Raw genomic sequence first — 111,457 nt, forward strand, 5'->3', positions numbered from 1 at the left:
CCTGCGGTAAGGTGCTAGGGCGCTGCGCGCCCTAGACCAAGCCGAGCCGCCAAGGCGGCTCGGGGCAAACTCCCGGGGCGCTGCGCGCCCGGGAAAATCCTCTACCGCGCCTTTCAAAAAGCAAAGAGAAGATTGAAGAACCGCCCCTCTCCGAGCTGCGCTCGGAGTTCCTGAAATTCCTACTAGCCACACGCGTTCTCAAACACACTCTGCCTCCGAAGTACCGGCTCGTGGATGACCGAAAATCTCTGCTAAGTCCTTGTAGCACTTGGCTTTTCGATAATACGAGTATAGCTGATGCAACCGCTATCAGCGCAAGTGTAAAGCATGATAATTGCTGCAGATCAGAGTGCGACGATATTTGGTACCAACTTCTCCGGCATCCGATTCTGCCCTAGTGCCCTTACCGATCCTCACATCCTCAATCCTAGCCGATACCCTTTTCCTGGGATCGGCTACGCAACGAAAGTGAGGTATTCGACAACGGGCACTGGACTTCCGCAATAGTTATCAGATCGTAGCGTTTGTGTCTCTTACGCCATCACCGAATCTGTTCGTAGAGCCGAACAGCCTTGCCTTGCAACACAATCCGGTCATGTGGGCCCGAGCCGTCCGCGCGGGGGCTGCGGTGTTCGACACTCCTAACGATAATGCTTCAGGTTGTATGCTGAACATTGTCCACCTTCGCTGGGCCTAACCACCCGGCCGATCCCCACGTCCCCGCAGACCGAGGCCGTCTCGCCAACCCCTGCTCGCCGAGGTACGCACAGTCAGCCTGCCCGGGAATCCCGTCGCGCCGACCGCCCATTACAGCATAATGCGTTGTGCGTTATGCTTAACTTGTCCATTCGACGCTCGGGATTAACCACTTCGCTCGACAGTCCAGGAGCGCCTGCCATGCGTGTCGTCGACAACAGCATGCCGACGATCGGATGGCACCCAGGTCCGGCCTAATCCCTATCCTTGAGAAACTCGCTACCCGTACCAGATCTCTTTCAGCAACGCACAAGACGAGGGGCATCCGATGAGCACGAGCAACGTCGTTCTGGAGGATTTCCGCGCTCTGCTCCGGTCGTCCGCCGCCGCGTTGCGTACCACGGGATATCTCACCGCGCCCGAGGACTGGTACAGCGAGGACATCACCCGCTCCGAGGCACTCGGCGAGGTGCTCACCACCTGCCAGATACATCCCGGCGACGGTGCGGTCGTCCTTGCTGTCATGCGGTCCTGGGGCATCGATGCCGCGGCCGACGACATCGAATGGTTCGAGCGAGAACGTAACTGGCTACTCGATCTGCCCGTCGAGCGGCGACCGCAGACCCTCGAGAATTTTGACACCGAGCGCGAACGCCGCGAACGCGCCCACGTTTCATCCATCTCGGCGCGGGCCGACGCAGACGAGGTCGAGAGCTTCCACATCGACGAGATCCGGCTCGAATACACCTTCGGACCCCAGTGGCGAGAAATCGTTGCCCTGGTTCGCATCCTCGGGCCCGCACCAGAGCAGCAGATAGACCGCTACCTCACGCTGTCCACACGACGAACCAGCCAGGACAGTCCGATCGAGCACGCACGGCAGGCCGTTGAAGCCAAGGTCGTCAGCTCGACCGAGCGCCGCGAGCAATCAATAGCCACTCGGCAGGTGCTCCGCTCGCTCGCCGATATCGGTAGTACAGCAGACGATCCCGTGAACGCACTGATCGTTCGCGATCTGATCGACGAGCAGAGTTTCACTACCGCCGACTACAACGCGCTGACAACGACCTGGAGAGAGGTCTTCGGCTGCCCGTCACGTGCGCCGGCCGGTTAGCGACGACTTCCAAGCATGTGACTTCCAACCTCGGTGACCTGCAGTTCATCACCGCCAACGGCCGCGTCAGCGATGACCCGGCCCTGAAGATCTAATGCGCGGCCTGGTCAACGACCACGAAGTTCGGTGATGCAGTTCCGCGTCCCGTCGGCAACGGAGCAATCCGGTCCATCGCAGGGCATCCGCTGTACCCGAGTAGCCGGGCCAGGCAGAAGGTCACCTACACGACGGCACGACCACGCGCGGATCGGTGGCAGCAGCCCGGCCCCGCTGCTTGGCGAGCCAGCGGTCATACGCGACGCGTGTCATCACCACCGGCTCCCTGCCGCAAGATCGCACCTTCACCGCGCCTCCCGAAGAATGCTTCCACGCAGCTCCATTGCGGCCACCGAACCAATGAACAGCCAGGCCATCCTCGGCGCACACGAACTTGCTCTTACTCATCAATTCCACCTTTCCCTCTCATCTATATAGGTCAGGTGGGAAGGCCGAAAATTGCGCCGAGCCGCCTAAGTTTATTCAATGTCCGGCATCCGATTGTCGGTGAGGCCGGATACAGTCAGCCATCTCCCCCATCAATCTGGAGGCCAGCAAGTGCCCACCCCGACCGATCCGGCAGCCATGCCGTGGAAGGCACCGGAGCCGCACGAGCTGCCGGAGTGGCGCATGCGGCTCTGCGAGTACACAGTCAGCGAGGAATCCATGCGCTCGCTCGCCGGAGCCATCAACGCCGGACATGCCTCCGTGTTCCCCACCGCGCCCGGCGTGGACGCCTCACCCGGCGCGGTCGCCTCGATGCTGCTGGCTCATTCGGAGGAACGCCGTCTAAGGGAAGCTCACCTGTACTACGCCACCGCCGATATGACCTCCCTCGCGCTGGCCGCTGCTTCCACCCCGCCCACCGAGCCGATCAAACCCACGCGGCTGCCGAGCCCGTACGGGTTCATGGTGTTCGCCGAACCGATCGGTGGCTACACCCAGAACGCCGCCGACGCCCTGGGCCCCATGGCACGAGAAGATGTGCCCGCCGCCACCCTCACCACACCCATCGTCGCGGTCAGCTGGGGCGAGTGGGCACCCGACGACGTCACCATCGCCGACGGCCCCACGGTGCGCTGGTTCAACCAACGCCACCACGACCAGCTGACACCGATCCCCCAGCACTTCGACGGAGTGTGGCTCACCTTCTACTCCCCGGTCGGCAGCGCCTTCGACGCGCTGGCACCGGATACCATCGTCGGCACCGCACCCGACGGCACCCCGATGACCGCGGGCGACATCCGGTCCTACTCGCGCCCCACCCCGTTGACCTGGGACAACGAGACGGCTCTGGCATTCGGCGTGCCGTTCGGTGAGCCGGAACCTGACACCACCAAGGAATGGGCCCAAGTGGTCTACACCGCCTGGCAGCTGATGAGCCCCGGAAAAACCCAGCTCACCGAGACCGAGAACATCCCCCGCAACCGCGCCGGCCGCAAGCGCGACCACCGCGCCGGCATCACCGGGCCCTCCGACGTCCGAATCGTCAACGTCCACACCGCCCACCGCCCCAGCCGAGCCGCCACCGAAGCCGACGCCACCTCCTCCACCGGCCGCCGCGCCCCACAATGGACCTGCCGCTGGCCCGTGCGCCCCTACCGGCGCAACACCTGCCTCAACCCCCGCGCCCACAGCGACAACGGATGCGAACACGAAGACCGCATCGTCCCTCCCCACATCAAGGGACCCGCAGACAAGCCGCTCAAACTCGGCGAAACCGTCCACCTCTGGGACCACCAACCAGACGACAACTGACCGCTGCGCGCCCCGAGCGACGAACGCTACCTGGCGACGCTCCCTGTCCAGCTGGCGTGACCGGGCATGATGCTTGCCGGCACTTGCTGGGCGCGGGCTCTAGTCTGGAAAAGGCTCTCCTACGTGTTCTGCGTGCGCTCGCAACAAGCACGAGCTGGTGAACGCATCCCGCCTCAACCCCGGCCTCGCCGCCGAATACGTGACGGTCGAAGACCAAGTGGGCCATTCCCTTTCAAAAAGGACACTCAGCATGCGCCGCATAGTCGAAGAGGCCACGACGCCGGAGGCGACCCCGATCAGCTTCGACGCCCCGGATCACTTGAACGCCTAGGTAAGCATCTTCAGCGGCTGCGGCGCCGGCTGCGACTCTGGTTGCGGGCCTTTTGCTCGCGCGGAGCACGCAACCTCTCGGCCATCCGCTGCTCACGCTTGTGCCCAGCACGCTCCCACCAGATGGCGGCTTCAGCGCGTTCCCCGCGATAACGGAGACGAACCGCAAGGTTGTGCATGGCATTCTGGCTGCCGGCTTCGGCGGCACGCCGATACCAGTCCATGGCGCCCTCGTAGTCACGGCTTTTGTCCAGCTTGACGGCATAGGCGAACATGACCTCGGGATCGGTGCTCCCGGTCTCGGGTTGCCGCTGGGAAGAGTTCGCGGACGTCATTGCGGCACCTCGGGTTTCGAACGGGGTGGGGCGGGATGGTTGGACCCGCCTTAATGGACAACTATCAGCATAATGCTTCACCGGGCGATCCGTTGTGTCTTCGGCCGACACCCGGCGTGGCGCGCCCTGGAGAGGCCGCCGGTAGCGCTATCGTTACCGAGGCCGGAACTGGAGTTGGAATTTGGACCCGCAGCGCCGCCCGCTCATGTCGGCGGCTGAGGTTGAGCGAATTCCCTAACGGTCTCCCGATCAGCACTACGCTTGTCCCTGTTGAGTTTCCGTGTACAGGCGAGGGGGGCTTCAGTGGCCGAGGAGGCCGAGCCGCGCGGTGGGACCGAGGCGGCCCGGATACACATCTACGGGTCTGCCCGCATGGAATTCGCGCGCAGTTTGTCCCAGCTGTTCGCCGCCGCCGGGAACCCTCCGATCAGCACGGTATGGCCGACCACGGCCATCGGCCGACTGCACACGTCGAAATCCGGGCGGAGCCCGGTACGTCACTGGTTGTCGGGCAGCGTCCTGCCGGACAGCTTCACCCCGCTGCGGCGTGTCCTGGAAGTCCTGATCTATCTCGTCCGGACCCGCGACCAGGAGCCATCAATCCGGCCCGAACTCCTCGATCTCGTGGCCTGGAAGCGGCTGTGGCTCAATGCGATCCAAGACGAAGAACTCACCAATGCCGCCTACCGGGCCAGCGCCGACGAGGACGTACCACCACCCCCGTACCCCGGCATAGCCGCCTTCAATGAGAACAACGCCGACCTCTTCTTCGGCCGCGAGCAGGACACCGGCGCCCTGACCGCCTACATCCAAGCGGTCGCCATGGACATCACCCGGCCGAGCTTGCTCATCCTGGTCGGCGCCGCCGGAGTGGGCAAGACCTCGCTCCTCTCCGCCGGCGTCGTGCCCGCCCTCGCATCATCCCGGCACTGGAGCACGCAGCTGACCACTCCCGGCCCAGAGCGCGATCCGCTCCACGCTCTGACCGACGCCGCGATGCACCTCGAGTTGGACCAGCAGTGCGAGCAACGCCTCCTGATCGTCGACCAATTCGAAGAGCTCTTCACCCACGACGAACGGACACGAGGGGAATACCTCGCCCACATCGAAAGCCTGACCGCCGAAGCCCGCGACAATCCGACCGTCGTGCTCCTGTCTGTCCGTGCCGACTATTACCGGCATTGCCTCGACCACCCCGTTCTGGCGCGGCCCGCGCGCCACTCCCTCTACAAGCTGGAGCCGGTGACCGAGGAAGCGCTGCCCCGGATCATCACCCAGCCCGCGGCCGCCCGCGGCACACCGATCGAAGCCGACCTCCCCGCGCTGGTGATCAACGACCTTCTCGGCACGCCGCCCGTCCGCACCCCACCCGACGCCGGCACCCTCACGCTGCTCTCGCAGACCATGCGTCAGACCTACATCCGCGGGCCCCGCAAGCTGACTACCTCGGCATACTCCCGCAGCGGCGGCGTCACCTCCACCTCCGTCTCGATCGCTGCCGACGCCTGGTCTCGACTGACCGCCGCCGAACAACAGATCGGTAAGGCCCTCCTGCTGGCGCTCACCGCATTCGACGACGACGGCCACCTCGTCCGGCGCCGCCTGCCCCGCGACGAGCTACTGCAGCACATCGACAACCCCGACCAGGCAACCGCCGCGCTCGACAACCTGATCCGGCATCACCTTCTCACCGAAGACCTCGACGCCGTCTACCTGACCATTCCCACCCCCTCCGCCTGGCTGCCGATGCTCACCTGGCGCACCGAATTCGCCTGGGCCACCGACCACTACCGCCTCCCCCGGCAGACGCTACCCCCGAAAGCGAACGCCGCCACCGACGTTCCTGCCGCTGTCGCCGAACCCGTTGCCAACCAAACGGAAACAGCAGCCGCCCGCCCTGTCGTAGCGCACCAGACCAGGTCAGGGAAAAGCTTCTCGGCGCTCCGGGCCTTCACCGGCGGCGTCGCGGCCACGTTCACTTTCGGGCTCTCCGTGCCCAGCCGCCGACGGCGCCACCGCCGCGGTTGGGCCCACATCGAAGCCGAACTACGCAACTTCTACACCCGTCTCGGTCCCCCGGACCAGCCCGACAATCACCCGACCGCAGGAACACCGACGTGACCGACAGCAACGACGATCCGGCTCCCAGCACGATCGTGAGCCGCTGGGCAGACCTACCTACCCCCGACCATGCCGCTGAATGGGAAAAGGTCAAAGTCGGCACAATCGACCGCATCCTGGACTCCATCGAAGCCGACAAGAGCCATGATCGGCAGATGGACTGGGTCGATGCGATCATCCGCGTCGTCGGTGCCTTCTCCGGAATCGGCACCGTCGCGATCCTCGCCTGGATCTCGAAGTACTGCGTCGACGCTGGCGCCGCCACCGCTGGCGCCGGCATCTTCGGCGCGGGTGCCGCCAGCATCGTCACCGCCTTCATCACCAACGCACGCAAACAGAAGTAGCGGAAGCAGGACCGCCTCCCTTTGGCGACACAGCGGTGTCGGTCGCTCAGGTGAGAATCCAGTGGTGCCCAGCGACATCGTGTCGACCGAATTCGTGCCCGAGGCCCACCAACACATCGTCGAGGTCCTGGTTCGACCACCCCTCGGCGAGCCGGTGGTTCCCCTGGTATCGGGGCGCGGCAACCGCACAAGGCCAGCGCCGCAGCGGGGACGCGCGAGTGGCACGCTCGCACCGCTGGATCGTGCTCGATGCGCCGACGGGCCGACCGGTGGCGTTCATCGCCGCTGACGTCCAGGGACCGGAGGCTCCCGGAACACGCGAAGCACTGCCCCCGTACTCTGCTGGGCTCGTCTGCGTCGTGGATCCGGACCGCCACGGGCAGGGCATCGGACCGACAGGCCCGACCGCGGTCATGTCAGCCCCCGAGCTGGGCGATGTCGCCGAATTCCGGGTCGCCATCGAGGACGCGAACAGCGCCAGCTGGAAAGCCGTTGAGCGACTGGGCTTCACACACCACGAAACCGTCACGCAGGACGGCAAGACCGTGCGCGACTACCGAAAAGGTGGCCCCGCTGCCAACACCGAGTCCAGGCCGCCGGACTGTCCGAATTAGACTGCGGGACTTCGCTTCTACCGGAGAATGGTTCTCGAAAAGTCCGAGGAACGAGGACGAGGAGTACGGTGACAGCAGCGCTGATAGCCGCAGTGGCCGCGACAGCGGGCATCATCCTCGGCCGGCTCTGGGATGCACGTTCCGAGACCGCCCGCTGGCGACGGGATCAGAAGACCGCAAGCTACCAGCGCCTGGCCGAGGCCTACCGCCGGACCCTGGAAGGGATCCGAACGGTCGCGCTGACCGACCCGGCCGACGAGCGCTTCATCGACCTCGTCCAGCAGGTCCGGGCAGACAGCACCTGGGACGACGCCTACACAGCGGTATGGCTGCACGGATCACCCCCAGTCGTCCAGGCCGCAGCCGCCCTCGACCACGCCGAAACCAAACTGTTCTACGACGCGCAGGAACACCGACACCGCGTCGAGGACTGGTACCGAATCAGGATTCCCGCGCACCAGGCATTCGAGCACTTCCTCGAGGCGGCCCGCGAAGAACTCAAGCTCCAGCCCGTCGCCGCGACATTCTTCCCGGCCATCGGCCGCCAGACGCCGCCGAGCCCAGTCAGCACGCCTCCGGCCGAAGAACCCGAACAGAAACGCTCCGGCACACCAACGTCGTAAAACACCGAAGCTAAGCCGACCCTCCGCGGATCCAACTTCGAAAAAGCGCTCCGAACCCCGGCAGCACGCCCCGCGACGGTACAGGCCATGATGGTTGTGTCGGCCATCCCCGCGGCAGCCGCGGCGTCACCGACCAGGTCGAGGCCAAGGGGTTCACGAGCGGGCGATCACCCACGAGCAGACGCGCCCACTGCTGCTCGTCGAACAGAACCTCGGCCGAAAGACCTGTCGCGGCCTGCAACGCACCGGGATACACCCGCTCATAGGCAGCATTCACCGCCACGGCCGCGGCAGGCGCCAGCAGCATCCACTCTCCGACCATCCGTGTCGGAGTCCACTCGGCCAGCCAGGCCAGTTCCGGATTCCCGGCTACCTCGAGCAGCCCACGCTCGCGCAGCCCGGCCCACAACGACGCGAACCGGCCGAACCCTCGCCGAACACGCCGCCCTCTGGACGATCGGGATGATCGGCCAACGACAACGGCCGCGGCAACGCACACGTCTTCACCACCGCCAGCAGCGGCAGCCCGAAAATCCGGGCCAGATGCGTGCGATGCGTTCCGTCCGACCGCAACTCATACACCGGCCCAGCAGGGCCTTCCACACGCACCAACTGCACCGGCTGGCGCAACCGGCCAATCACGAAGTCGTCGATCCACGCCTCCAAGCCCTGCGCGGAATCGGCTTCCTTCAACGACGTGCAGAAGCCCGCCAAGGAGCGCCTATCCGCACCCATGCGCGCGAAGGTACCCCACACCCGATCAGGCGTCGACAGCACCGCCCGCGTGTCCACCCACTCCAAGCACTCCGACACCGCCTCGTAGGCCCGGCTGTCCCGGCAACGCACCGCACCAGGTCGATGGAACACCGAAACCGCATCGACCTGGGGCGCGGTCACGTTCACCGACTCGGCCTCAGCAGCCAGCCAACCGGACAGCGCCTCCGGATCAGCTGGAATCCGAGACCGTAACTGCGACAACGCGTCTCGCAATACCGCACGTTGCGGTGCATCCGCCCCGGCCCGGACACGCCTATCCCAAGCCTCGGACCCGTCATCGAGCCGGGTGGCATAGACGCGATCAGGCTCCTCGACCACCGCCGACGATACGGCCGGGCCGTCCATCTCGGACGCACGGACGCCATAGCGGCCAAGGATGACCCGCATCTCCTCCGCCGTCGGTGACCACCCCCGAACGAACCGGCCATCATCCAACGACGCCTCGAATACACCCTGCTCATCACGTGTGATCATCACCGGACCATCACCCCTGCAACCGAATACGGGTCACCTGCCGGGCTCGAGTATCGCTCGCACCCCCGACACAAAACATTCGGCAAGCCCCGCCCTAGGGTGCGGGGCATGACCAATGACCACACCGACGCGACCGCCGATCTCGACGGCCTGCGGGCGCTGGCGGAATCGGCATGCCGCGATCTGACCGAGGCGGACAAGGAGCTGGGCATGAGCTTCAGCGCCGCGCGCATGGCGCTGGAGGACTACGCCGACATCGACGGAGCCCGCAACCACCTGCAGCAGGTGCACGCCGCCGCCACCGAAGCACTCGAACTGCTCGACCGACTCGATCGCAGGAACAGCGAAGCAGTTCAGGGTCTACGACTGTGAGGAGCGTGTTCTCGCATCACCGCTCGGATTCGGGCTTGGTCATGAAGTCCTCGTAGAACAGGTCGACGTAGACGGCACACAGGCGGCGCAGCAGCGACGCCGTCTCCAGCCCGCCGTGAGCCAACAGGGCGAGGAACACGCCCGAGGCGAGGGCGCCCGGCTGTCCGCCAGCAAGCCACGGCCAGGTCATCATCGCGCCGAGGACGACCCCCATGGCGAGCAGCAGGACCGAGATTTTTAGCGCGGACGCCGCGGTCGCCGACACCAATTCCTTGATCCACACGCGGGAGGAGTAGCTGCCACTGTCCTGAATGTGGAGGCGCAGCTGAATCAGGGCCAGGACAACGCCGATCATCGCGACTGCGAGCAGCACCACTGCGGGCAGTAGTTGGCCCGGGTCGCTCAATCTCCGCCGCAGCGTACTGACGAGAACCAGCACGGCCGCGGGCACTCCATACAGCAGCCCTCGCTCGAACCACGTCAGACTCATCCCCTCCGGGCTCCGCATGCGGGCGTTGTAGGTGAAGATGGGCCGCAGGCTGTATCGACGAAACATGAGTGCTCCATTCAGGGCTCACGGGTGGCGAATCCCGCTGGCTCATCGCCAATCCACCCGACTAGCGCGCCGACAATCGCGAGAACGACTCCAAGAGTCGTCAACACCCGCAACAAGCTCAGATTCACGTGGGTCATCACGCCAGCTTCCTGTTCGCGAGGTCGGCGTCTGCCGACACCCGGCCAGGCGCCGGGCGAGCAGGCACGGTGACACCGAGCAGTGCTTCCAGTATCCGGTCGAGGGCCTCGGGCACCGCGGCGGCGAGGGTGTGGGCAGTCTGGCCGGAGGATGCGATATGGGTCGTGATCTCCCCTGCCTTGAGCTGCAGAAAGTACCGAAGTCCGTCGCGGTCGACCGCTGTTAGCAGACGGACCTCGATGCGATCGGCGCCCATGCGGATCCGGTCTGCCTCGGCGGCAGCAATCATCGGATCGCGCTGCGCCTCGACCTCGTGCACAGAAGGCTGAACCCCCGAGGCCTCCTCCGAGTAGAACGCGACGCCGACGAGGGCGGGCGGCACCTCTCCCCGAATCTGGTCGGGGCAATGAGTCAACGCGAATGCGATCAGGTCAAGAATCTTTGTGGACGGCCCGGCGGCGAACAAGCCATCGGGAAACGGGAACGGATGCAAGCGTAGGGCCTCACCCTCGGCTGCTATCCAATACAACCGCTTTGGTTCATCCCCGGTTCGGGCCGCGAGGTTCTCCTCCAGACGGGCGAGGAGGGCGTCACTACGTGCTCCCATGAAAGGGCTCCTTGCACAACAGGCGGAGTGGTCAGCTCCGCTATGTGTGATTAACACAGTTCACGATAATGCATTGCACATTGTGGCACAAGAAGGCGTGGCATCGGGTTCCTGCGGTATGGGTTCTGCATCCGCTTCGGTCGGCACAATCGCGGCGTCCCTGTGCGGACACCCGTGCGTCTGCCCATGGCTGAGGCGCGCAGATGCCGACGGACAGTCCTATTTCCCGCAACCAGCGAACTCCCCGAAAACCTTGGTGGCCTGGCAGTAGGTTTGGCAGATGGACGACTTCTTCGGTCGCGACGAAGACGGCCTGGCCGAGCTGGTGAACGAGTTGTTCGCGATCCACTACCGGATCGGATCCATCCTGCTCGCCAACGCCAGCGACTGGCTACGCGCCGCCAACAACGCTGTCCTCCAACACGACTGGGCCCGCACCGCCCCGCAATTCCGCGCCGCCCTGCTACTCGCCTTCTCTTGGAGCAGTCGCGTCGCCACCATCGCGGCCGCGGACACCGCCGCCGGGCTGTACGCCAACGACCTCCACCGTCACGCATGCGAATTCACCGGTGGTCCGAATGAATTCCACGGCATGAAGTTCCCTCTATTGCCCTATCCCGGGCCCGCCGGCATTCTTGCCTCCTCGCTCGCCTTCGACCGCGACGACCTCAACATCAGCCTGGAAACCGCGCTCATCCTCGCCGCAGCCAACGGCCCCTCTATCCACGACGGCGGACAGCCCGTACCCGGTGCCCTGCACATCCCTACCGGACCGCACCCCACCGATCCGCACGCTCCCAGAACCCTCGTCTGGCACTTCCCTACCGCGCAACAAGATTCTCGTGGCCGCAGTCACTAATTGATCGGGCGACACCTGCTGTGCGACCGGCCGCCGCTCTATCGGGGCAGGGGCGCACGACGTGTCGGCCGATCAGGGACGCTACCGTCGCGACCACGCCTTCGGGCTCGGCGAGGTGAGACAGATTCAGCTCGCCGACGGGGTCGCTGAGTGCGTTCTTCGGTCTCGCGTTCACATATCCGAAACGGGACCTGATACATCTGGTCATGTGACCATCACCGTTCGGGACGCGCAATGCGGCGGCACCCCGGCGGCCGGTAGCAGTTATCGGCGCCTCTTGGCCAAGCTCGACGAGCACTACCTGCGGGACGGGGCATTTCTGACCGATCGCTGGCTGCGGACCACCTCGGCCGACGGCTGGGTTCGTTTGATCGCGCGCCAGGATGCCGAGTTCGTCGGCTTCCTGGCGGGCCTGCCCCGCACCGGTCACATCTCGATCCTTGGTGCCATCACCCCGGGTCGCGGCGTCGGTGCCGCGCTGCTCGGTGCCTTCGCTGATCGAGCCAGCCAGAGCGGCGCGACGAGACTGACCGTAGCCATTGATAGCAAACCGGCCAATCGATGGAAACGGCGGCGCTTCTTCGAGAGGCAAGGATTCGTCAGCGCAGGCAGCGCCGTCCATTTCACCAAGTCGCTCCCCTGATCCTCCTATCCGTCTGGGTGCACAGAGCGGCCGATGAGCGTCGCGACCGCCGCGGCCACGGCGGCGGGTTCGGCGAGATAGGGCAGATTCAGCTCGCCGACGTGGTCGCCGAGTGCGTGCGGGCGGCTGTAGGTCACGTAGTACCAACCCTGCCCGCTGAAATCGTCCGCGTGGGTGGGGTTGTCGGTTTCCTGGGTCCGCCAGGTCACCGTCAGGCCGTGCGCCGTCTGCCAGTTGTCCAGGGGCCCGTCGGCGTAGGCGGCCGGATCCAGGACGAAACAGGCGTCCCAATCCTCATCACGCCACCAGTCCTCGATTCCGATGCCGGCCCGTTCGAACGCGGCGGCTACCTCCTCGAAGTACTTGTCGCAGGGAAAGCCGTCTTGGCGCTGCCACGCGTTCAGCCGGTCCGACGCCGGTGGGGCAGCCATGATCCGGCCGTGGCCCGAGGACAACCCTTCGGAGCGGTAGTCGGAAGGACCACCGAACTCGCCGCGGTGCACACCATCCAGGAACGCGAGGAACCCCCTCTGGTCCGGGTGGCAGCTTCCGGCGGCCGCGTTGGTGGCGTGACAGACCATGTAGTCCTGCTTGCTGTTTCGGACAATCCTCAGTGGTGTATCGGTCGGCGTACCACGCCGCGCGCCCCGTTGGTACTCGTCGAACTCGTCCTCGGTCAGTGTCACCGCGGTCATCTCGCCGGACAGGTCCGCGCAGCGCAGTTGCACCAGCCCGCCGCCACGGGCTACCTGCACATGTCGGCCCTTCGGTTTCCGCGCGCTGCGGCTGGCAGTCCGGAACGCGGTTTCCGGGAAGTGCTTCTGGTGCGCCCCTTGGGAATCCGAGGCCGCGATGCGGTCGAGCGCCGACGCGAGCCCGGTCCGCGCCAGGTCGCCGAACCGCCGGCGCTCTTCGAGGTTGACCGCCCCGACATCGGCCAGAAATTGCAGCAGCAGCGCCCAGCCGGCCCACATCTGGGCGGCGGCGGCCACTCGTCGCCAGGTGCCGCCGCTATATCTTGCTCGCGTACTGGCGTTTTCGAACCTAGCCGCCTCCTCGTGCGCGGACCCCCGTGCCCGGTCGAGGTCGCGGGCCAGCCACTGCACGAACGATGCCATTAAGACGGCACGCTGGTGCCGGGGCCCGGGCTCAGCCAGCTCCCTCAGAGTTGCGAAGTCGATCGGCGAATCCAGGCTAATCGTGAACGCCAGTCCGCTGGCCGGATCCCAATGGGGAATACCGAGATCGGTCGTGATCACGCAGGTCGTTCCGAACGCACCCTCCGGTGCGGTTCCGGCGTTCCAGCCCATGGCGGCACCGCCGGTTGCGGGTGGCTGCGAATGCGCGGCCGCGCGGACCAGATCCTGCAGTTCATCAGGCGACCGCAGGTCGTCGACCCATACGAGCGCATCCTGGGCCTGGCGGAATACGTGATTCCGTAACGCCCGCGTGCTGCCCCCGGGCAGGATCGGCTGGCTTGGTTCCCCCGCCGCTCCAGAAATCCATCACCATGCTTCCGAGCGAGGACTTGCCGACCTGAGGTGGTCCGATAAGCACCAACGGCACCAGATGCGGCCCGAGGACCGCGCGGAATGCCTGACCTGCCAACGGCCCACCGGCCCAGACGGGCACCCGCGTCAACAACGGGGCCACTCCTCCCCAGAGGCAGGCCCGTATCTCCGTGGCGTCCTGGGCGGGCGCGGAAAGGCGATATCGCGCCATGACACCGGAGGCCGGAGCTTCAATAGCGGTGTCGATATTGGTCGCGGTGATGCGGCCGCCGGCGTGCAAGTAGCGCCACATCGACCTGCTTGTAGACGGTTTCGCTACCCGGCCCGTGTGTGCGCTGATCAGGTCGGGCCGCCCTGTGGTCTCGAGCCGGGCGACCATGCCGTCCCAGTAGGCGACACCGGCTCGCTCGGCGCGGCGACGGTTCTTGGCCTTGTTTCGGCGATTGCGCGTCATGGACTCCACCGATCTCTCAGCGACGGCAGCCGCATCTACCGCCTACCGACGTCAGTGGGTTGGCAGACAAACAGGTGCGATTCCTCCGCCCGACGTGGGGCTGAACCTTCGGTGGATACCAAACGTCCGATGATGCGGGCATCGAACGAACTCCACACCCGCGGTGCACCCCGCGGGGCGAGTACTTCGCCGCCGGCGAGTGTACTCACCCGCTCCGACAACTGCCGAAAACCCGCCCTACGGCGGGCTGCCGAAATCATTCATCAGTCGGCGCTGTCGGGATGGTCACCTCGGCTTGGCTTTTATCCGGTGCGAGGTGGGTTTGTTTGCTCAGCAATCCTTCGCGCCACAGGCGGTATCGCCTGATCAGGCGGTGCCGGAAGGTCGAGCGGATCTTCGCCCGGGATGCGGATTTGTCGATGCTCACCCGGATGAACGGTCTCTGGTACTGGTTGAGCAGGCACTTCTCCGGACCGAGCCAGCCCTCGCCGATGATCCGGCCCGGCTGCCCGGTCCCGTGCGGCAACGGTGCGTCCCCGTCGCGGAACCGCAGCTCCTCGCCCGCGTCGGTGACCAGACGAAGCACATGATGGTCGGCAGGCACTTCCCGCCACTCCTCGCCCAGGCCCAGTTCGGCGACCACCCACCGCAGCAACGCGGTATCGACCTGGTCGGCGGATGGACGGTCGGGCTCGGCGCAGCGGGTATGGCTGTCGTCGACAGCCGACCATGCGGCGGGAATCGTTCCGTGGTACGCCGCGTCCAGGAGCGCGCTCACCGTCGTGAGCACCCGATCCAGGGCGCTGCGACGTTCGGTCCGCATCTGCGTCCGGTCATCAGCCTGGATTCCGGTGTCGCTGCCAGCCATGGTGTTGAGCCGGGCCAGACCTCGGCGGAGATCGGCCAGCAGAGCATCCGGGTCGTGAGGGGTGCTCATTCCTGGAGGCATTCGGTCGTCGCGTGGACGTAAGAGGTGTCGCTCATCGCGAATCGCCTCCTCGCTGCGTCTTGGCGCGGCGCTCCGTCATCGTGGTGGCCACGCGCGTCGCCAGCGCTACGGCGTCATCGAAGGGAAGGCAGAACCGGGTGGCCCAGTCCTCGTCGCCCACGCGGTCGGACGCTCGGACAGGCCACGAGGGCTGGCCCTCACGGTCGTAGTCGAACCCGCTGACTGGGTTCGTGACACGCCAGAGGTCATGGCCGTGGTAGAGCAGCCGCGCCGTGAAACGGTCCCGCTCGGGATCGTCTTCGTGCAGGTACGACACGTCGTACATCAGCGGACGGATGAACGGTTCCAGCGGCGTGGCGGTATCGGGAACGGGAACGGGGTGCGGTGTGCCCATCATGAGCTCCTTCTGACAACGGGGCGGGGTGGTCGGTCCCGCCCATGTTGGACACTTTTTACGATAATGCATCAAGCATCGTCCTGCAAGAGACGCGCAGATCAACCACACTGGGATGCTGTCCGCTCCTACTCCGTCTCAGCGGTTTCCATGGCACCGACCGCGTCGACAACGGCGTGCACCGACCGCAGCCACCTGCGCGATCAACGCCGTGCGGGCAGCGCGTTCGTCCGGCGTAGCCAGCGAGGGATACTCAGTGAGATGGTCGTCGAGAGCCGAGATGTGGCGTCGCAGATCCGCCAGCGCATCGCTCAGATTTCGGTGCGCCGTCATGCCGTCTGCTCCCCAACGGCGTGTCGTGATCGGCGGCCTCGGGCGACCGCGGTGACGAGGGACCCACGGGACCGATGGTGACGCCCAACCATGCTTGAAGCATCCGGTCCAGCGCGTCCGGGATGGTGCCGTCGGCGCAGACTCCATCGCCCGGGCCATAGGCGATGCTGTCGATATCGTGCCCGCGTAATTGCCTGCACGAGTAGCGGATTCCGCTGCGATCAACCGCGCACAGTATCCGCGCTTCCACGCGATCCGGACGCGCATGTACCCGATGATTACGCATGTCGGCGCTGAGTTGCTGACGCTGTTCGGTCGTGAGACCCAGCGGGTCGGCGACGCTCCAGCCCTCGAAATAGAAGGCCAGCCCGATCAGATCGGCGGGGGCCTCCCGTCGCAGCCGCTCGCTGTTCGTCTCGAACGTCTCGGCCAGCGCCGCAAGCACGGCCGGTGGGCGGGCTACCTGGAAGAAGCCCTCCGAGGTCGGGAAGCGACGCAGCACCGGGTGGCCGCCCTCGAGCAGGACCGCGTACAACTCCGGCGGCTCGTCCCACTCGGCGCGGTCCGACAGATTGCGTTCCAACTCGGCAGTGATGGCGTCGCGGGTTCGTTCCACGATGCTTTCTCCCTACGGACTGAGTGGAGTGGTCAGCCCCACTATCGATCTGACACATTTAACAATAATGCATGAGGCGTCATGCTCGCAATTGTCGATGTCCCGTCCGGTCGAGGGAAATGCGACCGCCGGAGGCGCATCGGGTACGGTGGCCCGCCCACGTTCATGCTTCACCGTCGGCCGCCGACGGCGGAGCGTCGGCCGCAGCCTCCAGGTCGCTGCGACTGAAGCGGGTCCCCGCCGGCCAATCTCGCCGCATCGCCTCCAGCAGGCCGGCGGGCACTTCGCCGAAGGCCTTGACACCGGGGCTGGCGATATCGTCCAGCAGCAGATTGACCAGCTGGGCGAGGGCGTAGGGGCCGGAGCCGTTGTAACCCCAGGACAGTCCCAAATGCGCGCCGCGCGGCGCGAGATAGAGCGCGCCGTTGTCGAGGCGGACCCAGATCGGCTCCTCCAGGATCACCTCGCTAAGCGCGCTCGACGCCGGGATCCGTTGCGCCACCATGGCCCGCAGATTCCCGTCCGCCAATTGCACGACCGGCGCATCGGTGAGCGGATCCACCAAGTACTCCACCACGGTGCCGAGGTCGCTTGTCGCCAGCGCGTACGTCGCCGACAGTCGCGTAGCCGGCCGTAATCGCTCCCGCCACTCCGCGCCACACGAAGTGGCGGGGTCGACCGTCACGAACACAGAAGCCGGCAGATCGATTGCGCCGTCCCAGGCCCGAATCTGGCAGATCACCTCCCACGCGAGCGAATCCTCGCGGTCCAGGATCTCGAGCAGGCCTGCGCGCCGAGTTTGCTCGTCCAGCGCCGCCGGTTCGGGGACCGGCATCGGTACCGCCGCGAACGTCACCCGATCCTGCAGACCATCCTCGACGATGTTCTTCACTTCACGCAGCGCGCCCGCGGCAGCGGCGTATTCGCCCTGCCGCACGATGTTGTACAGCACACGGGCCGCGGCGGAATCCGGCGGTAGCATCGCCGCCAACCGCAGCAGCGCCAAAGATTGCAGGGAGGGCACCGCGGCCACCATCGTCGGCGCAGCGCCCGGGCGCCAGCGCCGCATCACCTCGGGCGTCCGAAGATTGAACGGCCAATACGGTGCCGCGCTGCCCAATACCGCGGCCAGGTCCACCCACCAATTGCCCTCCTCGGACCGATCCACGTCGGTCTCGTCGCCCACCGAAAGCGACGGGCCATACCCGCCCACCTGAATCACCCGCGGCACCGGCGGCACCAACGCCAGCGCCTCCCTCACGGCCCCCTGCACCTGGTAGGGGAAGATATCCGGCGGCAGCGGCCACACCACCCGCAACGGCACACCCTCGATCCGCCAATCCTGCACCACCGCGTACGAAACCTCGCGCACCCCTAGATATTCCGGGCGCGTGCAGGGTGCCCAGTATCGCAGGTCCGCCCCCGCCGCCACGAACGGATGATGCCGCGCCATCCAGGACCAGACCGCATATGCGTCCCAGCTGCGCACGTCCTCGGCCGGCAGCGGCGCCACGAACCGGCCCGCATCCACCTCCGCCTGCAACCACTGCTCATCCACCTCGAACACCGCCGCCAGACCCCGCAGATCCAGCGATTCAGGCTGTTTCCAGTCGAACCATCCCACCCCAACACCTCTCAGCGCTGAATTGCCGTGCGGCTCAACGCCGCACCCCTGTCCTCACACCATCGCAGATCGCACCGACATCATCCCGGAAGACGCCAGGGGTGACCCGTGCCCCATGGACATCTATATGGTCCCAACCCGCACCATCCTTTGTGCGGTGACCTCCGCCGTTGCCCACGTGGGCGGGGCGGCACCGACGCGCGCGCCAGCTCCTCGACAAAGATCCCGCCTCCTAAGCCGCAGCTTCCCCTTGTGACCGGAGCCCGCTCGCTGCTCGCCGAGCAACTAGGCGCGACAGCCTCCTCCTACCGCGGCTCGCTTCTCTGCAAATCCTGCTCCGCGGCTGCCCGGCACGCGGTCGGCGATCAGCCTGCCCGTGCGATGCGGCCGCTGGTGGCGCGCAGCCACCAGCGCTCGAATCCGGGGCGAGCTTTGGCGTCCACTCCGGCCGGGGCGGCCACCCAGAAATGCTCCGCGTACGCGTCGGCGGGGTCGGTCCCGTCGCGGATCATCTTGCGCAGGATGCCGTCCTCCCCCACAACCGCGCGGCCGGGCTGATGGACGAGACGAGCGAGCATTGCAGCGCGGGAGCCCTGCGCGAGAATGCGGATCGAGCGCCAACGCTGACTCTTCGCCCCTGGCTTCTTGGCCGGAATGGTCACTCGCCGCACCTCGTAGACCGCGTACATGGCGGTCTCGAGGGCCGTGTGGAAGTGCGCCAGTACCTCGGTCATTCCGAGGTCGGTGACGAGATCGATCGCGCGCCGGCCCGCGATGAGCCCTTGCCGGGGATTCAGGGCGAGCGCGACGTGTTCGAGCCACAGCGTTCGCGCGCCGGCAGCTGGATGGGCGCCGTACCTGGCGAGGGTATCGCGGCGGCCCGCGACCGACGACAACGCGTACGGGCAATACACACAGGCCGATTTATGCCATTGACGGCCAACGATTTTCAACAGATAGTCGCTGGCCGCGGCGCGCGTCCATTCCCAGGCGATGAGCGGGTACTCGCCGGTGCGCGTAGCCGTGTTGTACCGGGAGTCCTTCAGCGCGCGGGCCTGTTCGGTCACCTCGAACCCCAGCTGGTGCCGATACGGCCGGCCTTGCGTGATCGCTGCGATGACCGGATCCAGGCAGTCGCCCTTCGCATGCACCGAACACAGCCGGGCTCCGCCGGTCTGCGGGATGGTGCCAGCCGCCAGCAACTCATCCGAGAGCCGATAGTCGCCGTCCATGTGTAGGACCGACGGGCAGCGGGAATCGTCGAACACGACCACGCCGAGCCCGGAACGGCTCACTCGGCGACGCGTGCGGCCGACCTGAATCAGCCGGATCCGGTGCTCGCGCAGGATCGGCAGCACGACTTCGGTGGCGTCGACACCGGTCTGGTCCCACTCGTCGCCGACCATCGCGGTGACCACCGCCAGCTCCTCGAGCTTCCAGTCCCGCGCTTGCGGATTGTTGATCAGGTACAGCAGCATCGCGGTGGAGTCCACGCCCAGGCCCCAGCCGATCACCACCCGCGGCGGAGGCTCGTCCGCGCGCAACTGGCGGCGAAGCTCCGGAGCAATCTGGATCGGAGGCCAGGTACGGCCGGGCGCTGGTGGGGTGGACGGCACCGGCAACAGCACCGGCAACGCCAACTGACCGCCGACCGGGCCCGGCCCGCAGGCGTGGGCCTCACCGGGATGGTCGGCGTCCTGGCACTCAGGCACGGAGCCTCGACTCCGGTTTCGGATACGGGCGGTTGGCACCGGTGAGGGTGACCCGGTCGCGCGCGGTGCGCGGGCCGATGCGCAGCGCGTATTTGTGGTTGCCGGGATGTGGGATCCGGCGGACGCCGCACGCGGGCAGGGCCTCCTGCTCAAGCCATGTCTTCCACGCGGTCCGGTCGGCTCCGGGCCTCGGCGGTGGTGGTGCGCCGTGGGCGAGCAGTCGCGCGACGACACCACCGCTGCCGGATTCGCGGCCGGCGATCTTCGACAGGGACCGGCGGCTCAATTCGGTGCCGTTGGGCAGATACAGTTTCGGTCTGCCCGTGCCCTGGCCGAGGTAGGTCATTCCCAGTGCCTGATAGACGATGCCGATGTGGCCTCGTTTCACCAAGGCCTCGCTGCCGTCGTCGAGGGTCTGCCGGATTTCGGCCGGGTCGGAGAAGGCGATGACTCCGAGGATTCCCTGGGCCGCGGCCAGCCGCAGCGCCCGGGCGGTGAACCAACTTTCGGCGTTGCCGGGCACCTCGTCGAGCAATACCAGCCGGTTCAGCTCGAGCGCCTGCCGATATGGCACGAGATCGGGAAACGCGCCCGTCAGCGCTTCGGCGCGCGCGCCGGTGCCGAGAGTGAGGACGCCGACCAGCGCGTAAGCGTCCTCGTGATGGCGGTCGAAAAGGCCGTAGGCAAAGCAAATCTGCGGCCGGACACGCGAATAGTGGTGAGCGACAATGAAGGTCGCCGCCTGCCAATAATCGATCGGGGCCACGAAGTAGCGGCTGGGCTCGAACGGCTCGCCCGAGGGCCGGTAACTGTCGCGGCGTGCACGCCACCGTTGGCACTCGGTCATCGGGCACCGCCGAGTGGGGTCGCCGGGGTGGGAGCGGCCGTGGACCCGTTGAGCGGGATGGCGTTCCGGCGTGCGGAAACTTCTATTTCCGGTTCCCGAATCAGCCAGAATCCCGCGGAGTGCTCGTCGTAGTAGGCGCGGCCGATCCGCCAGCCGGTCAGGCGCGCGAGGGCGTCCCACTCCCATCGCTGTTTCGGGCTGTCCCAGCCTCGGGCGGGGTTCTCGACCACGTACGGCGTTTCGGTGCCGAACGCCCACAGGCCCTCGCCGTGGATGCGCCGCTCGAGCCGGACCAGGACCCGATCATCGTCGGCGTCCAACTCGACCGGCAGGGCGGTGAACACCGGACACGTGCGGCAGTCGGGGCGCTGGTAGCTCCCCCGCTTCGGATCGGCCCATTTCGCATCCTTCGGCGGGCGGATGCAGTTTCCGTGATAGCCGAACTGCGAGAAGATCGTGCCGCGGCGCATGTTGTACAGCGCAGGATACGAGCGCGGGCGCAGTGCGCATTCCGGTGACGGCGTGCCGTAGTGCGCGCCGAGTGAGATCCTGTTCCATCCTTCGCCGTCTGGCCCTCCTGGTGGCGGCTGGGGCGCAGGCAGATAGATCGGCATCGAATCCCCTCCTCAGGCGGCCTGTTCGGACGCGCAGTCTTCGACAGCGGCTGGTAGCGGTTCGGGATCGACGGCGATGTCGGCCGCCGGCGCGGCACCGGGGTGGTCGAGCCGCCAGGCGGCTTCGGCCCCGCGGGCCAGCCGGTCGTAGGCCAGCCGACGGTGTACGGCGTCTTCGATGGCGCGCCAGACCTTGCCCTGCGACGGTTCCTCCGGGCGGGTCGGCTCACCGTGCACGCCGCGCACGGTGTGCACGGTGTCGTTCGCCGGGGGCGCGTTGCGGGTGCACAGGATTACCGTCGGGGTACCGTGACCGGGAATGTAGGCGCCCGAGGTGTCGATCACCCAGCGCAAATCGCATCGGGTGAGCCAGTTTTCGATATAGACCTGCCCGAACTCGCGCTTCATGAACGAGTTCGCAGTCAGCTGGGCGCACCAGCCGCCCGGCAGCAGTAGCTCGTGCATCAGCGCGTGGAAGGGCAATGCCAGGCTGTATTTTCCGTGGCACACGTCGCGGTAGCGGGCTCGGATGGCGTCGCGGGCTATCGCGTCCTTGGGCGTGATGTAGGGCGGGTTCGCGAGCACGACGTGGTAGCGGCCGCGGGCCAGCAGCGGCTCGTCGGCCGGGTTGGTCAGCAGGGCATCCGCCGCCGCCACATGCACCGGCAGATCGGCGAGATCTGACGCCGTGCGATGGTCGCGCAGTTGGGTCCAGGCGCGGGCGATCAGCCGGTAGCGGGCGACCGCGGCGGCCCACGGGTCGATGTCGACGCCGTGCACGCGGTCGAGCGCCGAGCAGATGTCGGGCTGGTAGTGCCGGTAGGGTCGGGCTGCGGAGTAGCCGTCGTAGAGCCGGTGCGGTGCGGCGGCTCGGGCGAGGGCTTCCACGAGGATGTGCCCGGTCCCGCACGCTGGATCGATCACCGCCGGTGTCTCGATCTCGTCCTGGGCGACGTCGTAGCTGATCGCGATCAGCAGATCGGTGATCCACCACGGGGTTTGGCACAGCGCGCGGCCCTTGACCGCCTCGGTCGACAGCGATTGATACAGGTCGCCCAGTGGGTATGCCCATGGCAGCGTGTGCGTGTCGTGGATCTGGTGCCGTTGCCAGACCGCGGCGATCGCACGTTCCGCCCGGGCGGTCGGCGCTCCCGGCAGTTCGGCCAGCGGCGCCAGCGCCGGATGCCGATCGGACAGGACATCCAGGGATGCCCGCACCCCGAGCCCGGGCTCGACTAGGCCCACGTCCTGCGCATGCTGGACCACCGCGGCGGCATGTACGAGCATCGCGGCCTGCTGGTGGCTACCGCCTACTTCCCGCATCGCACGCTCGCACGCCGCGATCAACGACCGCGGCAACACCGGCTGCCGCGTCGGGGCACGGAATCCGATGGTCCCGGCGCCCACCTCAGGCGCCGTCCTCGTCGTCGAGGAGGGTGGGGCGGGCGTCGGCGTAGATCTGCGCCAGCCGCTCGCGGGCGGCGGGGCTGGCCGTAGCCATGTCACGGTCCCGGGTGTCATCCCAGTCTCGCTGGCTGTAGCCGCGCAACGGGTCGATGTGGTACTCGATCACCTCGCATGGTCGGCCGTCGACGTACAGGTTGATCTCGGTCCCTTCGTCGGCCGTGCGATACACGACCGCCTCGTATCGGGGATCGGCACCGGCCCGATCCGGGCTCTCGATGCCGGGACGCGCAGACACGTCCGCCATGAGTGGACTGCCTCTCTATAGGGCGAGATGGTCGGTCTCGCCTAACTATGGACAATATTATGTTAATGCTCGACGCAATAACGTGCAATATGTCCACGCAGGTCTTACGTCATTGCTTTAGGCATTATCCTGTAAGTGGTCTATTGCCGCGGGGCTGCTCATCGGTCGGTCGCTCGCTCACCGCCCCCGGGTACTCGATTCCTGCAGGCCGGGAGCCGCGGCCGGGAAATCCTTGGTCAGGGTGGTTACTCTGTGGTGACTTGCTACCACGCGGTCGCGCTCTTCGGCTCCGGCGGCATCTCGATCCGCGCATGGGTGGTGCGAGCGGGGCGGAGCCGCTCAAGAATGTCATGGCGTGGGTCGGACGGGGCGAGCCCACGAGGATCCGGAGTGTTGAGGCACTGTGCCTCGATCCGGCTGCAGCCGTCGACCGATACCAGGGCACGGCCCCGGACCTGACATGAAGCCAGCGTGTTGAGCGTTGGGTCGCCCCAAATCATCGCTGCGGCGGTAGGACTCAACGCGCCGAACGACACTCGCTTTCCGATGTGGTCCTGGATGCTGTCCCAACCTGCACTGTTCAGCGCGCGTGCATTGGGGCTCAAGGCGAGCACCAGATGCATACGCACAGCGCCCGCTTTGCGGACCAGGGATGCGAATTCGTACAACACGGTGCGGAACCGGGCGCTGCGGTGCTCCATCTCGGCCTTCAGATTCGTGACATCGTTGAACACCACAGTCATCGGGGGAAGGTCGGCTTCCGCGACAATGCCGTCGAGGATGTAGCCGTACCTCTTTTCCATCTCTTGCCAGGCAGAGTGGATCGCCTCCGCGTGCCCGACCGCGTCGGTCGTGACGACCTGCACGTTGGGCCAGTCACGGAATCCCAGGAAGTCGATGACCCCGCCGTCGACGATCCATACCCTCCATCCGCGAGCGGCCAGGTCGGTCACTACTGTCCGCGCCGCGGCCGCCCTGCCGGATTCCGGGGGGCCGATGAGGGCCAGATGGCGCTCGGCGATCGGCCTCCACGCAACAGGGACGAGGTACTTGTCGCGCCCGAGGCACACCGCTACGTCCTCGTAAGCGGCACCCGGATCCGGCACGGAGCCGTTCCAGATCAGGTCTGGGAGTGCGGGCTGGATCTCGGGAGCCGGTGCAGGCTCCGAGGCAGCGCGGCGGCGGCGGAAGAAGGATGTTCGCATCAGGGTTCTCCCTCAAGGAGCAGTTGTCGAGCAGTCTCAGTTCTTCGAGTTCATCGGCTTGCGTGGTGTGGTGGGCAATGTATCGGCGGGTCCGGGCAGAGCGAACCTGGCAGTGCCCGCCGGAGGTTGGTAGCCCGGTACCGTCGTCGAATGTTGTTGTCGGCCGGGCCGGTTCCCTACGAACCGCTCGCGGCCTGGGTTGTAGCAGTCGATGCGCACCAGCGCTGCCATGTCCGCTTTCACCCACGGATCGCGGCAGCGATGGTGCGCACACGGCCGGAGAGCGGACCGCGTGCCGCAGCCATCAGCCGCCGAGTCCACCGGGCGCCGGATCCGCAGGGCGCATCTCGGGGAGTGGCTCGCCGGGACAGATCCGTCCATGCCCTCCACGCGATCTCGACGGCCGTCTCGAAGTCGGCGAGTTCATGCTCGGTAGCGGGGGGTACAGGCCGGCACGCGCGATCAGCGTCGGTGAACGCGTCCCAGAACGTCGTCACATCCCGATCATCGAGATCGCCCAGCTGCACCCGGCGTTCGATCTCACCGGGGCCGACTTCCACGTCGGTGACCGCGCACCGTAGCTGATTCCACGACGTCACCGCTGCCTCCCACCGACGCCGGCGCGCACGGCGTTCGCCGCGCCGCGCACGACACCGGTTGATGCCGGCGGTCAGGACTCCACCGATCGCGCATATCAGAAGTACAACGCCGACAACCGCTCCGGTGACTTCGACGGCGGCCGACCAGTCGATGTGCGGCGGGGGCGGGAGGGAGCCTGCCGACGATGACACGTCCTCACCGATGAGGTCCTCGGCGGCCGTAGAAATGAGCTGCGGAAGGAAGAACAGCCCGGAGACAACCAAGGCTGCGGCGGCTGTTGTGCTCAGCAGACGCATACTGCCTCCCGGTGGGGCGTGTGATCGGCCTGTCGTCGGGCGAGATGGTCGGTCTCGCCGCCGAGTGGACACCGCCTACGATAATGCGTTGCGCAGTATCTTGCGTATGCTTCCGCGGCCGCGGCTACGGCATCGGTGAGCAGGACAGGATGGATCACTATGAGCGTCACGTTCGTCATCGGGGCAATCCTGTTGGCACTCGGAGCGATGGCGCACCTCGTCGCAGCGCAGTTCGAGTATCGAGGCGCACCGTCGGTCAGCGCTGCGCTGCGCGGGTGGGTTCTTGCGCTCTGGTTCATCGGCGCGGTGATGCTGGCCATCGGTGCGGTAACGTCGCCCGCGATCGGCCTGCCCTTGCAGATCGCTCTGGTGATCGGCGGAGCGCTCCTGGCTGGCACGATCGGCTTCGCCTTGAGCCGAATGAATCCCCGCTGATCGTTGAGCCCCACATGTCGCCTCATGTTGCGCCGCCTGCATTTTCGCGGCGGGGGCGCTCGCTGCGCCACGACAGCGGCGGCCGGTCGATGGACGCCAGATGGGCCGCGTCGTTGTGGGTGATCAGGGTCCAGCGGGATCCGGCGGTCGGTCGCGTCCATGACAGGGGTTGGCGCTGCCAGATGCTCAGGCCGGTGTAGTGCAGCGCGACGGTAGCGGTGCCGCGGCTGGCGGCGGGAAGGCCGAGGAAGTGGTGGAATGCCGCGTCGGCGGTTTCGCCGTGGCCGATGATCAGGATGCATTCGCCGGGGTGGCTGGTCAGGATGCGGTCGATGGCGGCGGTCGCGCGGTGCAGGTAGTGGGCCCAGGTCTCGCCGTCAGGGGTCAGCGGGCGATCCGGGCACAGGGCGGGGATGTGCCCGAAGGCGGTCACGACCTCAGTCCACGGGCGGCCGTCGCCGCTGCCGTGGTCCTGCTCGAGCAGGTGCGGCTCGATCACGGACTCCAGACCCACCGCGGCGGCGACGATGGCCGCGGTTTCCTGCGCACGGCGTAGCGGGGTGGTGTAGAGCCGGTGGATCGGGGTGGCGGCCTGGCGCTCGCGCAGTCGCTGCCCGAGCAGGCGGGCTTGGGTGCGGCCGCGGGCGGTGAGACCACGACAGCCGGTGCGGCCACCGATGATCCCGTGGGTGTTGCACCAGGATTCGCCGTGCCGGGCGATCAGCAGCTCGGTGGCCGTGTCGGTCATGACGCGGTCCTTCGGCGGGCGGTGACGCTCTCGTAGAGGCGCAGGCATTGCACGGCATGATGTCCTGCGGTGAACCGGTGCGCGCGGGCCGCGGCCGCGCGGGCCAGCCGGTGTCGGCAGGCGCGGTCGCCGGTGAGCTCGTCCAGGGCGGCGGCGAACAGGTCCCGGTCGCCGGCGGGCACGAGGAGTCCCGCGTCCCCGACGAGTTCGGCGAAGTTCGCGATCTCGGTGGCCAGCACGGGAACACCGCGCGCGAGGTAGTCGGCGACCGCGCCCGAGCCCTGGAAGGCGAGGTGTGGTCGGTAGGGGAACACCGCGACGTTGGTGACGGCGACGAGGGCCAGCCGGTGGGCCGGATCCAGGTAGGTGGGCACGACCGCGACCTCGGCCGCGCCATGGACGACGGGGCCACGGATCTCGGCGGACAGATCGATCCCGGTTTGGGCCGGGTCGTCCCAGAACGGCCCGGCCAGCACGATCCGGCACCGATGGCGGGTGCGGTCGGCGGCGGCGACCAGGCCGGCCGGGTCTTTCCACGGTGCGGCATAGCCGTAGCAGCTGGCCGTGGTGGTGCGGCCTGCGAGAGCGGGCTGCAGGGTGGGCGGGACGCGGCCGAGGGTGCCCGGCGGGATGGTGGTCGGCAGCCAGCTGACCAGGCTCGGCAACGCGCCGTGGAGCTGCGCGTGGCGGCGGCGGGCGTACTCGCCGAAGCACACCACCGCGTCCGGGACCGCCTCGGTCACCGCGGCGTGCAGGCCCGGATCCGGGACATGGCTGCTGAACAGGGTCGGGGTGAGGCAGTGCAGATGCGCGACGACCGGCGGGTGACGGTGGGCCCGCCACAGCACCGGCAGCACCTGTTCGATCTCGAGGGTGCCGGCGTGCAGGCTGATCACGTCGTAGGCTTGCAGGTCGACCTGGTCGAGCAGCGCCTGCGCGGCAGCGACGATTCGGTCGACCGGCCAGAACCCGCCCCGGGCGGGGTCGTAGGGCACGCCGGTGCTGCCGAGCCGGTCGACGCGCACGCCGTACTCGCGCAGCGCGGCCGTGAGGACGGTGAGGTAGGGCGGGAGGCTGCCCTGAGGGCCGGTGGGGCCGATCATCAGGATGCGCACGCAATGTCCCCGATCATGTGCTGGTAGTGGGTGAGAGTGGCGGCAGTGGTTGTGTCCCAATCGAACTCGGCCGGAAGCCCTGGCACCGGCGGTGGGTCGGCCGCGAGGAGGGCGGCCAGGTCAGTGGCGTCGCGGTAGGTGTGTCCTCCCCCGGCGGCAAGCAATTCCGGTGCGGTGCCGAGAGTGTCGGGCAGCAACACCGGGGTGCCGCACGCCAGTGCTTCGGCGATGGCCAGCCCGAACCCTTCCCAGCGGCTGGTGGACAGCAGCCAGTCGGCGCTGCGGTACAGCGTGGGCATGTCCGCGTCGTCTAGATCGTGCAGTACCACCAGGTTCCGGGCCTGGTCGGTGACCGGGCAGAACGGCGCGGAGTGTCCGAGCACCACGGTGATCACTGCGATGTCGCGCAGCTGCTCCGCGATCTGCTCGAGTCGATCCCAGCCCTTCATCGGCGTCACCTTGCCGACCCACACCAGCCGTCGGCGGGCCTGCGGGTCGGGGGTGAACGGCGGCAGCGGCTCTCCCGCCGCCAGCAGTTCCGGGATCGGGATCGGGTCGACAGGGCGGCCGTGACGGTCTAGCCGGATCCGCAGACCGCTGGCCGGCTTGCTGACCGAGCCGGGTCGAAAGCGGGTGCGGTCGACGCCGTTGTGCACGACGGCCGGGACGGGGATGCCGTAGGCGTCGGCGAGATCGTGTGCGGCCCAGGCGCTGACGGCGATCACTCGGTCGGCCCTGTGGACCAACTCGTGCTCGGCCGCGGCCAGGTCCGCCGCGCCCAGGGTGCGGGCACTGAACTCGCCCCGCACCAGCACCGGGGCTCGCAGGGAGTGGTCCAGCCCGAGGTAGTCCAGGGTTTCGGCCTCCCACGTGGAGCAGTCGATGACGTCGGGCCGCAGGATCCGCAGCAGGCCCGCGACGACGTGCCGGTGGACGGCGAGGTTGTCGGTGCGCGGCAACGTGAATACATCCACCCCGGGCAGCCGCACCGGCGACGGCGTGTACTGGGTGATCACGCTCACCGCGTGCCCGTGCGCGGCCAGCCGGGCCGCCAATTGCCGGTAGATGGTGCAGATCCCGCCGCGGGTGGTCTGATGCAGGTCGCGGTGGACCAGGGCGATGTGCATCACGCCTCCCCCGTCGGTATGGCGTGCAGGCGTTCTCGCGCCTGCCGCATCGCGGCGGCGAGCAGCCGCAGCCGCGTGGAGCGCAGCGGGCCGGGGGTGAGGTCGTGATGGATCCGTTGCTCGCGGGTGATCACCATCATCAAGTTGATCGCGAACGGGACCTGGGTCCCCGCGGCAGCGACCTGGGCGTCGATGCGCTCACGCAGAGCGGGGTTGTGCGCGCCGAGGACGGTGTCCAGGAGGGCCAGGTCGTAGCACGGCAAGTACCAGCCGCAGAACTCCCAATCCAGCAGCGTCGCGGCCAATCCGCCCCGGACGGGGCCGAGCAGGACGTTGGGGGGCACCAGGTCGCCGTGCGCCAGTTCGCGCGTGGAGACGGCGGTGAGCAGGGGGCGCAGGGTGGCGGCGTCGTCGTCGGTGAGGTAGCCGGCCGATCGGTAGCGGTCGACGCGAGCCGGGTAGTCGAACGGCGTCGCGAACACCGCGCTCGGCGGCGGCGACCACCCGGTGACTCGGGTGACGGCGTCGAGGACGGCGTCGATTTGCGCGGCGGTGAGCGGCTGCGCCGGGTAGCGGTCGGCGGCCAGCGGCTGCCCGGGCACCCACTCCAGCACCATGATCCGGTCGTCGTCGGTCCAGATCAGCCGCGGCGCAGGCATCGGCGCGGCGGCGGCGGTGAACTGGTCGTAGGCGGCGAGTTCGTGTGCCCACGTCGTGCGCCAGAACTCGGCGTCGTCGAGTCGGTACTTCACCGCCACCTGCTGGCCGCCGGCGAGGGCCCCGCTGACCAGCAGGGTCTTGTCGGTGCGGTGGACCACCGTGCCGAGGGAAATGCCCAGTGCGTCAGTGGCTTTGAGTAGATCAGCAGGCAGGCTCGTCACGGCTTCCGTCCTCGATGATGGCGATGATGCGGTCACGCAACTGGTGCTCGAATAGTTCTCCGTGCCAGGCAGCGGCGATCTCGGCCATCCCCGCCTGCCAGTAGTCCTCGGCCAGGCGGCGGCCCTCGGCCAGCACGGTCAGTGCCTGCCAGTACAACACGCCCACATACAGGCGGAACCGCTCCGACCGCGCGTCGGTGGCCGGCCAGCGCGCCCAGATCCACTGCACCAGGCGCCCGAACCCGGCCAGCCCGGCCGACGCGGCGACCGTGGCCGCGCACATGCTCTCCGCCGCTGGCAGCCGGTGATACACCACCGTCGGGGTGTCGACCGCGGTGAACCGGTAGCGGTGTGCGCGGCTCAGTTGCAGCCACATGTCCCAGTCCTCCAGCGCGGGCAGGCCGGGGTCGAAGCGTGCGGTGTCGGGAGGCTTGCGGGTCACGACGCTGTGGCCGGCATGAAGTTGGCCACCTCGAGCAGGCCCGCGTCGAACTCGATCACCCCGCTCGCGGGCGCCGGCAGGGGTGCGGCGGGATCGATCCGGGTGGTGCTGGTGTGACAGATGCCGTAGGCGGCGTCGGCGCGGTCGCGGTCGATCGCGGCGAGCATCGCCGCCAGATGGTCGGGCAGGAACACGTCGTCGTCGTCGAGCAGGGCCAGGTATTCCCCTCTCGCGGAACCGATCCCGGTGTTGCGGGCGGTGGGCAGGCCGCAGTTGACCGGCAGCACCAGCATCCGCACCGCCAGACCCCGTTCCACCGCCGCACGGGTCACCGACTGCACGTCGCAGCCGCCGTCGTTGACGACCAGCACCTCCACCGGGCCGGGCACCTGGCGCTGACCCGCCACACTGGCTAGTGCCGCCGCCAGCTCCCGCGGCCGGTTGTAGGTCGGAATCACCACGCTAACAAGCGGTTTCACGCTCATCGGTCACCGCCTTTCACGATGGTGCGGCCGACCAGGGCGTTCGGGTCGCCATGGTGGTGCCAGCCCAGAACCGCCGAACGCGCCGCCAACGCGGTCACCAACCGGCGTGCGTCCTGTTCGTAGGCGACTCGGTTGCGTTCGGTGCGGGCGATGCAGTGCTGGTTCAGGATCGGGTCGAACATCCAGTCGGTGCGCACGTGCGGCAGCAGCGCCGCAACCGGCTCTGCAATTGCTGTCAGCACAGGGCGGCCACAGGTGTACCCGGCCAGGGCCACAAACACACTGGGCGTGGCCGCGTCGAGGTCACCCAACCGCAGGGTGATCGGGTTCGCCTGGCTCAGCTGCGGATACGTCAAATAGACCTTGGCTTCGCTGCGATGCCGGTGGTCCACCGACGTTGTGCGCCAGCGGTCGAGTGCGACCCCGTTGCCGTCCCACGGAGGCGGCAGCAGCGGCTCGAGGTCGAGGTAGGTGCCGACCCTCACCGGGATCGGAGTCGGCAGGGACGTCAGCACCAGCCGCGGCCGCTCCGGATCGGAACCGGGCTCGGCATACACGATCAGGTGATCGTTGGACAGATACCGCATCCCATGATGCACAACGCTTTTCAGCGCGAGCGTGGTCTTGCCGGCGCCCTTGTCGCCCACGATGATGACCACCCGATCGTTGTCGGCGACGGCGGAGGCGTGCAGCATCACGTACCGGCGCTGCTCGAGGTGATCGATCAGCACCTCCCGAAGGGTCTTGCGAGCCGCGACCGCGACAGTGTGCACGTTCTCCCCCACCAGCTGCACGAGCCGCCGGTCCGGATCGCAGCGATGCCCGACACCCCAACGATTCACCGTCATCACAGCCGGATCGGGCGTGTCGACGATCGCGTCCACCATCCAATCCCCCAGACCGGGCACCCGATCGGAGAGCGCATAGAACTCACGCAGCGCCGCTACGATCCGGTCGTCGTTGGTGGCCAGTCCCACTCGGATCGGACCCAGGACACAGGAACGGGTGTGCAGCAACATCAGGCAACCTCCGGGCGACGACGACGGAGTTCATGCACCATGTCGGCGATCCCCTGGTCCAGCAGGACGTGTGGCCGCCACCCGAGCAGGTCGCGGGCGCATTGGATGTCGAGCACCATGCGGCGCGTCTCCCCTGCCACGGCGGGCTCGAACTGCGGTGTCGTCTGCACACCGGCTGCCTGGCACAGCAGGTCGAACACCTCGTGGATACTGGTTTCGAGACCGCTGCCGATGTTGATCAGTCCGTCCGCCGGGCTCGTGCACGCGGCCACGATCGCTCTGGCGACATCAGCGACGTGGACGAAATCGCGAGTCTGGTGTCCGTCGCCGAAGATCAGCGCGGGTCGTCCGTGCACAACCGCGTCGGCCAAGCGGGCAATGACTCCGCCGTTCCGCTGCTCGGGGCCGTAGACGTTGCCAATCGCCAATCCGGTGTAGGACAGGCCGTGCTCCTGGTGGAACCACTCGAGATAGTGCAGGCCGGTTGCCTTGCTCAGCCCGTACGGCGAGACCGGCCGGATCGGGTCGTACTCTGTCACCGGCAGCCGATTCGGCCGGACCTGGCCGTAGATCGCCGCGCTGGCGGCGAAGACCACCCGCTGCACGCCCGCAGCCCGGCACGCCTCGAACACCTTGAGCGAACCACGAATGTTCACATCGGCATCCGTGGCCGGAGAGTTCTTCGAGTCGGGGATGCTGGTGTGCGCGGCCAGGTGCACCACCACCTGCGGTCGCCACGACATGATCGTTCGAACGCAGCGGGGGTCGCGTATGTCACAGACGGACACGTCTTGCTTGGACAGCCCGACCGACAGTGCGGCAGTGAGGTTTTCGGATCGGCCGGTGGACATATCGTCGAGCACGTGCACGTGGGCACCGGCGAGCTTGAGACGGGCGACGGTATGACCCCCGATGTGCCCCGCTCCCCCGGTGACCAGAACTCGAAGGCCCTCGAGGGCGCGGTGGCCGGAGCCGTCGAGCGCGGCTGCGTCGGGCGGGCGCGGGCCGTGAAGGACAGACGTCATGCGGACGCTCCTTGCGTTCGGAAGACGAGGTGGTCAGCCCCGCCACGTTGACACTTTTTAGGATAGTGCGTCGTGCAGTGTGGTGCAACGGTGTTCTGTTGTTGCGGGTGAGAGGCTAAGCGATGAGCCGGTCACTCCACGCTCGTCACCGCCCTGCTCGGTGCTCGAATCGGGGACAGTCGATGTGGGGACGCAGGCAGGCATGCACGCCGAGGGTGGTGCCGCCGCCTTCGGCGCGGGCCAGGATGGCGAGGGCTCGGGCCAATGCGGTGCGCGACGATCGCTGATGCCCACCGCCGAATTGGAGATCGTCTCCGTGGCAGGCGATTTCGTGCACTGCGTCGCGGCGGGCGCGGTCGATGCGGTCGGCGGGCCAGTCATGCATCTCCTGGATGCACAGCGGGACCATGAACAGCAGGAACTGCACCAGGTTGTTCGCGAACCACTCTGCCCGCGAGTCTCGGGTAGGTGTTGAGGTGGCGTCGCGCGAGACAGCCGCGACATATCCGAAAGGGCTGTAGGTGTCGCCGGTGCCGGTCTCGGCTCCGGTCGATTCGGATTGCCGATCGATCATGCCGCACGCCCGTCCTCCGGCCGCGGGCCACGGGCGCCGGTGAACAACCGGTCGAACCTGTGGGCCGCTTCCAGGAGCAGTGCGCAGCGGATTTCGCTGTCGCGGTGGGCGAGGACCCGCCGGCGTAGCTCCTCGGCCTTCTCGAGGCCATCCGGCTCGGTGAGGATGTCGCCGCGGTGGATCAGGACGTCCGGCCCGAGGCCCCAGATTGCGGCGTTGACGGCGCAGCAGGCGGTCGCGAGGCGGTCGATGTCGGTCATCGACCAGGCGTATTGCTGTGGGTCACCCCCGAGGGCGCGGATGCGTTGGGCAGTGGCGCGGAACAGGCCTCCGGTGCCGACGGCAGGTTCGTCGGAGGTCGTTGCCTCCGGCGGCAGATCCGAGAGTGTCACCGCTGCCAGGATGTCGGCAACGGCGGTCGGGGTGTGAAACTCGCCTCGATGTTGGCGGTCGCCGGGCGCGCGCAGTTCGGTCAACACCGCGCCGAGGAGGTCGACGTCACTGCGGAGGGCGGGGTCGGCGTGGCCGGTGAGGTCCAGCAGCCCGTGCTGAAAGCTGGTGTCGATGATCGTGCGGACCGCGGTGAGGGTTTCCCGTGGATGGTCGTCGGTGAGCCAGTCGTGCAGGGGCCGGGCGACTTCTACCAGGTAGGGCTCCGTAACCCAGAACACGCCCCAGATCATCCGCAGCGCGTCGATGGTGTCGGCGGCGTCGAGGTCGCGCCATTGACTGGGCAGGCGCGGGGCGGCCGGGGCGGCCACTTCGAGCAGTGCCAGGGCAGCGACGGTCCCGAGCGGGATTTCGATGCGCTCACCGGTATGCGAGTGGCGGCGCCATGCGGCCGCAACCGCCTCGGCGATCGGTCGGGCGGGCGCGCCGGTCACCGGGACACCTCGCGCGGTGCGGCCGGTGCGGTACCCGGTGCGTGGGTCCTGTGAAGACGGATCGCGGCGGTGACGTAGCGAAGACCCACAGGCCGATCGCGCACGAGGTGCTCGATGTCGGCAACGGAAGGGCCACCGGCCCAGCGGACCCTCAGGTACCCGTCCCTGGTGATATGCCAGTGCACGATCGGCCAGCGCCGGAACACGGCCTCCTGGAGCGTCTGCTGGGCGGCGATGAGATCGGCGTGTCCGATCATGCCGCGTCTCCCGGGCCGTCGGTCGGGTGCGGCGGGTGTGCACACGGCAGGATTTCGAGCGCGAATCGGCCTTCTCCGTCCGGCACGAGACCGGCCGAGATCGGATCTCCGATCGTGGCGACGAGGCCGGTCAGCGCATCGACCAGCGCGACGGCGTCGACCCCGGCACTGTGCTGGTCCAGAAATCGGACGGGCACGAGCCCGTCCGGTCCCGCAGCGAAGACGATGCGGCGGACCTCGGGGTGCCGGTGCCGGATCAGGTGCTGAATCCGGCGGATCGACAAGACAGTGACGGAGCCATTGGCGATCACCGCGCCTCCTCGAGGCCGGTGTCGTGGTCAGCAGGCTGGTGGTCGGGCGTGACACGGCGGTGCGGTGCCAATGCGTCGGGCACGCACCAGTCGATGCTGACGTGACCCGAGACGTACTGCACCCAGCCGCCGCGGATGTCTGTGACGGTGACCGGCCTGACACTCTCCAGGTAGAGGTGCTTGCCCACGTGGATGTCGTGGTCGGTGTCGAGCCCATAGGTGTTGATCATGTGCCGTGTACCTCCGGCAGTTGGGGCAGGATGGTTGGTCCCGCCGACGTGGTGACATTTTTCAGGATAGTGCTGTTGACACGATGGCGCCAGTAGTTGTGTCCAGGGCAGGCAGCGCCCCCCGACCGCAGCGGCCCCGGGGGGACTCAGTCCTCGCGCGCCAGGCTCTTTCTCGGGGAATCCGTGACGCCGGAACTTTCTCGGCGATCGATGCGTCATGCCGCGGTCGGCTGCGCACCGCATTAATTAAGACCGGGCGGTACTATTCAGCCAATTATCGGCGGCGACCTCGGCTATGGATGGAGAGGGCGGCGAGGCGAATATGACGGAACTCCCGCGCTATGCGCCCATGCTGGCGCAGGCCAGCACCTTGCCCACTGACGATTCCGCGTGGAATTTCGAAGTGAAATTCGACGGTATTCGTGCTGTCGGCTATGTCGATCGTGACCTGCGCCTGGTGTCTCGGAACAACAAGGACATTACTGTGGCCTGGCCGGAACTCGCTGACCTTGCGCCGGCGGATCCGCCGTTCGTCGTCGACGGGGAGATCGTTGTCTTCTCGGCCTATGGACGACCCTCGTTCGAGGCATTGCAACCGCGGATGCATCAGCGGAACCCGGCCGCGGTCCGGGCGTTGGCGAGGAGTTCCCCGGCGACGTACATGATCTTCGATCTTCTTCAGGTCGGTAACCGGCCACTGATCGACTTGCCCTATCGGCAGCGCCGCCATCTGTTGGAACAGCTAGGCTTGCGCGGCTCGCACTGGCAGGTTCCGCCGCGGCTGCCCGATACCGGCGCCGAGGCCCTCGCCGAATCCCGGCGCCTCCATCTCGAGGGCATCATCGCCAAGCGCACCGACGGCCCGTACCTGCCCGGCCGGCGCAGCCCGCTCTGGACGAAGATCAAGAATTTCCGTACCCAGGAGGTTGTCGTCGTCGGCTGGCGCCCGGGGACGGGCAGGCGCGCCGGGCATATCGGCTCCCTGCTCATGGCGATTCACGATGACACGGGGCGCTTGGTCTACATCGGGAATGTCGGCACCGGCTTCAGTCGTTCGGTGCTCGACGACTTGCAGGCGAGACTACAACCGCTGCAACGCAAAACAGCGCCCGTCGAGGCAAATGTTCCGGACGCGATATGGGTAGCACCGAAGATTGTCGGTGAAGTTTCGTATACCGAGTGGACCGGCGATGGAAAGCTCCGGCACCCATCGTGGCGCGGGCTGAGGCCGGACAAGGATTCGAGCAACGTCACCCGCGAGCGACAGTAGCCGATTAGCAGAACCGGGCGGCCGAATAGCTCGATTCTATTGTTTCCTGGGATAATGCGCTATTCGAAGGTGGGAATTCCACCGAGGCCGCCGATGATCTCCGCTGTCAACGCGGCGATGTCCATCACCGGGTGCACGGCGTAGCCGCCGAGTTCGATGTTGGCCAGCGCAGCTACTGCGCTGCCCAGTTCGATGCTGCTGCGGCCGATCGCCCACTCGGGGTACGTCACGTGCGCTTCGGTCAGCAGATGCCATGCACGCGGGCAGTAGATCCGCATGATCGCTTCTCGAGTGCGCTCGGGTACGTCAACGTCGCCGCAGCACAATCCGGCGACGACAGCCGCCGCAGATGCCTTGCCCGAGAGAAGGTATGGCCAGTTCGGCTCGAATACCTCGTGGCGGCGATATCTGGTGACAGGCCAGATCGTCCCGGCGGCGGGCTCGACGGTGCGGTACAGGTCGGGCGGGATCGGCTTGAACTCCATTTCGGGCGGCAGTCCTTCCTTCAAGTGGCGCGCACTGGTTCAGCTGTGCGACAACGGGTTTGCGGTTCGCCTACAGAATCATTTGCCATGCGGTGTCGCCTCCCCTGTTGTGCTGGGGGGCGGCCGTGGTCAGGTCCGGCGCTGCGGCGGCGATCAGATGTGTCGCCGCGGCGATGATGCCGCCTCTGATCGAGGGCGTGCCTTGGGTGGGTTCGGGGCAGAGCAGTGAACAGTCGGCGGCGGGCTGCGTCGCGGCCATGGTTGGAAGCAGGGTCTCGGCGGGGGCGTGACCGAGGTTGAGGAGAAGTGTGGCCTGGAACACGAAGGCGGCGACGAGAAACGTCAACCCCCAGAAGGGGATCCGGGCCAGCCATGACAGCGCACTGTCGGCGCGGTGACGGCTCGCGCGAGCCGGACCGGTTATGACGAGGGCGGGGCAGGACATAGGTTCTCCTCTCGCGATAGAGCTGTGGGTCATGCGGCGGGCAGGGTGGAGAGGGCGGTGATCAGTCGGTGGTTGAGCGCTTGGTCCCGGCCGGGTTCGGCGTGGGTGACCGCGTCGGGCGTGGTCGTGTCGTAGACGACGGTGGCGTGGGCGCGATGGCGGCTCAGCATCACGCAGGCGCGGCCGGGGTCCATCCCGAAGGGCGTGGGATCGCGGTACCCCGCGAGCGAGTGCAGAACTACGACGGCGCTGCGTTCGAGTCCCTGGAGCGCGTTGGCGGTGCCGACCAGCACACCGGGGACATCTGCGAGGGCGGCCTCGACGGCGGAGGCCTGGCTGACGTGCGGGACGACGACGGCGAGGTCTTCGGCGGTGAGGGGACGCCGTGTGTGGTCGGTGACCAGCGTGGTGGTCAGCAGTTCGCGCGCGCGATCGGCGCAGTGGTCGATCAGGCGCGGATCGGTTGGCCCGCCGCTGGCGGCCACCGGCCGACGCGCCAGTTCGGGCAGAGCTGTCCCGGCGCAGGTGACGAGCTGTTCGGGCGGGCGGCGCGAGCCGAACGGCAACTGCGGATAGAAGATCGGTTGGACGAGTGCGGTTGTGGCCGGGCCGAGCCGCCAGGTGTGCTCGAGTTGCACGACGCCGATCGCGTCCGGGTGGGCGGCCATCAAAGCCTGAGGGGCAGGCAGATTCGGCGCGGTGGGGCTGCCCGCCCATCGGTCGGTCGGGGCGTTGACGACCGGGGCGATTTGACCGGGGTCGCCGACGCAGACGATCTGTGTGGCGAGCGCGCCCAGCGCGCCGAGGTGGGCGAAGGTGCACTGCCATGCCTCGTCGACGATCATCACGTCTGCGCCGAGCCTGTACGGGTCGCCGTAGAGCCACCGGTCGGTGACGCCGACGATGATGCCGCCTGCCCTCCCCGGCCAGTGCACGTCCCGACTGGGGACGACGGGCAGGGTGCCGCTGCCGGGTGCGGGCAGATCCTTCTTCCACATCAGGACGGCGCGATCGGTGCGTCCGGACAGTCGGGCCGCGATTTCGAGGGCCTGCGCGCGGGTCTGCGCAGCGATTCCGACCCGGAGCCCGGCGCGGTGGGCCAGCGCCAGGGCCAGCAGGATGACCAGGCGGGTCTTGCCTGCGCCGGGAGGCGAGGCGACGACCACACCGGGGTCGCCGTTCCAGACATGGAACAGGACTCGGGCCAGCACGGGGTCGTCCAGCAGTTGCGAACCGGGCCAGTCCACCTCGGCCGATGAGTCCGGAGCGTCGTCGTCCGCTGCTGGGGCGGGCGTCTGCTGGGCATGCTCCGGCGCTGAGCCGGGTGGCGGCGTGACGGGGCGGGGTGAGCGGATGCGCATCAGGCCACCTCGGTGAGATTGCTGCGCCAGGCCGACCAGCGGCGGTCCCAGGCGTCCTGTTCGGCAGCGTCGCGGGTGGCGTAGTCGCCGTGCACAGGGGCCAGCGGTTCGGTGGAAGAGATCAAGCCGTGGCGATAGACAGCGCCGTGGTCGTCTTTGTCGTCCGACGCGATAGAGGTCATGCGCGTGCCTCTCGGAACAGCGGCGAGTTGGTCGGTCTCGCCGATCAGTTGACAACTTCTATCTTAATGCTTACTACATTGTCGTGCAATCGGCATTCGGTGGTGGCGCTGCTGCAGCGATGCAGGGTGAGGGATCGGCGGAAGGCTCTCAGGCCATCGCACTGCCAACGTCGTCGACTTCCTCGATCTCGCATTCGGCGCGTAACGCGCGTTCGGCGAGGATTGGGCCGACTGGTGAGATTTCATTCCTCGGCGGCGGCCACGAGGATGTCGAGCGGCACGGCACGGCGCTGCGGTGTCGGGGAATCGGTGCCGGTGATCCAGGGTCGGCACTCGTACAGGTCGAAGTACCGGCCGCGTGTGACCGCCTGAACCTTCGGTTGCGGCGGGGCGGGCAGCACACAGACCCGCATGTCTGATTCGGGCGCGCGCCCGTTGCGGAACCGGAATCCCGCCAGTTCCAGTACTCGGTGCCCGTGCTCCATGCGGGTGTCGCGGAGTTCGGCGGTGAACTGCTCTCGGTCGGCGGGCATCGTGTCGAGCGGGCCGTTCCACCCGATGACCGACGCCCCGGCCCGCAAGCGGGAGTCGATTCGGTCGCAGCGCAGCACGGTGGTGCCGGGCCGGGCGGCCGTTGCCGCTGTCGCGGTGATGATGGCGGTCATGACGTGGCCGCTGTGGACAGCGCGTTGCCGCCAGAGCGGATCGGTCAGAAGCGCGGCTTCCCACAAGTCGGTGCTGTCGCAGCGGGACCGCAATCCGACGGCGGCCTGCAAAGGGCTGTCGGGTCGGGTCCAGTCGCGGCCGGAACGGAATCGGTCGCGGGCACGGTGAAGGCTGCGAACGTCGTCGTTGTGGATGGCATCGAGCGGCGGAAGAATTTGCGGGCCAGCGGTTTTCGCCACCCAGGTGTGCATTCCTGCGCAGGTGTCGTCGGTGATGCCGAACCATTCTCGCCACGCGGCTGCCTGTCGTTCTGCGGCGGGCGCTGTGCCCAGCAGGTACCGGGTTCGGGAGGTGGCGAGCAGATCGATGACGGCGGAGGTTCCAGGATGGTCGGCGCGCTCTGCCCACCATCCGCACAGCGCGGCGGCGTCGGCCACGTCGGTATCCGGGTCGGTGGCGTGCTGGCGGGCCAGTGCCTTGAGGATGCCGAGGGTGCGGGGATCGTCGAGGAGCAGTGTCGGAGGGGTCGAGGCGGTGATCGCCGCACCGTTCCCGGCCAGCAGCACCAGGGCGTCGCGACCGGCGGCCTGCGCCTGTCCTCCGGGCGAGGACGCGACGGTCAGAGCGGGCTTGCCGCCGGGCATGGTCGCGCGCACGGCGACGGCCGACGCGGGCGGCCGGAACAGGGCGTAGGCCAGGCGTTGCACGGGCTGCCGGGTCTGTGCGGCGTGTATCCGCTGGGCCAGGTCGAACCATTCGACGGTCATTGTGCTGTGGCCTCCTCGGCAGCGGGCAGATCGGGGATGGGGCGGGTGGCGGCTTGCCATCCCGCTCGCAGCGCCTCGGCGGCAGCGGATTGCGCGGCGTCGGCGGCGGTCAGTTGCGGCACCTGGGCAGGGGTGATGCCGGTGTCGGCGAGAACGCGCTCGGCGTAGCTGAACAGGTCTGCGTTGTCGGTCATCGCGTCACCGCCGAGGCGGAGCGGGACTCGTTGGAGGCTCCGGTGGGCACATGCACAGTCATCGCCCACGGCGGTGGGGTGGCGTGCGGGTTGCCGATGATGACGCAGATCAGTTGGGCGCGGGTCGGGCTGGTGGGCCACGGGGTGTACCCGTCGGTGAGCACAACGACGACATGGGGCGTCGGTCTCGTGGTGGTGGCGGCGGTGATGCCGACTCGCATGTCGGTTCCGCCGCCGCCGACGAGCTGGATGTCGGCGACCGATCGCACGCGCTGCGGCTCGGTGCTCGCCGCGTCGCAGGCCAGCACGCGAATGTTGTCGCGGTCGATTCCGGTGGAGCGCAGGATGCCGGAGATTTCGGCCAGAGCAGTGTCCAGATCGCTCGGGCTCATCGAGCCGGAGGTGTCCACGACGAGGGTGACCCGCACCGCGACCGCCCGCAGGGCGGGAAGGATCACGCCGGGCACATTGCGCCGGGACGGGCGGGTGTAGGTGGGGTGAGTGCAGCCCGCCTTGTTGGCGACGACACGGCGAAGGGCGGTGCGCAGCAACCGGTTCCAGGGCACCTGCGGCGGAGCCAGCGTCTCGCTGGCCCACCGGGTGAGTCCGGCGGGGACGGTTCCTCGTCCGGTGGCCGCCGCGTCCCGGACGGCGACGGCGACATCGCGGCGCACCAGATCGGCGTCGGCGGGTGTCAGCCCTTCGGCCGAGTCGATCGGCAGTTGCTCCCAGGACTGCGCTCGGCAGCCTGCACCGGACCCGCAACCGGGTTCGTCGCCGAACATCGGATCGGGTGGTGCGGTAGCGGGACCAGTGTCTGGGGGGCGTACGGCCTCGTAGTAGTCCTCGGCGACGCCGCCGGGTTCGCAGCCGAGCATGTCGGGCGTGATCACGCCGTCAGGGAGGTGGATGCCCGCCGCGAGAAGGTCGTCGTTGATCTCCGCGTCGGCGGCGTAGTTCCAGGCGACCTCCGAGACCGGTTGCGGGGCCACGTCTCTGGCTCGATCGGCGTGGGCGCGGATCAGGTGCCCGACCTCGTGCAGCAGCGCCGCACCGGCCTGATCCGGAGACCAGGCGCACGGGCCGACGAGCAGATCGGGGTCCAGGTAGAGCCGCCACCGCTCGTCGACACCGAAAGTGCCCAACTCAGGCGCGGCCACCGGTCGGATGGCGAACAGGGCGACGGCGAAGTAGGGGCGCAGTTCGACCACGACCAACCGCGCCAGCTGGAATGCCTCGCGCTCGGCCGGGTTCAGGGGCCGTATTTCGGTCATGCCGCCGCCTTCCGATCCTTGGTGATGCCCGCCGCTTTCAGTACGGGGGCGAACTCGCGAACCTCTTTCGGCACAACCGCGTTGGCCGGACGCGCCTGTGCGAGGGTGCGCGCGGCCACCGCCGCCACATCGACGCGGCCTGCCCGTGCCGCCGCCACCACTGGCTTCCACGCCGAACGCCATGCCTCGGCCGTCTGACGGCTGGTCGCCCACGCGGTCACCGCCGTCAACACCGCGTACACCCGGTCTTCGCGGGCGTTGGCCCAGTCGAAGATTCCCGGATCGGCGACCACGGCGTCTGGGTCTGGCAGGTCGGCGTCCTTGCGCCAGGAGAGGAACTGTTGCCCCGTGCCCGGCCCCACCAGGCCGAATGCCAGGGTCTGGGCGGCGTCGGTGTCATCGGCACGGACGTGAGCGAGGGCACGGGCGAGCATGTCCCAGGTCCGGCGAGAAGCCCATGGGCCGCTGGTCTGTTCGGCCTGGGCGAACCCGTCCAGCAGGGTGGGATTGGTCTTGATGAACCCGAGCACGCAGGCGCGGGCCGCTGCTGTTGCGACCTCGTCGGCGGCGACCGCTCGCGAGCAAGACGTCGCGGCCCACCCGGTCGCCATACCGTCCAGCCATTCGTCCGTGCTGGGGGCGAACGGAATGTGGCAGAACCGATTTGCCAGCGGGGGTTCGAGTTCGTACCCGCCAGCGGCGGCACCGGGAGGGTTCGCGCCCGCGACGACGATCACGTCCTTGGGCAGTTCGAGGTCTCCGACCTTCTTGTCCAGCACAACCGACAGCATCGCGCCTTGCACGGCAGGTGGGCAGGTTGTCAGCTCGTCGAGGAACAGGTAGCCCCGTCCCGCGTCGCGCAGCCGCTTGGCCCACCGGCCGGGGATGAGAACGATTTCGTCGTCGCCTCGGTCGCGGGGGTATCCCCCGATGTCGGCGGGGTCGCGGATGGTGCCCAGCACGATCTCGCAAGGCACCTGCTGGGCGGCGGCGAGGGTCTTGACGACGCTGGATTTGCCCACGCCCGGATCGCCCACCAGCAACGACGGGACTCCTGCCCGTCCGCAAGCGTCGACAGCTGTGATAGCAGTTCCCAAACCCGGCATTCAGCACTACCTCTCGGGGATAGCGGGGTGGTCGGTCCCGCGAACGAATGTGACGCTTCTATGATAGTGCATCTTGCATTTTGCTACAAGTTGTTCTCGAAGCGGAACAGTGCGATTGTCGAGGGGCTCGGGGCGGCGTGGTGATCGCCGAAGCCAGATCCGACGATGTTCGTGAGTTACCAGATCCAGAGGTGTCTCGGATCATCTTCTCGGCAGGGCGCCAGGGTGTTGACGAGGGCGATGCCCAGTGCAGCGAGCGAGAAGGTGATGATGCAGGTGCTGGTCGCGCGGCCGCGGTGGGCGGTCGCACGCATCCAGCCGGTGATGCGCCGGGCGAGGATGTTCACCGGATTGGGGATAGTCGTTGGACCTTGAAATGCAGTGGGAGATGGTCGGTCTCGCCACGCGGATTCGACAGGTTCCAGGATGGTGCGCTTTGCGGTTGGCGTCTCAATGTGTCCCTGGCGGGTGCGCCGGTGGGCCAGAAAGGGAGCACAGGGGTGGACGCTCAAGACCGTCGAGAATCTTGTTCAGCCGACCGCGTCAAGCCATGCGCCGCTGGGGTTGTCGAGAACCTGAACCGCTTCGTCGATCGTGATTTCGCGGCGGTGGGGCATCATCCAGGGGGCCGGGGCTTGGACGAGGATCGCGTGACGCAGCATCCCGGTCCACCCGAAGGTGACGTGCAGATCCATGCGGCGGTTGTAGGCCGGAGTCGTGTCGCCACCGCTGGTCGGTCGGCATCTCGCGGTGCTCGGTGTAGGTGAGTTCGATATGCCGGCGCTGCCACTGCCGCGCGATCCACTCGCCGCGATCGACCGCGGCGCGCACGGCATCCAGCAATGTCAGCTGAGCTTCGGTCCGATCGGTAAACCTCTGCGGCTGCCGACCGCGGGGAGGCGGGGTGGTGGCCCGGTGGTTGGATTCTCGCCGTTCGATCCGCGCGGCAGTGGCCAGCACAGTGAGCAGAGTGATGAGCAGGGCTAACACGATCAGGACCACGCGGTAGGCAGTGGTGATCTCGGCGAACGCGGCAGCCGCCAGGTAGCTGCCCAGCTCTAGACCGATCGCGGGGGCACCCCATCGCCGCAGGCGAGCAGCGTCTTCAGGGCGCTCGGTCGCCTCGAGCCAGACGCTGCGTACACCGATGACAATTGGCGGGATCCACACGACCCACACGGCCACGATCAGCGTCGTACTCAGACTCATGGTGGGGACTCTCCTTCTCGTTCACAGAAATCCGCGGCGCCCGTCACATCGGCTGGGACGCGGACGGACAACGTGGCTCATCCCGTTGCCGGAGCCGAGCCAGCGGTCGGATCGACCGGATGTGGACGCCAGGATCCCGAGCACGCCGGCTTCGGTAGTCCGTGCCATTCCTCACCGCACCTGCATGTCGGCAGGCGACGTCCTTCGCGCGGGCCGATCTCGAGTTGTTCCTTGACCAAGGCGGTGATCGGGTCGGGATCCGTAGCGTGATCTGGCGTGGGATGGCGGTCACCGGGGGCGCTGCTCAGGTGGCCGGGCGAGACGCAGCCCTCGGGGCGACGGGCAATGGCGGGGATCCTGACCCGGTTTCCGGTCGAATCGTGTGCAGGAATTGCGGTGTCGGGCACAGCGAAACTCCTTTCCCGATGAGAACTGTGTTCAGCGGGTTGGCGGGACCCCGAGCCACCCGGGGTGTCCAGCTAAGCGGCGGTGAGATGGTTGGTCTCATCCAGTAGTGCGACATGTTTAAACATAATGCTTTATGCACTCTGGTACAAGTGGTGGCGGCCGACCGGGTGTGCTGCCCGGGTGCCGCGGGGGTCTCTGGGCGGACGCGCGTCATGCGGCCTCCCGCCTTTTCGCGCGGTGTCGGGCCAGGGCGCGTGCGGCCGCGCCCCTGTGGATGTTGAGGACTTCGGCGAGTTTGGTTTGGGTCCAGCCGTGTTCGACCGCATGATCGAGGACGGCTTGTCGTTCCGCCCTGGAAATCTCGCCGGTGTGCTCACCGCGCAGGATGCGGAGCAGCAGGACCTCGTCGACGATGCCTGGCATCTCGGTGGTCTCGTCCGGTGCTGGCTCGTGTGCGGGGTGGTCGATGTCCAGCCCGTCCCAGAGCAGTGGCGGCGCGAAGCCTCGGTCGCGAGATTGTTTGGCCAAGGACGGAGACGGTCCTGGCGTGCCCGAGAGTTCCTCGTACAGATCGCAGATCGCCCGCCACGTTTCGTATCGAACCCAGCGGTGGATGGTGTACTGGTGGACCGCCGCTTGGGACACACCCAGTCGCGCAGCGAGGCGACGCTGGGGCCACCCGATTGCCATCAGCGCATGTAGGCGCCGGCTGGTTCCGATGTTGGGGACCATCAGCCCTGCTTGCGCCGGCACCGGGATATGGGTCACGGTCATGAGACGGGCGGCCCGGTCGATCTGACTGGTGGGGTAGGTGCCGTGCCGGATGAGCCAGACCGTCTTCTGTGAGACTCCGGCGGCGGCTGCGATCGCCGTGTCCGTGAACCCCCAGCTCCGCAATGTCTGAATGTGGGCGCGGACCTCCGCCTCAGGGACGCGTGCGGGAATACCGTGGGCGGCCCGACAGATGCGGATCTTGCTGGTCTTGTACTTCCCGTGGCGCGGCAGGCTGCTCGGGATCGGCGTCACCTTCGTCGGCCGCGCGATCGAGTACACAGCCGGGCACACCGGGCGCGACGCGGTCATGCAGCCCTCCGTCCCTCTGCTTGTCGCAATGTGGATTCGATGGCCGACACCAGGGGTTGCGACAGTCCCGTGCGCCGCGCGACATGCGGGACTTGATAACCCTGGAGCAGAAGATCGCGGGCGAATTGTTCGGCCTGGCTGTCGAATTTGTTGACCGGTCGGGCGCCGGGGCGCCGACTGCGGTGCGGCGGCTGGGGCGGTGGGGTCAGGTCGCCGTGGAGGGAGTCGTAGAACAGGCGCATCATCTTGGCGTGGCTGGCCGAGACCGAGTCTCGGTCGAACGGCAGGCTGCTGGTGCGGGCGTATCCCATCCCTGCGGTGATCGCGGCGGTGGTCCAGCCGTGCGCGAACAGATCGTCGACCAGCGCCCAGGTCGGTGCCGGGTCGACCTTGATCCCCTGCCCGGCGATGCCCCAGCGGCCGCGGCTGCGAGGAACGGACCGCACCGCGAGAACATCCTCGACGGTCAACTCGAGCAGCACGCGGCGGTGAACGGGATGGCACTTCGTCATCCGCCCTTTGACCAGACCCTGCACCACGCCAGTGCTGACACCGGCCGCGGCGGCGATGGCGCCGACGGTGAAGAGCCGATCAGAGCGGTCGGTGGTGGGGTCCTGCGCCAGCAGCTGCTGCAGATGCGCCGCGACGTCGAACGCGTCCACCCAGTCGGTGCGGTACACTTCGCGGCGTGTTCGTGCGTGGGCGCGGGCGTAGGCGCGCGCTTCCCGGAGACAGATGGCGCAGGAGCAGCCTGCGTAATAGCCGCGGCGGCCGTGCGGGATCTTTCCCAGATCGATCGGTTCTCCGCACTCGCGCTGGTGGCGCTCGCCGCGCCACTGCCAGCCGGGGAGGGCTTCTACTTCCTCGGCACGCTCGGGATCGAGCTCGCCTTTGCGGCGGCCGAGTCGGACCCGGTTGACCCAGTGATAGAGGTGAAAGGGGTAGTCGTCGACGACCTCTACGTGGTCGACGGGCAGCTCGTCCAGACTGCCTGTGCGAGTGGTGAATTGCCGCGCGGCCTGAATGCCGATCCCCCACCAGGTCTCCGACGACTTCCAGGAAAATCGCCGCTCGCGTTTGGCAGAGGTATCCGGCGGGATCGCGGCGAACAGCATCGTCTCCACGGCGGGCGGAAGAACACCGAACACCTTGCGGCGGCGAACCCTGCCGAGCCATGCCCCTAGGGGAAAGCCGTCTTCGACATGGTCGTCGGGAACGTTGGTGTGACCCTCCCAGGCAACGAATTTCCGCAGGGCCTCCACGCCGGCGTCGTCGTCGGCCGACAGCGGGTTCCAGGTCCATCCAGGCCGCTTTTCGAGTTCGATCTGCAGTGTCGGATCGAGTTCGCCGTCGCGGTATTTGAAGATCTGGGTGGCGACCCACAGTCCTAGCGGGCGGTTCAATCCGTCCCGGAGCCCGGTGTAGATGCTGTCGCCGCACGGGTTTTCGGTCAGGGTGCCGTGTCGGGCGACGACTTGATCAAGAACGGTGAGAGTGCGCTCGTCCGCGGCGGCCGCCGCGGCCCAGCGCCATCCGGGAACGGTTTCCAGGCGGCGGATCCGGTCGTAGCCGAGCAGGCCCTGGCTGTAGCGGACGCGTTGACCGACCACCCACATGCCCAGGCGTTTGCCGTCGACAACGGTGGTCGCGGTGACGGCGGAGGCGCTGCCGTGCTGTTGCGCGGCGGTGGTCAGCAGGCCGAAGTACATCTCCCAGATCGCGGAGGTCCGCTCGAGCAGGCGGGCGACGACGCGGCCGGGCTCCTCACCGCCGACGACGGTAAGCCATGGGAGCTGGCCGGGGTCGACGGTGCCGGGGCTGCTGGTGGCGCGGGCCCGGTCGAGGTCGAGTGCGATGCGTGCATCGTGGGTTCGCAGTCCGCGCAGGACTCTCCATACGTGGCTGTAGGGGCTGTCGGCGAGTTGGTCGAGGTCGTCGTCGGTGTCGTCGAGGACGACCGGAACGATGATCGTGCCCACGTCCTTGTCGGGATGCGGGCGCAGGACCCGGCCGATCGCCTGCATGATGCTGGTGACGCTGGAGCGGGGATCGGCGAACAGCACCGCGTCGACCGCGGGAACGTCGACGCCTTCGCGCAGGCATTGCGCGGACGCGACAAGGGTGATCATGCCGGCGCGGGCAGGGTCGGTGAGGGTGTCGAGAATATCTCGGCGTTGCCGGTCGGGCATAGACCCGTCGACGGCGTACGCCTCGGCTCGGATGCCGGCGATCTCGCCGAGCCGATTGATACGCTCGGCGAATCGGCGGGCGCCGGCGACGCGGTTGTGGAAGGTGAGTATCCGCCGGATTCCGTACCGGGACACGGTGTCGTCGAGGACGGCAAGGGCGGCTTGGGTCGGGCCGTTGCGGCGGGTGATGCGGTGGGTGCCGACCACGACCCGGTAGGGGGTGAGCAGCCGCTGCGCAACGGCCTCCCCGACCGGGATCTCGTAGGCGATGCGGCCGAATGTTCGAGGGTCGTCCATGGAGTACAGGCGGTCGACGGCTCCGGTCAGTTCATCGAGGGGATCCGCGGTCGCCAGGTTGCCCAGCACGACGGGGGTGGCGGTTTGGAACAGTCGGCGGCGGGCGGGGATGGCGTCGGTGTCGAGGACCGGCTGGAACCGTTCGTCGACCCGGCCGGCGAGATGATGAGCCTCGTCGGCGATCAGCAAGTCGAGCGGAGCATCGAGATAGTGCAGTGCGTCGCGGATCACCGCGGCGGAGTGATAGGTGCTGACCAGCACCGTCAGGGTGTCTCCAGGGGTGTCCCGGCGCAGGAACCGGGTGACGACGTCGGCGTGGGTGGTGACACCGGTGCTGTCGTGGACGCCACGGTAGGGGTCGATGCCGTCGACTCCGATCTCGTCACGCCCGCTGTTGGTGGTGGGGTCACTGCAGACTGCAAGCGTGTGCATCGGCAGGCCGCTGCGCCGCCATTGGGTGATCGTCTGCGCGACCAGGGCGATGGAGGAGGTGAAGATTACGACGGTTCGCGCGCTGAGCCGACGCGCGAGCCACGGCCCGATCAGGGTTTTGCCGGTGCCGGGTGCCATGCGGATCTGTGCCCGGTCGGCGCCGGTCCGGTACTCGGTGTCGAGCGCTGCGAGGGCCTCACGCTGATGGGGGCGGGGCTGCGGGTGCGTGGTCGTGCCGGTCATCTGTTGGCTCTCCTCCCGGTGACTCGGGGTCAGGCCGCCTGCCGCGTCTGCGCGGCGGCGGCGCGCATCTTGGTGAGGGCGGCGCGGGCTACTTGCGAGACGAGATCGGGGCGAAGTCCGCGGTCGGCGGCGATCTCCGCGACCATCCGGGCGCGGCCGTCGGCCAGGCCGAACATGATCTCGATGACCTCGCGTTCCCGGCGGGTGAGGGTGTGCATCAACACCGGGAGGTCGATGGCGTTCTCCCGGTCAGAGTGGGCCTCGGAGGGGTCGGCGATGAGCGCGGCGAGGGCGTAGCCGTGGTCGCCGTCGGCGTTCAATAGTTCGTCCAGTGATCGGGCCGGGCGCAGGGCGTCGAGCAGGGCGAGAACAACCTGCTCGGACACTTCCATGTGCTGCGCCAGTTGCTGCACGCTCGGCCGACTGCCGGACTTTTCTGTGAGGTGGTGTTCGGCGTCGAGCAACTGCTGGCTCAGCAATGCCGCGTGCTCGGGCAGTTTCAGGGGCGAGGAACGCAGTATGGCCCTGTGCTGAAAGTTGCGGATCCAGTGGCTGGCGTAGGTCGAGAACTTCAGACCCCGCTGGTAATCCCATTTCTGGATCGCGCGAATGATGCCGAGGAGCCCTTCCATGGTCAGGTCGTCGTGATCGAGGGAGGCCCCGCTGCGGTGGCCGCAGCGCCATCGGTGCGCCCAGAACCTGGCGAGGTTTTCGTTGGCGCGAATGAAACGGTGGAAGGCCTGTCGGCCCAGTTCTGCGAGCGCGGCGAGGTCTTCGGCGGTGGCGGCGACGGTCCAGTGTCCGTCGGCCAGAAGGTGTTCGGCGTACAGGCCGGCCTCGATCGCCTTGGCGAGGTCGACCTCGTCGGCGGCGGTGAGCAGGGGCTCTCGGCGGCCGATCAGTCGGGATTCGGTCATGACGCACTCCGATCGCACTTTGTCGGACGCGTTTCCCGCGAGTTGGCGACACTGCAGCCGTCGGCTCCCTGGGGGGCGCCGGGGACACTGCTGGCGGCGCGGGCGGCGGTGACGACTTCGCGTTTGATCTGGCCGCGGCGGTGGTCGTCCGGCAGCAGATCCAGGTCGAGGACCCCGGGCCGACGCGGGTTCTCGTAGTCGCGCAGGCGATCCCGGATGTAGGTGAACGCGATGGGGTGTTCCTGGGCGAGCAGGTCCCGTGCGTGCGCCTTGGCCTTGGCGAATGCGATGCGGTGCGGGTCGTTCTGTTTGCGGTGCTCGAGGTCGGCGGCCGCCTCTCGGAGCAGGTGGCCGCATTCGATGCGACGCTGCAACACCGCGGCCAGGAATCGGCGTGCCTTGAGCACGGCCCGTGCCTGGTCGCGATCGATCGGCGCCAACAGGATCGGCGGTGTCGGCCCGAGCGCATGCGGGCTGGCAGCACCGGCTTGGCGGTAGGTCTGTTCCGCCAATTGATTGAGTGCGACATGCCAGCGTCGCAGCAGCAGCGGATGCCCCAATGCCTGGCAGCGAGCATCTTGATCGCGGGCGTCGGCCCGGGCGACCTCCCGCATCCGGTTCTCCGACACGCTCAGTAGGTGCCGCACCTCCGGCGTGATTTCGTCGTCGAGCCAGCCGTGTGCGTGACCGTGCTCGACGGCGTCGAAGATGTTGCGGTGGCATTCGCGGTCGGGTTGTGCGAGGTTGCGTTCTGCCAGCACCGCCTCGAGCAGGGATCGGAATTCACCGGGAAATGCGTCGGTGAGCCATTTTCGGGCGGTGGCTTCGGCGTTGACGGTGATGCGATGCGGCAGGCTCTGCTGGTGGGTGTCGCGGCGGCGCCGGGAAACCAGTTGGCGGGCCTCGTCGAGGCGGCGCCGGATCGCGTCGAGTTGTCCGTTGGTGATGTCCAGGCGGGGGTCGTGGTCGACGGTCATCCGTTCGGCGGCGACCTGGAGCTCGCCTTCCGCCCACATCAGTGCGTCCAGCCATTCGGGCAGTCGTGGTTCGCTGCGGAGGAGCCGGCGGACCGAAGGGGCGAGGGGGAACGTGGCGTCCGCGATCGCGACGGTCACCAGATCTTTGAACCGGGCGTCGATCCGGCGACCGATTTGGGCCGCCGAGAGGGTAGGGACCTGGCCTACGGTCAGTGCCTTGGCCCGGCGCGGGGTCTGGTCGTTTCGTGGCTCTGTGGTGGCGGTCGCGGTCACCGGTGGGCCTCCTCGATCAATTCGTCGATGGCCACGTCCCAGGGGCCGAAGTGGACCCAGGTGACCGTCTTCCGGCTGCCCGGCGCACGGTAGGTGACGGTGGCTGATCCTCCGTTGCGGCTGACCTGGCGGGCCACCTCTAGTGCCGATTCGAAATCGGTGTAGGGGTCGACGGAGTCGACGGGCCGCTTGTCGTCCATCACCCACAGGTCCGGGCAGCGGAGGGGGTCGGGGCGGGTCTTCACCCCGTCGAAGTGGATGTGGCATCGATAAAGCCTCGGCGTCGACATCCCGCTCCTCCTTGATCGGCCGCACGAGCGGCACCGGCTCGGACAGGGCGGACGCTAGCCAGCGACCACGACAGTCGAGACGGATCGGTTCCCCGGGAGGTCGTGACGGGGGTTGCCGCATCGGCACAGTGCTGACAAGACCGCAGTGTCCGAGTGTCTCGGTCCTGCGGAACCGCAGGTGGCAGACGGTTCGGTGTCGACCTCGACGCTTGATCCGAGGACTGCGCGCATCACCCTTGATCGAGAATGCAAGACGCATTATCCTGTTATTTGTCCACCGTTCCGGGGCCGACCACCCCGCGTGAATCCACTAGCCCGCCGCGGGCTTTCGGGCGGACGCGCTGCCGCTGGTGCGCGTTCTCCGGGGGCAGGTGGCCAGGAGGTACTCGATGACCGTCCGGCAGAAGACCGAGATAACCGTGCTGATCACCCTGGATCGGATGCTGTCGCTGTCGGCCGCGCGTGACTACGACCAGCGACGCCCCGCGTGCACGGGCGATGATCCCGAACTGTGGTTCCCCTACCCCAGCCAGGACTTCGCCTACGCCCGCATGGTGTGCGGGATGTGCCCGCTGCGGCTCGACTGCCGCGAATTCGCGCGGCGGACTCATCAGACCGGGGTGTGGGGTGGCGTCGAGTTCGACCGCGGTCGCCTGGTCCGCGAATGACGCCCGCGTGCGAATTCGTCGATTGGGTCATGCCCGAGGCGGGAAGCCTTCCTGCAAGGTCATGGCCCAATCGACGATATCGGTGATCGAACGACTGACGTGCCCGCAGTTCGGGCATACGCCGGGCAGTGGCTGGGTCACGATTTCGAGGAAGTGTTCCTTGCACACCAGGTGAGTGCGGGATGTGGGGACGTCGACCGGTATGTCGGCTGGGCCGATTCCTCGACCCGGACCACTGGTGCCTTCCGCATTCTCCTCCCCCTCCTCGAGGCCGATCCCGCAGCAGTCGTGCAGCACCAGCGCCCACCGCGCCGGGTGCACCACGGAGACGGCGCCGGCCTGCTGCTCGAGGAAACACGCCCTGCACGGTGGAAGCAGTTGCGACCACGGGATGCCGGCACGCTCGCCGGGGCGTTGCGCATGTCGACCTCCTTCCCCGGCAGATGATCACCGGTCGGGCAAACCGTCATCCGGTGCCCAGTCACGGCCATCCGTTTCCTCAACGGTAGCTCCGGGCAGGGTGAATGTTGCCGCACGACGGAGATCCGGCCTACACCAATTTGGGCGATAATGCACCAGACACTATGGTAGAGGTGCGTGAAATGTCCCTTGGGAGCGAGGAGAGGCCGGCTGTGACAGAGTTCGATGTCGCCGCAGCGCGACGCACACTGCGCGAGCGCGGGTTGAGCGATCCCGAGGTCGACCGGTTCCTTGCCAAGGAGTTGCTGTCCGCGTCGGATGTCAAGTTCATCCGGAACGTCAAAGAGGCCCGCATCGCACGGCAGGTCCTGCAGTCGTGGGGGGTGGAGGCGGTCGCCCGCGAGCCCGGCTGGCCCGGCGAATCGTTGTTCGTCGCGGCCGAAGTGTGGAAGACGATGCAGGAACACCCGGGCAAGGGGTGGCGGAAGGGCAAGACCAGGACGGGGCCGCCCACGCCGAGGGAGCCCTACAAGGTCACTCCCGAGCTGCGCGACCGGATTGTGAAACTTCACCGCACCCCGCCTGCGAAACTCGGGTTGTCGTTCGGTAAGTGGACGATGGCCCGGCTCGCCGAATACCTCCAGCAGGAGAAGATCGCCGACATCAGCAGGGAGACCGTCCGGCGCATCCTCGCCGAGGCTTCGAAGAAGGAGAAGGATCAGACGTCGGCCGGCGCCAAGAAGCCGGCGAAGAGGACACCGTCGTCGGCCGCCACCACCAAGAAGGCGACTGCCGCGGCGAAGAAGGCGGCCGCGGAGCCGGCCAAGAAGGCCGTAACCAAGAAATCTGCAGCGAAAAAGGCCACGGCAAAAAAGACCACAGTGAAAAAGGCCACGGCGGAGAAGGCCATAGCAAAAAAGGCCACGGCGAAGAAGGCCACGGCGAAGAAGGCCACAGCAAAAAAGGCCACGGCGGAGAAGCCCGCGACCAAGAAGACCGGAGCGAAGAAGGCCTGATTGATCGGGTCTGCCCGATGCGGCGACCGCCGCACCGGGCAACATCCCGCACGGATTCGGGATCCGAGCATCTCAGCTGGCGAAGGCGGCACTGGGAGCAGTGATGTCGCCCGACGGTGCCTCACAGAGAGTGACCAGCAGGTGATCGGCGACCGCTTCGAGGTCGTATGCGCCGAGGATCACGAAGCGGGTGGCGCCGTCCGGGCGGATTACCGCGCTGGTGTGCCGGCCCGCCGACCGCAGGGCGGCAACGAGAGCCGTGCCCAGCGCCGGGGCCAAGGTGCTGCGCCGGGTGGAGTCGCTCCATGCCGCGGCGCTCCATGCCTGTAGTTGGTGGTGCCGCTGTTTCCCGGCGGTGGATCCGTCGTCGGCAGGCCGGGCGTCGAATACTGCGGTCAGCACCGAGTGCGCAATCTGCTGCGGGTCGATGGCGCCGGCGATGACGGTGCTGCCGTTCCGTCCGGGCATCAGCACGATCGGCCGGCCATGCGTGCCGACTTGGGTGAAGGTGACGAGGAGGACGTCGGCCAGTGCTTTTACCAGCGTGGCCCGCAGCGCCGGGTCTCCCCAGTGCGCGGATCTCCATGCCTGCAGTCGTTGCTGCCACTCCGCGGGTTCGGGGGGCTGCGGCGGGGTTCGCTTGCGCTGTTGGCGGCCACGTCGGGAACGCGCCTGACTCTGTTGATCGAGGGCACGGCGACGTCGTGCCGCGCGGGCTGACTTGGATTGCCCGGCACCGGGTTTGGGTCTGAGTGGTCCGGAGATGCGGGTCAGGCGCGCCTCGTCGTTGGCCAGGGTCGTCGCCTGCCGCGGGGTGGCGGCGATGCTGAGTTCCTCGCCGGAGTCGGGCCATCGCAGACGATGATGGCCGCGGCCGTCGAGTCCCAGGTGAACCCATCCCCTGGCCCGAGCCCGTGTAAGCAAGTCCTTGACATCCTTGGCGCTGGTCATGCGACTGTTCCCAGAGAGACGGCGGTTCGCGACCGGGACAACTCGATGACCGGCGCAGCTGCGGGCTGGGTGACGGTGACTCGTGCCGCAGCCAACCGACCACCGGTGTGCCACATCCCGGCAGTCACCGGGCACGGGTAGGCATGCATGGACCGCAGACTCCGAGTGGCTCGGCGAGCGGCGTCTTCGGTGGCATAGGCGTACTTGTGGCAAGCCGGGCACACATCACTGGAATTGCGAGCCGGCCCGAGCCAGTTGGTGGTGGCGGCTTCGACCGGTCTGCCCGGAACGGCGGCAGGCGGCTGCAGGGCTGCGGCTCGTGCCGCAGCTAGCCGACCACCGGTGTGCCAGCTTCCGGCAGTCACCGGGCACGGGTAGGCATACTGCCGATCCTGTTCGGACGTCAGACCCCGGGCGGCACGGCGAGCGTCCTGCTCGGTGGCGTAGACGCATTTATGGCAGTCCGGGCACACACCACTGGAATTGCGAGCCAGCCCAAGATATTTGGTGATGGTCTCCTGCTGCTTGAGGCCGCTGCGCTTGACGTATCGGCGTAGCCGTTGATCGGCAGTCTCGACCGAGCTGCCCAGAACGTCGGCCAGTCGTTGGATGCTCCATCGGGACCGGGCGGCCAGGTCGAGGATCAGGTCCACTTCGCCGGGGGACAGGTTGACCCGGTGGTCGTTGCAGACGCGGCGAATAATGGCCACCTCGTCGATCCCCAGCGCCGCCCGTGGGGAATGCGCGCGGGCCCGCGGGTCATCGATCTCCTCGTCGTCCCAGCCCAGTGGAGGCACCCAACCGTCGGTGCGGGCACGGTCGCGCAATGCGCTGTCGGGTCCGACGGTCATGGACAGTTCGTCGTAGGTCGCGTCGATGGCGCGCCACAACGCTGCCGGGATCGTGCGGGATTCGGGGAGCGCGGCCAGCAGGCCGGTGACGGTCTGTTCTGGCACCTTCATCGCGGTGGCGAGCGCGGCCGGGGGATGTCCCATGGCGGCCAGCGCGCGCAGCCGCCGCTGGGCGCCGAGCGCCGGGGCGGTCTCGGTGGCGGGCAACGGACCGACAGGTATAGCGAGGATGCGGCGGGCGACCTCGGCGTCGACGTTGCTGCTGTCATGGCGCAACACCACACTGAGGACCGGTCGTGGGAGTGCGGTGAGTGCGGCGAGATCGTCGAGGGTGCGGCCGGATTTCTGCTGCCCGCCCAGGTGGGCACGGGCGTCGGTGATGGGAACGGTTCCGGGGCCGTCGCGGCGGACGCGGCGCCCATTGAAGAGGACGGGCGTGCCGATAGGGCGAGAATCTGCGGGGGGGTGGACCCCGCGCAGTTTCCTTGTCATCGGTCCCTGCGCGGGTGGGGTCTGAGACCCGACCGGCGACAGGCTGACTTGGGGAACCACCCCCGCGCGCACAATCGTCGGCTCCGGCGACAGTGTAACGGACGGGGTGAATTCGGGTGTAGAGCAGGGGGTTTGACGCGCTGACCCGGTTTTCGGGGTACGCGAAGCAGACGTCTCGGGCATCGGACGCTTCTTTCGCTGGCGCGGTTGGTGAGACCGCGAATCGTTGGACGTTTCGCATGATATCGCCGCGACCACTGCTTTTCCCAAGAACGTGTCGGGTGGCGGGGTCATGACCGGTCACCTCCGGTCAGACGGCTGTGCAGCAGGCGCCGGTGGCGGTGCCAGGCCCAACTGCTCAAGAAGGTGAGGACGGCGAGCACGACGACGGCGGCGAGGACCAGGCGGCGGGCGTCGAGCCCTGCGACATCGCCGGGCAGGGTCCAGATCGGATGAGCCGCAGCGGTCACCAACACGTGGTGGTCCACCAGCCAGTGCAACGCGGGGTCGCGCCAGCCGGGGACGGCCACGAGTCCGGCGGGGACGGCGAACGCCATCAGGGTGATCAGCGCGAAGACGTCGTCGTCGGTCACGGACCCGCCGGCCCACCTGCCGTGGCCGGCGCGGTCCGGGGCGGAGGGACGGTTGCCGGGCATGAGGTGCTCCCCTTCTTTCAGGTGCGCCGCCGCAACGGCCACCGAACGACGGGGCGGCGGCAAACTGCGGGCAGCGTGCTGGCGGTCGATGCGCCGCGGGCGGCGGCCGGTCGGGTGGTCGGTGAAAGCACCCAGTGGTGGTCGGCGACCGGTCGGCCGGTGGCAGGTGTCGGCCACTCGAGACGTGGCGTCCGATCGCGCCGGAGAGCACGCTCGGGTTGCGAGGCGGTGGCGGCGGGGCGGCAAGGGTGGTCGCCCGGCATGGGCACCGGGATCGAGCGCCGGGCCCAGGCCGCGGTGACCGGCTCGGTGCCGGTCACGACCGAGGCCTCGGGGATCCGTCGTGCGGGGCCGTGGTCGGCGGGCTGGCGGATACCGACCGAGGGGCCGGCAGAATCCGGCAGTTCCAACCGTCGGTGATGAATGTCAGTACCGACCGCACGAGCGCGGTGCGTGCCGGAACATCTGCGGGTCGTTTCGATGGGTTCACCTGAGCTCCTGACGTGTGCGCGTCGGGCCTCGAGGGCCCCTGTGCAGACAGGAAGGTCAGGTGCGGGAGCTCGTGTGACGGCCGCCGCTCGCGGGCGCTGGGAGCAGGGAGCGAAGCGCTTTCGCGGGTACGCGTCGAACGATCGGCGTACAGTGGCCGCACATGTGCCGAACAACCGGCTGACATCGGTCGAACACCCGTCGAACACCTGCCGCGTGTTACGCGCGCATTCGCGTGCCAAGGGAGGTACGCTCCGGGCCTGAATCCACGACTCCGAGGACCGGAGCGCCCCTCCCAGGCCCCGCGGTGTACATAACCCTCGCCGAACATCAGCGCTCCGCTCGGCGACCTGTCGCCGAATATTCGCCGGGCATTCGTCGCACAGGTGTCGAACACTCACCCACCACTGCCCGAACAAGCGCTGTGCGTTGCGGCGGCGTCGGTCGCCAGGACGAGACTTGTCCCGGATTGTTCGGCGGTGGGTTTCGGGATGTCAGTAATGGGTGCGCATCGGCAGCGCTGTGGTGACCCACCACCCCTGCGGGCCTCGTTCGGCACGCACACCGATGGAGGGACTGGTGTCGTAGACGATCTCGACATCGGTGACGGTGGGGCCCGCCGCGCGGACGGTCACGGTGACGACCTGCGATGCGGGGACACGCCGCCAATCGGTGTGGCGGAGGCTGTCGCCCAGTTGCGGCGAAGTCCACCTGGCCACTCGTGACCACCAGTCCTCGAACCCGACGCCGGGAGTGGCCAGATCGGCGGCGAATGCGCGGGCGACGGCGACGGCGGCGGCGGTCTGGGCCGGGGGCGGCGGGGTGTCGGCGTCGCTGCCGACACCACCCGTGGGCGATGCCGATGGCGATGTGGCGCCGCCACTGGTCGGCCCGGCGGTCGGGCTGGTCACGCCGGTGGTCGGGCTGGTCGATGTGGTCGACGGGTGGCGGTCGCCGGGTGCTCCGCAGTAGTGCAGCGCCGCATACAGCAATCCGGCAGCGACGACCCCCGCGGCGACCCGGACGACCTGACGCCGCCGTGGGTGGCGGGACCCATCGGGGGTCACGTTCATATCGCCGGCCGTTTCGGCGGGTGGACCGTCCATATGCCCGGCCGGGGTGTCCATATCGTCGCCGACGGCGGGGTGGTGGCGGTGGTGTCTGGGTGTCACGGGTGCAGTCCCTTGGCGGTCAGGTAGGACTCGGGGTTGATGCTGCGCCCGTTGAGGCGGACTTCGTAGTGCAGATGGGGGCCGTCGGCGTCGCCGGTCTCGCCGACGGTGCCGATGAGGTCACCGGCGGTGACGTGCATGCCGGGCCGGACTTTGATGCCGCCCGCGAGCTGGTGGGCGTAGAGGGTTTCGACGGTTTCGTCGTCGGAGACGATATGGACGCATTGGCCGTAGCCGTCGCCGGAATCACCGGCCTGGGTGACCGTGCCGCCGGTGACGGCGTAGATGGGGGTGCCCGCGGGGGCGCCGAAGTCGATCCCGGCGTGGAAGCTGCCGTCACGGGGGCCGTAGTGGGAGGTGAGGGTGTACGTGCCGGGGTCGAGGGGGAGGCGGGCGGTGCCGTCACCTGGGGTGGCGGCGGCGGCTCCGGCCTGGTCGCCGTAGACGCTGATGTGGACGTGGTCGCGGTGCGCGGCGGTGTCGGCGGTGTTGCCGGCGGTCGGGTGGGTGTAGGCGCTCCACTGTCCCGCCTGTCCCATCCCGGGCCGCTGCCAGATCTGCTCGTACCAGATGACGTAGCGGACGCCGAGGGCGTCGGCGTGGTCGATGACCCACGCCGCGATCGCGTCGCCGTCGGCGCGGCTGCTGACCATGACGTCGACGGCGCGGCCTTCCTGATGGTCGCGGTCGACACCGGCGGGCCGGTCGCCGATGGTCGCCCACCGGTGGGATCCGAAGGTCTGGGCGACGCAGCGCAGCACCCGCAGCGCGTCGGGGGTTAGGCCCTGTTCGGCCGGGTCATTGGTGGCCGGGCAGGTCATTGCGGCACCGGTGCCACACAGGATGTCGTTGCCCGCGTCGTCGGCTTCCGCGGCCGCGGCGTCGCGGGTGGTGCCGGTGGGCAGCGGCGGCGCGCCGGCGGAGGCACCGCGGTTAGCGGCCAGCAGGCTGCGGGCGAGGGCCTCGTGCTGGGCATAGGCGGCGGGGAACGCGCTGCCTTGCACTGCTTGTGCGGCGACGGTGACCGGCATGGTCTGCCAGCCGGGCACCTTCTCCAGGGCCTGATAGAACTTCAGTGCCGCGATCTGCGGATTCATCAGCTCGGGCAGCGTCCCCCACCAGGGGAACTGTTGTTGGAACATGTTGACGCTGCCGTGGTCTCGGCCGACGCCGTCGTGGGGGTACTGCAGGGATTTGATGACGTCTTTCTGCTCGGGTGCCAGGCGCGGGTCGGTGCCGTCGTTGGCCAGCATCCTGAAGCCGGATTCCTGGGAGGCGGTGGCCAGGGCGATCACGACGGCCTGCTCGGGCAGGCCCAGTTGTTCGCCGACGGCGACGATGGTGGCGACGTTTCGCCGTTGGGCCTCGGCCAGTGCCCGGGGGTCGGTGGGCGGCGCGGCCGCTCCGGCGGGCAGGTCCGGGGAGCCGCAAATGCTCGATGCTTGGTAGTTCGCCGTGCTGGCAAGGATGAGCAGAGGGATGCCGATCAGCGCCACCAGACCGGCGGTCGCGAGCGCACCCAGCCCGAGGACCGCCCGCTTGCCGTTCATGGCCTAGCTGGCGGGCGGGCGGCGGGCGGCGTGGGCCTCGCGGTAGCGGCGGCGCCGCGAGGGGCGGTGGCGCGGGGTTGTGTGGTGGCGCGGCGCAGCTGGGTGACGGGCATGGCGGTGCCGACGCGCCGTTTGACGCCGGGCTTGTGGACCTCGTCCGGGCGGGGTCGGTGGGAGTGGCGGGCCGCCGCGAGCTCCTGGCGGACGGCGGCCATCTGCTGTTCGTGCGGTGATGGGTCGCCGGTGGGGCGGCGGCCGGAGTCCGATGCCATCGTGGTGGGCGCGTTCTTCTCGGCGGCAGATCGGAGGATGTGGGTGCCGCCCGCCGCTTTCTGTGCGACCTTCCACGCTCTCCAGACCGCGGCGGCGGCGCCGCCGCTGGCGGCCGTGCCGATCGTGGCGGCGGCACCGTGAGCGCCGACGAACGCGGCCGCTTTCTGGGTGGCGGTGAACGATCGCGCGGCCCGCACGGCGCGACTGCCGGTGCGGGCGGCCTGCCCGGTCAATTGGACGCCGTAGTAGGCGCTTTGGAGCATGCCGGCGTGGGGGGTGGTGCGGTGGATGTGAGTGGGTGCGGCACCCGGGCGGGTGGCGAGTTTGCTGGCCAGGACGTCGGACAGGCTGCGGATCGAGCGGACGCCGCGGCGGAACATCACCAGCCCGGCGACCAGCACGAGATCGGTGAGAAAGATCTTGCGGAACAGGTTGCCGTCCGGCGTGGCGAAGAAGTCCCGGATCACGATCATGTAGGCGGCGACGAAGACACACGCGAACACGATGGTGACCAGGGCCATCACGAGGTTGGCGGCAATCTTCCACAGGCCGCCGCGGGCCACGCCGGGCGCGATGCCCGCCAGCAGGCCCGGGATGGCTTTCAATGCCTGGAACAGCGCGGTGCAGGTGGCGGCGAAGACGGCGAAGGCCAGAGCCCAGCCGAACAGCATCAGCACGAGTCCGCCGATGATCAGCGCGAGCCCGGCGGCGATCTGGTTGGGTCCGGGGTTGTCGGCGTAGGCCTTCATCGGGCCGCCGTTGCCGTCGAACACCCCATTGCCGCCGCCTTCGCATCGGCGGACGTTGTCCTTCAACGTGTCTCGGGTGTTACCGGGATGTTTGTCGAAGCCGTGGTTCCAGGCCTGGACGCATTGCTGGCCTTCGGGGCCGGGCATCGCGTCGATGACCCGGCCGAAGTTGAGCATCTGGGTGGGCTGACGGATGAGGGTGTCGGCCAGCGACTGGCTGAGCTGGTCGACCATGTCGTCGGAATTGGCGGCGGTGTCCCCGTTGTGGGTGATCCCGGCCGCCAGTTGCAGGCCCGCGTCCCGCGCCTGCATGACCACCCCATCGGGTCCGGCGACCCGGTCGACCGGATTGGACAGCGCACCGACCGCGACGACGGCGATCAGGCAGGACATGACGATCTCGTAGACCCCGGTGGCCCAACGGCCTCGCAACATCCAGCAGCCGGCGACGAGGGCGGCCGCGGTCAGCAGCGTGCCGGCCAGGTTCATCTGCCCGGTCATCGCCGTCAGGCTGCCGCCGATGCTGCGGACCGGCGCCAGCAGGGTGGTGAGCCAATCGAATTTGAGGGTGTAGTCGAGCACCCAGATGGTGGCCGCGGTCATGCCCCGATAGATCTCGTACTCGCATTCGATCACGAACGCGTAGATCAACTTGCCGGGGTTGCGGGCGTTGCCGTGATCGAGGGACATGAAGTAGCGCCACACGCTGATGCCGTGGCTGTCTTTGATGTCCATCCACGAGAAGACCTCGTTGTCCGGCACCCCACCCTGCCCGTCCTGGGCGTGGGCAGGGGCGGCGAACAAGGCGACCGCGATGCCCACAACGTGGTAGACCACGACGGCGCGGATCAGCACGCGCCGCCATCGGGCCGCCCAGATCCAGCAGGCCGAACACCGCACCGGCCGGGGGATCATAGGGACACCAGGGTGCTGGCGCGGCGGCGCTGCTCGGTCGGGGTGGTCATGACCGCGGCCCGGCGGGCCGGCGACGACGGGGGCAGCACCTTGATGCGGGCCACATTGCCCCAGGCGTCGCGGAGGTACCCTTCGCCGCGGCGGGCGGGTTCGACGTATTCGCGGCCGGTCTGAGGGTCTTTGCCCGCGACCGGGCTGGTTTCCTCCATCAGCTCTTTCAGCAGGCCCGGATCATCCGGGTCCAGGCCCACGAAGGCGAGGCTCTTGCGCGCCAGTGGCAGGTTCTGCTGGCGCATCGCGACCTTGGTGGGGATCAGGCCGCGCAGGGTTTCCGAACCCATGCCCTCGTCGGGGTCCTGGCTGCCGAGCAGGATGAATGCGTTCTCCTTGCGGCCCTCACGGACGAACTCGATGCAGACCTCGAGGCCTTCCTCGGAGCGGGTGGAGCGGTGGCATTCGTCGAGCACGTACATCGCCGGGGTCGTGGGGTCGCCGAAGCACAGCTCCCGCGCGTAGTGGGCGATCAGCGCATAGAGGGCGCGACCGACGCGTTTTTCCAGCGGCAGTTCTTTGAACAGGTGAGCCTGCTCGATCTGCGACTGGCTGGGCAGTTGCACCAGGTGGGTGCGGAACACGATGGCCGGCGACGTCGTCACCAGCGGCGGCGGGTCGGGCGAGAAGAGGCTGGCGGCGTAACTCTGGTCGCGGTAGACACCGAGTTTCTTGGCCAGCTTGGGCGCGCACGGGTCGCTGCAGTCGGTGGCCAGATGCTCGGTCAGCTCGTAGAGGCCCCCGCCCAGCAGACCGTGCGCGGCCCGGTAGTCGGCGGTGAGCACGCTGGTCAGCAGCAGACCGAAATCGTCATCCGGCTGGATCTGCAACAGGGGCAGCAAGATGCTGGCGGCCACCTCGGCGCCTCGCCGCGGCGCGAACACTCGCAGCGGGTCGATCGACCAGCTCGACTGCGACGGGTCGACGATGGTGGCATCGGTGATGGTTTTCGCCCAGGACGCGTACTCGCCGAGCTGGGTGTGGTCGACCACCACCACCTGGCCGCCCCGGTCGACGAAAGCGCCGGCGACGGTCTTGATGAACACCGATTTGCCGGAGCCGAGGTTGCCGCACACGCCGATCGAGCCGGACACGTCGGAGCCGGATTTGCTGGCCACGTCGTGGTGGACGACACCGACGCGGGGCGAGCTGATGTTCAGCGCCAGCAGCGGGCCGCTGGTGTCGCCGACTTCGGCCGAGACGAGCGGCACGTACCCGGAGAAGTGGGTGGACGTGGTGATTTGCAGGTAGTCGTCGAGCATCCGCGGGCGCGGCGCGCCGGGGGTCATCGCCCACCACAGGTCGCATTGGCGGCCCAGGGGCTGCACAAGCCGGTAGTGGGAGGCGTCGAAGGTGCGGGCCAGCGCGCGCGCGTTCTGCGCTGCAGCCTCTTCGGTCGGGGCGCCGAGGGCGAACAGGAAGCTGGCCTGCACCTCGACTTCGTTGTGGTCGGCTTCCAGCTCGGCGGCGTATTCGGCGAGGTCCTCTGCGGCGGCGTCGAGCATGCTGTGGCCGTGGCTCAGTTCACCGGATCGCTGGTGGTATTGGTCCTGCAGGTTGATCAGCGCACGCTGGTTGGCCTTGAGGACTTCGTCACGGCCGCGGACGGCGAGCAGGATCGCCCAGTCCACATCGACGCCGGGCAGATCGTCGGCCAGGCCGAGGAATTCGCTGCCGGGAAAATCTTCACCGCCGGCGGGAGTGTCGGCCAGGGCCAGGATGGCCTGATAGCTGGGCGGCGGGGGTTCGACCGCGGAAGGCTGACTGATCTTGACGACCCGCGAGAAGGTGGGGATGCGACGGGCCCGCCAGGGGTGGTCGGGCCGGTCGCTCTGGGCACCTTCGTCGAGCAGGGGCGCGGGGAATGCTGCGTTGGTCTTCTCCCGTCCCGGATAACGCGACGGCGGCATGTCCAGATCCATGCTGAGGCCGCGCTGCAGGTTGTGCTGATGCAGCCACGCCATCTGGGCCGGCGTGACCGGGACCGGGCGAAAATAGGCCGGGATGTTGGCGGCGATCAGTTCGGCCTGATGGCGGCGAACCGCCAACTGCTCCGGGGTGGGCAGTTGGCGCGGTGCGCCGGCGAGGTCGGTCAGCGAGATCATCGCGGCGCGGCCGGCGGCGCTGAGCCGATCGCGCCACGTGTGGTGGGCCAGCGGCACCGACAGCCAGTAGAGCCGTTGCCCGGGGCGGAACTCGGCGAGGGTGTCCAGGGTGGCTTCGCATTCGGCGGCCCAGGCAGGATGGGCGTCGAGGTCGACGCCGGACTCCATGCGCGCAACGACGGCGTACGGGTCGAGGTCGGCGCAGATGCCCATCAGCAGGGACTCGCCGGGAAGGGACCGCAGCAGCAGTTTGTGCAGGGTGCGGGCCAAGTTCTTGTCGTCCAGCCCGCGGTAGCCGTATTCGATTCCCGACAGCAGCCATTCGGCGTAGACCACGCCGGAACGGGTCCAGCGCAGATTGCCGTCGATGAACCACGTGGGTTGCATTCTCATGCGGCCCTCCTCGCCTGGGCGTGGGCCAGCGCCAGCAGGTGCGCGGATCCGAGCGGCCGCGGGATGGTCGCGGCAGTGGCTGGCACAGGTGCGGAGGCGGTTCGAGCGGGCCCGCTGGCGGGGGGCTCGGTGATGGTGACCGTGCCGAGCGCAGCGGTCGGGCGCGGGAGGCGCACCGGGATGCCCTCGACGCGGGGGGTGGTGAGTCCGGCGGTGGCGCCCTTGGCGACCCCGGCGGCCACCGTGAACGGGTTGCGGCCGCCCTGGGGTATCCGGCCGAGCAGCCACAACGCGGCGGCGGGCAGGCCGAGCAGCACCATGATGTTCTGGGGCAGATTGCCGAACCGGCTCCACCAGCTGTAGGTGAGCAGCAGCAACCCCACTACGGCGCCAGCACCGAGAAATTGCACGGGGGTGTAGGGGCCGCCGGGGATGCGTTCGCCGGTGTGGGTACGGCCGATCAGGTACGGGAACTTGCGGGCCCGCTTGCGGTTCTTGATCCGGCCGCTGCCGGTCGGTGGGGCGGTGTCGGTCATGACAGGCGTCCGCCTGTCCACATCGCCAGCGCGGACGGTGCGGTGAGGTCGCCGTCCACTGGCCTGGTTGCGGCGGGCAGCGACGTGTTGACCTCGTCGCCAACCCGGTCGCGGACCGCGGTGACGTTCCACACCAGGAACAAGAAGATGCCGGCGACCAGGCCGGCGACCAGGATCGCGGACATGGCGCCGCGGGATTTGATCGCCGTGTAGATCATGAATCCGATCGCCACGAGCGAGGCGATCGTGCGCATGCTGTCCTGCGCTTCTCCGCCCTTGCGGTTGATCCAGGGCAGGATGCCTTCGGCGAGCGTGCTGACGGTGGGGTCGAGGGCGGTGGCGAGCAGGGACATGGCGGTGCTCCTTCCTCAGCGCGCCGGGGGCGGCGTTGCGGGCGCCGAGGGGGCGGTCGGCGCGGTGGACGAGCTGGTGGGGCCCGGTGCAGTGGGGGTGGCGGTGGCCGAGGGGGGTCCCACGGTCCGCGCTGAGCGGGGTGGCGGTGCGGTCAAGGGGGCGGGGTCGAGGGCGGAGATCTCCCAGCGACCGCCGCGCGCGGTGAGGGTGAGGGCGTATTGGGCGGTGAGGCTGTGATTCGGTCTGCCGGTGCCCAGCTCGGCGGTCACCAGGGCCCGCACGGTGTCGCCATCGACGGGGTTGCGGCGTCCGGCTGGGGTGTTGAGGTCCTTGTCGGTGGCGACAGTGATCAGCTCGACCGTCTTGTAGGGCGGTGGGCTGATCGGGCGGATCCCGACGCCAGGGGCGGTGTAGCGGGAGACATCCCCTTCACCGGTCGTGAGCGCGGCGAGGAACTGGGCGATGGTGGGCCAGATCGGGTGGCTGCCGACCAACTGGCCACCGCGGTAGCCGAGATCGCCGTCGGCGCCGACCGGGGGCGCGGACACCGGCGCGGGCAGTTGCTGCGCGCGGGCGGTTGTGTGGTCGGTGACCTGGACCGGGACCTGGAAATAACGGCGGACCGCGGTGGCCGGCGGGTCGTCGACGCCGCGCACGGTCACCGAGACGGTGACCGACCAGCGGGTGACCGCGGGTCCGGTGCGAGAGGCGGCGGTCGCGGGCGGCGTGGCGGTCGGTGCGGGCGTGGAGGTGGCGGGTTCGATGCGGGCGATCGCGGCGTCGCTGGCGACGAAGGATTGAGCCAGCGGAAGCCGCAGGCCGTCGGTGGGCACGTAGGGCTGCAGGGTCTTCTCGTCGCCGCGGGAGGCCTGCAGCCACGTCAGCACCAACTGCCGCGCCAGTTCTTCGGCGGCCGTCTGGTCGCGGCTGTCGCTGATCGGGGGCGATTTGGGGGCCGCGGTCATCGGTTGAGGCGCGGTGGCGCCGGTCAGGACCAGAGCCAAGGCGATGACCCCGCTGGCCAGTGCGGCAATGATGCCCCACTGGATCGCCTTGGTCAGCCAGCCCTGCCCGCCGGTCCAGCGCGCCTGCTCGCTGGTCGCGTCCTGACGCGCGGTCGCGGATCGGCCAGGCCAGCGTCGCCCACGCCGTGTGGAATCTGCCGGGTGGGGCGAGCGCGAAGAGAACAGGCGGCCCATGCTCACCACCTGCTGTCCGCGTCGGTCGCCGGCGCGGTGCTGTCGGTTTCGTCGACGAGCCGGGTCAGCGCGCGGCGGGCTTCGATCAGACCGGGGTCGGTGAGCAAGTCCTGCAGGTGAGCCGCGCGGGCCTCGGACAGGGGGTTTCGAGACAGGTCCTCGGCGGCGCCGCGGATCGCGCTCGAGGTGCGCATCACCGTGCCGGCATCGTGCAGTCGGCGGTACATCGCCGTCGCGGTGGCGGCCGGGACGGGGTGCTCTGTCATGCGCTGTCCTTCCTGCGCGGAGCTTCGTGGGGGCTCGTGTGCAGGAGGGGAGGTGCGCTCGCGGGCCTCGTGTGACCGCAGAAGGAAAACTTTCTGCCACGAATTTCGCCAGCCGCGCGCGCTATATGGACACCCATATGGACCATCCGCATGGGTTGACCGGAGTTTCCGCAGGTCACGCCGGGTGTGGGTGATCGGGTTGTCGGCGGCGGCGCTGCGCCGACGGCGACTGCGTCGGGGCCGAACCCCCTTATGGACACCCTGATCGGCGCCCGGAAAACCGCAGTTCACCGGCTATATGGCGCTGTTTGTCTCCCTCGGGTCAGGTCCGTTGCCCTCGAGGAGGTCGCCATGAACATCGGCGCAGCGGCCCACGCGGTCGCCTCACCGGTTACTTCCCGCCCGATTCGTTCGCGCTTCCACGCCCAACTGGCGGCGCACTACACCGAGCACATCGTGCCTGCGGCGGCGACGCGACGGGAGATCGCGCGGTGGCGCGAGAGCTATCCCGCGCTGGCGGAACTCACCGAGCTCACCGAACTGCCCCGGCTGGTTTCCGCCGACCCCGACGCGGTCCTGACGGCGTTGCTGCGGGCACATCAGGACGGCTCCGAACTGGCGGGCGCGGCGCTGCTGCACCAGATGCTGCCGAAATTGCTGAAACTCAGCCGCTACGCGCGGGTGCCCGGCTACTGCGCACACACCGCGTATGCCGATCGCGGCAGCGAGACCGTGGCCGCGTTCCTGGCCGTGATCGCCGAATTCCAGCCCAAACCCGGACAGCGCGTGGCCGGGCAATTGGCGCTGAACACGCTGCACCGCACCACCGTCGACATCGACCACCCGTCGGAGACCCCACTGGCGGACCCCAGCTGTGGCACCGCACCGCCCAGCCGGAGACGCACCGGTTCCGGTGCCCGGGCCCGGCAGGCGTTGACCGTTCCCGATGTCATCGACTGGGACGCCCGGCCCTATGACTTCACCGCCGACGAGGTCCTGGACTGGGCCGTGGACCACGGCGCGATCAGCGCCGGCGACCGGGCCCTGCTGGCCGCGGCTTACCTGTCCGACACGACCGATCTGCGCGAGGTCGCGTCCCGGTTCGGAATGTCCTACCCGGCGCTGCGTCAGCGGCTGCACCGCCGCCTCAGCTGCATCCAGCAGGCGGTGTGCACGCATCTGGCGATCGTTCCCGGAGCACGGTCCGGGCGCCGCACCCACATCTGTCACACCCCGCGTCGCGCGGCCTGACCAGGAGGGCCGACATGAACATTGTTTCGACGACCCATCGCTGGCTCGTGCGGCACGAATCCCGCAGGCGCGCCGCGACTCTGGTCGCCCTCGCGACCACGCTGGCGGTCCTCGCGGTGGCCGGTGCCTCGGCCAGCGCCCGCACCGGGCCCACGGGCGGGCCGCTGCGCATGCAGGCCGACGGCTGCACCGCCCTGGAATTCATCACAGTCCCCGGCACCACCGAGGGCACCGCCAACTCCGCGATACCGACCGGGTTGCTCGCCCCGGTGGCCACCGAACTGCAGCATCGCTTCGGCGACAAGTTGACCCTGTGGACCAACCCGTATCCCGCGGTGGCGTTCACTGCCGGCCAGACCTATGCCGACTCCAAGAACCAGGGCGTCGATCTGCTGCGGCAGGAACTCGATCGGCTCGCCAATCAGTGCCCCGAGACGAAGGTCGGCATCGTCGGCTACAGCCAGGGCGCCGATGTCGCCGGCGACGTCGGCTGCGAAATCGGTAGCGGGGCCGGCGCGATCCCGGCCGCCAACATCGTCGGCCTGGGCCTGGTGGCCGACCCGCACCGCGGTACCCCCGGCGCCACCACCGTCGGACCCAACAACGACAAGCAGGGCATCATGGGCCCGCGCACGCAGTGTCCGGGGTTCGGCGCCCTCAACGGTCGCGTCGCGTCCATCTGCGTCGACGGCGATCTGTACTGCGGTGTCGACAAGACCCGGGACCCGCTGCTGGCCGGCATCGCCAACGTCATCGGCACCATCACCGGCGGCGACGTCGGGACAGACACCAACAGACCGGACAACGGCGCCGGCGGCGGGGACACCGCGTCGCAGGAGCTGGCGAAGTCGCTGATATCGGACTTCTCCCACGCCGACCTGCAGTCGCTGCCCGGTGACATGAGCCAGCTCGTCGACGCCGCCCGCAGCGGCGACGCCGCCACCGTCGCGCGGCTGTCGGCCAAACTGGCCGACACGCTCAAGCCGTTGGCCGACACCGTCACCGACACCACCGGCAACCCCGCGATCGCGAGCAGTCTCAAATCCGCCGATGCCGGATCCCCGCAAGCGATCACCGGCGCGGTGCTCGACACCGTCCAGCATCTCGACCTCGGCAAGGCCATCAGCACCGCCAGCCAGCTCGCCAACCAAGCCTTGGCCGCCACCGGGGGCGGCGCCCGCGCGCCCACCACCCCGGCCCCGTCCACCACTGGTGAGGGGCCGACACCGTCGATGGCCGACTCCGCGAATGCCCTCGATCAGCAGCTCGCTCCCCTGGCCTCGACCCCCACCGACCAGTTGGCGACCGCGGCGAAGATCTTGTCGACGGTCAAACCCGCAGTGTGGGTGGACCAGATCACCAACATCGCCACCGGCACGCTGTCGATGGCCACCAACATTCCCAAGATCTTGGAGACCCTCGGTCACATCGGCCCCATCCTGCTCGACGCCAACCCCGACATCTGGGCCAAGATCCACCGGCTCCGCGACGTCGCCGGCGACCTCAACAATTTGTTCCAGCCCGTCGTGAAGATGGCGGCCGCGGTCGACCTGCACACCGCCTCCCGGCTGATCGGCATGATCCCGGACCCGAACGGGATCGCGCCGATCATCAGCGTCGTGGTCGGGCTTCTCGCCAACGTGGATGTGATCGGCCTGGCCAACGAGGTGGGTCGCATCCAGAACACCGCCTGGGACGTCCTCGAATCCTGCAAGACCGGATGCGACCTGGGCAAAGCCACCGGGCTCATCGGGACGGGACTCAATCTCGTCAAGATCGCCCTCGACGCCCTCGGCGGCGGGACCAAGACCCCGCCCGATCAGCTCGGCACACAGACCCCCGCAGCCGGCGGGTCACTGTCCGAGGCGATCGCCAAACTCGGCGGATCCGACAGCGGCGAGGCCCTCGGGAAGCTGATGCAGCAGGGGCTCGACGCCGCCAGCTTCTACATGGGCGGTGCGCACCAGTCCTACGGTCAGGCCGTCGTCGACCGCTCCGGCCGCACCACCCTGGCGTGGCTGACCGACTGGTTCACCCAGCAGTTCAACAAGGGCCTGGGAGCCTGAGATGACTACCGCGGCTTCCACCCACTCCCGGTGCCACGCAACTTCGCAGCGCCGCCCGGCACGACTGGTGGAGACGTTCGTCGCTGGACTGCTCGCGGTGTGGGCGGCAGGCACGGTGATCGGGGGAAGCGGGAACGCCACGGCCGCAGCCTGCAGCAGCATCGACCTCGTCGTCGCACGAGGCACCCACGAGCCGGGATGGCTTGGGCTCAAGGTGGGCGATCGCTTGTTCGCCGACCTGCAGGCCGCGGTGACGTCGTCGCTGACCGCGTATCGAGTCGACTACCCGGCCGACCTGCTCGATCCGTTCTCCGTCGGCGACGGCAGCCGCGATCTGGTCGCCCATCTCACCGCCCAGGCCACCGCCTGCCCCGATCAGCGGTTCGTGCTCGCCGGCTACTCCCAGGGGGCCGTCGTCGTGCATGCTGCGCTGGGCACCTGGCCGGCCACCCTGGTGCCCGGTGCGGCGCAGCTGCCGCCCGACCTCGGCGACCGGGTGGCCGTGGTGCTGCTGTTCGGTGACCCGCTTCGGTTGATCGGGCAGAGCGTTCCCGAACCGTACTCGGCACGCACCGGGTCGTGGTGTCTCGACGGGGACCCGGTCTGCCAGCCCGGTGGCCGGGAACCACCGGCGCACATCGCCTACTCCAGCCACCTCACCGAGGCGGCAGCATTCACCACCGACCACCTGTGACACGGGCACAGCCTGATTCCCGTCCGGGCCGAAGGACACACTTGTCGCGCGGCGTATCGACTAGGTTCACGACGCGGCGACGATGGGTGCATGCCTTGATCGAGCGGGTAGGCCTGGCGCACGTTCTCGCGATCGAACTTCCGCAATAGCTCGACGATGGTGCGGGACAATCGGTTCCGGGGAATCGCCGAGGAGCGTCGTCGATCCGTGGCGTACGTACTGGTTGTACCGGCGATTCCCCGGAGTCTCAAGCGGTGGCCTGCTCAGTTCACAATGATCAGATCGTCGGCCGGCACGCTCGAAGAGCGCGGGAAACCGGTGCCGTCCCACCGCACCACCACCTGCCCGGCGCGGACGACACCTGGGGCCTCCACCCCGTCTCCGAGATCCCAGGGTTGCGGTGCGACAACTGTGCCGACCGCATTCCACGCTCCCCACCGCGCGATCCGGGTGCCGGGCGGTGGATCGCTCGCCGGCGTGAGCGCGGCCAGGACGGCGGGATCGGGGGCATGGCCATCCGCCGCGGCGGCAAGGAGCTCGGCGGCCAGCCGGCATACCCGCACCGCTTCGACATACCAGTGCGCGGCACTGTCGTCGGTGACTGCGTTCGCGCGATGCGTCGCGTAGACCATGGCCACGCGCGGGACGAACGGATCGGAGTCGAGAGCCCGCCATTGGCGCACCGTCTCACCGCAGGCCGCGTCCTCCTCCTCTATGTGGACGCTGGCCAGCGCGGCGGAGCCGAGCGGTGTCACGGTCACACAGTCCTCCACTCGCTCGAACGTGCGGCCGCAGTCTGTGCAGGTCACGGTGCCGCCGGAGGCGAAGGTCTCTTCCAGGTAGCCGCGTTCGCGGCTTTCACAGTCGGCACACAGCCGGTAGTTGTCGCAGCCGTGCTGATCGCACACGAACACGGCCAGCGGCGCGATCGCATCGACGTGGCCGCCGCCCTGGCAGGTTCGCGAAGCGGGCGCGCTACTCACGACCGGCCATTTCCTCGACGGGTGCGACGACAGCAACGTGCACACAAGCGCTCATGACGGAAAGCCCCTGGGGGTTCGGGCGGAGTGGTCGGCCCCGCGAAAACGACAACCCAAAGAATAGTTCCTTCCGCATTATCGTGCAAGAGCAGGAGCATCCCGCACCCTGATCACCCGTTCGGGGGCTTGCCCTTGGCGCAGGCGAACGGGGGCTGGCAGACCGGTTCCTTCGCTCGATCGGTCGGACCCATGATTGCCTATCATCGGGCCATGTCCTCCGCGAGCCCACTACCTGCCGGTGATCCTGGTCGCGCCATTGCCAGCCCCGATGGTTCCGTCGGCGTCGCTATTCGGAGCGAGTATCAGCAGTTCACAACCGCGCGTGAGGAACTCGACCATTTATGCCCCGGGCAGGCTCGCCGAGAGGTTGCGGAGCAGGTCCGCGAGGGGATGGCTCGATTCGTGTCATGGCGGCGGGCCCTTCCTGCCGGGCGCATCGGATGCAAGGTCGATGCGCCGGAGCTGCTCCTGCACTCGTTCCAATCCGCGGGGGCCTACCGTCAGCTGCGTGCCGATGGAGTGGTGCGAGGGCCAGGCGAGCACATGGATCCCGACCTGCGGCCGACGTGGCTGCCGGCCTATGCGTGGATGACCACCCAGGTCGAGCAGCGGACCGGTGTTCGGATGCCACCGGGCAGTATTCCGATCTGGGTCTGGGCGTACACGACTCGCCAGGCACTCATCGGCGAAGCCCGCACTTACGCCCGCAACCAGCCGGGACCGTCCTGCTCACCCTGCGCATCCCCACCGAGCAAGTGTTGCTGTCCAAATTCGGCGACTGGCACACGCCGCTCGGACAATCGCTGCTCCATCCACCCGACGGGGCCGGGCTCGTCGACGAACTGCAGCGTTCTTGGGAGCACGTGTTCTCCATCGGGAATCAGGATCTCCGGTACGGCATCCAAGCCTGCCTTACCCGAACTGCGCGCCGATCACGTCGTCGCCGACATGGAACCAATGCCCTAATCGAATGCGCAATCCGCTGCCGCCAAGAACGTCAACAGCGGCTCTGGCAAGAAAGACCCACGACCCCAACCGCTTTCGTGGTGCTCCGGGCTTCCGGGGACATCGCCGTGCCAGCACAGAATGGCTGTCTGTACCTTCCGATCACTACCTCCGGAGTAATGGCGGCGGTTCGGAGTGGCTGGGTCGGTGCAGGGTTGTTGTCGGTGGGTGGGGGGATGATTCGCGGTGGTATCTGCTCGACCGCGCCCGCTGATCGAAGGAGTCACTGCCATGATGCCCGCCCTGTGGGTCGCCGTACCCGGCGCGTGGATTCGCGCCGACCGAATCGTCGAAATCGGTGTCCAGCCGCGCCGCATCGCGCCGACGGCGGACAACGACTTCAAGCCGGGGACCGCGTTCGTGGTTACTGCCCGGGTAGGGACCACCACCGGGAAGTGGCGGTGGGACGAGGACAGCGGCTCTGGCGACACCGAACTGGAGGCGTACAGCCTGGCGCACTCCGTTGATCAGGACACGGCTCGCGCGCTCGCGAGACGTCTCGTGCGCACCGTGATCACGTATGCCGATGTCGGCGGCATCGTCCATGTGACCGCGACTGGCGTGAAGGTCGAGCGCGTTTCCGCGCAGCGTCCGGCGGATCCGTCTCCCCGCACACCCGACGCGACGGGTGAGGGCGACGGCCTCCAAGAGTGACCAAGCTCGAACGGGCCGAGCCTCGAGTCGGACGTGATGGCCCGTCAGGCTTTGTCATGCTCTCCACGAGCCCTCGCGCTCAATGGATTCCGATCGCCAGCTGGCCGAAGATCTGTTCGGCGAACCACCAGTGTGCGGGGGAATGCCGGGGCCGCACGTACGGTTGCGCGTCCAGCAGGGTGCAGACTCCCTGTCGTCGCCGGCGGCGATCCCAATCCCCCAGAACGTGGCCTCGGCCGCCGCGAACGGCGAGATCGGCGTCGGGTTGTCGATCGCGATCATGCGTTGACAGTGCGGAGCGAATTGGCCTGCTGCATGCAGACTGTCACGCCAGCGGCGCATCGGAACCACAGCCAGTTGCACCCGGATCGGCGGGATTGCGTGTCGATGCAGGCGACCCGCGGCGTCGGTGGTCACTGCGCCGTCGGGTGCGGCGCGCAGCGCCCGTAGGTGCCGCGAGGACAGGGCGTCGGATGGCACCGGGCAGCCCTCCGGCAGATGCAGTAGTGCATCGATCACGTCCCATCGGTCGATCGGCGCCATCCGTGCCTCCGCGCGCCGAGCGACCTCTTCCGGGTCGAGACTATAGGCCACAGCGGCCCGGATCCCGTCCCAAGTCACCACTGCGGCCGAGGCTCCCGTCACTGCTTGCGCGGCCTGCACAGCGCTCGACATACCTCGCTCCGCCCGACTGGCGGTGTCGCGGGTGGTCACGAGCCGACGCCTCCGCGGATGAACCGCAAGGGTACGACCGAGGCGTGCTGGCCCTGGTGTTGCGGCGCCGGGTGGCCGCGGTGGTCGGCGTGCGGTTGAGCGGGCAGGGGGCGCCGGTGAGCAGGTGATCGACCGGGTGGGCCGGCCGACGGCGGGTGCGCGCGCGAATCGTCGGGCCGAGTCGACCGCGGGCGGCGGGCGTGCGCTGCCAGCGCCTGCAGGCAGGCAGTTACAGCGGCCGCCTCTCCGACCGGGCAGGTCAGGTCGTAACCGACGATGCCCCACAGCCGGCAGCACACGTTGAGATTGGGGATGGCAGTGGGGTCGATTCCCCAGGCGCCGGCGGTAAGGGTGCCGATGTCGGCGAATCGGTGATGCCACAGCGGGGGCAAGTACCAGCGTTCCAGGACGTCGGCGAGGAAGGTGGCGGCCAATTCCGGAAAGGCGCCGGCAATGGTGTTTCCGGCCAAGGCGGACGCCAGTGAGCGCAGCGATTCGGGAAAGTGGGCGGCGTCGCGGGTCGCCCGCCCGGCAACGTCACGGACGCTGTAGGCGTAGGAGTCGAGGGTGTCCGGGTCGGCGGCAGCCATCTGTTCGGGGGTCAGCGGGACGGCCAGATGCCAGTGCTGGCCGGTGTCGGTGTCGATCGCGGCGATCTCGGCGGCGGTGTGCCGCAATGGATCCGGGCCGGTAGGTGCTACGGCGACCACGATGGTTCGGCGCTGGTGCCCGCTCATTGTGTCCTCATCCTTGTCGGTGTTCGGTTGTGGGCGTGGTGTTTGACTCAGGTGGATGTGGGTGCCGGAACGGCGGATTCACGCCGCGGTGCCGGCGTGCATAGCCAGTTCGGCGCGGGCGGCGACGACCTTGTTGTGCGCGTCGGTGCCGCTGAGTCGCATGGCCCGCGCGATCTGGCTGGTGTTGCAGCCGTGAGCCAGCAGAGCTCGGGTGTACATCGGCCGGTCGTCTTCGGGGATTTTCAGACCGTGGCTGCCGGGCCTGGTCTGTTCCAGCAGCCGGTCGAGCAGTTCGGTGTCGTAGTCATCGTCCGCGGCTCCCGCGGCCGGGCCGGCCGGTGCGGATGCGGCCGAGGCGGATTCGGCGGTGTCGATCGTTGTCTCGTCCCAATGGAGCGGTACGCAGAATCCGCGCGCCCGGGCCGAATCCGCTGCGGCATCGCTCGGTCCCGGGGTGGCCTGCAGGTCGTCGAACAGCACACCCAGATGGCGAGCGGTCCACAGGTCCAACGTCGTGTCGGGGTCCCCTTCGGCAAAGGCACGCAACACCTCTGAGGGAACGTCCAGGTCGGCAGCGAGCGAAGGCCAGGGCCAGCCGATGGCAGCAAGTGCTTGCAGTCGACGGCGCGCACCCACCGGGGTGAGGATGTGTGGCAGCACCATCTGATCATCCGGCGGGCACGGAATTGCCAGGATGCGGTCGGCCACCGAGTGCGGAATAACGGGGATCGGGCCCAGCCCGCGCTCGGGGCACCCGCTCCGCAAAGCCCGCACCCAAGTCGGCCGGACCCGGCCCGCGGCCGCCAGGGCGAGCCGATCGATTCCGAAGAGGGCCAGGGTGCGGGCGTGGCGGCGGGAGGGAGTGGCGTCGACCCAGTCAGGATCCAACTGGGTCGGCGGGGCGAGTCCGAACCGCGGACCCCGGCAGTATGCCTGCACGATCTGCAGCGATGTCTCGCATCGAGTCATCGGCATCTACCTCCGATCGTGAACCGACGTGAAGCCGACGTGGGCGGGCTGGCCTGGATGAAGGCTGATTCTCGGGTGTCGGATGCGCTGTAGCAGCGCGTCCGGGACACCGGCCGCGGTCGCGCGCGGTCATGCCGATCTGCGGTGGTCTCGGTGGCTATCGTCGTGTTCCCACTGCGAGATCTCGTCGAAGACGTGCCACGCCGGTCCGCGGGCGGTCAGCGTCAACTCGGGCGTGACGAGCACGTAGATGACCTCCGCAACCAGTCCCGGGTTGTCGGCGAGCATCCGGCCGAACCGCTCCCGGCTCCACACGAGCGCTGCTGCGCGGTCAGTGAACGGTTCGTGCACGGCCAAATCCTTCCCGTTGGGACAGTCGTGGTCGGGTCGGTGGATCTCGAACTCGACGAAGCATGGGCCGCCCATCGTCTTCCCGCGAGGCTCGAACCGCAGGCATGCCTGGAAGGACTCCGGCATCACCGGTTCGTCGTCGAGGTCGGTGGGGTCTTCGAAATACATGTCGTTGAGAGCGGCACACAGATCGGCGCAGGCGCTGTCGTAGTCGGATTCGGAGGCGGTGAGTCGTTGCAGGATGCTGCGGTCCGGGCTGGGGGGTGACGGGGGTGTCATCACTGAATCCCTTCTGCGCGAGACAATTCCGGAGATTGAATCATCTGGTCGGCGTCTGATTCTGGGCGGGGGTGCGGGCAGTCGGACGGTGTCGACCCGAGCAGTTGGGGGGTGAGGTCGAGCATGTCCAGCAGCATTCGCGCTTGTTCGGGGTCGCCGTCGGCGTACGAGCACACCAAGGCGCCGATTGCGCGCAGTTCGAGGGGTTTGTTGTGCCGTTTCCATTTCGGGATTTGCCGGTCGAGATCGGCGTGGGTCTGAAACCGTGGTCGTTTCATCGGTTTTCGCTCCCCCCGTGGAAGGCGCCGGATGCCACAAGAGTGCGGTCCGGCGGGCCCGGCGCTGAAGGCAGGGTGGGGTCCGGGTCGCCGTGGTGAACGTGGAACGGCCAGCGCCAAGAGGGCCGGAAAACCCGGGTATGCGAGGCTCGTTCGCCGGCGGCGTCGCTGTCGGTGTGCTGGGCACGAGGGATCGAGCGGCGATCGAATTCCGCTGCCGGCGTGAGCCTTTCCATCCGCGAGGAATCACGCCACAACGACTCCCGATCCAGGAGATCCTCGATCGCTCGACCCATATTGCGGCGCTCGGCCACCATCTCGGTCAGCAGATGGTCCCGGGCGGCGAGTTCGCGATCGTGATAGGCCAAGTCGATAGCGAGTAACCAGGTTGTGCGGCTCAGCTGCCGGTTGTCCGCCTTCAACCGATCGATCGTCGCGGTCAGTTCGGCTACCCGTTCGGCGTCGGTCTTCGCGACGGAAGCCCTCGGCCGGGGATCGCGGCGGGTCACGACGCTCTCCTCAGATCCGCGGCGGTGTGAGGGGTGAGTCGGCGGCGTTCATGTGCCGACTTCCCGCCCCACACCCCGAACCGAATCCCGTGCTCGAGGGCGTACTGCAAGCACCGGTCCTCGACGGGGCAGACCGCGCAAATCCTTTTCGCGGGCCGCGTGCTGTCGTTCTTGTCCGGGAAGAACAGTTCCGGATCCGTCTGGGCGCACACCGCGAATTCCTGCCAATACTCGTCATCGTCGTCCACCAGCCACGGCATCAAGGCGCGCAGACGGTGGCGGATCCGCCAGCGGGCCACGGCTCCCTCCCCCGAATCGGTGCGGTCGGCGTCGGACAGGTGATCGCTCATCACCGCGCCCTCCTTTCAGAAACGTGCAGGTCAGAGACTTCGCACGTGGTCTGTCCGGTCATAGCGCGCACGGTAGGGGCTCATCCCGACACCAGCGGCGGTTGATCTCCCACCCCCGAGGATCATCAGCGGGACTGGCTGAACATGCCCGCCCCCATGGTTCGGCAGTCCGCGTGCAGGGTCTGATGAAGAACGCCTGCAGTCGGCCCCGAAGAAGATCCAGCTGCATGCCCTTACCGCAGCCGACCGGCGCGGACCCACGCCTTCTACCGCCGCTTCCCGTCGGCTTTGGGTCGTCCGAGCGCCTGTTCTCTCGCCCGGTGCGACCGATCAGCTGACGGCATCCGTCACGAACGGCCGGCGGAGGAGCCTATCCCCCGTCCTCCTGCTCAATGCTCGTTTGTCTGCCGTCGGCTTGGGGACCCGTCATTGACGGTGATGTCGCAGCGTCCCGGGCCGGTGTTCTCTGGATTGTCGATCGCGCTCAACTGCCGTCTTTTCGTCAGCGTGGGCCGATGGTGGTAGTCCGACCTGACGATCGCAAGGTATGCCCCGAGGGGGCTGTGGCGTTCGACGCTGTAGGCGACGACTCGGCTGGCATCGGACTGACTACGGTGCACTTGGAAAATGGTGCCGGTGCGCCGCACCGCTTCGGGGTGGTCGGGCGCGACGCCGCGGCCGTGGGCGTCTGTCCACCAGGCGATCTCATCGCCTGGTGCAAATGCGCCGAACGGGTATTCCGCGATCCTGTCGCCTGCGCCGGCCCCGAACTCCGACTGACCTGCGTCGTTCATGCGCCGGCGCCTATTCGCACGCGCGGTCGGTGCGCATCCTCGACGCCTGTCCATTGCATTCGACCTTCTGTCACGGGCCGAGTTTCGATCTCGCCGTAGCGGATTCCGCTCTTATCGCGGGCCTCCACGGCGAACCGTGTCGACGTCAGGCGCCCTGTGCCGTGGCCTATTCCGTGGAATTTCTTGATGCTGGTTGTGATGTGGAGTTCGGTTCCCGGCCAGCGGATTCCGCCGGTGAGGAGCAGGGCGCAGTCGTGGGTCCGGACACGGGCAACTATGGCACGAGTTTTCGAGGGAGCTACGTCAAGACCCATCGGTCCTGCGATGACCAGGCCGATTCCGTCGACCAATTGGCGAATGATTTCGAGAGGGTCCGGGCCCGGGTCCGGAATGTAGGCCAGTTTCGGCAGTGAGGCCCCCATTTCGGCGGCTGCCAGGAGGCCGAAGCGAGGCAGCCCGACCAGCGCGGTGTGGATGCCGCCGCTGGTCGCTGCGGCGGCGATTCCTGCCACTGGACTGGTCACACCGGAATAGGACGTGATGGCGCTGCATGGGATTCCTCCGCCGGGCAGGATGTCGGCGAGCGCCGCCGGAACGGGTATCACGGGCCGGTGGGCTCGTGTCGGCGGATGTGACGTGGTGGCTGAAGGTGCTCCTGCTGCACGCCGGGTCGGCACAGCGGCGAGTCTGCGCTGCAGGGCGGCGTCTCGTTCCGGGCGGGATAGTCCAGCGAATTCCGCCGGATCGATGACTACGACCACGAGCGCACCTCCTTCACCTCTCCGTACTCGAATGTTTGTTCGACTTCGAGTATAGGACTCCGCCAGAAGGCGACATTGGTGGGCGGGATTTCTGTTCAGTCGGTGATCAGCTTGGCCAGCACGCCGACGACCATGTGCATGGTCGCCTCGGTCACGACGCCGATCCGTTCGACCATCCACGGTATGTACAGGGGCGTGACGCGGTAGCAGACGGCCGAGAGGCCCGGCAGCGGGTCGTCGTCGGACAATTCCACCGCCAGACCGGGCATGCGGGGTGCCTGTTCGATCGGCACGGCCAGCACGGTCGGCAGGATTGAGTTGATCGCGGTGCGCTGCACCACGAGGACGCGGTCACCACCGAGCGAGGAGGGTTTCTCGCGGCCGCCGATGGTCGGCAGGTAGCGCCACAGTTCGCCGTGTGCGGGAGGGGCGGCGGTCACCAGGTGGCACCGCTGGCGCGGATCGCGTCGCCCATGGCGGCGCGCTCGGCCTCGGCCTCGGCGAAGTACTCGGGGGTGGTCCGGCCCTGGCTGTGCTCGTAGCTGGCGGCGATGCGGGCCGATTTACGCATCACCTTGTCCATCAACGCCGATTCCGCGAACGCGGACAGGGTGACCCCGTCGTCCTCGGCCAGCCGCTTGGCTTCCGCCAGCACCGCAGAGTCCAAGCTCAACGACGTATTAGTCTTCATAATAGGAGCGTAGCAGCACTCGTGCTCCAGTTGCGGGTGGAAGTGCGTGGAGAGTTCACCCCAGGGTCACGATCGACCGGAGGTCTGTCGGCCGCTGCTACCGCCTGTGGAGTTGGAGATCCTGCCGGCCTCCCCCAGGGGAGGGATAGCTCCTTCATACATCGGTGGAATTGTCCTCTCCCCCATCGTGCTTCCGACATCGCAGCGTCGTCGTGGTCGGACGGCGGGCTACGTGCTGGGGTCAGGAGTCGGTGGTCGGCAGTATGTTGCTGGCGTCGACGTCCACTGAGGAGGGCGATTGTGGCTGCGACGGACTCTTTCGTTCACCTGCACAACCACACCGAGTACTCGATGCTCGATGGCGCGGCGAAGATCACGCCCCTGTTCAAGGAGGCCGAGCGGCTGGGGATGAGCGCGGTCGGCATGACCGACCACGGCAACATGTTCGGCGCGTCGGAGTTCTACAACTCCGCCGAGAAGCAGGGCATCAAGCCGATCATCGGCATCGAGGCCTACATCGCCCCCGAATCCCGGTTCAACACCAAACGCGTGCTGTGGGGTGATCCCAGCCAGAAGAGCGACGACGTCTCCGGTTCCGGCGCCTACACCCACATGACGATGGTCGCCGAGAACGCGACGGGCCTGAAGAACCTGTTCAGGCTGTCGTCGCTGGCCTCGATCGAGGGCCAGCTCGGCAAGTGGTCGCGGATGGACGCCGAGATCATCGCCCAGCACGCCGAGGGCATCATCGCCACCACCGGCTGCCCCTCGGGCGAGGTGCAGACCCGGCTGCGCCTGGGCCACGAGCGCGAGGCGCTGGAGGCGGCGGCCAAGTGGCAGGAGATCTTCGGCAAACAGAACTTCTTCCTCGAGATCATGGACCACGGCCTGTCCATCGAGCGCCGCGTCCGCGAGGGCCTGCTCGAGGTCGGCCGCAAGCTGGGCATCCCGCCGCTGGCCACCAACGACTGCCACTACGTGCACCGCACCGATGCCCGCAATCACGAAGTGCTGCTGTGTGTCCAGACCAACTCGACGATTACCGATCCGGCCCGGTTCCGGTTCGACGGCGACGGCTATTACCTCAAATCGGGTGCCGAGATGCGGGCGCTGTTCGACGCCGAGATCCCGGGCGCCTGTGACAACACCCTGGTCGTCGCCGACCGGATCCAGCCTTACGACCCGGTGTGGGTTCATCGTGACCGGATGCCGGCCTTCCCGGTGCCCGAGGGCGAAACCCAGGCCAGCTGGCTGCGCAAGGAGGTCATGCGGGGCCTGGGGCGCCGCCTTCCGGACGGTGTACCCGGCGAATACGTCGACCGCGCCGACTTCGAGCTCGGCGTGATCATCCAGATGGGGTTCCCGGCGTACTTCCTGGTGGTCGCCGACCTGGTCGGCCACGCCCGATCGGCGGGCATCCTGGTCGGGCCCGGTCGTGGTTCGGCGGCCGGCTCCCTGGTCGCGTACGCGATGGGCATCACCGACATCGACCCGATCACTCATGGCCTGCTGTTCGAGCGGTTCCTCAACCCCGAGCGCGTGTCGATGCCCGACATCGATATCGACTTCGATGATCGCCGCCGCGGAGAGATGCTCCACTACGCCACCGAGAAATACGGCAGCGACAAGGTCGCTCAGGTGATCACCTTCGGCACCATTAAAACCAAAGCGGCGCTGAAGGATTCGGCGCGGGTGCAGTTCGGCCAGGCGGGCTTCCCGATCGCCGACCGGATCTCCAAGGCGCTGCCACCGGCCGTCTCGGCCGTCGACATCCCCTTGGCCGGCATCACCGATCCCGCGCATGACCGGTACGGCGAGGCCGCCGAAGTCCGCGAGCTGATCAACACCGATCCGGACGTCGCCAAGATCTACGAAACCGCCCGTGGCCTCGAGGGACTGATCCGCAACGCCGGCGTGCACGCCTGCGCGGTGGTCATGTCCTCCGAGCCGCTGATGGACGTGATCCCGGTGTGGCGGCGGGCCCAGGACGGGGCGATCATCACCGGCTGGGACTACCCGTCGTGTGAGGCCATCGGCCTGCTGAAGATGGACTTCCTGGGGCTGCGCACCCTCACGGTACTCAACGACACCATCCGCGCCGTCACCGCCAACCGCGGTATCGCCTTGGACCTCGGCAGCATCCCGCTGGACGACCCCGCCGCCTACGAATTGCTCGCCCGCGGTGACACCCTGGGTGTGTTCCAGCTCGATGCAGGACCGGCCCGGGATCTGCTGCGCCGCATGCAACCCACCGGCTTCGAGGACATCGTCGCCGTGCTCGCCTTGTATCGCCCGGGCCCGATGGGCATGAACGCCCACAACGATTACGCCGACCGCAAGAACGGCCGCCAGCCCATCGCACCGATTCACCCGGAACTCGAACAACCGCTACGGGAGATCTTGGCCGAAACCTACGGCCTGATCGTCTACCAGGAACAGATCATGCAGGTGGCGCAGAAGGTGGCCGGCTACTCGCTGGGCCGAGCGGACATCCTGCGCCGCGCCATGGGCAAGAAGAAGGCCGAGGTCCTGACTGCCGAGTTCGCGGGCTTCGACAGCGGAATGCGCGCCAACGGCTACCCCGCTGCGGCAGTGAAAGCCTTGTGGGACACGATCCTTCCGTTCGCCGGATATGCGTTCAACAAATCGCATGCCGCCGCCTACGCCATGCACTCGTACTGGACCGCCTACCTGAAAGCGCACTACCCGGCCGAATTCATGGCCGCACTGCTCACCTCGGTCGGCGACGACAAGGACAAGGTCGCGGTGTATCTGGCCGACTGCCGCCGCCGCGGCATCCAGGTGCTGCCGCCGGACGTCAACGAATCCGAACACGACTTCACCTCGGTCGGCAACGACATCCGCTTCGGCCTCGGCACGGTACGCAACGTCGGCACCCACGTCGTGGCCTCGATCACCAGGACACGCAAGGAAAAATCGAAGTACACCGACTTCTCCGACTACCTGAACAAGATAGACACCGTGGCCTGCACCAAAAAGGTCACCGAATCCCTCATCAAAGCAGGCGCTTTCGATTCCCTCGGGCATCCGCGCAAGGGCCTGATGATGGTGCACGCCGACGCCATCGACGCGGTGATGGCCACCAAGAAGGCCGAGGCGATCGGTCAGTTCGACCTGTTCGGCAGCGTCGACGACGCGGACGACGCCGTTTCCCGTGTCTTCGATGTCACGGTGCCCGACGAGGAATGGGACACCAAGCACAAGCTCGCCCTGGAACGGGAGATGCTGGGCCTGTACGTGTCCGGGCACCCACTCGACAACGTAGCGCATGTGCTTGCCGCGCAGGCGGATACGCAGATTCCCGCACTTCTCGACGGCGACGTCGAAGACGGCACACAGGTCGTCGTCGGCGGCATCCTCGCCGCGATCACGCGCCGAGTCAACAAAAAGACCGGACTGCCCTGGGCGACGGCGCAATTGGCGGATCTCACCGGCAGCATCGAGGTGCTGTTCTTCCCACAGACCTATTCGCTGTACGGCACGGACGTCGTCGAAGACGCCGTGGTGCTGATCAAGGCTCGCGTGTCCGTTCGCGACGACCGCATCTCACTGATCGCCGACGACCTGATCGTGCCGACACTACCGGCGCACGACCCGCCCCCACCACTCGCCATCACCCTCCCCACCCGGCTATGCACCCCCGACACGGTCGCTGCCCTGAAGCAAGTGCTGCGCGCGCACCCCGGTGCCACCGAGGTGCACATCCGGCTGGCCGGTGCCGCCACCACGCTGCTGAAACTCGACCACAGCCTGCGCGTGTCCCCCTCCCCCGACCTGACCGCGGCTATCGATGCCCTGCTCGCGGGCGCCGAGCAGGGCTCGCCGGCGCCATCCGCCCCCACCCCGTCAGCACCGATCGAGGCGACGCCTCCGCCGGTATCCGGCACGATGCGGGTCGTGGTGACCGGTTCCCACGACTGGACCGCATGGGAACTCGTGTGGCGCGAGCTCGATGCGCTGGCCAAACGGTGCACCACACTGCAAGTGGCGGTGGGCGATTGCCCGTCCGGGGTCGATCTGCACGTGCGTGGCTGGTGCCGTAAGAACAAGCACCGCTGCCAGTGGCGCGTGTACCAGGCCGACTGGCGTCGTCACGGCGACGCCGCCGGGCCGCTCCGGAATCAGGAAATGGTTGACGACAACCGTGACGCCGTGTGCCTGGCCTTTCCACTGTCGACATCGATCGGCACGAACAATTGCATCGACCTCGCACGGGAGGCCGGATTGCCCGTCCGCATCATCACCACCCCACAGCAAACCGAACCGGCCGCAGCGGCAACTCGTCGGCGATAGTCCTGATCTCATCCTGCAGCCGATCGCGTCCGCGCTGGGCCACCGGCTATCTGCCCGGCGACTCAGGCCAGGTCAGCCGAGACCACCCCTGGGTGTTCGGTCGTGTCGATGGTGATCCGGAAGGTGCGGGTATCTATGCCGTCGGCGATCTCGATGCCCAGAGTGCACACGACGGCATCGCCCTCGGTCGTGGCCGTGAAATGCGTTCGCGCTAAGCCATTGTCGGTCATTCGGCTGGTGTTGTGGAGCACGCGGGCCACACAGTCGGCGATGTGCGTGGTGGTCAGGGCGTCGGCGTCGTGGGGGATGTCGGCGGGTGTCCGGCCACCGGGGGTGTGCGGGGTGGAGACGGCGCAGGGGTCGTGGCGCACGGTGAGAGTGACGGTGCGGTAGCTGGGTGTGTCGTCGGTGATGGTGATGGGCTGGGTGTTCTGGCCGCGGTACGTGGGTTGGGCGAGGATTCGCAGCGAGGTGCCGGGCACGTGCTGGCGGGAGACAGCCTCACCAATGAGATCGGCTGCCGTCGACTCGAGGTCGTGATCGGCAGACGGTTCGGCGGTTCCTGGCGGCTGGTCGGTCATGCTGCGAGCATTCCACGACATACCGACACCCTTGGGCGCCAGATGCGATTACACCAAATTTCCGCCTTTGCTGCGGTTGCACGGGCCGCACAGCAGCTGCAGGTTCTCCTCGGAGGTAGCGCCGCCTTTGGAGACTGGGATGATGTGGTCGAATTGCAGTTCGCTGTTGGATCCGCATTTGCGGCATCGGCCGCCGTCGCGGGCCCAGATGAGCATTTTCAAGTCGTCGGGGATGGCGCCGCGCACGGCGGGTGCCGGTTCGCTCAGCATTGCAACAGTCGTCTGAGCACGGTTGATGGCCGTCTGGCGGCGCTGGTCGCGGGTCACGAGCAGGGCGTGCACAGCCTCGGCGGACAGGCCGTCGTTGTCGACGAACCATCGGCCGGCGAACCGCCAGTACTGGCGTTCGCCGATGATGCCGAACAGAACCGGCCAATCATCCGACTGCGCCCACAGCGCGGCGAAGTCATCGACATGGAGACGGTCGAAGGTCTTGAAGACCGACCGGCCCACACGCAGGAAGATCGGCCCGCTCCGGCCGAACAACCGCGGACGATGTGTCACCGCTACGTTCTCGACACGGCGCAGCATCAGCGGCTCCCTCCTTGGAAGCGTTCGGTCGGAGACATGGTGTTCCGATGCAGAGGTCTCATCGCTGGTCCGGCGCAACCTCGCACGGCCACCACACGAGGGTTGTGGTGCATCGACAGTTCTCCACATGCCGCTCCTGTCGACCGTTGACCGATATCGTCTCTATCGGCAGCTCACGCTCGGCGACGACAGGCGTCTGCCCACTGGCTTTGCCGCACGCGGACGACGGTTGCGGGTGACGGTGCCCCTTGGGCTGGGTGACGGTCACCATCGGGATCCTCACGGGAAGAGCGTTGTGGCAGTGGACAGTTCGCTGGATGTGCCGCAGACTTCCGGTGATCCTTACCGCAGCCCATCCAGGTCGGCCAACCCTGTTCGTGATGCCGCGATCCGGTCTCGGAACTGGTCACGCACGGAACCCTCAAGTAGATGCCGAAAGTCCTGCATCGCATGCTTGGGGCGGGCGGTCTGCCGGACCTGCTCCCAGGGGATGGTGACCTCGCAGCGCGGGCACACGGCCGCAATGGGCAGCGGCTGGTCGTCGGTGAACCGCGCATACAACACTGCGCCGCACTCGCACACAAGATCGGTCGAGGCGTGAAACGGTGCATACTTGCGGCCCTGCCTGATGAGCGCGGCCAGGGCCTCCTGGACCAGGGATTCCCCGAAGTGGCGCTCCAGGGGATCAGGGGCGGCGGCGCCGACGTGCGAGACCTCGTCGATCACGAGCCGGAACAGCGGAGGCTTCTGCAGCATCGGCAGGTTGTCGGGAGTAGTCATCAGGAACTTTCCATAGCGGTCACGGTGGTTCTGCAGGTATTTCACGGCTTCCACCGGCAGGGCGCCGGAGGTTTGAGTGGCGGGACTGCACCGGCAGCTGGTGCAGTCCCGGGAGGTTTCGGTCGCACCTATCACCCCCTAACACGACCAGCATACGTTCTTTTGCATTATGGCTCAACATGTTTGTCAGTTGAACTCGTAGGCGTTGCGGCCGATGCGGAACTGGTGACCACCCGGGCGGGTATCTCGGCAGGCGACCGTGTCGCCGGTGCTGGTGCAGGTGTAGGGACCCGCGGTCGTCGTGGCGCCGTCGGCGAGAACAGTCGCCTCCGGGTCGGCGACCGGAGGCGTGCACGTGAAGCCGACCGTGGTGGCGGTGAGCGTCAGGGTCCGGCCCCAGCCGGGCTCGGTGCAGCCCGGCGGCACCGGCGGCGGAGTGTAATCGACTTCGCCGGTGTCGCAGCGGATTCCGGCGTCGACACCGCTCGCGGTGAGGCGGCAGGCCACGGTGTGGGAGGCGTTCTGGAATGTCACCGGATCGGTGGATGTCGTGCGGTGGCGCAGAATCAGCAGCCCGAGCAACACCGCGACGAGGAGGATCAGCACGCCGACAGACGCGAGGTTGTTTCGGCGACGTCGATGCGACCGCCCCGCCGGTCGGCGGGATGGCACGGGAACGGCTTGGGGGCGGGGCCGGGGTAGGTGCTCTCGCCGATACTTCGGCGGCACCAGAGGGGGTGACCGATGCGGGGACGGCGATGGGATCACCGGTGTCGACGGAGCAGGCGATGGTGGTGTGGGGATCGGAGCGGGTGTGGCAGCTGTGGCTGGTGGCGGGGTGGTCGGGAAGTTCTTGTACAGGTTGTGCAGGCCGGCGGCGCGGGCCGCCGCCCGACCGGCGGGATCGGTGGGCGTCGCAGCCGATTGCGGCGGCGCAGCGGCGGGACCCGCAGGGGTGTGGGTCGACGGTGCTGCGGTGCTGCGGGGCTGCGGTGGCTGCGGGGTCGCCGCAGGGCGGCGGGGGGTGGCGGGTGTGCCGCGGTTGGCGGCGGCCGCGGTCAAGGCGGCGACCTTGTCGGAGGGGAGGTTACGCAGCAGTCCGGCGCGGGGAAGCTCGATCTGCGGGACCAGTAACCCCTTGTATTCGTAGAGCACGATGGTGCCGGTGATGCTGACCCGCCAGCCGTGCAGCTTTCGCAGCACGCGTTTGTTGTTGCGGGTGTATTCGCCGTACCCGGAGAACAGTGCCGCCGCGACGGCGTCGTAGCCGACGATGGTGAAGTCGCCGTTCTCGTAGTTGCCAAGGTTGATCAGCGCCACGTCGCGGCCGCCGCGGCCTTTGGTGACGGAGGCGAATCGAATGGTGCCGAACACGGTGACGGTCTGACCTTGGAGGCGGCGCAGGCGGTCGACTTCGTGGGCGGGAATAACGTCGCCGGTGACGGCGGACCCGGTTGCGACGGGCGCGGCGGGCACGGACACGGCCCTGCCGGCGAGCGCGGCCGGCACGTGGTCGTAGTCGACCTGGCAGGCGCGTTGCAGTCGGTTGGCCGCCTCCGCGACGTCCGGGATCGTGGCGAGCTCGGCGAACACGGCCGAGTTGACGGGGTCGACGAAGTCGGCGGCGGTGAAGATCAGGTTTTCGCCGGTGCCGCCGTAGTCGTCCCACAGGTCGGGGCGGTGCTGCAGGGCGCGCAGGGACAGGTCGATAACCGCGGCGGAGAATGCGTCGATGTCGGCGTCGTAGCGGGTCCCGCGGCCGGGGTGCTGGTAGTTGCGGTGGCCTTGTTCGATGGCCTGCAGGTGCGGTTTGCCGGCGAACGCCGGAAGGTACATGCCGTCGTAGTCGATCAGCCGGATCGACAGGTCGTCGCCGACGAGGATGTTGCCGTGCTGCAGGTCGCCGTGGGCGGCACCGTGCTGGCGCAGGGCGGCGACAGCGGAGGCGATGGCGGTGCGCACGGTGTCGATGGCGGCTGGGTCGCGGCGCGGGTCCTCGATCCAGTCCTCGACCCATACGCCCAGTGTTTCGCCGTCGGCCCACTGCATGCGTACGATCGGAAATCGGTTACCGCCCACCGTGATGCCGTCGTCCTGGTACACCACGTCGATGAGGCAGTCGAGGTCGGGATGGGTGGCGACGAAGTCGCCGATGTGGCGGTAGCGTTCGGGCAGGTTGCGGTCGTCCTGACCTTGTTTGTGGAAACAGCGCACCGCGTATGGGTCGCCGGTCGCGGTCTGGATCTTGAAGGTGGCGGCGAATCCACCGCTGGCCACCGACGGCATGCCCTGGGCGTTGAGGACCGGTCGCCCCGTGCGCAGCAAGTCGACCGTCGCGAACGCATGGCGCGGGGTCTGGACCGCGCGTTGATATTCCAGCAGGCTCGGCAGTCTCATACGTGCACCAGCAAGAGGGTTGTGTCGTCGTTGTCGAGTCCGTCGCCGGCACGGGCGGCAGCGACCCAGTCGGAGAAGCCGTCGGTGAGCGCGGCACTCAGGTCGACGGCCGTGTCGTTGTGGTGGTGGCGGAGCAGGTATTTCGCCAGCGCGTCGGTGGCCAGGACGAACCGGTCGTCGGTGTGGTACGCGCCGTCGGTGCGCCATACCGCGGCGTGGTGGGATTCGTCCCCGGCTCGGGTGGTGATCAGTGCCGGGTCGCGGCCGAACTGGTCGGGCCGCTGAAGCGGGCCCGCGGTCAGCAACCGCCCGGCACGAAGGTGCAGCAGGCAGGCGTCACCGATGGCGCAACATCGGTAGCGCCGCTGGTCTTCGTCCAGTTCGAGTCCGACGAAGGTGGCGGCGCCACCGAGCTGGAGTTTCGCGACCGCGTGCCAGGGCAGGTCGGGCAGGTCGACCTCGGTCTGCCATTGGGTGCGCAGGCGCGGCAGCACGGTGGGGTCGAAGGGGTCGAGATGGTCCTCGACGAAGGCGCGCACCAGGATGTCTGCCCACACCTCGGCGCGGGCGGAGGTGGCCGCACCGTCGGCGACGGCGAAGCGCCGCACTCCTGCTGCGGCACGATCGTCGTTTTCTCCCGGGTCTCGGCCGGCCTTGGGCACCCACCCGATGTGCGCCGACGCGCTCGGCATCGTCACCCCTTCCCTGCGCACGGTTCAGATGGCCTCGGGGCGATCCACCGCCGAGGCGTCGCTGCCGTTGGCGCCGTCGGTGAGGTCCTTGAGCCCGGTGGGGGTGACGGCGCGGGTGCCGATGTCGAGGAAATCGATCACCATCGCCGCATCCGCGTTGTAGAGGAATCCGCGCGACCCGGATTGCACCGGATATTTCATCGAGGCGGCGGCCTCAAGCATCGCCGGCGGCAGCGGGCTCGACATCTCGAACAGCATGCGCGCGTTCGGATCGGTCATTCCGGCGTCGGAGTTCGGGAAGATCACCGGCTGGCTGACGGCACCGGACAGGTGCAGGTTGAACACGAGGGCTTCGCCGTCGTCGGTGCCCAGGGCGCGGATGCGGGCGGCGATCTCGCAGGGATCGCCGTCGGTGCTCGCCCCGTCGGTCACGTTGATCACGATCGGCGGGAAGCTGCTGGGATGCTCCGCACACCAGGTCGCGATCACCGGTTCCACCTGGCTGAACGCGGACACCATGGGGGTGGCGCCATCGGCGATCGGGTCGACCCATACCGGCATCTGCTGCTGTTCCTCGATCACGCCGCCAGCGCCGTCGGGCACACGGCGGCTCACAGTGTCGACCCGGCGAGGATTGTTGGCGACCTCGTCCACCGGCAGGATCGGGCGAGTGCGCTCGGCGCCGTGCAGGATCGGGCCCGTTCCCGCGCCGTAGCCGAACACACCGACCTCGAAGTAGTTGTAGATCTTTTCGCCACCCTTGCTGCACAACAGCACCGCGTTGCCGAGCAGATTGTTCACCGCTGCCGCCAGCGCGTCGGCCTTGGAGCCACCGGAGCGGCCCCAGGGTTCCGACATCGAGAACGACTGGTCGACCAGCAATGCCAGCAGCGCCGGCTGTTTACGGTTGATCTCCGCGGAATACATTGATTACCACCCCTGTTCGTTGCTTTCCCTGCGCCCACCCGGACGGGTTGGGCATGTGGGTTTACTGTAGATGTGGGCACCGACACACTTGGGTGCCATTGAATCCTTCAGGGGCTCTTACTGTTTCGGTGTGTTGCTGCCCTCCGTGTGGTTTGCGTCCTCGATGAGACCGAGTCGTCGGCCGACGGACAGGTGGTCGCGCAGGCGTGCGCGGTATGCGGTGAGGATCAGCCCGTTTACGACAGGACCGTTCCGGTCGAAGGCGGCCAACGAGCACGACGCTGGCAGCCGTAGTTCGGCGGCGTCGGAAGGCAGGTTGCTGTCCCTGCCGCGCACCCGCACCCAGCGGCGACCGATCCGCGCCCGCGACCGCAGCGCGGGCTTGCGGCCGGTCACCGCTCCGAATCCTTGTCGAAGGGGCTGCATTCACCCCTGCGGTGTTCCCACTGCTGTAGACGGGTCTCGAAGCGGCGACGGCGGCGAGCCGACCCGTAACGGCGCTCGTGTCGCAACCACCCGCAGATTGCGGTCGCCCCCATCCAGGCGGCCGCCCATTCGCCGCGGGCAACGAGCAGATCGAACCGGCGTACCGCATTCCGGTAGTCATGCTCGGACGCCACAGCAAACGGCCGCAACGGATCACGATACGTCTCACGCAACCGATCCCACACGATCGCTCCGAAGAACACCGCGGCCATCCCCACGAGAATGGCCACCGCTTGAATCACGTTCGTCACCGGTTCACCTCCGCTTCCCATTCCCACTCGTCCCTGTCCTCCGAGAACGCGTTCATTGGTCCACCTCAACCGGGCCGAGCGTGGCGGGGTCGATGGTTTCCCACTCGCCGATATCGGTCAGCGTCCGATAGATGCGCCGCCACACGGCAACCGTGCGGCCCACGGCGGTGTACTCGTCCCGGAACCGGCGAATCCGGTCGACGTCGAAAGTCTCCGGAGCTTGGGTCGGCCCCATCGCATGACCAGGCCCGACGACCGCCCACCCAGGCCGCGTCGGGTCCGGGCTGCCGAGATTCGGTGACTCGGCCCGGTATTCGGCCCACCCGACCGGGTGGCCCTCGGCAGCGTCGGCCGCGGCCAGCAAGGAAACGGCCAGGCGGCGCGCGGCGGCCGGGGTCAGCTCCGGATCGGAACCGAGCACAGTGTTGACACTCAGGATCACAGGACGACGACAGTCGTCGTCCTGTGGCAGCGCCCCCACAGTTACCGCGTCGACCGCCCACGATCCCCAGACCGCGCCCCCGTCGCTGGTGTCGGTCGGCACCGGGCGATCGGCGGCGGCGAACGTGCGGACTGCGGTGTCGGACATGGAGATTCCTTCCTCCTCATGGTGGTGCTGATCGGTCATGGCGCTATGCCCTTCCCCTCGAATAATGCGGCGAACCGGGTGACCTCGGCGAGGTAGTCGGCCCGCTCGCCCGCCCGGTGGTCGGGAACCAGGCGCATCGGCTCACCGCAGGACACCCCGATAGCTTCCGCACGGGTCGCGGCATCGGAGCACGGCGCAACCTGTTGGCCGCGGGCTCGCCAGCCGCTCGGCCAGATCGCACGGCGCGCGTCCCGCTGCTCGCATCGGGGTGTAGCGGGTCGTTTCTGCCCATGCACATGGGCGGAACGGCCCGAGATGGCAGCGGTGGGCATGCGGCGTCCTTGGTTGCGCGGCTTTGGGTTTCTGTAATTCGAACGCCAGTTAGGTGGGGCCGTAGGTGCGTTCACACGCGAATCTGCATGCGGCGGTAGGTCTTCACCGACACCCCGTACATGTCTGCGGCGGCCGCGACGGGATCGCTGTGTGTGGCCCGCACCAGCAGCCCGTAGCGACGGCGCGTGCCGTCACGTTCGGCGGTGCCGTTGGTGCACAACAACACTCGAGCCGCGATGCGCCGCCCTTCCTGGACCGGTTGTAGCCGCTTGGGCAGGTCGAACAATTGCAGTGTGTGCGGTGGGTTGCCGGGGTCGGGGACCGGTGGCCCGACCGGGGCCAGATGTGCCTGTGCGATGAGCTCGGGCCAGCCCATACGTTCGATGAGGCACCGGCGGACTTCGGTGTTGCGCTCGCACATGATCCGTTCGACCGTGACCGGCCGCTCTATCGCCGTGGCCGGCACGCAACGGCCCCTCCACCAGTGCTGGGCGATGCCGTCGGCGAACTCGAGCGCCGGGCCGGGATCACCGTGCAGCAGGCCTTCCTTGTTCGTGCGCAGGATGGTCGGGTTCTGCGCCAGCACCGCCACCGCCGGAAACAGGTGGGCGTAGCTGACGGCACCGATCACCGTGCCGACGTCGCGGGCGTGCGCGACTGCAGCCGGGGAACCGATCAGTGACCCCATGATCCAGCTGGCGATCTGGGCGGGGGCCAGGTCGAGCGCATACATCGGCCGCGGATGCGGCCAGCTGATGGGCGCGGGGTCTCGCCCGAACTCTCTGCAGACCAATTCGGCACACCGGTGCCACCGAATGCGCTGCCCGGTGAACCGCGTGATCCATGACTGCAGTTCGTCGGTCTCCCCCGCCAGTGAGTAGGACGTGGTCGCGGTCACGCGGGCAGCCGGCGTGAACCACAGGTCCAACCGGCCGGGCACCGCGGTCACCGGGCCGAAGACGCCGGACAAGCGCACCACCCGTGCCAAGTGCGGATCGGACATCATCCGGCGGGCACGATCGCGCCAAGGGATGTCGGTGGGCACACCGTCCAGTCGCCGCGTTTCAGCCCAGAACTCCGGATCGACCTGACGCTCCAGTCCTGCGCGATAGCGATCACGCAGGTCCTGCGACAGTCGGCTCTGAAGCGTTCGGGCGCCGCCGCCGTCCATGATGAGGTCGACGGTGTACTGGGCGGCCACGGGCGAGTCGGTCCAGACCACCCAGCGCGGCGCCGACCAGCCCGCACTGCTGTAGAGGCGGGCCAAGGCCTGTTCGACTGCGGGCTGGTCCGGCCGTTGGGTGGAGTACATCCGCTGCGTCCAGGTAGCGACATGGGACCGCACCCGGTCCCGGATCGCCTGCGGCAACGGCTCAATCGTCGTGTCGGTGTCCATCAGTCGGCCACCAACTGCCAGTCGCGATCGGTGAACTCGCGCTGCCTCGCGAGCCGGTAGGTGCCGGGCGCGATCTCCAGGGTTCCGTGCTCGGGATGCATCAAGAACGCGCTCGAGCCACGAGGCACCGTCAGGATGCCCAATTTCAGCCCTACCGCCTCTTCCCAGAAGCACTCGCCCTCCGGGTGCAACGTGTGCGGGTGCCCGCCGAACTCGCCGCCAACCACCGTGACTTCCGGCGGCATCGGCATGCGGGCCCGCTTGACCTTCGCCGGGGAGATCAGAACGTCACCCTGTGCCGCCACCCCGGTCACGACCGGAATGTCCAGGCCTGCAGCGAGGGCAGGGCTGACGGCAGTAGGCGACGCGGGTACTGCGCCAGTAGTGGTCATGAGGATCGCCTTTCTGAATGCTTCATTGCCACATGCGTTTCCGGTCGCCAGGGGTGAGCCTCCCCGGCTGCGGACATCGGATCGGTGACGGGGCGCACGCTACTGGGCCCTGCCGTCAACGGAGTGCGGTTCGGTTCCCGTGGTCTGGGGGATGGGAAATTGCTGAGGGAACGGTTCGGGCCATTCGCGGGGGTTGTCACCCGGCGGCGTAATCCCCCATTCGTGGGCCAGCAGTGTTCCGGTTTGCTTGAAAAAGCAGGCGGTGGCGGTGGTTCGACACTGCTCGATCAGGTCTCGCGTCCACTGTGGGTCCATGCGGGTGATGCGGGTGATCGGTCCCGATTCCCCGCCGACGATCACCCAGTCCAGTCCCGCCGGGCCAGTGCCGAGGAAGCGACGCAGGTCGATCTGGGTGAGCAGGGGTTCTGCCGACACGAATCGGACGACGGCCGGGGTGCGCACCAGTTGCGGGATCCGCAGCTCGACGGTGTGCTGATCCTCGGTCGACACGCCGAGCCACACGTTGTCCAGCGGCCACCGTGTCGACGGCCGATCGGCGGCGTCCTGAATCAAGGTGGGGCGGTTGAGGGTTCGCGGCAAGGTCGCCCATTCGTCGTCGACGAGCTCGCGGAACTCCGCGCTGGTCATCAACGCCCGCATCCGGGCCGGTCGTTTGGTCGGGATCTGGAAGGTGTGCCATCGAGCAGTGGCCATCACAGCCCAGGCTCGGGCGATGTAGCTGTCGGGGTAAGCGTCGTGGAAGGTGTCGGTGAGGCTGTTGAGGAAGATCCGGCGCGGCTTTCGCCAGCGCAGCGGCTGCGCCAGCCGTTCAGGGTGCTGCACGATCGGCAGACTCGCACCGATTCCTGGGCCGTCGAAGCGTCTGTGCGCGATGCGCAACGGCGCGGTTCTCTCGATGTAGCAGTTGAGGCAGCCGGCGCTGACACGGGTGCACCCGCTGCCCAGGTTGAGGGTGGAACCCGGGCGGCCGTCGTCGCTGAAGGTCCACCCGATATGTGTTATCGCAGCCATGGATTCAGTCCTGGAGGTGCAAGGGGAGCGGTAGGCGATCGCCCGGCCCGACTGTGGGGGCCGGTCGGATGTGCAGATGTGTGCTGGTAGTCCCGCCTTTCAACAGGTCGTGCCGTGGCCGCCTGGCGAGCGCGGGGCTTGGTTGAGTGCGACAAGTCGCACGCACCTTTTCATGACGGGGTTGGCAGCGAGATGGTTGGTCTCGCCGGTTCTGGACAACTAACAGGTTATTGCACGCTGCAGCATCGCAGCAAGAACTGTGTCCCCACCGCCCGCGCAGTCGGCGCAAGGGATGTGCGGTTCAGCCTCGGGGTCGAACAGCTTCCAGTGCAGGAAATTGCGGGCAGATGGCGAGGTTACCCAGAACGGCCGTGCCGCGCAGGTATTCGATCTGGGCGTGTAGGCCAGCCTCGATGTCGGCCAGCTCCTCGGTCAGTTCGGTGATGCGTGCGGTGGCCAGTTCGGTGCGAGCCAACTCGGCGCTCAGGCTGTGGGTGGCATCGCGCAGACCTTGTACCGCGGCCAGATTGGCCAACATGCTCTCCATCGGTCTCAGGCCTGCCCGGTACCGGTAGAGCGCCGCGAGGCGATCGAGCAGGGCCTGGTGGACCTCGTCGAGCAGGGACGTGATCTGGTCGCTGGCCCGCCGGGTGCGGGCCGCGTCGGCAGTGCCGTCGTCGACCACGTCCACCGCCGATTTCCGACGGGCGTCAGCCAACTCGTGGGCGGTCCAGGCGATCTGGTGGAGTTCGGTGTCGAGATCGAGCCGGATTCGGTGATCGTCGAGCGCGGGGTTCGTCCACGCCGGTGAGCGGCGGATCTCCTCGGCTACTTCTTCGGCCACCACCAGCAGCGCCGCCTCATCGGGCAGGGAGCGGCGACGGCGGATTTGCCGGGGCCAATCGAACGATCTCACCGTCACCTGCTCGATCCGGCGGCGCTCCCGCGCTGTCAGAAGCGGAACCCCCGTGGAGCGGCGAAATTGCCGGCGGTCGTACACCACTCTGCCGGTGGCCAGCGCCAGGGTTGTGAGCATGAGAAACACCACGTAGGCGGCGAGCCCCATCAACGAGACCCCCGCGTACCACAAGGCAGCGAACGGAAAGCCGACCACAAGACAGACCGGTCCTCCTAGCACCAGAAGAAGGAACTCATCGGACCGCGTCCTCGCGTGGGTGCCAGGTTCCAGGTCGCTGACGGGATATCCATGGTCACGGCGTAAGCGCACCTTGCCCGCGGTTCGCCGGGGCAGCCTGTCGACGTCCAGCTCTGTGTAGTCGCCCAATCGCCAGCGCCCGTCAGCGAGCACCTCGGCGACCCGGGTGGCGACGACGTCGGCCCACGCAGCGGATCCATCTTCCGGAACGGGGTTCCGCGTCACGGCGGCGAGGTGGTCGTTCATGATCGTGCGCTTCTTTCCTTGATCCCAAGAGCGGGCTACCGGATCGGCATACATCATGTTAACGCCTTTTGCACTATCGTTTAATGTTGCTTTCGGCCCGTCACTGCATTGTGGACTGCCGCGCCGCATACCAGGCGCCGCTGGTCTCCCAGTCGGCTGGTGCCGATTTGCCGCGATCGAGCAGGGCCTGCAGGCCATCGGCTTCGGCGCGATTCCCAGAGGCTTGCGCCTGGCGCACATACCCCTGGATCAACCGCCGCAGTCCGCGGTCGGTGATCAACCGGCGGCCGTCCTCGGTGTAGCGGAATCCGTCCCGAGACTCCTGCAGCCTGTCCTGGGCGTTGTCCGGGGTCACCCGGGCTCGCCGCCACCTCGGCGTCTCCGCGACCCGCGTCCACAGCGCGTCCACGACATCCCGCGCCACATCGTCCGACAAGGATCCGGCCAGGATGGCCTTCTTCAGCAACCGTTCGTCACGACGGCGGCGAACAATCTCCAGCGGTGATTCCACAACGCACTCCTCCCTGTGAGAAGTATCGGTCTCGGCCGAAACCCGGCGTCCGGATCGAACGCTACTTGCCGGCACCGTCGTCGGGTGGCCGATCCGTCGCCACCGCAATCACGGCACGCGTCGCCGATGGCAGTGAGCGCTCCTGGCGAGGTAAGGGGCGGATCGGCGCGGGAATCCGCCCGGCGTGGTCATTCGCCGCCGCGGGTGATGACGTCAGTCACTTTCCTGGGGTGGTCGACCAACTGGTGGGCGTAGGCGCGAGCGCTGCGCAGGTCGAAGCAGCCCCAGGACCGCAGCCACAGGATCCAGCTCACGCGTTTGGCGAAGCGCCACAACCGCACCCACCACGGCAGGCGATTCTGGTCTTCCCTGGTGGGCGCTTCGGTGTTCGTTGCGGCCGGTTGGTCCTCGCCGGGGCACGGGACGAGGTGCAGGTTCGGTGTCGTTGGCGATCGCCGCCCATCGCCGCGGGGGGTACCGATGCCTTCGGGATTGACGATGCGGTCCGGCATGCCGAGTTCCTTTCTGGTGGGGCGGGTTCGGATGGGCAGGTCCAGTTCCGGTGTGGCTGCGGCCCCGCCGGCCACGCGGAACGAGTAACAGGCGGGTCCGGGCGACGAATTCGCGGGTGGCCGGGGGCGACGTCCGTCGCCACCGTAATCACGTCGCGTTACCGCTAGCGGTGTCCGCGACCGCCGCACGACTCCATGCAGGGCACGTGGGTGATTCAGCCGCGGCCTGGACGGCACGCCCTCCTGCCATGTGTAGCCACCGCTCGATCGGGGCATGGTCCTGACTGCCGCGGTTCGCAGCCGAGCAGAGGCGCCGATGGTCATGCGGCCGTCCCGTAGTCGATGGAATCCCAGATGTCCAATTGCCGTGGCACGGTGGCGATGTCGGTCAGGAGCCGATCTCGCCACTTCATCGGTCCCCAGATAGAAGACCGGCGCATCCAGTCCGCGACTCGCCCCAGCTGATGTCACGGCACTCACCTCCGTCGGGTGCCGGTCGGCGTCGGCATCAGATCACCCGGTAGATACAGCGGGTGGCGCGGCTGCCCGGCTGCCGTCATCGCCAGCTGGTGCAGCGGGACTCCTTGCCGTGCAAGGCGTTCCATGACGGCGAGCCCGCGATCACCGCCGCGGCTGCCCCACGCGAGTACGGTGAGCTCTTCACGGCCGCAATGCGACAGGTGGTCGTCGTTGTCCGGGCCGACAGGAGCGGGGTGATCGTCGAGTTCGCGGGGGTCGCTGGCCCGCAGCGCATACAGATTGCGGATGACAATTCCGCCGTATCCCCATCCCCGGGCGAAGGCGATGCAGCGGCGGACGGTGGGGTCGTCGACGTCGGCGTCGGCGGTGGATGGGTTCAGCATGATCCAACCGGCGAGCGGGCCGGGCGACCAACGGCGGGTGAGCTCGTACCGGTAGGTGCCGCACGGGCTCAGAATCGCGGACCGATGCTCTTCGACGCCGAACAGATACGGGGGATCGTCTCGGTGGCTCGCCGGGGTGGTCATGCGCGGCCGTTCATCCTCGGTCGCCGGCCGAAAGCCGCCGCTGGATGAGTTTTTCGCGGGTCCGCCACACCCAGCTCGCGGTGCAGACCACCAGCAGTGCCAGGATCACCACGAGGAGAGCCAGGCGGTGGCCATCGAGGCCGGCGACGTTGCCGGGCAGGGTGACCAGGGGCTGCTGGGCGGCGGCGACGAGGATGTGGTGGTCGGCCAGCCACCGCAGCCGAGTGTCGCGCCAGCCCGGCAGCGCGGCGAAAAGGACGGCGAACACGACGATCACCAGGGCGATCGGCAGCAGCACGTCAGCGGCGTGCGATCCTCGGCCGGGGCTACTGGTCGGCATCTACTGCTCCTTCGGGTAGGTTCGGATTCCGTTGCGGTTCAGTCGTATTGGAAGGGGTGGCGGACGGTCAGCTCGTCGTCCTCGGGGACGAGCAGCAATTGGTCGCTGTCGTCGTCGGTGCGGTAGGTGATGGCGATGATGTGCTCGTCGTCGTCCAGCAGGTCCGGGCCGGGTTCGGCGGTGACCACGGCCCAGTCGTCGATGTCCTCGACGAACACCAAGTCGCCGACTTCGACCTCCATCGGTGCGGCAGGCTCCGGGCTGTCGTATTCCTCGTCCCAGGGGTCCGCGTCCCCGCCGTCCCCGGCATCCCCGCTGGTGGTGTCAGCGTCGGTGTCGTCGGCGTCGGTCTCGTCGTCGTACTCGGTGTCGTCGCTGTCGTCGTCCGCGGGCGTGGGGGTAGGCACGACGCGAAGGGCCGGCCGATTCGGGCCGGCGGCGGCCGCGGTCAGCAGGGTGCTCAGGCTCGGCCGACCACCACTTCCGTTGGCTCCGTTGCTGCTACCGTTCCCGTCGCTGCCGTTCCCGTTGCCGCTGGAGACGGTGGGGTCTCCCCACCGAGTGCGCCGGGTCGGGGTCACCAGGAACTCATCGAGACCGATGAGCGTGTAGGTGCGCGGGTGCGCGCCGCGGTTGGCGACCTTCAGGGCCCGCCGCCGCACCGGGTCGTGGTCGGGATAGTCGGCAGCCCACCCCCACGGCGCATTGGCTACCTGCTGATAGCGGGATTTCGGTTGAGCCCGCCGCGGCTGAGGCCGGGCCCCGCGTCGGCGCCGGCCCTGCGGCGCTTCCTCTTCGACCTCGCCTTCCTCGTCCTCGACCGGCGGCAAGATCACCAGGCGCTGGTGGACAGCCTCGGGGGGCCGCAGCCGTTGCAAGTGCTCCCACGCCTCGGTGTCCGGTTTGGTGCGACGCGGATCAGGCGTGTAGAAGCATTGGATTTCGACGGGGACATTGTCATCGGTGACAGCGGTGCCGCGGCCACGGATGCGCGGGATGCTGGTGCCCGTGGTCGGGCTGTTCCACATCATCATGGCGCCCTGCGGGCTCAGCGAGCCGAGCGACACCCGAAGGCGCAGGCTGTCGCGGGTGTCGCCCTTGCCGCGGCCGCCGAAGAAGTCGGCGTCGGGACGCTGCGTGGAGAGCACGACGTGGACACGGGCGCTGCGGCCCTTGCGCACCAGCGAGGCGATCTCGAGCAACGCCGGCGGCTGGGTCCGTTCCCCCTTGACCCGGTTGAGCGCGTACCAGGTTTCGAGATTCGATTTGAAGTCGGCGAACTCGTCGACGACCAGGGCGAACGGTGTGAAGTCGGATTCGTCGGCGCCGTCTTCGATGGCAGCGTACCGCTTCTCCATCTCTTCCCAGGCGCGGTGAATCACCGCGATCTGATGCTCGATCTTCGAAGCGACGATCTGGATGTTGGGCCAATCGCGGAAACCGATGAACTCGGTTCCCTTGCCGTCCACGACCTGAACGATCCAGTTCCGGCCGGCGAGTTCGGTGACGACCGTGTGCACGGCGGCGGTCTTGCCGGTGCCCGTGGCCCCAATGAAGATCACGTGCGGGTCGATCGCCGGACGCCAGCCAAGGACATTGCCGTCCTCGTCTCGGCCGTACGGGATGAAGACATCCTCGTACGGGGTGTGCGGGTCGGCGATCGGCTCCTTCCAGTAGAGCTTCCCGAGCGGCGGGCGCAGCTCGAACAGCACTTTGTCGTGTTCCAGATCCCACTTCGCACGCCAGCGCCCGCCCGGCAGCACGGCCGATAGGGTGCGTTCGATTCGGTCGCGATAACCCGACAACGCGAACCGGCCGCCATCGTCATGGCGGGCGGCGATCCGGGAGATCTCCCCCGTGGCCTCGTCGAACGAGGTTTCCTTATCGTCGATGACCGCGGTGGGGCCGAGGATCTTCAACACCAGGCGTTTCGCACGCGCGACCGGCTCCGGATCGGGCACCGGCAGTGGTGAGCGGTCGATGACGTAGACGAGCTGGCATTTCCGTTCGTCGTGGGCGACGCGCCGATAGCGTCCCCACGCCTGCCCGGACATGATCTCGTCGACCCGGGTCTCCATCTCGGGGTCGAGCCGCCGCCCGGCATCGGGGTAGCGGACGATGATCCGCCCAGGCCGACCGGGATCACGCAGGTTGCGCTCCTGCCAGCACTTCGTCTTCATTACCGCGCGGGTCGGCGGCATCGCCAGCACCCCGCACAACTGTTCCGCGCAACGGTCCACGTCCTGCTCGCGCAAGCGCCGGTGCCGACCGTTGACGGCGACCCCGGCCGCGGCGAGCACCATGCCGGTCACGGTGACCGGGACGCCCCAGCTGTCCATGCCGAGCATCGGGGCGCCGGTCTGCACTCCGGCCGCGCAGAGCAGAACGATCGAGGTGTTGCGGATCCAGGGATGGTGACGCGGCGGCAGCGGCGCCGACCTGCTGTAGGCCGGCGGCGTCAGCTTCACCGACGGCTGCTGCTGCATCACCTGGGTCGTCATCGCAGCGACACCACCCGAAAATGAGTCCTCACAACGCCCCCGGCACCAACGGGAATCACAAGCAGCAGTCGGCCAGCAGCACCCACAGCGGGCCCGGGCAGCCCGCCCTGATGGAGGTAGGCACCGAGTCGAATCCGTGGCACCGCTGACTCCCTTCTGCACTGGGCCTCGAAAGGCTCGTCGCAGGTAGAGAGGTTCGATGTCGGCGTCGGTGTGACGATCACCCGCTCAGGCAGGACTCCCGCCACGACGGCCACCCTCGATCGGACGCGCGGACACGACCGGCGGGCCTGCCGGCCGACAGGCCGCCCACCGGGCACACGTCGAGCTCCGGGTATGGCAGAGTGCGACAATTCGCACACCTTTTCGCGGCGGGGCAGCGAGATGGTTGGTCTCGCCAGGTTCTGGACACAACCAGGTTATTGCACGCTGCAGCATCGCAGCAAAACCCCCGGGCCGCGACGATCGCCAGAGCAACCATGACGGCGCGGCCAAAAACCCGACCCGGTCGCCCGTCTCGCCCGATGACCTGGGAAGTCGAGGCCTCCGAGGGTCTCGTACTGCCACCAACCTCAAGTGGGCCGAGCTGCCTCCTACGGTCCGTGACGGGCTGCTCGCGGCGATCGACAAGCTTGCCGCTCTGGGGCCACGGGACAGGCTTCTCGACGAAAGCTAGACAGCTAGCTAGCTCTCACGCCACAGAGTGGTCCGGTGCTGCCGCTGGAGGTGTTGGTTTCCATGGCGACAGCACCGGTCAACCAGTTGCGGTACTCCGGGTGAGGGCTCGACTACTGCCCTCATCCATCTTCGACGCGGCAATCGCGCATTCGGTTCCCACGAATCCGAGATCACGACGACACAGGTCAGGGACGCATGTCGACGATGTCGACGGGCTGCCCGCGGTAGCGCTGGGGCTCGTAGGTGAACACGACCGCGCTGACCGACCGGGCCTCGTGAACGACGGCCGCGGTCTCCACCGCGACGAGAGTGACTTCTGTTGCCGCAGAGCCGATATCGATTCCGTTCAAGCCCAACGGCAGAACGGTCAGCGGGCTTTCGTGGTCGTAGAGCAGAAACGACAATTCCCGTGCGTCGTGGTCGAGCTCGGCGGCGGCCGCGAGCACCGACACCGCGGAGGTCAGCAGAAGCCGTCCGTCGAGGACGGCGTTGATGACGACGGATTGGGCGCGCCGGGTGACGTCGCGTTCATAGGCCGTGAGGGTGGTGCTGTCGAGGACGATGGTTCCGGCAGCTACGCTCACGCCGTCTCGCCCTGCCGCAGCTGGTCAGCGCGCGCCAGCACTGCACGCGCCTCCACCTGGTTCTTGGCGAACTCGGGCGACTCGGGGTCGATGCCCAGGCGCCGCATGGCGCGCTCGGCGAACTCGTCGCGATGCTCGTAGGCGTGGCGTGCGCCGGGCAGATCCTCGTCGAGCGCGGCGCGCAGCCGGGTGAGCGCGTACTGGTTCTGCGACATCCCCGCCTGCGCCGCGGCGCGCTGCAGCAGGTACTTGTCCGTTTCCGTGAGGCCACGCAACGGGAAGTTCGATGATGTCATGACGTCACTCTACTCGTAGCTGGCCTACACCGTCACCTCCGCCGGCGAACTCAGCATTCCCCGATGTTCGGCGCACGAACGGCGCGTCGCCAGGCTCGAACCGGTCTGCCCGACAATGTCGGAGAGCTGCCGGCTGCGATCCCTTGTCGCTTGCCCGGGTGTTAGGCGACACTGAAAATGCCGACGTCGCGGCCGCTTTCGGGCGTTGAGAGTGCCCACGAACCATCGGCCCGAATCGGGCACGTTGGCGGCGGCACAACCATACTCGGGCCGCCGTCCTGGCTCGAGGATCTACATCTCGTCGTCGTAGGGGCTACGCGGGAGCCAGGTGTCGGCCGGGCCGGTACCTTTCTCCAGCCACTTGTGGTACTCGGCGGTTTCGCCCGCTTCCAGCCGCTCATAGCGGGCGCTGACGGTGCTGTGGTGCACCAGCAGGTCACGGCCGATCTCGCGCCAGCTCAACAGCGGACGGCCTCCGTGGTCGGCCCGCGCCGCCCTCAGCAGCTCGTCTTCCAAGGCCGCGAGGGCGGTGCGCAGGCGGCGCACATCGCGCATCGCGTCCCGCACGAAACCGCGGTCGCTCAGCTTGTCTCGGGAGTCGTCCACGCGGACGGCCTCGATCACTTCGATAGCGGTATCGGCCCAGTTCGCCACGTCCCAAGCTGGAGTCCCTGCTGCGGTGGCCCACTGGAGGGTCTTGGTGGTGCGGCCATCGTCCCAATCGGCCACGTTCACAGGCTCCAGGTGCGCGCTGCCCTCCAGGACGTGGCGGCCTTCACGAGCCGGCAGAAGACCACCGTACAAACGCTTGTATTCCACGAAGATCAACCCCAAGTGTCGGATCAGTCCTACAGCAATAGCGTAGGACTGATCCGACTCTAAACAAGGGGCGGCGACACCGGGAAGCGGGGCTACCGTCTGCGGCACCTTGCCGACAAGCATGACACCAGTCCGACGAAAGCCGTTGGCCCAAACGTGAATCCGGTCGGCATTGGCCACGCCTTTTCATCGGCATTTTCGGCGTCGCCCAACACCCGGGTCGCTAGGGTGACTTCATCGGTTCTGCCTGGGAAGGGAGATCGCGGGTGACATCGGTAGCCATGGTCCTCGTCCCGGTCGCGATGCTCGGGGCGGCAAGTGGAATCATGTTGCTGCGCAACGGCCGAACTGTCATCGGCCGCCTACTCCTATTGTTGCTGTGCCTACCGCCGACATTCCTTCTCGCCGATGCGGCGACCTCCGGCCAGTGGTTCGCGGCCGTCCTCGCGGCCCTTGGGTTCGGTCTCACCACGGTGGCGTGGGTCCGCATCCCGAAGGGTGTTTCTCCCGGCTGAACAGGGCTCGCTTCTCATCAGGTTCGTCAAGGATGCGTCTGGCTGGTTAGGCTAACTGGCCGTTAGTGGGGGTAGGAGGGAGATGCACCATGGCACCGGAACCGCAGTTGAAGGTCGACCCGGTGTTGCTGCGGACGATGGTGACGCAGCTCGACACGGAAGCGGATGAACTGCGGCGTACTAAGGCCGATCCGGGGGTCGACGAAGTTGCAGTATCGGTCTCCGGCTCAGCGGTCGCGACCGCCTGCGCGGGCGGAACTCTGCGGGTCGCGACGGCGCTCGCGGTGCTGATATCGCGGATCGACCACATCGGGTCGACCGCACGGGGCAGTGCCGATTCGTACGAGGTGACCGACCAAGCTTTCGCGGATGCCTTGAACGCCATGGGAGACATGTGATGGCGGTGCCGACTCGTGAACAGATTGCCGGCTGGGATCCAGCCAAACTCGGAACCGCCGCCGCTCAATACGCCACGATGGCCAGCACCATTCGCACAGTCCTCGACAACGTATCCCGCATCATCCACAAGCCGGGAGACAGCGGGGAATGGGTAGGCGCGGCCTGCGATGCCGCAGAGAGCCGTGCGGCCAGTGAGGTCGCCGAGGGAAGAAAGCTGGCCGCCGCTATCGATGACCTGAACACTGCCCTAGCAGGTGGATCGGCCGCGATCGGCGATCTGGTGCGATCGATGCTGAACACCGCTCAGTGGGCCGAGAACGACAAGTTCGCCGTCTCCAACGATTGGAAGGTCACCGACACCGTGACCAACACGACCGACTCGGACACGAGAGCGAACGATATGGCCAATTGGCAGGCGTCGCTCGACAGTCTGGGCGCGTCGTTGGAACGTGCGATCGACGAGTCGGCGACCAAGATTCGCAATGCCCTGAACGCCATCGACGAGGCGGCACCGTTGTCCTCGGCTCGGATGCCTGCCGGATTCCAACTAGAACTCGCCGGTCTCAGCCCCTCTCGGCAGCGGGCCGTCGATTATGCCGAGGACTTTTGGAAGAACTACAACCCGAACTTTCCTTCGTACTCGGACAAGGGCTCGGATTGCGCGAATTTCGTGTCCCAGGTCCTGGCCGCCGGTGGGTTTCAGCAAAAGCTGACGAGGGACCACCTCAACGATCCGAACGACGACGACCCGAATGCGTGGTTTTCGCAGCCTGACGAAAACCTCGTCACCGACGACTGGGAAGCCTCGCGGACATGGACGTACGCTCCAGAGCTGTACCGGTTCCTGACCGAGGGCGGGGCCGGCGACGGGACACCCACGGGGACCGCGGCAGACACCAGCCTGTGGCAGTCGCCGACCGCCACGATGGATCCCAACGGACTGTCCAACAGCGGACTGCGCCCGGGCGATGCCGTGTTCTACGAAAAGGAGACCGGTGACGGACGAGTGATCTCCCATGCCGCGGTCTACGTCGGAAAAGACTGGATCACGACCCCCGACGGAACCCGCGTCTGGGGTGATGTCGTCAATATGCACACCTCGAACAGATACCACGAGCCCTGGTACCTACCGAGATACGGCGAGGACGCGGGAAACTTCCCAATCAAATACCGGCCAGTCAAGATCGATTATCCTGACGACCAGAATTAGGACGGGGTGCTGACAATGTTCACTATGAAGCGGTTGGTGCCTCTCTCGATCGGAATCGTGGGCGTGGTGATCGCGGCGTGGTTCTTTTACACGTCGTGGAAGTTCGATGGAGTGACCTGGCTGTGGTCACCCCCGGACGCGGTGAAGACCAAGGGACATCGGTTTCAGATGATCGAAGGACCAATTCAATCCCTGGGAGGAGATGACTGCGTCCGAATCGACTCGATACCAATTTCCGGGAAACCGATTTGCCTGTTCAAGGGCGACGTAGCGAGAGAGAATTCCCAGCGCTATGTAGCGATCGAATGGGGACCCGACGAGTACTACAAGTACACCGATAGCGGTCCGACGGATTTTTGGCGTCCTACTACGTGGTGAAAACTGCTGCCCCTGCACCAGCCTTCGTCGCGTCCGCTGCTCACTGCCCATGGGGCGTTGCCTGATCCACCGCAGCATCCGCCGAACCGCCGCAACATCGGCGCCAGTAAGGTCGACCACCTCGTCGACGGAATACGGTTCGCACCGATCCGGCAAATCCATGATCGAACGAAACAGGTCGAGATCGCCCAACTCCCGTGCAACTACCTCGAGGTCAGGCAGAATCCGCTCGAACGGCGCGGCCGCCAGCGTGTCTGGCCTGCGCATCGCCACCTCGAGCCGAGCCACACCCGGGCTGGTGCAGGACCGGCTCCCGACACGTGTTCCAGCACAGCCCACTGTTCCAGGCAGGCTAATCGAGCTACGGCGCGCCATTCGCCGGGATTCCGGGCAGCTTCTCAGAATGTGGCATTGCCTTGTGGGTCGAGGTCGATCAGCAACGTGCCGGGTGACACCGGAAACTGCACTGGCACGACCGTCTTGCCGGTGAGTCGTTTGGATCCAGTATCTGACGACATCGGGGCCCTGCGGACTATCTGGTTATCTGCCGATATCGGCGCGCTGCCGATTATCTGGTCTGCCCGCACCTCGAAGTCGCCGCCGGAGTGCTCGAGCATCACCACGTAGCCGTCCGGGCCACCGCCTCGTTCATCCCACCACTGGGCATGCAGGACATACGCCATGCGGTCGTCGCGTAGTTGTACCCGACTGCCCGGGGCATAGCCGCCGGTGGTGGTCACCAGGATGGCATCGAGGATGTCGCACGCCCCGAAGTAGGGGAAGCCGTAGCGGGTCGGCTCACCATAGACACCGACACCGGGGCGCCACGTCATGGCCTGGTGATACCAGCCGGACAATTGTTGGCGTGTCTGCCAGCCGGGGCCCGACTGCTCGTCCAGGACCTCGACGTGCGCACGAAGCTGGTGCTGCCAGACACTGTGCGGCTCCTGGGCGAGGAAGCATCGCACCGCGCGGTCGAGCGGCGCGAACACCGCGTCAATGGTCTCGAGGTCGCCGACGGCAACGGCGCGTTCGGACACCACCGGACGCAATTCAGGCCGAGACTTCAGCACCAGGCTGTACAGCAGGTGCAAGAAGGTGGCCCGGCCGGGTGGGACGTCGTTGAACATGAGTCGGCCGCGGACGCTGCGCTGCGGGAATCGCGCATGCAGGTACAGGCCCCGGCTACGGATATCGGCCGCCCAGCGTGCGCGCCGTGCCACCACCATATCGACACGGACCGACGGATCAGTGGCGGTCTCGCGCAGGGCGGTGGTGAACTTCTGCCCCGACCGCGCGGCAGCACGCGCCCTCTTCGCTGCGGTGGATTGCTTCTTGGGCATGATGTGCTCTCTTCCTCGGCTGGTCCCACACCCCGGCCGGCAAGACGTGCACCGACATGCGGACAGGATCGATCTTCACGGGCCCCTGGAGACCTTGGCCGTCGTCGACCTCGCGGTGTGGGCGCGGGTCTCAGCGGGCGGCGTACGTGGCTTGCCGACCCCCACACCCTATAGGCAGACACCGACACCGGGTCGGGTCATCGCACGCGAACTCGCCGAGCTCCACTTGATCAAGCTAACTGTCACCAGCGATGCAGCTCCTGCCTCTCCCACCTTTCCCAATCCTGTGTTGTGTCAGCGTGTTACAGTCCTGTCAGACCAACATTCGTGTGGCCTAGGTGGCGCGCTCTGTGAGCGCGAGGATCTCAACAACAGCAACACCGCATGCTTCGTGTTCGCTCCCGAAGGAGACTCCTCATGCCCACCGATCCAGTGATCGCGTTAACCAAGACCCTGTCTGACGGCCGGACAGCGGTTGTCACCGTCACTCCCACCATCACCAAGGTGCACGTGGACGGCACAGAGTACGGCAGCCACATGGGCCCGCACCACGCATTCGTGCGGCGACCCGGAATTCCGGACAACATCGTCGCCGCGATCGGCCGTGTTCTGTTGACCGCCGACGAAGCCGCCCAGGTTCAAGCCGTGTGGGACCAGGCCCAAGCGCAGCGCCCCCGCGATCTCCGCGGCGAACGAGCCGCGCTCGCACACCAACTCCGCTGCGCCGAACAGGAATGGTCGGCCGCGCACAACCGGCGCATGGACGAAGGCGACTGGCCCGACCCGTTCCACGACGACGCGGCGAACGAACGAGCGATCACCGCCGCCCGCGACGCACTCACCGCCTTCGACGCCGAACACCCCGAGATCGCTGCACAACTGGCAGCCGACCGCGACGCCGCGATCGCCCGGCGCATGTGGGACTGACACCATGAGTACCCCGCTGCTCCCTGTCGCCGAGCACGGTCGAGACGTCGCGCCTGGGCTATGCTGGCACGTCGATGACGCCCAGGAAGCGGCCGAGAAGGCCGCCCGCGAGTGGGACGAGGCGATGTGGGCCCGCCTGCCGTCGAAGACGTGGTTGTGGATCGACCCTGCTGCGGTCACCGTCCGCACCGGCGCTCTCCATTCGAGACCGTTCATTTGTTGAGTTGAAACGTTCATCCCGGCAGCGTGATTCGCGCGGAAATACTGACGGCGTCGTGAATTGAAGTGCCGCGAGTCCCACCGCCGCCGTTGGTCTGCGGGGCAACAACGCTGCCGCTTGATCACGGAGCCCTGTCGGTGGACAGCGCCGGACGCTAATATGGGTTCGCCGTCCCGCTCCCCGCGCATGCGGGGATGAGTCGTTTGAGTTTCCAGCGACAGTCCGGTTGCTCCCCGCGTGTGCGGGGCATTCTCCCCATCCTCATGGGGGCCATACACCGGCGTATCCGTACGCCTGCGATATCGCATCGAGAGTGCCGTCCTTCTCTCAACAGCCGAGGTGAGGAACCTATTGAGCCGCAACAACATCCATGCACACGACGGCCCTGACTCGTCACACAGCCAGGTCAGCCCGAATACCCGATACCACAACCAGAACGCACGCGACGCCGCCGCGCGCGCCGCCCATGCGTCGGTGTCGAAGCAGTGGCGAAGGCAACTCGCCGCTGCGGCGTTCCACCGGCGCGATCAAGCGAAGTTGTTGACGATGATCCGCAGTGGCACCACCTTGACCGCGGCCGCCGCCGAACTCGGGCTCAGTCATCAAGCCGTTTACGGGCGCGCGAACTGGGACACGCGATTTGGGAACCGTCTCGAGCGAGTGCTCGCCGCAACCTGTCCGGCTGGGTCTCGTTGCGGCACTCCAGCAGGTGCCCGGTTCCATGGCGGGCACTGTCGCGCATGCCGCAACGCCAAGCGTCAGACCGGCATGAGTTGATCACCCCCGGTCCGCCGATGGCGCTGTGTCATAAGAGCTTCCCGCCAACCGAGGCTTGTAAAGCCGTTTACAGAAACCGTAAACTGCTTTACATGACCGAGGTTGTGTTCACCGCGAACTATGTGACCCAGGTGGAGCTAGCGAAGGCATACCGCCGCCTCGGCCACACCTGCCCCACACCCGCATGGAGCGCCACATTGCTGATCAGCAAGGGGTTGTCGATGGCGTGGGGTTGCCCAGTCCTCCCACCGGAGGAACTGCGGGACGAGGAGTACCCGGCACGCCACGACTGGTATGTCATCGCCGACGCAGGCGAGCTGGATTGGCCGCCATTGAAACCCGAGGAGCAGATCTGGCCGGCGCTGCTCGAGAAGCATCCGGTACCCACCGGGAAACAGGCCGAATTCGCCGCTCGGGCGATGGGCAAAGCCAGTGTCGAAGAGGCCCACCGTGAACAGTTGCGGCACCATTACCTCGGGAACGCGTACATCGGCGGCGCAAAACGCAACCCGACGGATGTGAACTTCGACCCGATCGTGCGGGATTGGGACGCCACCGCCCGCGCACTGGCCGATTTCCTCGACGCCCACCGACCTCCCAAACTGACCAGCGAGCAGCGGGTCATGGCGCAAGGGGTACGCCTGGCACAACTCGAGGCGGCCGTGGCGGCCACCAAAATGAGCTTGGGTCACCTCATGCGCAACGCTGCGCGCGAGACCCGTGTAAGCGGTGACAAGCTGCGGCGGGGATTCAAATCCGACATGTCTCGTTGGGGCGGAGTGTCACGCCCCACCGTGGATGCCTGGCTCGCAGCCGGTGGGTGCTGCGAGGGCGCCGTCCCCGGCAGCGACACCACCGAATCGAGACACACCCCCGACGTCGAGGAACAGATCCGATGAACACTGTGACCGTCACGACCGACAGCGGCAAAACCACCGTCCAAGCCCCGTACCACCCGAACTGGCCGTCCAAGGCACGGGCACTCGGTGGCGAATGGTCGGGCTCGGCCTGGGTCTTCGACAGTCGCGACGAAGATCGGGTGCGGCAACTCGCGCGTGCGGTCTACGGCACCGATGGGACGACCGACCCGGCCGGCACGGTCACCGTGCGAATCGAGGTGCTCGACGTACGTGGTGAACGTGGCGGTAAACCCGCCACGCTGTGGCAATTCGGCCACAAGATCGCCACCCGCTTCGGCCGCGACGAGGAGCCGCGCCTCGGAAACGGCGTGGTCCTGGTCACCGGAGGATTCAAGCGCTCAGCCGGATCCCACAACTACATCGAGCTCGGTCCCCTGCCAAACACGTATGTCGAGGTTCGTGACGTGCCCAGGACCGTCGCCCTCGACCACGAACTCCACATAGTCGACGAAGCCGATGATCTGGACCGGGAAGCCCTGCGCGCCGAGCAGCAACGCCTCGTGGCCCGACTAGCCGAGATCGACGCCATCCTCGGCGACTGACCCAACCAGCTCCGCTGATCTCCTTGTCGGTCCGGTTCCCGCAGGCATCGGGCGGCGACCTACGCCATTCGCGCGCTTTTACTGACGGACGACCCGAGAACGCAAGCCAGCGAGCCAAATTCGCCCGGGGTCTAGGATTGAAGACAGCTTCTGAAGGGCTGAGGTAAAAGCACTACGTTCTCTTGATCGGACCGCTGGCCAGCCCGGCGATGGCGCCGCGGCCGACGGCCTGCATCCAGGCAGCGTTGTCGCCGTGGTTGGGGTTCGTTTCTGGAACTGGCCAAATCGGTCGCCAGCGAGGTACGCCGTCGACCACTACCACCTGGTCGAGGTGCTCTTCCTCGGTCGCGCCCGCGCCAGCGGGCCAGTGTTCCAGCAGCACCGGCACGTCGCCGTTGCGATCGCCGAAGTCCTCGGCTACGGCAGCCCAGATATATTCAGCACTGTTGGTGACCGAGGCGCCGATACCACGTTCGGACACAATTACCAGATCGGCCCCGACGTCGCCGAAGGCCCGCAGGTGGGCGATTCCGAATCCGGCCGCGCAAGCCGACGGGTAACGCCAGTTCGGGATGTCCTCAATCCACCAATTCTCGTTCCTGGAAGGTAACGGCGGAAAGGTGTCTACGGGTGAAGGGTCTTGTTTCACAGGAATACTCCCTAATCCATTGCCGCTGTGGGCGTGGACGGTCACAGTGTTCATCGGATCTGTTCGGGATCGGTGTCCGGTGCTGTCGGCTGAATCAACCGAAGAACCTGCGGCCGTGGTGCAGCACGGCGGCGGCCAAGGCCGTCAGGCCGGCCGCCACGACGAGGAGTAGGGCGGTGGCTCCGTTCGGGGGGCGGTCGAGCGCGGCGGCGAGAATCAATACCGCCGCGCTTAATGCGCAGCAGGTCGCCGCGACGCGGTATCTGCGCGCGGCGGCACGCAAGATGAGTCCGCCGGCCAGCATCGAACCTGTCGCCGTGTAGGTCAGCAGTGTCGGCAGGTTCATGGTCTTCTGGTCCTCTTCCAGGTGTGCACGGCACGCGTTGTGGGAGTCCACGACAGGTACGCCCCGGTTCGAGGTGCGGTGATGGTGGACATCGGATCTCTCCGTTCTGTGGATGCGATGGCTACGACTTGTTCGTCGTCTTGCTGTTCGCGCTGGGCAGCATGAGCTTGGCGCGGTGGGCGCTGAGTGCCTGGTCAACGAGATCGCGGACTTCGCGCGGGAGTTGGGGGACGACGTTGTCGGTCGCCTGGACCTGATTCAAAGCGTCGATGAGCACGGCGCGTTCGTCGATCGCCAGGCGGGCCTGCTCGATCATCCCGGCGACGTGCGGGCCTCCAGGGGTTATGGACGCTGCCTTGTCGAGCTGTTCGGTCAGTCGAGCGATCTCTTTCTTCGCCGCGCCAAGTTCCCGTTTGAGCGCTGCCCGCTTCTTCTGATTGCCGAGGATCTCGACAACGACACCGCCGCCGCCGAACAGCAGGAACAGAAGGACGAGCATACCGATCGTGGCGATCGTGTCAGCGTTCACGACCAACCTCCCACAAGTCTCTGATTGATAGTCATCGGGATCCTCCGTTGCTCGACAAACTCGGCGCACTCGGCAATTCGGGTTGAGGATGATGTTCGGGCCCGACACCGGCGCCTGTTCGCTCCCCAGGTCCTGGCTGCGTGATCCGCGGCCATCGCCGCATTCCTTTGGCCGTCAG

Annotated in this window: 124 protein-coding genes; 28 read left to right on the forward strand and 96 right to left on the reverse strand. The window is 67.6% G+C overall.

The annotated features are described in order from the left end of the window. The first annotated feature begins 1,024 nt into the window (after positions 1-1,024). Complete coding sequence (locus IU452_RS33745) at positions 1,025-1,810, forward strand: hypothetical protein (RefSeq protein ID WP_195113303.1); 786 nt, start codon at positions 1,025-1,027, stop codon at positions 1,808-1,810. A gap of 216 nt (positions 1,811-2,026) precedes the next feature. On the opposite strand, the gene IU452_RS33750 is transcribed toward IU452_RS33745, so the two are convergent. Then, complete coding sequence (locus tag IU452_RS33750; protein ID WP_195113304.1) at positions 2,027-2,254, reverse strand: hypothetical protein; 228 nt, start codon at positions 2,252-2,254, stop codon at positions 2,027-2,029. 150 nt (positions 2,255-2,404) lie between these two features. On the opposite strand from IU452_RS33750, the gene IU452_RS33755 reads away from it, so the two are divergent. Further along, positions 2,405-3,604 (forward strand): hypothetical protein, encoded by a 1,200-nt coding sequence (locus IU452_RS33755; RefSeq protein ID WP_195113305.1) that lies wholly within the window; start codon positions 2,405-2,407, stop codon positions 3,602-3,604. Between the two features lie 341 nt (positions 3,605-3,945). Here the strand turns inward: IU452_RS33755 and IU452_RS33765 are convergent, their stop codons facing one another. Continuing rightward, the gene (locus IU452_RS33765) at positions 3,946-4,269 is read right to left on the reverse strand and encodes a hypothetical protein (RefSeq protein WP_195113307.1); all 324 of its coding nucleotides are present in this window, start codon (positions 4,267-4,269) and stop codon (positions 3,946-3,948) included. Between the two features lie 303 nt (positions 4,270-4,572). On the opposite strand from IU452_RS33765, the gene IU452_RS33770 reads away from it, so the two are divergent. The 4 genes from IU452_RS33770 (at position 4,573) to IU452_RS33785 (ending at position 7,971) form a co-directional block, all read left to right on the forward strand. Then, on the forward strand, positions 4,573-6,390 hold the full coding sequence (locus IU452_RS33770; RefSeq protein ID WP_195113308.1) for an ATP-binding protein: 1,818 nt from the start codon (positions 4,573-4,575) through the stop codon (positions 6,388-6,390). After that, positions 6,387-6,734, forward strand: a complete 348-nt coding sequence (locus IU452_RS33775; protein ID WP_195113309.1) for a hypothetical protein — start codon at positions 6,387-6,389, stop codon at positions 6,732-6,734. The genes IU452_RS33770 and IU452_RS33775 overlap by 4 nt, the downstream gene beginning before the upstream one ends. 218 nt (positions 6,735-6,952) lie before the next feature. After that, positions 6,953-7,348: a GNAT family N-acetyltransferase gene (locus IU452_RS33780; protein WP_195113310.1), complete on the forward strand. Its 396-nt coding sequence runs from the start codon at positions 6,953-6,955 to the stop codon at positions 7,346-7,348. 68 nt (positions 7,349-7,416) lie between these two features. Beyond that, positions 7,417-7,971, forward strand: coding sequence for a hypothetical protein (locus tag IU452_RS33785; RefSeq protein WP_195113311.1), 555 nt, complete (start codon positions 7,417-7,419; stop codon positions 7,969-7,971). A gap of 369 nt (positions 7,972-8,340) precedes the next feature. Here IU452_RS33785 and IU452_RS33790 read toward each other — a convergent pair whose 3' ends face one another. Beyond that, positions 8,341-9,222, reverse strand: a complete 882-nt coding sequence (locus IU452_RS33790) for a hypothetical protein (protein ID WP_195113312.1) — start codon at positions 9,220-9,222, stop codon at positions 8,341-8,343. 108 nt (positions 9,223-9,330) lie between these two features. Here IU452_RS33790 and IU452_RS33795 point away from each other — a divergent pair, with 108 nt between their 5' ends. Then, entirely contained in the window at positions 9,331-9,594 is a 264-nt protein-coding gene (locus IU452_RS33795) for a hypothetical protein (RefSeq protein ID WP_195113313.1), read from the forward strand. Between the two features lie 16 nt (positions 9,595-9,610). On the opposite strand, the gene IU452_RS33800 is transcribed toward IU452_RS33795, so the two are convergent. Together IU452_RS33800 and IU452_RS33805 are read right to left on the reverse strand one after the other, a co-directional pair. Further along, a complete protein-coding gene (locus IU452_RS33800) occupies positions 9,611-10,150 on the reverse strand; it encodes a hypothetical protein (protein WP_195113314.1) in 540 nt (179 codons plus the stop codon). A gap of 136 nt (positions 10,151-10,286) precedes the next feature. Then, entirely contained in the window at positions 10,287-10,781 is a 495-nt protein-coding gene (locus IU452_RS33805) for a hypothetical protein (RefSeq protein WP_195113315.1), read from the reverse strand. 394 nt (positions 10,782-11,175) lie between these two features. Here IU452_RS33805 and IU452_RS33810 point away from each other — a divergent pair, with 394 nt between their 5' ends. Together IU452_RS33810 and IU452_RS33815 are read left to right on the forward strand one after the other, a co-directional pair. Further along, positions 11,176-11,754, forward strand: coding sequence for a hypothetical protein (locus IU452_RS33810; RefSeq protein WP_195113316.1), 579 nt, complete (start codon positions 11,176-11,178; stop codon positions 11,752-11,754). Between the two features lie 208 nt (positions 11,755-11,962). Next, the gene (locus IU452_RS33815; protein WP_195113317.1) at positions 11,963-12,397 is read left to right on the forward strand and encodes a GNAT family N-acetyltransferase; all 435 of its coding nucleotides are present in this window, start codon (positions 11,963-11,965) and stop codon (positions 12,395-12,397) included. A 5-nt stretch (positions 12,398-12,402) separates the two neighbouring features. Here IU452_RS33815 and IU452_RS33820 read toward each other — a convergent pair whose 3' ends face one another. From IU452_RS33820 to IU452_RS33875, 12 genes are all read right to left on the reverse strand, one after another. Then, positions 12,403-13,707, reverse strand: a complete 1,305-nt coding sequence (locus IU452_RS33820; protein WP_195113318.1) for a hypothetical protein — start codon at positions 13,705-13,707, stop codon at positions 12,403-12,405. A 911-nt stretch (positions 13,708-14,618) separates the two neighbouring features. Beyond that, positions 14,619-15,299: a hypothetical protein gene (locus IU452_RS33825; RefSeq protein WP_195113319.1), complete on the reverse strand. Its 681-nt coding sequence runs from the start codon at positions 15,297-15,299 to the stop codon at positions 14,619-14,621. A gap of 43 nt (positions 15,300-15,342) precedes the next feature. Next, positions 15,343-15,705: a hypothetical protein gene (locus IU452_RS33830; protein ID WP_195113320.1), complete on the reverse strand. Its 363-nt coding sequence runs from the start codon at positions 15,703-15,705 to the stop codon at positions 15,343-15,345. Between the two features lie 253 nt (positions 15,706-15,958). Next, the gene (locus IU452_RS33835; protein WP_195113321.1) at positions 15,959-16,654 is read right to left on the reverse strand and encodes a hypothetical protein; all 696 of its coding nucleotides are present in this window, start codon (positions 16,652-16,654) and stop codon (positions 15,959-15,961) included. A gap of 163 nt (positions 16,655-16,817) precedes the next feature. Further along, a complete protein-coding gene (locus IU452_RS33840; RefSeq protein ID WP_195113322.1) occupies positions 16,818-18,278 on the reverse strand; it encodes a hypothetical protein in 1,461 nt (486 codons plus the stop codon). A 365-nt stretch (positions 18,279-18,643) separates the two neighbouring features. Next, entirely contained in the window at positions 18,644-19,990 is a 1,347-nt protein-coding gene (locus tag IU452_RS33845; RefSeq protein ID WP_324192992.1) for a hypothetical protein, read from the reverse strand. Next, complete coding sequence (locus IU452_RS33850) at positions 19,983-20,837, reverse strand: hypothetical protein (RefSeq protein ID WP_195113323.1); 855 nt, start codon at positions 20,835-20,837, stop codon at positions 19,983-19,985. Before IU452_RS33850 ends, IU452_RS33845 begins: the two co-directional genes overlap by 8 nt. Then, complete coding sequence (locus tag IU452_RS33855) at positions 20,834-21,451, reverse strand: hypothetical protein (protein ID WP_195113324.1); 618 nt, start codon at positions 21,449-21,451, stop codon at positions 20,834-20,836. The genes IU452_RS33850 and IU452_RS33855 overlap by 4 nt, the downstream gene beginning before the upstream one ends. 12 nt (positions 21,452-21,463) lie before the next feature. Beyond that, positions 21,464-22,858 carry an Eco57I restriction-modification methylase domain-containing protein gene (locus IU452_RS33860; RefSeq protein ID WP_195113325.1) on the reverse strand — a complete coding sequence of 465 codons (1,395 nt, stop codon included), beginning with the start codon at positions 22,856-22,858 and terminating at the stop codon, positions 21,464-21,466. A 1-nt stretch (position 22,859) separates the two neighbouring features. Then, the gene (locus IU452_RS33865) at positions 22,860-23,162 is read right to left on the reverse strand and encodes a hypothetical protein (protein WP_195113326.1); all 303 of its coding nucleotides are present in this window, start codon (positions 23,160-23,162) and stop codon (positions 22,860-22,862) included. A gap of 263 nt (positions 23,163-23,425) precedes the next feature. Beyond that, complete coding sequence (locus tag IU452_RS33870; protein WP_195113327.1) at positions 23,426-24,367, reverse strand: hypothetical protein; 942 nt, start codon at positions 24,365-24,367, stop codon at positions 23,426-23,428. A gap of 239 nt (positions 24,368-24,606) precedes the next feature. After that, complete coding sequence (locus tag IU452_RS33875) at positions 24,607-25,263, reverse strand: hypothetical protein (RefSeq protein ID WP_195113328.1); 657 nt, start codon at positions 25,261-25,263, stop codon at positions 24,607-24,609. 159 nt (positions 25,264-25,422) lie between these two features. Here IU452_RS33875 and IU452_RS33880 point away from each other — a divergent pair, with 159 nt between their 5' ends. Continuing rightward, positions 25,423-25,698 carry a hypothetical protein gene (locus tag IU452_RS33880; RefSeq protein ID WP_195113329.1) on the forward strand — a complete coding sequence of 92 codons (276 nt, stop codon included), beginning with the start codon at positions 25,423-25,425 and terminating at the stop codon, positions 25,696-25,698. A 22-nt stretch (positions 25,699-25,720) separates the two neighbouring features. Here IU452_RS33880 and IU452_RS33885 read toward each other — a convergent pair whose 3' ends face one another. From IU452_RS33885 to IU452_RS33945, 13 genes are all read right to left on the reverse strand, one after another. After that, positions 25,721-26,446 (reverse strand): histidine phosphatase family protein, encoded by a 726-nt coding sequence (locus IU452_RS33885; protein WP_195113330.1) that lies wholly within the window; start codon positions 26,444-26,446, stop codon positions 25,721-25,723. Then, on the reverse strand, positions 26,443-27,561 hold the full coding sequence (locus IU452_RS33890) for a glycosyltransferase (RefSeq protein WP_195113331.1): 1,119 nt from the start codon (positions 27,559-27,561) through the stop codon (positions 26,443-26,445). Before IU452_RS33890 ends, IU452_RS33885 begins: the two co-directional genes overlap by 4 nt. Then, complete coding sequence (locus IU452_RS33895) at positions 27,549-28,688, reverse strand: glycosyltransferase family 4 protein (protein WP_195113332.1); 1,140 nt, start codon at positions 28,686-28,688, stop codon at positions 27,549-27,551. The genes IU452_RS33890 and IU452_RS33895 overlap by 13 nt, the downstream gene beginning before the upstream one ends. Further along, positions 28,688-29,569, reverse strand: coding sequence for a phosphotransferase (locus IU452_RS33900; protein ID WP_195113333.1), 882 nt, complete (start codon positions 29,567-29,569; stop codon positions 28,688-28,690). The genes IU452_RS33895 and IU452_RS33900 overlap by 1 nt, the downstream gene beginning before the upstream one ends. After that, a complete protein-coding gene (locus IU452_RS33905) occupies positions 29,550-30,011 on the reverse strand; it encodes a hypothetical protein (RefSeq protein WP_195113334.1) in 462 nt (153 codons plus the stop codon). Before IU452_RS33905 ends, IU452_RS33900 begins: the two co-directional genes overlap by 20 nt. Further along, on the reverse strand, positions 30,008-30,496 hold the full coding sequence (locus tag IU452_RS33910) for a glycosyltransferase family 2 protein (protein WP_195113335.1): 489 nt from the start codon (positions 30,494-30,496) through the stop codon (positions 30,008-30,010). Before IU452_RS33910 ends, IU452_RS33905 begins: the two co-directional genes overlap by 4 nt. Then, the gene (locus IU452_RS33915; protein ID WP_195113336.1) at positions 30,493-31,515 is read right to left on the reverse strand and encodes a hypothetical protein; all 1,023 of its coding nucleotides are present in this window, start codon (positions 31,513-31,515) and stop codon (positions 30,493-30,495) included. Before IU452_RS33915 ends, IU452_RS33910 begins: the two co-directional genes overlap by 4 nt. Beyond that, entirely contained in the window at positions 31,515-32,540 is a 1,026-nt protein-coding gene (locus IU452_RS33920; protein WP_195113337.1) for an NAD-dependent epimerase/dehydratase family protein, read from the reverse strand. Before IU452_RS33920 ends, IU452_RS33915 begins: the two co-directional genes overlap by 1 nt. A 145-nt stretch (positions 32,541-32,685) precedes the next feature. Further along, a complete protein-coding gene (locus IU452_RS33925; RefSeq protein ID WP_195113338.1) occupies positions 32,686-33,114 on the reverse strand; it encodes a hypothetical protein in 429 nt (142 codons plus the stop codon). Continuing rightward, positions 33,111-33,998: an N-6 DNA methylase gene (locus tag IU452_RS33930; RefSeq protein ID WP_195113339.1), complete on the reverse strand. Its 888-nt coding sequence runs from the start codon at positions 33,996-33,998 to the stop codon at positions 33,111-33,113. Before IU452_RS33930 ends, IU452_RS33925 begins: the two co-directional genes overlap by 4 nt. Continuing rightward, positions 33,995-34,255, reverse strand: a complete 261-nt coding sequence (locus tag IU452_RS33935) for a hypothetical protein (RefSeq protein ID WP_195113340.1) — start codon at positions 34,253-34,255, stop codon at positions 33,995-33,997. The genes IU452_RS33930 and IU452_RS33935 overlap by 4 nt, the downstream gene beginning before the upstream one ends. After that, the gene (locus IU452_RS33940; RefSeq protein WP_195113341.1) at positions 34,252-34,566 is read right to left on the reverse strand and encodes a hypothetical protein; all 315 of its coding nucleotides are present in this window, start codon (positions 34,564-34,566) and stop codon (positions 34,252-34,254) included. Before IU452_RS33940 ends, IU452_RS33935 begins: the two co-directional genes overlap by 4 nt. Further along, entirely contained in the window at positions 34,563-34,796 is a 234-nt protein-coding gene (locus IU452_RS33945) for a hypothetical protein (protein WP_195113342.1), read from the reverse strand. Before IU452_RS33945 ends, IU452_RS33940 begins: the two co-directional genes overlap by 4 nt. 322 nt (positions 34,797-35,118) lie before the next feature. Between IU452_RS33945 and ligD the strand changes: the two genes are divergently transcribed. Further along, entirely contained in the window at positions 35,119-36,066 is a 948-nt protein-coding gene (ligD, locus tag IU452_RS33950; RefSeq protein WP_195113343.1) for a non-homologous end-joining DNA ligase, read from the forward strand. A 59-nt stretch (positions 36,067-36,125) separates the two neighbouring features. On the opposite strand, the gene IU452_RS33955 is transcribed toward ligD, so the two are convergent. The 10 genes from IU452_RS33955 to IU452_RS34000 all read right to left on the reverse strand — a co-directional run bounded on the left by IU452_RS33955 (position 36,126) and on the right by IU452_RS34000 (position 43,241). Next, the gene (locus tag IU452_RS33955) at positions 36,126-36,551 is read right to left on the reverse strand and encodes a hypothetical protein (RefSeq protein ID WP_195113344.1); all 426 of its coding nucleotides are present in this window, start codon (positions 36,549-36,551) and stop codon (positions 36,126-36,128) included. 70 nt (positions 36,552-36,621) lie between these two features. Further along, entirely contained in the window at positions 36,622-36,996 is a 375-nt protein-coding gene (locus IU452_RS33960; protein ID WP_195113345.1) for a hypothetical protein, read from the reverse strand. Between the two features lie 29 nt (positions 36,997-37,025). Then, positions 37,026-38,357: an AAA family ATPase gene (locus IU452_RS33965; protein WP_195113346.1), complete on the reverse strand. Its 1,332-nt coding sequence runs from the start codon at positions 38,355-38,357 to the stop codon at positions 37,026-37,028. Then, positions 38,357-38,539 carry a hypothetical protein gene (locus IU452_RS33970; protein ID WP_195113347.1) on the reverse strand — a complete coding sequence of 61 codons (183 nt, stop codon included), beginning with the start codon at positions 38,537-38,539 and terminating at the stop codon, positions 38,357-38,359. Before IU452_RS33970 ends, IU452_RS33965 begins: the two co-directional genes overlap by 1 nt. Positions 38,540-38,781: 242 nt before the next feature. After that, positions 38,782-39,972 (reverse strand): hypothetical protein, encoded by a 1,191-nt coding sequence (locus tag IU452_RS33975; protein ID WP_195113348.1) that lies wholly within the window; start codon positions 39,970-39,972, stop codon positions 38,782-38,784. Further along, positions 39,969-40,166 (reverse strand): hypothetical protein, encoded by a 198-nt coding sequence (locus tag IU452_RS33980; protein ID WP_195113349.1) that lies wholly within the window; start codon positions 40,164-40,166, stop codon positions 39,969-39,971. Before IU452_RS33980 ends, IU452_RS33975 begins: the two co-directional genes overlap by 4 nt. Beyond that, positions 40,163-41,440 (reverse strand): DUF2201 family putative metallopeptidase, encoded by a 1,278-nt coding sequence (locus tag IU452_RS33985; protein ID WP_195113350.1) that lies wholly within the window; start codon positions 41,438-41,440, stop codon positions 40,163-40,165. Before IU452_RS33985 ends, IU452_RS33980 begins: the two co-directional genes overlap by 4 nt. Continuing rightward, entirely contained in the window at positions 41,437-42,477 is a 1,041-nt protein-coding gene (locus IU452_RS33990) for an AAA family ATPase (RefSeq protein ID WP_324192996.1), read from the reverse strand. The genes IU452_RS33985 and IU452_RS33990 overlap by 4 nt, the downstream gene beginning before the upstream one ends. A 245-nt stretch (positions 42,478-42,722) precedes the next feature. After that, positions 42,723-42,893, reverse strand: a complete 171-nt coding sequence (locus IU452_RS33995) for a hypothetical protein (RefSeq protein WP_195113352.1) — start codon at positions 42,891-42,893, stop codon at positions 42,723-42,725. 183 nt (positions 42,894-43,076) lie between these two features. Further along, positions 43,077-43,241, reverse strand: coding sequence for a hypothetical protein (locus IU452_RS34000; protein WP_195113353.1), 165 nt, complete (start codon positions 43,239-43,241; stop codon positions 43,077-43,079). Between the two features lie 22 nt (positions 43,242-43,263). Here IU452_RS34000 and IU452_RS34005 point away from each other — a divergent pair, with 22 nt between their 5' ends. Then, entirely contained in the window at positions 43,264-43,533 is a 270-nt protein-coding gene (locus tag IU452_RS34005) for a hypothetical protein (RefSeq protein ID WP_195113354.1), read from the forward strand. 840 nt (positions 43,534-44,373) lie between these two features. Here the strand turns inward: IU452_RS34005 and IU452_RS34010 are convergent. The 5 genes from IU452_RS34010 to IU452_RS34030 are packed head-to-tail and all read right to left on the reverse strand — an operon-like array spanning position 44,374 to position 50,864. Further along, positions 44,374-45,246, reverse strand: coding sequence for a helix-turn-helix domain-containing protein (locus IU452_RS34010; RefSeq protein ID WP_195113355.1), 873 nt, complete (start codon positions 45,244-45,246; stop codon positions 44,374-44,376). Continuing rightward, positions 45,243-48,407 carry a DEAD/DEAH box helicase gene (locus IU452_RS34015; RefSeq protein ID WP_195113356.1) on the reverse strand — a complete coding sequence of 1,055 codons (3,165 nt, stop codon included), beginning with the start codon at positions 48,405-48,407 and terminating at the stop codon, positions 45,243-45,245. Before IU452_RS34015 ends, IU452_RS34010 begins: the two co-directional genes overlap by 4 nt. A 29-nt stretch (positions 48,408-48,436) precedes the next feature. Then, positions 48,437-49,324 (reverse strand): sigma-70 family RNA polymerase sigma factor, encoded by an 888-nt coding sequence (locus tag IU452_RS34020; RefSeq protein ID WP_195113510.1) that lies wholly within the window; start codon positions 49,322-49,324, stop codon positions 48,437-48,439. Further along, on the reverse strand, positions 49,321-50,574 hold the full coding sequence (locus IU452_RS34025) for a hypothetical protein (protein ID WP_195113357.1): 1,254 nt from the start codon (positions 50,572-50,574) through the stop codon (positions 49,321-49,323). The genes IU452_RS34020 and IU452_RS34025 overlap by 4 nt, the downstream gene beginning before the upstream one ends. Then, on the reverse strand, positions 50,571-50,864 hold the full coding sequence (locus IU452_RS34030; protein ID WP_195113358.1) for a hypothetical protein: 294 nt from the start codon (positions 50,862-50,864) through the stop codon (positions 50,571-50,573). The genes IU452_RS34025 and IU452_RS34030 overlap by 4 nt, the downstream gene beginning before the upstream one ends. Positions 50,865-51,304: 440 nt before the next feature. On the opposite strand from IU452_RS34030, the gene IU452_RS34035 reads away from it, so the two are divergent. Then, positions 51,305-51,532, forward strand: a complete 228-nt coding sequence (locus IU452_RS34035) for a WhiB family transcriptional regulator (RefSeq protein WP_228819261.1) — start codon at positions 51,305-51,307, stop codon at positions 51,530-51,532. A gap of 27 nt (positions 51,533-51,559) precedes the next feature. On the opposite strand, the gene IU452_RS34040 is transcribed toward IU452_RS34035, so the two are convergent. Next, positions 51,560-51,856 carry a hypothetical protein gene (locus IU452_RS34040; RefSeq protein ID WP_195113360.1) on the reverse strand — a complete coding sequence of 99 codons (297 nt, stop codon included), beginning with the start codon at positions 51,854-51,856 and terminating at the stop codon, positions 51,560-51,562. A gap of 278 nt (positions 51,857-52,134) precedes the next feature. Between IU452_RS34040 and IU452_RS34045 the strand changes: the two genes are divergently transcribed. Beyond that, positions 52,135-52,968 carry a helix-turn-helix domain-containing protein gene (locus IU452_RS34045; RefSeq protein WP_195113361.1) on the forward strand — a complete coding sequence of 278 codons (834 nt, stop codon included), beginning with the start codon at positions 52,135-52,137 and terminating at the stop codon, positions 52,966-52,968. A 72-nt stretch (positions 52,969-53,040) separates the two neighbouring features. On the opposite strand, the gene IU452_RS34050 is transcribed toward IU452_RS34045, so the two are convergent. From IU452_RS34050 to IU452_RS34105, 12 genes are all read right to left on the reverse strand, one after another. Continuing rightward, positions 53,041-53,919 carry a hypothetical protein gene (locus IU452_RS34050; protein ID WP_195113362.1) on the reverse strand — a complete coding sequence of 293 codons (879 nt, stop codon included), beginning with the start codon at positions 53,917-53,919 and terminating at the stop codon, positions 53,041-53,043. Next, positions 53,916-55,262 (reverse strand): hypothetical protein, encoded by a 1,347-nt coding sequence (locus tag IU452_RS34055; RefSeq protein WP_195113363.1) that lies wholly within the window; start codon positions 55,260-55,262, stop codon positions 53,916-53,918. Before IU452_RS34055 ends, IU452_RS34050 begins: the two co-directional genes overlap by 4 nt. Before the next feature lie 290 nt (positions 55,263-55,552). Beyond that, complete coding sequence (locus IU452_RS34060; protein ID WP_195113364.1) at positions 55,553-55,918, reverse strand: hypothetical protein; 366 nt, start codon at positions 55,916-55,918, stop codon at positions 55,553-55,555. Between the two features lie 17 nt (positions 55,919-55,935). Further along, complete coding sequence (locus tag IU452_RS34065; RefSeq protein WP_195113365.1) at positions 55,936-56,328, reverse strand: hypothetical protein; 393 nt, start codon at positions 56,326-56,328, stop codon at positions 55,936-55,938. Between the two features lie 573 nt (positions 56,329-56,901). After that, on the reverse strand, positions 56,902-57,579 hold the full coding sequence (locus IU452_RS34070; RefSeq protein WP_195113366.1) for a hypothetical protein: 678 nt from the start codon (positions 57,577-57,579) through the stop codon (positions 56,902-56,904). Then, complete coding sequence (locus IU452_RS39055) at positions 57,576-59,129, reverse strand: M23 family metallopeptidase (RefSeq protein ID WP_267467710.1); 1,554 nt, start codon at positions 59,127-59,129, stop codon at positions 57,576-57,578. The genes IU452_RS34070 and IU452_RS39055 overlap by 4 nt, the downstream gene beginning before the upstream one ends. Next, entirely contained in the window at positions 59,126-61,066 is a 1,941-nt protein-coding gene (locus IU452_RS34080) for a hypothetical protein (protein WP_195113367.1), read from the reverse strand. Before IU452_RS34080 ends, IU452_RS39055 begins: the two co-directional genes overlap by 4 nt. Beyond that, positions 61,063-63,615: an ATP-binding protein gene (locus IU452_RS34085; RefSeq protein ID WP_228819247.1), complete on the reverse strand. Its 2,553-nt coding sequence runs from the start codon at positions 63,613-63,615 to the stop codon at positions 61,063-61,065. The genes IU452_RS34080 and IU452_RS34085 overlap by 4 nt, the downstream gene beginning before the upstream one ends. Then, entirely contained in the window at positions 63,612-64,151 is a 540-nt protein-coding gene (locus IU452_RS34090; RefSeq protein ID WP_195113368.1) for a hypothetical protein, read from the reverse strand. Before IU452_RS34090 ends, IU452_RS34085 begins: the two co-directional genes overlap by 4 nt. Beyond that, the gene (locus IU452_RS34095; protein WP_195113369.1) at positions 64,148-64,504 is read right to left on the reverse strand and encodes a hypothetical protein; all 357 of its coding nucleotides are present in this window, start codon (positions 64,502-64,504) and stop codon (positions 64,148-64,150) included. Before IU452_RS34095 ends, IU452_RS34090 begins: the two co-directional genes overlap by 4 nt. A 15-nt stretch (positions 64,505-64,519) precedes the next feature. Further along, the gene (locus IU452_RS34100; protein ID WP_195113370.1) at positions 64,520-65,704 is read right to left on the reverse strand and encodes a conjugal transfer protein; all 1,185 of its coding nucleotides are present in this window, start codon (positions 65,702-65,704) and stop codon (positions 64,520-64,522) included. Positions 65,705-65,706: 2 nt separating this feature from the next. After that, on the reverse strand, positions 65,707-65,970 hold the full coding sequence (locus IU452_RS34105) for a hypothetical protein (protein WP_195113371.1): 264 nt from the start codon (positions 65,968-65,970) through the stop codon (positions 65,707-65,709). Between the two features lie 351 nt (positions 65,971-66,321). On the opposite strand from IU452_RS34105, the gene IU452_RS34110 reads away from it, so the two are divergent. Genes IU452_RS34110 through IU452_RS34120 form a run of 3 tightly spaced genes read left to right on the forward strand, consistent with a single transcriptional unit; the run spans position 66,322 to position 69,981 of the window. Then, complete coding sequence (locus IU452_RS34110) at positions 66,322-67,221, forward strand: hypothetical protein (protein WP_195113372.1); 900 nt, start codon at positions 66,322-66,324, stop codon at positions 67,219-67,221. Between the two features lie 14 nt (positions 67,222-67,235). After that, entirely contained in the window at positions 67,236-69,287 is a 2,052-nt protein-coding gene (locus tag IU452_RS34115; RefSeq protein WP_195113373.1) for a cutinase family protein, read from the forward strand. Between the two features lies 1 nt (position 69,288). Beyond that, complete coding sequence (locus IU452_RS34120) at positions 69,289-69,981, forward strand: cutinase family protein (protein ID WP_195113374.1); 693 nt, start codon at positions 69,289-69,291, stop codon at positions 69,979-69,981. 263 nt (positions 69,982-70,244) lie between these two features. Here the strand turns inward: IU452_RS34120 and IU452_RS34125 are convergent, their stop codons facing one another. Beyond that, positions 70,245-70,964 carry a hypothetical protein gene (locus tag IU452_RS34125; protein WP_195113375.1) on the reverse strand — a complete coding sequence of 240 codons (720 nt, stop codon included), beginning with the start codon at positions 70,962-70,964 and terminating at the stop codon, positions 70,245-70,247. 1,293 nt (positions 70,965-72,257) lie between these two features. On the opposite strand from IU452_RS34125, the gene IU452_RS34135 reads away from it, so the two are divergent. Then, on the forward strand, positions 72,258-72,680 hold the full coding sequence (locus IU452_RS34135; RefSeq protein ID WP_195113377.1) for a hypothetical protein: 423 nt from the start codon (positions 72,258-72,260) through the stop codon (positions 72,678-72,680). A 54-nt stretch (positions 72,681-72,734) separates the two neighbouring features. Here the strand turns inward: IU452_RS34135 and IU452_RS34140 are convergent, their stop codons facing one another. The 11 genes from IU452_RS34140 to IU452_RS34190 all read right to left on the reverse strand — a co-directional run bounded on the left by IU452_RS34140 (position 72,735) and on the right by IU452_RS34190 (position 79,113). Beyond that, positions 72,735-73,394: a hypothetical protein gene (locus IU452_RS34140; RefSeq protein ID WP_195113378.1), complete on the reverse strand. Its 660-nt coding sequence runs from the start codon at positions 73,392-73,394 to the stop codon at positions 72,735-72,737. Next, positions 73,391-74,131 carry a hypothetical protein gene (locus tag IU452_RS34145; RefSeq protein ID WP_195113379.1) on the reverse strand — a complete coding sequence of 247 codons (741 nt, stop codon included), beginning with the start codon at positions 74,129-74,131 and terminating at the stop codon, positions 73,391-73,393. Before IU452_RS34145 ends, IU452_RS34140 begins: the two co-directional genes overlap by 4 nt. Before the next feature lie 78 nt (positions 74,132-74,209). Then, positions 74,210-75,100: a hypothetical protein gene (locus IU452_RS34150; protein ID WP_195113380.1), complete on the reverse strand. Its 891-nt coding sequence runs from the start codon at positions 75,098-75,100 to the stop codon at positions 74,210-74,212. Positions 75,101-75,229: 129 nt separating this feature from the next. Next, on the reverse strand, positions 75,230-75,730 hold the full coding sequence (locus IU452_RS34155; protein WP_195113381.1) for a hypothetical protein: 501 nt from the start codon (positions 75,728-75,730) through the stop codon (positions 75,230-75,232). After that, positions 75,730-76,008, reverse strand: a complete 279-nt coding sequence (locus tag IU452_RS34160; protein ID WP_195113382.1) for a hypothetical protein — start codon at positions 76,006-76,008, stop codon at positions 75,730-75,732. The genes IU452_RS34155 and IU452_RS34160 overlap by 1 nt, the downstream gene beginning before the upstream one ends. Continuing rightward, positions 76,005-76,517: a hypothetical protein gene (locus IU452_RS34165; protein WP_195113383.1), complete on the reverse strand. Its 513-nt coding sequence runs from the start codon at positions 76,515-76,517 to the stop codon at positions 76,005-76,007. The genes IU452_RS34160 and IU452_RS34165 overlap by 4 nt, the downstream gene beginning before the upstream one ends. Next, the gene (locus tag IU452_RS34170; RefSeq protein WP_324192993.1) at positions 76,514-76,867 is read right to left on the reverse strand and encodes a WhiB family transcriptional regulator; all 354 of its coding nucleotides are present in this window, start codon (positions 76,865-76,867) and stop codon (positions 76,514-76,516) included. The genes IU452_RS34165 and IU452_RS34170 overlap by 4 nt, the downstream gene beginning before the upstream one ends. A gap of 389 nt (positions 76,868-77,256) precedes the next feature. Next, a complete protein-coding gene (locus IU452_RS34175) occupies positions 77,257-77,661 on the reverse strand; it encodes a hypothetical protein (RefSeq protein ID WP_195113384.1) in 405 nt (134 codons plus the stop codon). Continuing rightward, positions 77,658-78,185, reverse strand: a complete 528-nt coding sequence (locus IU452_RS34180; RefSeq protein ID WP_195113385.1) for a hypothetical protein — start codon at positions 78,183-78,185, stop codon at positions 77,658-77,660. The genes IU452_RS34175 and IU452_RS34180 overlap by 4 nt, the downstream gene beginning before the upstream one ends. Before the next feature lie 332 nt (positions 78,186-78,517). Next, positions 78,518-78,862, reverse strand: a complete 345-nt coding sequence (locus IU452_RS34185) for a hypothetical protein (protein WP_195113386.1) — start codon at positions 78,860-78,862, stop codon at positions 78,518-78,520. Further along, the gene (locus IU452_RS34190; protein WP_195113387.1) at positions 78,859-79,113 is read right to left on the reverse strand and encodes a hypothetical protein; all 255 of its coding nucleotides are present in this window, start codon (positions 79,111-79,113) and stop codon (positions 78,859-78,861) included. The genes IU452_RS34185 and IU452_RS34190 overlap by 4 nt, the downstream gene beginning before the upstream one ends. Positions 79,114-79,413: 300 nt before the next feature. On the opposite strand from IU452_RS34190, the gene dnaE reads away from it, so the two are divergent. Then, positions 79,414-83,427, forward strand: coding sequence for a DNA polymerase III subunit alpha (dnaE, locus tag IU452_RS34195; RefSeq protein ID WP_416382395.1), 4,014 nt, complete (start codon positions 79,414-79,416; stop codon positions 83,425-83,427). Between the two features lie 62 nt (positions 83,428-83,489). On the opposite strand, the gene IU452_RS34200 is transcribed toward dnaE, so the two are convergent. From IU452_RS34200 to IU452_RS34305, 22 genes are all read right to left on the reverse strand, one after another. Beyond that, complete coding sequence (locus tag IU452_RS34200; protein WP_195113389.1) at positions 83,490-84,008, reverse strand: hypothetical protein; 519 nt, start codon at positions 84,006-84,008, stop codon at positions 83,490-83,492. A 48-nt stretch (positions 84,009-84,056) separates the two neighbouring features. Beyond that, a complete protein-coding gene (locus IU452_RS34205) occupies positions 84,057-84,677 on the reverse strand; it encodes an HNH endonuclease (RefSeq protein ID WP_228819248.1) in 621 nt (206 codons plus the stop codon). A 264-nt stretch (positions 84,678-84,941) separates the two neighbouring features. Then, positions 84,942-85,379 carry a hypothetical protein gene (locus IU452_RS34210; RefSeq protein WP_195113391.1) on the reverse strand — a complete coding sequence of 146 codons (438 nt, stop codon included), beginning with the start codon at positions 85,377-85,379 and terminating at the stop codon, positions 84,942-84,944. Positions 85,380-85,565: 186 nt separating this feature from the next. Beyond that, positions 85,566-87,776 carry a hypothetical protein gene (locus IU452_RS34215; protein WP_195113392.1) on the reverse strand — a complete coding sequence of 737 codons (2,211 nt, stop codon included), beginning with the start codon at positions 87,774-87,776 and terminating at the stop codon, positions 85,566-85,568. Continuing rightward, complete coding sequence (locus tag IU452_RS34220; RefSeq protein ID WP_195113393.1) at positions 87,773-88,468, reverse strand: hypothetical protein; 696 nt, start codon at positions 88,466-88,468, stop codon at positions 87,773-87,775. The genes IU452_RS34215 and IU452_RS34220 overlap by 4 nt, the downstream gene beginning before the upstream one ends. Before the next feature lie 24 nt (positions 88,469-88,492). Then, positions 88,493-89,395 (reverse strand): VWA domain-containing protein, encoded by a 903-nt coding sequence (locus IU452_RS34225; protein WP_195113394.1) that lies wholly within the window; start codon positions 89,393-89,395, stop codon positions 88,493-88,495. A gap of 117 nt (positions 89,396-89,512) precedes the next feature. Continuing rightward, positions 89,513-89,791 (reverse strand): hypothetical protein, encoded by a 279-nt coding sequence (locus IU452_RS34230; RefSeq protein WP_195113395.1) that lies wholly within the window; start codon positions 89,789-89,791, stop codon positions 89,513-89,515. Continuing rightward, positions 89,788-90,132, reverse strand: a complete 345-nt coding sequence (locus IU452_RS34235; protein ID WP_195113396.1) for a hypothetical protein — start codon at positions 90,130-90,132, stop codon at positions 89,788-89,790. Before IU452_RS34235 ends, IU452_RS34230 begins: the two co-directional genes overlap by 4 nt. Before the next feature lie 52 nt (positions 90,133-90,184). Beyond that, positions 90,185-90,721 carry a hypothetical protein gene (locus IU452_RS34240; protein ID WP_195113397.1) on the reverse strand — a complete coding sequence of 179 codons (537 nt, stop codon included), beginning with the start codon at positions 90,719-90,721 and terminating at the stop codon, positions 90,185-90,187. Positions 90,722-90,756: 35 nt separating this feature from the next. Next, the gene (locus IU452_RS34245) at positions 90,757-91,053 is read right to left on the reverse strand and encodes a hypothetical protein (RefSeq protein ID WP_195113398.1); all 297 of its coding nucleotides are present in this window, start codon (positions 91,051-91,053) and stop codon (positions 90,757-90,759) included. A 71-nt stretch (positions 91,054-91,124) separates the two neighbouring features. Next, on the reverse strand, positions 91,125-92,450 hold the full coding sequence (locus IU452_RS34250; protein ID WP_195113399.1) for a DUF6745 domain-containing protein: 1,326 nt from the start codon (positions 92,448-92,450) through the stop codon (positions 91,125-91,127). Then, positions 92,450-92,842 carry a hypothetical protein gene (locus IU452_RS34255; RefSeq protein WP_195113400.1) on the reverse strand — a complete coding sequence of 131 codons (393 nt, stop codon included), beginning with the start codon at positions 92,840-92,842 and terminating at the stop codon, positions 92,450-92,452. The genes IU452_RS34250 and IU452_RS34255 overlap by 1 nt, the downstream gene beginning before the upstream one ends. 99 nt (positions 92,843-92,941) lie before the next feature. Then, a complete protein-coding gene (locus tag IU452_RS34260; RefSeq protein ID WP_195113401.1) occupies positions 92,942-93,874 on the reverse strand; it encodes a DUF5131 family protein in 933 nt (310 codons plus the stop codon). Between the two features lie 301 nt (positions 93,875-94,175). Continuing rightward, positions 94,176-95,405 carry a hypothetical protein gene (locus tag IU452_RS34265; RefSeq protein WP_195113402.1) on the reverse strand — a complete coding sequence of 410 codons (1,230 nt, stop codon included), beginning with the start codon at positions 95,403-95,405 and terminating at the stop codon, positions 94,176-94,178. Beyond that, complete coding sequence (locus tag IU452_RS34270) at positions 95,377-95,787, reverse strand: hypothetical protein (RefSeq protein WP_195113403.1); 411 nt, start codon at positions 95,785-95,787, stop codon at positions 95,377-95,379. Before IU452_RS34270 ends, IU452_RS34265 begins: the two co-directional genes overlap by 29 nt. A gap of 188 nt (positions 95,788-95,975) precedes the next feature. Beyond that, positions 95,976-96,299 (reverse strand): hypothetical protein, encoded by a 324-nt coding sequence (locus IU452_RS34275; RefSeq protein ID WP_195113404.1) that lies wholly within the window; start codon positions 96,297-96,299, stop codon positions 95,976-95,978. 476 nt (positions 96,300-96,775) lie between these two features. Continuing rightward, positions 96,776-97,306, reverse strand: coding sequence for a DUF1643 domain-containing protein (locus tag IU452_RS34280; protein WP_195113405.1), 531 nt, complete (start codon positions 97,304-97,306; stop codon positions 96,776-96,778). Positions 97,307-97,316: 10 nt separating this feature from the next. Next, positions 97,317-97,646, reverse strand: coding sequence for a hypothetical protein (locus IU452_RS34285; protein ID WP_195113406.1), 330 nt, complete (start codon positions 97,644-97,646; stop codon positions 97,317-97,319). A gap of 38 nt (positions 97,647-97,684) precedes the next feature. Further along, complete coding sequence (locus IU452_RS34290; protein ID WP_195113407.1) at positions 97,685-100,147, reverse strand: FtsK/SpoIIIE domain-containing protein; 2,463 nt, start codon at positions 100,145-100,147, stop codon at positions 97,685-97,687. An 863-nt stretch (positions 100,148-101,010) separates the two neighbouring features. Beyond that, positions 101,011-101,409, reverse strand: coding sequence for a hypothetical protein (locus IU452_RS34295; protein WP_195113408.1), 399 nt, complete (start codon positions 101,407-101,409; stop codon positions 101,011-101,013). Continuing rightward, entirely contained in the window at positions 101,406-101,705 is a 300-nt protein-coding gene (locus IU452_RS34300) for a hypothetical protein (protein WP_195113409.1), read from the reverse strand. The genes IU452_RS34295 and IU452_RS34300 overlap by 4 nt, the downstream gene beginning before the upstream one ends. A 291-nt stretch (positions 101,706-101,996) precedes the next feature. After that, positions 101,997-102,704, reverse strand: a complete 708-nt coding sequence (locus IU452_RS34305) for a hypothetical protein (RefSeq protein ID WP_195113410.1) — start codon at positions 102,702-102,704, stop codon at positions 101,997-101,999. An 86-nt stretch (positions 102,705-102,790) separates the two neighbouring features. Here IU452_RS34305 and IU452_RS34310 point away from each other — a divergent pair, with 86 nt between their 5' ends. The 4 genes from IU452_RS34310 (at position 102,791) to IU452_RS34325 (ending at position 105,026) form a co-directional block, all read left to right on the forward strand. After that, the gene (locus tag IU452_RS34310; RefSeq protein WP_195113411.1) at positions 102,791-103,039 is read left to right on the forward strand and encodes a hypothetical protein; all 249 of its coding nucleotides are present in this window, start codon (positions 102,791-102,793) and stop codon (positions 103,037-103,039) included. 107 nt (positions 103,040-103,146) lie between these two features. Continuing rightward, complete coding sequence (locus IU452_RS34315; protein ID WP_195113412.1) at positions 103,147-103,437, forward strand: hypothetical protein; 291 nt, start codon at positions 103,147-103,149, stop codon at positions 103,435-103,437. Then, a complete protein-coding gene (locus IU452_RS34320; protein ID WP_195113413.1) occupies positions 103,437-104,648 on the forward strand; it encodes an amidase domain-containing protein in 1,212 nt (403 codons plus the stop codon). The genes IU452_RS34315 and IU452_RS34320 overlap by 1 nt, the downstream gene beginning before the upstream one ends. Positions 104,649-104,672: 24 nt before the next feature. Continuing rightward, positions 104,673-105,026 carry a hypothetical protein gene (locus IU452_RS34325; protein ID WP_195113414.1) on the forward strand — a complete coding sequence of 118 codons (354 nt, stop codon included), beginning with the start codon at positions 104,673-104,675 and terminating at the stop codon, positions 105,024-105,026. Between the two features lie 398 nt (positions 105,027-105,424). Here the strand turns inward: IU452_RS34325 and IU452_RS34330 are convergent, their stop codons facing one another. After that, entirely contained in the window at positions 105,425-106,369 is a 945-nt protein-coding gene (locus IU452_RS34330; protein WP_195113415.1) for a hypothetical protein, read from the reverse strand. 417 nt (positions 106,370-106,786) lie between these two features. Between IU452_RS34330 and IU452_RS34335 the strand changes: the two genes are divergently transcribed. From IU452_RS34335 to IU452_RS34355, 5 genes are all read left to right on the forward strand, one after another. Beyond that, the gene (locus IU452_RS34335) at positions 106,787-107,296 is read left to right on the forward strand and encodes a hypothetical protein (RefSeq protein WP_195113416.1); all 510 of its coding nucleotides are present in this window, start codon (positions 106,787-106,789) and stop codon (positions 107,294-107,296) included. A gap of 4 nt (positions 107,297-107,300) precedes the next feature. Beyond that, positions 107,301-107,519, forward strand: coding sequence for a hypothetical protein (locus tag IU452_RS34340; protein ID WP_195113417.1), 219 nt, complete (start codon positions 107,301-107,303; stop codon positions 107,517-107,519). A 348-nt stretch (positions 107,520-107,867) separates the two neighbouring features. Then, complete coding sequence (locus IU452_RS34345; RefSeq protein ID WP_195113418.1) at positions 107,868-108,293, forward strand: hypothetical protein; 426 nt, start codon at positions 107,868-107,870, stop codon at positions 108,291-108,293. Positions 108,294-108,385: 92 nt separating this feature from the next. After that, positions 108,386-109,192, forward strand: a complete 807-nt coding sequence (locus IU452_RS34350; protein WP_195113419.1) for a hypothetical protein — start codon at positions 108,386-108,388, stop codon at positions 109,190-109,192. Continuing rightward, a complete protein-coding gene (locus IU452_RS34355) occupies positions 109,189-109,755 on the forward strand; it encodes a hypothetical protein (RefSeq protein ID WP_195113420.1) in 567 nt (188 codons plus the stop codon). Before IU452_RS34350 ends, IU452_RS34355 begins: the two co-directional genes overlap by 4 nt. Positions 109,756-109,927: 172 nt before the next feature. On the opposite strand, the gene IU452_RS34360 is transcribed toward IU452_RS34355, so the two are convergent. The 3 genes from IU452_RS34360 to IU452_RS34370 form a co-directional block, all read right to left on the reverse strand. Continuing rightward, positions 109,928-110,404 (reverse strand): hypothetical protein, encoded by a 477-nt coding sequence (locus IU452_RS34360; RefSeq protein ID WP_195113421.1) that lies wholly within the window; start codon positions 110,402-110,404, stop codon positions 109,928-109,930. Between the two features lie 94 nt (positions 110,405-110,498). After that, complete coding sequence (locus IU452_RS34365) at positions 110,499-110,750, reverse strand: hypothetical protein (protein WP_195113422.1); 252 nt, start codon at positions 110,748-110,750, stop codon at positions 110,499-110,501. A gap of 121 nt (positions 110,751-110,871) precedes the next feature. Then, positions 110,872-111,279, reverse strand: a complete 408-nt coding sequence (locus IU452_RS34370) for a hypothetical protein (protein ID WP_195113423.1) — start codon at positions 111,277-111,279, stop codon at positions 110,872-110,874. Between the last annotated feature and the right edge of the window lie 178 nt (positions 111,280-111,457).

Source organism: Nocardia transvalensis, from assembly GCF_015477765.1.
GTDB lineage: Bacteria > Actinomycetota > Actinomycetes > Mycobacteriales > Mycobacteriaceae > Nocardia > Nocardia transvalensis_A.

Excerpts from the sequence above, each read along its gene's own strand:
- IU452_RS33885 (WP_195113330.1), bottom strand. The coding sequence starts at position 26,446 with ATGACCGACACGGCCACCGAGCTGCTGATCGCCCGGCACGGCGAATCC.
- IU452_RS33945 (WP_195113342.1), bottom strand. The coding sequence starts at position 34,796 with ATGATCAACACCTATGGGCTCGACACCGACCACGACATCCACGTGGGC.
- IU452_RS34085 (WP_228819247.1), bottom strand. The coding sequence starts at position 63,615 with ATGAGAATGCAACCCACGTGGTTCATCGACGGCAATCTGCGCTGGACC.
- IU452_RS39055 (WP_267467710.1), bottom strand. The coding sequence starts at position 59,129 with ATGAACGGCAAGCGGGCGGTCCTCGGGCTGGGTGCGCTCGCGACCGCC.
- IU452_RS33935 (WP_195113340.1), bottom strand. The coding sequence starts at position 34,255 with ATGATCGGACACGCCGATCTCATCGCCGCCCAGCAGACGCTCCAGGAG.
- IU452_RS34320 (WP_195113413.1), top strand. The coding sequence starts at position 103,437 with ATGGCGGTGCCGACTCGTGAACAGATTGCCGGCTGGGATCCAGCCAAA.
- IU452_RS34155 (WP_195113381.1), bottom strand. The coding sequence starts at position 75,730 with ATGACACCCCCGTCACCCCCCAGCCCGGACCGCAGCATCCTGCAACGA.
- IU452_RS33975 (WP_195113348.1), bottom strand. The coding sequence starts at position 39,972 with ATGACCGTCGAATGGTTCGACCTGGCCCAGCGGATACACGCCGCACAG.
- IU452_RS33980 (WP_195113349.1), bottom strand. The coding sequence starts at position 40,166 with ATGACCGACAACGCAGACCTGTTCAGCTACGCCGAGCGCGTTCTCGCC.
- IU452_RS34200 (WP_195113389.1), bottom strand. The coding sequence starts at position 84,008 with ATGACCGACCAGCCGCCAGGAACCGCCGAACCGTCTGCCGATCACGAC.
- IU452_RS34335 (WP_195113416.1), top strand. The coding sequence starts at position 106,787 with ATGCCCACCGATCCAGTGATCGCGTTAACCAAGACCCTGTCTGACGGC.
- IU452_RS33915 (WP_195113336.1), bottom strand. The coding sequence starts at position 31,515 with ATGTTGCTGCACACCCGTTCCTGTGTCCTGGGTCCGATCCGAGTGGGA.
- IU452_RS34175 (WP_195113384.1), bottom strand. The coding sequence starts at position 77,661 with ATGAACGACGCAGGTCAGTCGGAGTTCGGGGCCGGCGCAGGCGACAGG.
- IU452_RS33825 (WP_195113319.1), bottom strand. The coding sequence starts at position 15,299 with ATGAGCACCCCTCACGACCCGGATGCTCTGCTGGCCGATCTCCGCCGA.
- IU452_RS33745 (WP_195113303.1), top strand. The coding sequence starts at position 1,025 with ATGAGCACGAGCAACGTCGTTCTGGAGGATTTCCGCGCTCTGCTCCGG.
- IU452_RS33985 (WP_195113350.1), bottom strand. The coding sequence starts at position 41,440 with ATGACCGAAATACGGCCCCTGAACCCGGCCGAGCGCGAGGCATTCCAG.
- IU452_RS34120 (WP_195113374.1), top strand. The coding sequence starts at position 69,289 with ATGACTACCGCGGCTTCCACCCACTCCCGGTGCCACGCAACTTCGCAG.
- IU452_RS33895 (WP_195113332.1), bottom strand. The coding sequence starts at position 28,688 with ATGCACATCGCCCTGGTCCACCGCGACCTGCATCAGACCACCCGCGGC.
- IU452_RS34015 (WP_195113356.1), bottom strand. The coding sequence starts at position 48,407 with ATGACCGGCACGACCACGCACCCGCAGCCCCGCCCCCATCAGCGTGAG.
- IU452_RS34100 (WP_195113370.1), bottom strand. The coding sequence starts at position 65,704 with ATGGGCCGCCTGTTCTCTTCGCGCTCGCCCCACCCGGCAGATTCCACA.
- IU452_RS34190 (WP_195113387.1), bottom strand. The coding sequence starts at position 79,113 with ATGAAGACTAATACGTCGTTGAGCTTGGACTCTGCGGTGCTGGCGGAA.
- IU452_RS33820 (WP_195113318.1), bottom strand. The coding sequence starts at position 13,707 with ATGGGCTGGAACGCCGGAACCGCACCGGAGGGTGCGTTCGGAACGACC.
- IU452_RS34000 (WP_195113353.1), bottom strand. The coding sequence starts at position 43,241 with ATGGATCTGCACGTCACCTTCGGGTGGACCGGGATGCTGCGTCACGCG.
- IU452_RS34095 (WP_195113369.1), bottom strand. The coding sequence starts at position 64,504 with ATGTCCCTGCTCGCCACCGCCCTCGACCCCACCGTCAGCACGCTCGCC.
- IU452_RS33970 (WP_195113347.1), bottom strand. The coding sequence starts at position 38,539 with ATGACCTCTATCGCGTCGGACGACAAAGACGACCACGGCGCTGTCTAT.
- IU452_RS33765 (WP_195113307.1), bottom strand. The coding sequence starts at position 4,269 with ATGACGTCCGCGAACTCTTCCCAGCGGCAACCCGAGACCGGGAGCACC.
- IU452_RS34220 (WP_195113393.1), bottom strand. The coding sequence starts at position 88,468 with ATGCCGAGCGCGTCGGCGCACATCGGGTGGGTGCCCAAGGCCGGCCGA.
- IU452_RS34330 (WP_195113415.1), bottom strand. The coding sequence starts at position 106,369 with ATGCCCAAGAAGCAATCCACCGCAGCGAAGAGGGCGCGTGCTGCCGCG.
- IU452_RS34020 (WP_195113510.1), bottom strand. The coding sequence starts at position 49,324 with ATGACCGAATCCCGACTGATCGGCCGCCGAGAGCCCCTGCTCACCGCC.
- IU452_RS34050 (WP_195113362.1), bottom strand. The coding sequence starts at position 53,919 with ATGACCAGCGCCAAGGATGTCAAGGACTTGCTTACACGGGCTCGGGCC.
- IU452_RS34035 (WP_228819261.1), top strand. The coding sequence starts at position 51,305 with ATGCTGTCGCTGTCGGCCGCGCGTGACTACGACCAGCGACGCCCCGCG.
- IU452_RS34170 (WP_324192993.1), bottom strand. The coding sequence starts at position 76,867 with ATGAGCGATCACCTGTCCGACGCCGACCGCACCGATTCGGGGGAGGGA.
- ligD (WP_195113343.1), top strand. The coding sequence starts at position 35,119 with ATGACGGAACTCCCGCGCTATGCGCCCATGCTGGCGCAGGCCAGCACC.
- IU452_RS33920 (WP_195113337.1), bottom strand. The coding sequence starts at position 32,540 with ATGACGTCTGTCCTTCACGGCCCGCGCCCGCCCGACGCAGCCGCGCTC.
- IU452_RS33855 (WP_195113324.1), bottom strand. The coding sequence starts at position 21,451 with ATGCCGATCTATCTGCCTGCGCCCCAGCCGCCACCAGGAGGGCCAGAC.
- IU452_RS34300 (WP_195113409.1), bottom strand. The coding sequence starts at position 101,705 with ATGACATCATCGAACTTCCCGTTGCGTGGCCTCACGGAAACGGACAAG.
- IU452_RS34135 (WP_195113377.1), top strand. The coding sequence starts at position 72,258 with ATGATGCCCGCCCTGTGGGTCGCCGTACCCGGCGCGTGGATTCGCGCC.
- IU452_RS33965 (WP_195113346.1), bottom strand. The coding sequence starts at position 38,357 with ATGCGCATCCGCTCACCCCGCCCCGTCACGCCGCCACCCGGCTCAGCG.
- IU452_RS34080 (WP_195113367.1), bottom strand. The coding sequence starts at position 61,066 with ATGATCCCCCGGCCGGTGCGGTGTTCGGCCTGCTGGATCTGGGCGGCC.
- IU452_RS34280 (WP_195113405.1), bottom strand. The coding sequence starts at position 97,306 with ATGACCACCCCGGCGAGCCACCGAGACGATCCCCCGTATCTGTTCGGC.
- IU452_RS34260 (WP_195113401.1), bottom strand. The coding sequence starts at position 93,874 with ATGGCTGCGATAACACATATCGGGTGGACCTTCAGCGACGACGGCCGC.
- IU452_RS34350 (WP_195113419.1), top strand. The coding sequence starts at position 108,386 with ATGACCGAGGTTGTGTTCACCGCGAACTATGTGACCCAGGTGGAGCTA.
- IU452_RS34145 (WP_195113379.1), bottom strand. The coding sequence starts at position 74,131 with ATGAGCGGGCACCAGCGCCGAACCATCGTGGTCGCCGTAGCACCTACC.
- IU452_RS33960 (WP_195113345.1), bottom strand. The coding sequence starts at position 36,996 with ATGTCCTGCCCCGCCCTCGTCATAACCGGTCCGGCTCGCGCGAGCCGT.
- IU452_RS33880 (WP_195113329.1), top strand. The coding sequence starts at position 25,423 with ATGAGCGTCACGTTCGTCATCGGGGCAATCCTGTTGGCACTCGGAGCG.
- IU452_RS34210 (WP_195113391.1), bottom strand. The coding sequence starts at position 85,379 with ATGACTACTCCCGACAACCTGCCGATGCTGCAGAAGCCTCCGCTGTTC.
- IU452_RS33910 (WP_195113335.1), bottom strand. The coding sequence starts at position 30,496 with ATGAGCGTGAAACCGCTTGTTAGCGTGGTGATTCCGACCTACAACCGG.
- IU452_RS33870 (WP_195113327.1), bottom strand. The coding sequence starts at position 24,367 with ATGCGAACATCCTTCTTCCGCCGCCGCCGCGCTGCCTCGGAGCCTGCA.
- IU452_RS33790 (WP_195113312.1), bottom strand. The coding sequence starts at position 9,222 with ATGATCACACGTGATGAGCAGGGTGTATTCGAGGCGTCGTTGGATGAT.
- IU452_RS34150 (WP_195113380.1), bottom strand. The coding sequence starts at position 75,100 with ATGACTCGATGCGAGACATCGCTGCAGATCGTGCAGGCATACTGCCGG.
- IU452_RS33875 (WP_195113328.1), bottom strand. The coding sequence starts at position 25,263 with ATGCGTCTGCTGAGCACAACAGCCGCCGCAGCCTTGGTTGTCTCCGGG.
- IU452_RS33830 (WP_195113320.1), bottom strand. The coding sequence starts at position 15,705 with ATGGGCACACCGCACCCCGTTCCCGTTCCCGATACCGCCACGCCGCTG.
- IU452_RS34250 (WP_195113399.1), bottom strand. The coding sequence starts at position 92,450 with ATGGACACCGACACGACGATTGAGCCGTTGCCGCAGGCGATCCGGGAC.
- IU452_RS34060 (WP_195113364.1), bottom strand. The coding sequence starts at position 55,918 with ATGCCCGGCAACCGTCCCTCCGCCCCGGACCGCGCCGGCCACGGCAGG.
- IU452_RS34285 (WP_195113406.1), bottom strand. The coding sequence starts at position 97,646 with ATGCCGACCAGTAGCCCCGGCCGAGGATCGCACGCCGCTGACGTGCTG.
- IU452_RS34055 (WP_195113363.1), bottom strand. The coding sequence starts at position 55,262 with ATGACAAGGAAACTGCGCGGGGTCCACCCCCCCGCAGATTCTCGCCCT.
- IU452_RS34245 (WP_195113398.1), bottom strand. The coding sequence starts at position 91,053 with ATGCCCACCGCTGCCATCTCGGGCCGTTCCGCCCATGTGCATGGGCAG.
- IU452_RS33800 (WP_195113314.1), bottom strand. The coding sequence starts at position 10,150 with ATGTTTCGTCGATACAGCCTGCGGCCCATCTTCACCTACAACGCCCGC.
- IU452_RS34355 (WP_195113420.1), top strand. The coding sequence starts at position 109,189 with ATGAACACTGTGACCGTCACGACCGACAGCGGCAAAACCACCGTCCAA.
- IU452_RS33955 (WP_195113344.1), bottom strand. The coding sequence starts at position 36,551 with ATGGAGTTCAAGCCGATCCCGCCCGACCTGTACCGCACCGTCGAGCCC.
- IU452_RS34090 (WP_195113368.1), bottom strand. The coding sequence starts at position 64,151 with ATGACCGACACCGCCCCACCGACCGGCAGCGGCCGGATCAAGAACCGC.
- IU452_RS33925 (WP_195113338.1), bottom strand. The coding sequence starts at position 33,114 with ATGATCGATCGGCAATCCGAATCGACCGGAGCCGAGACCGGCACCGGC.
- IU452_RS34105 (WP_195113371.1), bottom strand. The coding sequence starts at position 65,970 with ATGACAGAGCACCCCGTCCCGGCCGCCACCGCGACGGCGATGTACCGC.
- IU452_RS34010 (WP_195113355.1), bottom strand. The coding sequence starts at position 45,246 with ATGACCGCGTCGCGCCCGGTGTGCCCGGCTGTGTACTCGATCGCGCGG.
- IU452_RS34225 (WP_195113394.1), bottom strand. The coding sequence starts at position 89,395 with ATGTATTCCGCGGAGATCAACCGTAAACAGCCGGCGCTGCTGGCATTG.
- IU452_RS33865 (WP_195113326.1), bottom strand. The coding sequence starts at position 23,162 with ATGGCGGACGTGTCTGCGCGTCCCGGCATCGAGAGCCCGGATCGGGCC.
- IU452_RS34215 (WP_195113392.1), bottom strand. The coding sequence starts at position 87,776 with ATGAGACTGCCGAGCCTGCTGGAATATCAACGCGCGGTCCAGACCCCG.
- IU452_RS34255 (WP_195113400.1), bottom strand. The coding sequence starts at position 92,842 with ATGACCACTACTGGCGCAGTACCCGCGTCGCCTACTGCCGTCAGCCCT.
- IU452_RS33810 (WP_195113316.1), top strand. The coding sequence starts at position 11,176 with ATGGACGACTTCTTCGGTCGCGACGAAGACGGCCTGGCCGAGCTGGTG.
- IU452_RS34240 (WP_195113397.1), bottom strand. The coding sequence starts at position 90,721 with ATGTCCGACACCGCAGTCCGCACGTTCGCCGCCGCCGATCGCCCGGTG.
- IU452_RS34265 (WP_195113402.1), bottom strand. The coding sequence starts at position 95,405 with ATGCGGCGCGGCAGTCCACAATGCAGTGACGGGCCGAAAGCAACATTA.
- IU452_RS34290 (WP_195113407.1), bottom strand. The coding sequence starts at position 100,147 with ATGACGACCCAGGTGATGCAGCAGCAGCCGTCGGTGAAGCTGACGCCG.
- IU452_RS34160 (WP_195113382.1), bottom strand. The coding sequence starts at position 76,008 with ATGAAACGACCACGGTTTCAGACCCACGCCGATCTCGACCGGCAAATC.
- IU452_RS34365 (WP_195113422.1), bottom strand. The coding sequence starts at position 110,750 with ATGAACCTGCCGACACTGCTGACCTACACGGCGACAGGTTCGATGCTG.
- IU452_RS34325 (WP_195113414.1), top strand. The coding sequence starts at position 104,673 with ATGAAGCGGTTGGTGCCTCTCTCGATCGGAATCGTGGGCGTGGTGATC.
- IU452_RS33795 (WP_195113313.1), top strand. The coding sequence starts at position 9,331 with ATGACCAATGACCACACCGACGCGACCGCCGATCTCGACGGCCTGCGG.
- IU452_RS34110 (WP_195113372.1), top strand. The coding sequence starts at position 66,322 with ATGAACATCGGCGCAGCGGCCCACGCGGTCGCCTCACCGGTTACTTCC.
- IU452_RS33750 (WP_195113304.1), bottom strand. The coding sequence starts at position 2,254 with ATGAGTAAGAGCAAGTTCGTGTGCGCCGAGGATGGCCTGGCTGTTCAT.
- IU452_RS34340 (WP_195113417.1), top strand. The coding sequence starts at position 107,301 with ATGAGTACCCCGCTGCTCCCTGTCGCCGAGCACGGTCGAGACGTCGCG.
- IU452_RS34275 (WP_195113404.1), bottom strand. The coding sequence starts at position 96,299 with ATGCCGGACCGCATCGTCAATCCCGAAGGCATCGGTACCCCCCGCGGC.
- IU452_RS34045 (WP_195113361.1), top strand. The coding sequence starts at position 52,135 with ATGTCCCTTGGGAGCGAGGAGAGGCCGGCTGTGACAGAGTTCGATGTC.
- IU452_RS33850 (WP_195113323.1), bottom strand. The coding sequence starts at position 20,837 with ATGACCGAGTGCCAACGGTGGCGTGCACGCCGCGACAGTTACCGGCCC.
- IU452_RS34030 (WP_195113358.1), bottom strand. The coding sequence starts at position 50,864 with ATGTCGACGCCGAGGCTTTATCGATGCCACATCCACTTCGACGGGGTG.
- IU452_RS34115 (WP_195113373.1), top strand. The coding sequence starts at position 67,236 with ATGAACATTGTTTCGACGACCCATCGCTGGCTCGTGCGGCACGAATCC.